This window comes from Streptomyces sp. NPDC042336, from assembly GCF_055581985.1.
The window spans coordinates 1-111,292 of record NZ_JBVJEA010000002.1 but is presented as its reverse complement, the minus strand read 5'-3'; the positions used below and the strand labels follow the sequence as shown (position 1 = coordinate 111,292).

General features: G+C 73.1%; 105 protein-coding genes and 1 pseudogene (1 of these 106 cut by a window edge). 50 read left to right on the top strand and 56 right to left on the bottom strand.

The window, feature by feature from the left end; all coding sequences use genetic code 11:
• From ACZ6IM_RS05355 to ACZ6IM_RS05330, 6 genes are all read left to right on the top strand, one after another.
• A protein-coding gene (locus ACZ6IM_RS05355; RefSeq protein WP_469554351.1) for a siphovirus ReqiPepy6 Gp37-like family protein crosses the window boundary here: on the top strand, positions 1-929 show its 3' portion. The gene continues 256 nt to the left of window position 1, outside the view; the window shows 929 of its 1,185 coding nt (coding positions 257-1,185); its start codon lies off the left edge, out of view; its stop codon occupies positions 927-929.
• A 3-nt stretch (positions 930-932) separates the two neighbouring features.
• On the top strand, positions 933-1,880 hold the full coding sequence (locus tag ACZ6IM_RS05350; protein ID WP_469554350.1) for a hypothetical protein: 948 nt from the start codon (positions 933-935) through the stop codon (positions 1,878-1,880).
• Position 1,881: 1 nt separating this feature from the next.
• Positions 1,882-3,684, top strand: coding sequence for a right-handed parallel beta-helix repeat-containing protein (locus tag ACZ6IM_RS05345; protein ID WP_469554349.1), 1,803 nt, complete (start codon positions 1,882-1,884; stop codon positions 3,682-3,684).
• Positions 3,685-3,751: 67 nt separating this feature from the next.
• Complete coding sequence (locus ACZ6IM_RS05340; protein WP_469554347.1) at positions 3,752-4,849, top strand: peptidoglycan-binding protein; 1,098 nt, start codon at positions 3,752-3,754, stop codon at positions 4,847-4,849.
• 12 nt (positions 4,850-4,861) lie between these two features.
• Positions 4,862-5,089 (top strand): hypothetical protein, encoded by a 228-nt coding sequence (locus tag ACZ6IM_RS05335; RefSeq protein ID WP_469554345.1) that lies wholly within the window; start codon positions 4,862-4,864, stop codon positions 5,087-5,089.
• A complete protein-coding gene (locus ACZ6IM_RS05330) occupies positions 5,086-5,412 on the top strand; it encodes a hypothetical protein (RefSeq protein WP_469554343.1) in 327 nt (108 codons plus the stop codon). The genes ACZ6IM_RS05335 and ACZ6IM_RS05330 overlap by 4 nt, the downstream gene beginning before the upstream one ends.
• Before the next feature lie 58 nt (positions 5,413-5,470).
• Here ACZ6IM_RS05330 and ACZ6IM_RS05325 read toward each other — a convergent pair whose 3' ends face one another.
• Positions 5,471-6,004, bottom strand: a complete 534-nt coding sequence (locus ACZ6IM_RS05325) for an NUDIX domain-containing protein (RefSeq protein ID WP_469554342.1) — start codon at positions 6,002-6,004, stop codon at positions 5,471-5,473.
• A 43-nt stretch (positions 6,005-6,047) separates the two neighbouring features.
• Positions 6,048-7,388, bottom strand: a complete 1,341-nt coding sequence (locus tag ACZ6IM_RS05320) for a transcriptional regulator (protein WP_469554340.1) — start codon at positions 7,386-7,388, stop codon at positions 6,048-6,050.
• Between the two features lie 128 nt (positions 7,389-7,516).
• Between ACZ6IM_RS05320 and ACZ6IM_RS05315 the strand changes: the two genes are divergently transcribed.
• The 6 genes from ACZ6IM_RS05315 to ACZ6IM_RS05290 all read left to right on the top strand — a co-directional run bounded on the left by ACZ6IM_RS05315 (position 7,517) and on the right by ACZ6IM_RS05290 (position 13,583).
• Positions 7,517-8,122: a hypothetical protein gene (locus ACZ6IM_RS05315; protein ID WP_469554338.1), complete on the top strand. Its 606-nt coding sequence runs from the start codon at positions 7,517-7,519 to the stop codon at positions 8,120-8,122.
• A 231-nt stretch (positions 8,123-8,353) separates the two neighbouring features.
• Positions 8,354-8,818, top strand: coding sequence for a glycine-rich domain-containing protein (locus ACZ6IM_RS05310; RefSeq protein WP_469555228.1), 465 nt, complete (start codon positions 8,354-8,356; stop codon positions 8,816-8,818).
• Positions 8,819-9,069: 251 nt separating this feature from the next.
• The gene (locus tag ACZ6IM_RS05305) at positions 9,070-9,894 is read left to right on the top strand and encodes an oxygenase MpaB family protein (RefSeq protein WP_469554336.1); all 825 of its coding nucleotides are present in this window, start codon (positions 9,070-9,072) and stop codon (positions 9,892-9,894) included.
• Positions 9,895-9,916: 22 nt separating this feature from the next.
• Complete coding sequence (locus ACZ6IM_RS05300) at positions 9,917-11,671, top strand: serine/threonine-protein kinase (protein WP_469554334.1); 1,755 nt, start codon at positions 9,917-9,919, stop codon at positions 11,669-11,671.
• Positions 11,672-11,731: 60 nt separating this feature from the next.
• Positions 11,732-13,303, top strand: coding sequence for a phytoene desaturase family protein (locus ACZ6IM_RS05295; protein ID WP_469554333.1), 1,572 nt, complete (start codon positions 11,732-11,734; stop codon positions 13,301-13,303).
• An 88-nt stretch (positions 13,304-13,391) separates the two neighbouring features.
• Positions 13,392-13,583: a DUF2795 domain-containing protein gene (locus ACZ6IM_RS05290; protein WP_052837259.1), complete on the top strand. Its 192-nt coding sequence runs from the start codon at positions 13,392-13,394 to the stop codon at positions 13,581-13,583.
• Positions 13,584-13,613: 30 nt separating this feature from the next.
• Here the strand turns inward: ACZ6IM_RS05290 and ACZ6IM_RS05285 are convergent, their stop codons facing one another.
• Complete coding sequence (locus ACZ6IM_RS05285; RefSeq protein ID WP_469554332.1) at positions 13,614-15,389, bottom strand: serine hydrolase domain-containing protein; 1,776 nt, start codon at positions 15,387-15,389, stop codon at positions 13,614-13,616.
• 172 nt (positions 15,390-15,561) lie between these two features.
• Between ACZ6IM_RS05285 and ACZ6IM_RS05280 the strand changes: the two genes are divergently transcribed.
• From ACZ6IM_RS05280 to ACZ6IM_RS05255, 6 genes are all read left to right on the top strand, one after another.
• The gene (locus tag ACZ6IM_RS05280) at positions 15,562-17,061 is read left to right on the top strand and encodes an acyl-CoA synthetase (RefSeq protein ID WP_469554330.1); all 1,500 of its coding nucleotides are present in this window, start codon (positions 15,562-15,564) and stop codon (positions 17,059-17,061) included.
• Positions 17,062-17,111: 50 nt separating this feature from the next.
• Positions 17,112-17,951, top strand: a complete 840-nt coding sequence (locus ACZ6IM_RS05275) for an alpha/beta fold hydrolase (RefSeq protein ID WP_469554329.1) — start codon at positions 17,112-17,114, stop codon at positions 17,949-17,951.
• Between the two features lie 103 nt (positions 17,952-18,054).
• Positions 18,055-18,297 carry a DUF397 domain-containing protein gene (locus tag ACZ6IM_RS05270; protein WP_030182473.1) on the top strand — a complete coding sequence of 81 codons (243 nt, stop codon included), beginning with the start codon at positions 18,055-18,057 and terminating at the stop codon, positions 18,295-18,297.
• Positions 18,298-18,379: 82 nt separating this feature from the next.
• Complete coding sequence (locus ACZ6IM_RS05265) at positions 18,380-19,282, top strand: universal stress protein (protein ID WP_052837262.1); 903 nt, start codon at positions 18,380-18,382, stop codon at positions 19,280-19,282.
• Positions 19,283-19,318: 36 nt separating this feature from the next.
• On the top strand, positions 19,319-19,921 hold the full coding sequence (locus ACZ6IM_RS05260) for an ABATE domain-containing protein (RefSeq protein ID WP_469554326.1): 603 nt from the start codon (positions 19,319-19,321) through the stop codon (positions 19,919-19,921).
• A 58-nt stretch (positions 19,922-19,979) separates the two neighbouring features.
• Entirely contained in the window at positions 19,980-20,477 is a 498-nt protein-coding gene (locus tag ACZ6IM_RS05255; RefSeq protein ID WP_003971896.1) for a hypothetical protein, read from the top strand.
• Between the two features lie 21 nt (positions 20,478-20,498).
• Here ACZ6IM_RS05255 and ACZ6IM_RS05250 read toward each other — a convergent pair whose 3' ends face one another.
• A complete protein-coding gene (locus ACZ6IM_RS05250; RefSeq protein ID WP_469554324.1) occupies positions 20,499-22,418 on the bottom strand; it encodes an N-acetylmuramoyl-L-alanine amidase in 1,920 nt (639 codons plus the stop codon).
• Positions 22,419-22,761: 343 nt separating this feature from the next.
• Positions 22,762-23,904 (bottom strand): aminoglycoside phosphotransferase family protein, encoded by a 1,143-nt coding sequence (locus ACZ6IM_RS05245; RefSeq protein ID WP_052837265.1) that lies wholly within the window; start codon positions 23,902-23,904, stop codon positions 22,762-22,764.
• A 297-nt stretch (positions 23,905-24,201) separates the two neighbouring features.
• Between ACZ6IM_RS05245 and ACZ6IM_RS05240 the strand changes: the two genes are divergently transcribed.
• Positions 24,202-25,710 carry a DNA-binding protein NsdB gene (locus tag ACZ6IM_RS05240; RefSeq protein WP_052837266.1) on the top strand — a complete coding sequence of 503 codons (1,509 nt, stop codon included), beginning with the start codon at positions 24,202-24,204 and terminating at the stop codon, positions 25,708-25,710.
• Positions 25,711-25,745: 35 nt separating this feature from the next.
• Here ACZ6IM_RS05240 and ACZ6IM_RS05235 read toward each other — a convergent pair whose 3' ends face one another.
• The 4 genes from ACZ6IM_RS05235 to ACZ6IM_RS05220 form a co-directional block, all read right to left on the bottom strand.
• Positions 25,746-27,044, bottom strand: coding sequence for a PAS domain-containing protein (locus tag ACZ6IM_RS05235; protein WP_052837267.1), 1,299 nt, complete (start codon positions 27,042-27,044; stop codon positions 25,746-25,748).
• Positions 27,045-27,316: 272 nt separating this feature from the next.
• Positions 27,317-28,336, bottom strand: coding sequence for a Gfo/Idh/MocA family protein (locus tag ACZ6IM_RS05230; RefSeq protein WP_052837268.1), 1,020 nt, complete (start codon positions 28,334-28,336; stop codon positions 27,317-27,319).
• 121 nt (positions 28,337-28,457) lie between these two features.
• Positions 28,458-29,552, bottom strand: a complete 1,095-nt coding sequence (locus ACZ6IM_RS05225; protein WP_052837269.1) for a baeRF3 domain-containing protein — start codon at positions 29,550-29,552, stop codon at positions 28,458-28,460.
• A gap of 52 nt (positions 29,553-29,604) precedes the next feature.
• Positions 29,605-31,263, bottom strand: coding sequence for an alpha/beta hydrolase (locus tag ACZ6IM_RS05220; RefSeq protein ID WP_052837270.1), 1,659 nt, complete (start codon positions 31,261-31,263; stop codon positions 29,605-29,607).
• Positions 31,264-31,508: 245 nt separating this feature from the next.
• Here ACZ6IM_RS05220 and ACZ6IM_RS05215 point away from each other — a divergent pair, with 245 nt between their 5' ends.
• A complete protein-coding gene (locus tag ACZ6IM_RS05215; RefSeq protein ID WP_469554320.1) occupies positions 31,509-32,243 on the top strand; it encodes a chaplin in 735 nt (244 codons plus the stop codon).
• A 48-nt stretch (positions 32,244-32,291) separates the two neighbouring features.
• Here ACZ6IM_RS05215 and ACZ6IM_RS05210 read toward each other — a convergent pair whose 3' ends face one another.
• A complete protein-coding gene (locus tag ACZ6IM_RS05210; protein WP_052837271.1) occupies positions 32,292-32,777 on the bottom strand; it encodes a nucleoside deaminase in 486 nt (161 codons plus the stop codon).
• Positions 32,778-32,935: 158 nt separating this feature from the next.
• On the opposite strand from ACZ6IM_RS05210, the gene ACZ6IM_RS05205 reads away from it, so the two are divergent.
• Positions 32,936-33,895: an SDR family oxidoreductase gene (locus ACZ6IM_RS05205; protein ID WP_469554319.1), complete on the top strand. Its 960-nt coding sequence runs from the start codon at positions 32,936-32,938 to the stop codon at positions 33,893-33,895.
• 11 nt (positions 33,896-33,906) lie between these two features.
• Here the strand turns inward: ACZ6IM_RS05205 and ACZ6IM_RS05200 are convergent, their stop codons facing one another.
• On the bottom strand, positions 33,907-34,176 hold the full coding sequence (locus ACZ6IM_RS05200) for a GlsB/YeaQ/YmgE family stress response membrane protein (RefSeq protein ID WP_052837377.1): 270 nt from the start codon (positions 34,174-34,176) through the stop codon (positions 33,907-33,909).
• A 142-nt stretch (positions 34,177-34,318) separates the two neighbouring features.
• Positions 34,319-34,762, bottom strand: coding sequence for an SPW repeat protein (locus ACZ6IM_RS05195; RefSeq protein WP_052837273.1), 444 nt, complete (start codon positions 34,760-34,762; stop codon positions 34,319-34,321).
• 223 nt (positions 34,763-34,985) lie between these two features.
• On the opposite strand from ACZ6IM_RS05195, the gene ACZ6IM_RS05190 reads away from it, so the two are divergent.
• The 7 genes from ACZ6IM_RS05190 to ACZ6IM_RS05160 all read left to right on the top strand — a co-directional run bounded on the left by ACZ6IM_RS05190 (position 34,986) and on the right by ACZ6IM_RS05160 (position 40,850).
• The gene (locus tag ACZ6IM_RS05190; RefSeq protein ID WP_350891961.1) at positions 34,986-35,069 is read left to right on the top strand and encodes a putative leader peptide; all 84 of its coding nucleotides are present in this window, start codon (positions 34,986-34,988) and stop codon (positions 35,067-35,069) included.
• Positions 35,070-35,296: 227 nt separating this feature from the next.
• Complete coding sequence (ssuE, locus tag ACZ6IM_RS05185; RefSeq protein WP_052837274.1) at positions 35,297-35,875, top strand: NADPH-dependent FMN reductase; 579 nt, start codon at positions 35,297-35,299, stop codon at positions 35,873-35,875.
• Between the two features lie 117 nt (positions 35,876-35,992).
• Entirely contained in the window at positions 35,993-37,141 is a 1,149-nt protein-coding gene (locus ACZ6IM_RS05180) for an LLM class flavin-dependent oxidoreductase (protein ID WP_052837275.1), read from the top strand.
• Between the two features lie 241 nt (positions 37,142-37,382).
• Positions 37,383-38,273 carry a glycoside hydrolase family 19 protein gene (locus ACZ6IM_RS05175; RefSeq protein WP_052837276.1) on the top strand — a complete coding sequence of 297 codons (891 nt, stop codon included), beginning with the start codon at positions 37,383-37,385 and terminating at the stop codon, positions 38,271-38,273.
• A gap of 28 nt (positions 38,274-38,301) precedes the next feature.
• Positions 38,302-39,201: an aldo/keto reductase gene (locus ACZ6IM_RS05170; RefSeq protein WP_469554318.1), complete on the top strand. Its 900-nt coding sequence runs from the start codon at positions 38,302-38,304 to the stop codon at positions 39,199-39,201.
• Between the two features lie 101 nt (positions 39,202-39,302).
• Positions 39,303-39,701 carry a VOC family protein gene (locus tag ACZ6IM_RS05165; RefSeq protein WP_052837278.1) on the top strand — a complete coding sequence of 133 codons (399 nt, stop codon included), beginning with the start codon at positions 39,303-39,305 and terminating at the stop codon, positions 39,699-39,701.
• A 69-nt stretch (positions 39,702-39,770) separates the two neighbouring features.
• Positions 39,771-40,850, top strand: a complete 1,080-nt coding sequence (locus tag ACZ6IM_RS05160; protein WP_052837279.1) for an adenosine deaminase — start codon at positions 39,771-39,773, stop codon at positions 40,848-40,850.
• Here the strand turns inward: ACZ6IM_RS05160 and ACZ6IM_RS05155 are convergent.
• Both ACZ6IM_RS05155 and ACZ6IM_RS05150 read right to left on the bottom strand, forming a co-directional pair.
• Positions 40,832-41,347: a mycothiol transferase gene (locus tag ACZ6IM_RS05155; RefSeq protein ID WP_052837280.1), complete on the bottom strand. Its 516-nt coding sequence runs from the start codon at positions 41,345-41,347 to the stop codon at positions 40,832-40,834. The genes ACZ6IM_RS05160 and ACZ6IM_RS05155 overlap by 19 nt on opposite strands.
• 40 nt (positions 41,348-41,387) lie before the next feature.
• Positions 41,388-42,272 (bottom strand): LysR family transcriptional regulator, encoded by an 885-nt coding sequence (locus tag ACZ6IM_RS05150; RefSeq protein ID WP_469554315.1) that lies wholly within the window; start codon positions 42,270-42,272, stop codon positions 41,388-41,390.
• 128 nt (positions 42,273-42,400) lie between these two features.
• Here ACZ6IM_RS05150 and mgrA point away from each other — a divergent pair, with 128 nt between their 5' ends.
• Both mgrA and ACZ6IM_RS05140 read left to right on the top strand, forming a co-directional pair.
• Positions 42,401-43,393, top strand: coding sequence for an L-glyceraldehyde 3-phosphate reductase (mgrA, locus tag ACZ6IM_RS05145; RefSeq protein ID WP_052837282.1), 993 nt, complete (start codon positions 42,401-42,403; stop codon positions 43,391-43,393).
• A gap of 318 nt (positions 43,394-43,711) precedes the next feature.
• Positions 43,712-44,122 (top strand): hypothetical protein, encoded by a 411-nt coding sequence (locus ACZ6IM_RS05140; RefSeq protein WP_469554314.1) that lies wholly within the window; start codon positions 43,712-43,714, stop codon positions 44,120-44,122.
• A gap of 27 nt (positions 44,123-44,149) precedes the next feature.
• Here the strand turns inward: ACZ6IM_RS05140 and ACZ6IM_RS05135 are convergent, their stop codons facing one another.
• The 3 genes from ACZ6IM_RS05135 to ACZ6IM_RS05125 all read right to left on the bottom strand — a co-directional run bounded on the left by ACZ6IM_RS05135 (position 44,150) and on the right by ACZ6IM_RS05125 (position 46,625).
• The gene (locus ACZ6IM_RS05135) at positions 44,150-45,442 is read right to left on the bottom strand and encodes a streptophobe family protein (protein WP_469554312.1); all 1,293 of its coding nucleotides are present in this window, start codon (positions 45,440-45,442) and stop codon (positions 44,150-44,152) included.
• A gap of 185 nt (positions 45,443-45,627) precedes the next feature.
• The gene (locus ACZ6IM_RS05130) at positions 45,628-46,044 is read right to left on the bottom strand and encodes a hypothetical protein (protein WP_052837285.1); all 417 of its coding nucleotides are present in this window, start codon (positions 46,042-46,044) and stop codon (positions 45,628-45,630) included.
• Positions 46,041-46,625 carry a PRC-barrel domain-containing protein gene (locus tag ACZ6IM_RS05125; protein WP_052837286.1) on the bottom strand — a complete coding sequence of 195 codons (585 nt, stop codon included), beginning with the start codon at positions 46,623-46,625 and terminating at the stop codon, positions 46,041-46,043. The genes ACZ6IM_RS05130 and ACZ6IM_RS05125 overlap by 4 nt, the downstream gene beginning before the upstream one ends.
• Before the next feature lie 167 nt (positions 46,626-46,792).
• On the opposite strand from ACZ6IM_RS05125, the gene ACZ6IM_RS05120 reads away from it, so the two are divergent.
• Positions 46,793-47,248 (top strand): ATP-binding protein, encoded by a 456-nt coding sequence (locus tag ACZ6IM_RS05120; RefSeq protein WP_052837287.1) that lies wholly within the window; start codon positions 46,793-46,795, stop codon positions 47,246-47,248.
• Between the two features lie 40 nt (positions 47,249-47,288).
• On the opposite strand, the gene ACZ6IM_RS05115 is transcribed toward ACZ6IM_RS05120, so the two are convergent.
• The gene (locus ACZ6IM_RS05115; RefSeq protein ID WP_052837288.1) at positions 47,289-48,176 is read right to left on the bottom strand and encodes an RNA polymerase sigma factor SigF; all 888 of its coding nucleotides are present in this window, start codon (positions 48,174-48,176) and stop codon (positions 47,289-47,291) included.
• Between the two features lie 256 nt (positions 48,177-48,432).
• Here ACZ6IM_RS05115 and ACZ6IM_RS05110 point away from each other — a divergent pair, with 256 nt between their 5' ends.
• Positions 48,433-48,861: a helix-turn-helix domain-containing protein gene (locus ACZ6IM_RS05110; protein ID WP_052837289.1), complete on the top strand. Its 429-nt coding sequence runs from the start codon at positions 48,433-48,435 to the stop codon at positions 48,859-48,861.
• 51 nt (positions 48,862-48,912) lie between these two features.
• Here ACZ6IM_RS05110 and ACZ6IM_RS05105 read toward each other — a convergent pair whose 3' ends face one another.
• Both ACZ6IM_RS05105 and ACZ6IM_RS05100 read right to left on the bottom strand, forming a co-directional pair.
• Positions 48,913-49,515, bottom strand: coding sequence for a ClpP family protease (locus ACZ6IM_RS05105; RefSeq protein WP_052837290.1), 603 nt, complete (start codon positions 49,513-49,515; stop codon positions 48,913-48,915).
• Between the two features lies 1 nt (position 49,516).
• Positions 49,517-50,164, bottom strand: a complete 648-nt coding sequence (locus tag ACZ6IM_RS05100; protein ID WP_052837291.1) for an ATP-dependent Clp protease proteolytic subunit — start codon at positions 50,162-50,164, stop codon at positions 49,517-49,519.
• Positions 50,165-50,366: 202 nt separating this feature from the next.
• On the opposite strand from ACZ6IM_RS05100, the gene ACZ6IM_RS05095 reads away from it, so the two are divergent.
• The 5 genes from ACZ6IM_RS05095 (at position 50,367) to ACZ6IM_RS05075 (ending at position 54,848) form a co-directional block, all read left to right on the top strand.
• Entirely contained in the window at positions 50,367-50,849 is a 483-nt protein-coding gene (locus tag ACZ6IM_RS05095) for a VOC family protein (RefSeq protein WP_052837378.1), read from the top strand.
• A gap of 115 nt (positions 50,850-50,964) precedes the next feature.
• Positions 50,965-51,762: a VOC family protein gene (locus ACZ6IM_RS05090; RefSeq protein WP_052837292.1), complete on the top strand. Its 798-nt coding sequence runs from the start codon at positions 50,965-50,967 to the stop codon at positions 51,760-51,762.
• A gap of 30 nt (positions 51,763-51,792) precedes the next feature.
• The gene (locus tag ACZ6IM_RS05085) at positions 51,793-52,494 is read left to right on the top strand and encodes a ribonuclease H family protein (RefSeq protein WP_469554309.1); all 702 of its coding nucleotides are present in this window, start codon (positions 51,793-51,795) and stop codon (positions 52,492-52,494) included.
• 98 nt (positions 52,495-52,592) lie between these two features.
• Complete coding sequence (locus ACZ6IM_RS05080; RefSeq protein ID WP_469554307.1) at positions 52,593-53,852, top strand: FAD-dependent monooxygenase; 1,260 nt, start codon at positions 52,593-52,595, stop codon at positions 53,850-53,852.
• Positions 53,853-53,864: 12 nt separating this feature from the next.
• Positions 53,865-54,848 carry an aldo/keto reductase gene (locus ACZ6IM_RS05075; RefSeq protein WP_052837295.1) on the top strand — a complete coding sequence of 328 codons (984 nt, stop codon included), beginning with the start codon at positions 53,865-53,867 and terminating at the stop codon, positions 54,846-54,848.
• A 27-nt stretch (positions 54,849-54,875) separates the two neighbouring features.
• Here the strand turns inward: ACZ6IM_RS05075 and ACZ6IM_RS05070 are convergent, their stop codons facing one another.
• Complete coding sequence (locus ACZ6IM_RS05070) at positions 54,876-55,220, bottom strand: hypothetical protein (RefSeq protein WP_052837296.1); 345 nt, start codon at positions 55,218-55,220, stop codon at positions 54,876-54,878.
• A gap of 231 nt (positions 55,221-55,451) precedes the next feature.
• Here ACZ6IM_RS05070 and ACZ6IM_RS05065 point away from each other — a divergent pair, with 231 nt between their 5' ends.
• Complete coding sequence (locus ACZ6IM_RS05065; RefSeq protein WP_469555225.1) at positions 55,452-55,877, top strand: DUF6328 family protein; 426 nt, start codon at positions 55,452-55,454, stop codon at positions 55,875-55,877.
• A gap of 62 nt (positions 55,878-55,939) precedes the next feature.
• Here the strand turns inward: ACZ6IM_RS05065 and ACZ6IM_RS05060 are convergent, their stop codons facing one another.
• The 10 genes from ACZ6IM_RS05060 to ACZ6IM_RS05015 form a co-directional block, all read right to left on the bottom strand.
• Complete coding sequence (locus tag ACZ6IM_RS05060) at positions 55,940-56,368, bottom strand: SsgA family sporulation/cell division regulator (protein ID WP_052837298.1); 429 nt, start codon at positions 56,366-56,368, stop codon at positions 55,940-55,942.
• 94 nt (positions 56,369-56,462) lie between these two features.
• A complete protein-coding gene (locus tag ACZ6IM_RS05055; protein ID WP_052837299.1) occupies positions 56,463-57,440 on the bottom strand; it encodes an LLM class F420-dependent oxidoreductase in 978 nt (325 codons plus the stop codon).
• 57 nt (positions 57,441-57,497) lie between these two features.
• Complete coding sequence (locus tag ACZ6IM_RS05050) at positions 57,498-59,141, bottom strand: serine/threonine protein kinase (protein WP_469554304.1); 1,644 nt, start codon at positions 59,139-59,141, stop codon at positions 57,498-57,500.
• A gap of 140 nt (positions 59,142-59,281) precedes the next feature.
• A complete protein-coding gene (locus tag ACZ6IM_RS05045; RefSeq protein ID WP_052837301.1) occupies positions 59,282-60,241 on the bottom strand; it encodes a threonine/serine dehydratase in 960 nt (319 codons plus the stop codon).
• Between the two features lie 100 nt (positions 60,242-60,341).
• Positions 60,342-61,019 (bottom strand): AIM24 family protein, encoded by a 678-nt coding sequence (locus ACZ6IM_RS05040; protein WP_052837302.1) that lies wholly within the window; start codon positions 61,017-61,019, stop codon positions 60,342-60,344.
• Positions 61,020-61,077: 58 nt separating this feature from the next.
• The gene (locus tag ACZ6IM_RS05035; RefSeq protein WP_052837303.1) at positions 61,078-62,385 is read right to left on the bottom strand and encodes a CAP domain-containing protein; all 1,308 of its coding nucleotides are present in this window, start codon (positions 62,383-62,385) and stop codon (positions 61,078-61,080) included.
• An 85-nt stretch (positions 62,386-62,470) separates the two neighbouring features.
• Positions 62,471-65,437, bottom strand: a complete 2,967-nt coding sequence (locus ACZ6IM_RS05030) for a helix-turn-helix transcriptional regulator (protein ID WP_052837304.1) — start codon at positions 65,435-65,437, stop codon at positions 62,471-62,473.
• Positions 65,438-65,553: 116 nt separating this feature from the next.
• Complete coding sequence (locus tag ACZ6IM_RS05025; RefSeq protein ID WP_052837305.1) at positions 65,554-65,907, bottom strand: UBP-type zinc finger domain-containing protein; 354 nt, start codon at positions 65,905-65,907, stop codon at positions 65,554-65,556.
• Complete coding sequence (locus ACZ6IM_RS05020) at positions 65,904-67,451, bottom strand: ATP-binding protein (RefSeq protein ID WP_469554300.1); 1,548 nt, start codon at positions 67,449-67,451, stop codon at positions 65,904-65,906. The genes ACZ6IM_RS05025 and ACZ6IM_RS05020 overlap by 4 nt, the downstream gene beginning before the upstream one ends.
• Complete coding sequence (locus ACZ6IM_RS05015; protein ID WP_469554298.1) at positions 67,448-69,124, bottom strand: NAD(P)/FAD-dependent oxidoreductase; 1,677 nt, start codon at positions 69,122-69,124, stop codon at positions 67,448-67,450. Before ACZ6IM_RS05015 ends, ACZ6IM_RS05020 begins: the two co-directional genes overlap by 4 nt.
• Positions 69,125-69,335: 211 nt before the next feature.
• Between ACZ6IM_RS05015 and ACZ6IM_RS05010 the strand changes: the two genes are divergently transcribed.
• Positions 69,336-70,208: a universal stress protein gene (locus ACZ6IM_RS05010; protein WP_052837308.1), complete on the top strand. Its 873-nt coding sequence runs from the start codon at positions 69,336-69,338 to the stop codon at positions 70,206-70,208.
• A 16-nt stretch (positions 70,209-70,224) separates the two neighbouring features.
• Here the strand turns inward: ACZ6IM_RS05010 and ACZ6IM_RS05005 are convergent, their stop codons facing one another.
• The 3 genes from ACZ6IM_RS05005 to ACZ6IM_RS04995 form a co-directional block, all read right to left on the bottom strand.
• Positions 70,225-71,457 (bottom strand): DUF4032 domain-containing protein, encoded by a 1,233-nt coding sequence (locus ACZ6IM_RS05005; protein ID WP_052837309.1) that lies wholly within the window; start codon positions 71,455-71,457, stop codon positions 70,225-70,227.
• Between the two features lie 9 nt (positions 71,458-71,466).
• On the bottom strand, positions 71,467-72,213 hold the full coding sequence (locus ACZ6IM_RS05000; RefSeq protein WP_469554296.1) for an MBL fold metallo-hydrolase: 747 nt from the start codon (positions 72,211-72,213) through the stop codon (positions 71,467-71,469).
• 77 nt (positions 72,214-72,290) lie between these two features.
• Positions 72,291-72,920: an alpha-ketoglutarate-dependent dioxygenase AlkB gene (locus ACZ6IM_RS04995; protein WP_469554294.1), complete on the bottom strand. Its 630-nt coding sequence runs from the start codon at positions 72,918-72,920 to the stop codon at positions 72,291-72,293.
• A gap of 173 nt (positions 72,921-73,093) precedes the next feature.
• On the opposite strand from ACZ6IM_RS04995, the gene ACZ6IM_RS04990 reads away from it, so the two are divergent.
• A complete protein-coding gene (locus ACZ6IM_RS04990; protein ID WP_469554293.1) occupies positions 73,094-73,717 on the top strand; it encodes a TetR/AcrR family transcriptional regulator in 624 nt (207 codons plus the stop codon).
• Between the two features lie 22 nt (positions 73,718-73,739).
• Positions 73,740-75,413, top strand: coding sequence for an FAD-binding dehydrogenase (locus ACZ6IM_RS04985; protein WP_052837313.1), 1,674 nt, complete (start codon positions 73,740-73,742; stop codon positions 75,411-75,413).
• Positions 75,414-75,580: 167 nt separating this feature from the next.
• On the opposite strand, the gene ACZ6IM_RS04980 is transcribed toward ACZ6IM_RS04985, so the two are convergent.
• Positions 75,581-75,832: a WhiB family transcriptional regulator gene (locus tag ACZ6IM_RS04980; RefSeq protein ID WP_052837314.1), complete on the bottom strand. Its 252-nt coding sequence runs from the start codon at positions 75,830-75,832 to the stop codon at positions 75,581-75,583.
• A 125-nt stretch (positions 75,833-75,957) separates the two neighbouring features.
• Positions 75,958-76,857, bottom strand: a complete 900-nt coding sequence (locus tag ACZ6IM_RS04975) for a LysR family transcriptional regulator ArgP (protein ID WP_052837315.1) — start codon at positions 76,855-76,857, stop codon at positions 75,958-75,960.
• 80 nt (positions 76,858-76,937) lie between these two features.
• Here ACZ6IM_RS04975 and ACZ6IM_RS04970 point away from each other — a divergent pair, with 80 nt between their 5' ends.
• A complete protein-coding gene (locus tag ACZ6IM_RS04970) occupies positions 76,938-77,552 on the top strand; it encodes a LysE/ArgO family amino acid transporter (protein WP_469554291.1) in 615 nt (204 codons plus the stop codon).
• 74 nt (positions 77,553-77,626) lie between these two features.
• Positions 77,627-78,961, top strand: a complete 1,335-nt coding sequence (locus ACZ6IM_RS04965; RefSeq protein WP_052837317.1) for an MFS transporter — start codon at positions 77,627-77,629, stop codon at positions 78,959-78,961.
• Positions 78,962-78,968: 7 nt separating this feature from the next.
• Here the strand turns inward: ACZ6IM_RS04965 and ACZ6IM_RS04960 are convergent, their stop codons facing one another.
• The 3 genes from ACZ6IM_RS04960 to ACZ6IM_RS04950 form a co-directional block, all read right to left on the bottom strand.
• Positions 78,969-79,424, bottom strand: a complete 456-nt coding sequence (locus ACZ6IM_RS04960) for a cyclic nucleotide-binding domain-containing protein (protein WP_052837318.1) — start codon at positions 79,422-79,424, stop codon at positions 78,969-78,971.
• A 294-nt stretch (positions 79,425-79,718) separates the two neighbouring features.
• The gene (locus ACZ6IM_RS04955) at positions 79,719-81,197 is read right to left on the bottom strand and encodes an aminotransferase class I/II-fold pyridoxal phosphate-dependent enzyme (RefSeq protein WP_469554289.1); all 1,479 of its coding nucleotides are present in this window, start codon (positions 81,195-81,197) and stop codon (positions 79,719-79,721) included.
• Positions 81,198-81,245: 48 nt separating this feature from the next.
• Positions 81,246-81,461, bottom strand: coding sequence for a hypothetical protein (locus tag ACZ6IM_RS04950; RefSeq protein WP_052837320.1), 216 nt, complete (start codon positions 81,459-81,461; stop codon positions 81,246-81,248).
• 164 nt (positions 81,462-81,625) lie between these two features.
• Between ACZ6IM_RS04950 and ACZ6IM_RS04945 the strand changes: the two genes are divergently transcribed.
• The 5 genes from ACZ6IM_RS04945 to ACZ6IM_RS04925 all read left to right on the top strand — a co-directional run bounded on the left by ACZ6IM_RS04945 (position 81,626) and on the right by ACZ6IM_RS04925 (position 84,894).
• On the top strand, positions 81,626-82,084 hold the full coding sequence (locus ACZ6IM_RS04945; RefSeq protein ID WP_052837321.1) for an ATP-binding protein: 459 nt from the start codon (positions 81,626-81,628) through the stop codon (positions 82,082-82,084).
• A gap of 183 nt (positions 82,085-82,267) precedes the next feature.
• Positions 82,268-83,143, top strand: coding sequence for a SigB/SigF/SigG family RNA polymerase sigma factor (locus ACZ6IM_RS04940; RefSeq protein ID WP_052837322.1), 876 nt, complete (start codon positions 82,268-82,270; stop codon positions 83,141-83,143).
• Between the two features lie 72 nt (positions 83,144-83,215).
• A complete protein-coding gene (locus ACZ6IM_RS04935) occupies positions 83,216-83,461 on the top strand; it encodes a DUF5133 domain-containing protein (protein ID WP_052837323.1) in 246 nt (81 codons plus the stop codon).
• Between the two features lie 136 nt (positions 83,462-83,597).
• Positions 83,598-84,431: a DUF1206 domain-containing protein gene (locus ACZ6IM_RS04930; protein ID WP_052837324.1), complete on the top strand. Its 834-nt coding sequence runs from the start codon at positions 83,598-83,600 to the stop codon at positions 84,429-84,431.
• Positions 84,432-84,459: 28 nt separating this feature from the next.
• Positions 84,460-84,894 carry a hypothetical protein gene (locus tag ACZ6IM_RS04925; RefSeq protein ID WP_052837325.1) on the top strand — a complete coding sequence of 145 codons (435 nt, stop codon included), beginning with the start codon at positions 84,460-84,462 and terminating at the stop codon, positions 84,892-84,894.
• Between the two features lie 24 nt (positions 84,895-84,918).
• On the opposite strand, the gene ACZ6IM_RS04920 is transcribed toward ACZ6IM_RS04925, so the two are convergent.
• The 10 genes from ACZ6IM_RS04920 to ACZ6IM_RS04875 all read right to left on the bottom strand — a co-directional run bounded on the left by ACZ6IM_RS04920 (position 84,919) and on the right by ACZ6IM_RS04875 (position 100,568).
• Complete coding sequence (locus ACZ6IM_RS04920) at positions 84,919-87,165, bottom strand: FUSC family protein (RefSeq protein WP_469554285.1); 2,247 nt, start codon at positions 87,163-87,165, stop codon at positions 84,919-84,921.
• A 134-nt stretch (positions 87,166-87,299) separates the two neighbouring features.
• The gene (locus ACZ6IM_RS04915; RefSeq protein WP_052837326.1) at positions 87,300-88,676 is read right to left on the bottom strand and encodes an NAD(P)/FAD-dependent oxidoreductase; all 1,377 of its coding nucleotides are present in this window, start codon (positions 88,674-88,676) and stop codon (positions 87,300-87,302) included.
• Between the two features lie 208 nt (positions 88,677-88,884).
• Entirely contained in the window at positions 88,885-90,624 is a 1,740-nt protein-coding gene (locus tag ACZ6IM_RS04910) for a GAF domain-containing SpoIIE family protein phosphatase (protein ID WP_052837327.1), read from the bottom strand.
• Complete coding sequence (locus ACZ6IM_RS04905) at positions 90,621-91,682, bottom strand: anti-sigma regulatory factor (RefSeq protein WP_052837328.1); 1,062 nt, start codon at positions 91,680-91,682, stop codon at positions 90,621-90,623. Before ACZ6IM_RS04905 ends, ACZ6IM_RS04910 begins: the two co-directional genes overlap by 4 nt.
• Positions 91,682-92,122 carry an anti-sigma regulatory factor gene (locus ACZ6IM_RS04900; RefSeq protein WP_052837329.1) on the bottom strand — a complete coding sequence of 147 codons (441 nt, stop codon included), beginning with the start codon at positions 92,120-92,122 and terminating at the stop codon, positions 91,682-91,684. Before ACZ6IM_RS04900 ends, ACZ6IM_RS04905 begins: the two co-directional genes overlap by 1 nt.
• Complete coding sequence (locus ACZ6IM_RS04895) at positions 92,122-92,553, bottom strand: STAS domain-containing protein (protein ID WP_052837330.1); 432 nt, start codon at positions 92,551-92,553, stop codon at positions 92,122-92,124. Before ACZ6IM_RS04895 ends, ACZ6IM_RS04900 begins: the two co-directional genes overlap by 1 nt.
• A complete protein-coding gene (locus ACZ6IM_RS04890) occupies positions 92,550-93,449 on the bottom strand; it encodes an STAS domain-containing protein (RefSeq protein WP_052837331.1) in 900 nt (299 codons plus the stop codon). The genes ACZ6IM_RS04895 and ACZ6IM_RS04890 overlap by 4 nt, the downstream gene beginning before the upstream one ends.
• 159 nt (positions 93,450-93,608) lie before the next feature.
• Positions 93,609-94,001: an STAS domain-containing protein gene (locus ACZ6IM_RS04885; protein ID WP_052837380.1), complete on the bottom strand. Its 393-nt coding sequence runs from the start codon at positions 93,999-94,001 to the stop codon at positions 93,609-93,611.
• Between the two features lie 118 nt (positions 94,002-94,119).
• The gene (locus ACZ6IM_RS04880) at positions 94,120-96,576 is read right to left on the bottom strand and encodes a SpoIIE family protein phosphatase (RefSeq protein ID WP_052837332.1); all 2,457 of its coding nucleotides are present in this window, start codon (positions 96,574-96,576) and stop codon (positions 94,120-94,122) included.
• Complete coding sequence (locus ACZ6IM_RS04875; RefSeq protein ID WP_469554281.1) at positions 96,573-100,568, bottom strand: HAMP domain-containing protein; 3,996 nt, start codon at positions 100,566-100,568, stop codon at positions 96,573-96,575. Before ACZ6IM_RS04875 ends, ACZ6IM_RS04880 begins: the two co-directional genes overlap by 4 nt.
• Before the next feature lie 438 nt (positions 100,569-101,006).
• On the opposite strand from ACZ6IM_RS04875, the gene ACZ6IM_RS04870 reads away from it, so the two are divergent.
• The gene (locus ACZ6IM_RS04870) at positions 101,007-101,474 is read left to right on the top strand and encodes an ATP-binding protein (protein ID WP_052837333.1); all 468 of its coding nucleotides are present in this window, start codon (positions 101,007-101,009) and stop codon (positions 101,472-101,474) included.
• Between the two features lie 10 nt (positions 101,475-101,484).
• Here ACZ6IM_RS04870 and ACZ6IM_RS04865 read toward each other — a convergent pair whose 3' ends face one another.
• Both ACZ6IM_RS04865 and ACZ6IM_RS04860 read right to left on the bottom strand, forming a co-directional pair.
• Positions 101,485-101,919, bottom strand: coding sequence for an ATP-binding protein (locus ACZ6IM_RS04865; protein WP_052837334.1), 435 nt, complete (start codon positions 101,917-101,919; stop codon positions 101,485-101,487).
• 134 nt (positions 101,920-102,053) lie between these two features.
• Positions 102,054-103,964, bottom strand: coding sequence for an AMP-dependent synthetase/ligase (locus ACZ6IM_RS04860; protein WP_469554279.1), 1,911 nt, complete (start codon positions 103,962-103,964; stop codon positions 102,054-102,056).
• Between the two features lie 153 nt (positions 103,965-104,117).
• Between ACZ6IM_RS04860 and ACZ6IM_RS04855 the strand changes: the two genes are divergently transcribed.
• Positions 104,118-104,354, top strand: coding sequence for a DUF6480 family protein (locus ACZ6IM_RS04855; RefSeq protein ID WP_052837336.1), 237 nt, complete (start codon positions 104,118-104,120; stop codon positions 104,352-104,354).
• A 4-nt stretch (positions 104,355-104,358) separates the two neighbouring features.
• Here the strand turns inward: ACZ6IM_RS04855 and ACZ6IM_RS04850 are convergent, their stop codons facing one another.
• From ACZ6IM_RS04850 to ACZ6IM_RS04830, 5 genes and pseudogenes are all read right to left on the bottom strand, one after another.
• Positions 104,359-105,450: a glutamate--cysteine ligase gene (locus tag ACZ6IM_RS04850; protein ID WP_469554277.1), complete on the bottom strand. Its 1,092-nt coding sequence runs from the start codon at positions 105,448-105,450 to the stop codon at positions 104,359-104,361.
• Between the two features lie 72 nt (positions 105,451-105,522).
• Positions 105,523-107,748, bottom strand: a complete 2,226-nt coding sequence (glgB, locus tag ACZ6IM_RS04845; protein WP_469554275.1) for a 1,4-alpha-glucan branching enzyme — start codon at positions 107,746-107,748, stop codon at positions 105,523-105,525.
• A gap of 3 nt (positions 107,749-107,751) precedes the next feature.
• The gene (locus ACZ6IM_RS04840; protein ID WP_052837338.1) at positions 107,752-109,113 is read right to left on the bottom strand and encodes a maltokinase N-terminal cap-like domain-containing protein; all 1,362 of its coding nucleotides are present in this window, start codon (positions 109,111-109,113) and stop codon (positions 107,752-107,754) included.
• Positions 109,114-109,141: 28 nt separating this feature from the next.
• On the bottom strand, positions 109,142-110,860 hold the full coding sequence (gene treS, locus ACZ6IM_RS04835; protein WP_469554272.1) for a maltose alpha-D-glucosyltransferase: 1,719 nt from the start codon (positions 110,858-110,860) through the stop codon (positions 109,142-109,144).
• Positions 110,857-111,292: pseudogene (locus ACZ6IM_RS04830) on the bottom strand (alpha-1,4-glucan--maltose-1-phosphate maltosyltransferase); the annotation flags it as partial. The gene treS and the pseudogene ACZ6IM_RS04830, both read right to left, overlap by 4 nt.

The following is a 111,292-nucleotide window of genomic DNA, read 5'->3' as shown; positions in this document are numbered from 1 at the left end:
GCGTCGGCATGAACACGGTGCACTTCAGCGACGACCTCGCCCGGGTCGCCGGCTACCTCACGTACCCGGAGCCGGCCAAGGCGTGGGAGTCACAGACCACGACGACCGACATGGTCCGCAAGCTCACCGCGAACGCAGAGGTAATCATCAGGACACTGGTCGGTGAGAACTGCGGGCCGTCCGCCCTCGCCGTACGGCGGATCCCCCAGCTCGTCCTCGACACGATCGCCGGGGTAGGCACCAGCCAAACCCTCAGCACCAGGTTCGAGCCGCTGCTGGACGCATGCCGTACAGCCGCCGTCACCGACGGCCTAGGCTTCCGCACCCGGCAGGTGGGCAGCGAGATCCGCTTCGGGGTGTACGCGCCGCAGGACCTGACCGGGACCGCCCGGTTCTCTCACGGGCTCGGCAACCTGCGCAGCGTCGCCTGCACCCTGGGCGCCCCGCTCGCCACCAGCGAGCTCGTCATGGGCGGGAACGACCCCTCGCAGGATCCGCCGGAGGGTGACCCCGCCTATGAACGGGTCTACGTAGAGGTCACGTCGGGCGCGGCCGCGGACTGGTACCGCGTCGAGAAGCTCGTCGAGAAGACGTCCGTCGACGACGACTCGCAGGGCGAGCTGACCCAGGCCGGGCGCTTGGCCTTCGGCAACGACAATCCGCAAGTCTCCTTGTCGACAGTGACGGTAGACACGGAGGACCTCCGGGCCGGCACGCACTTCGGCCTCGGCGACAAGGTCACCGTCGCCCTGCCGACCGGGCTGGAGATCGCCGACGTGGTGCAGAGCATCGGCCTGGCCGCCGAGCCGGACAGCGGCGAACTGGTCACCTCGGTGATCGGCAGCAACGACAAGACCACAGCGACACGCATGGTGCGGACCGTGCGGGACCTGGCCTACCGGCTGGGACAACTGGAAGCGAGGGGGTGACCGGTGGCTCAGGAATCCTTCCCGCGCCCGGGGCACAACGACAGGGCCGTCACCGACGACGAGCACGAGCTGCTCGCCGCCCGGTTCTCCGACGACGGGATCTACGGGGACCCGACCGACGACCCGGTGGTGAGCGCTGGCACCGGCCTGTCCGTCAACATCCGAGCCGACGTCGCCGGCAGCGTCCGCGGGCACGGCTGGTACTCCGGCAGCACCGTCTTCAGCGTGGCCGTGACCGCGAACGCGACCAGCCAGCCCCGCACTGACTGGGTCGTCCTGCGCCTGGACCGGTCGGACTGGACGGTCACCGCCGCGGTGGTCGCCGGCACCCCCGGCTCCGGAGCTCCGGCACTGACCCAGCAGACCGGTGACACGGGCACCTTCGAGATCCCGCTCGCCCAGGCCCGCATCCTCGGCGGCGCCTCTTCCGTGACCGTCACGCGGGCCGAGCAGTACGTCGGGACCCGCTGTCGGCCGTGCACGTCGACGACTCGCAATCCGGCCCCGAGGCTCGGAGAGCAGTGCTTCGAGACGGACACGAAGCGCCTCATGATGTGGGACGGCAAGGCCTGGCGACTCGTCTACGAGGACAGCGGCGAAGTCGTCCTGCAGAAGGTGCTCAGCATGAGCTGGTCCAACACAGGCGACTCGGTGCTGGAGAAGCGCGGCGGCGCTGTGTGGCTGCGCACGGGTGGGTGGAAGCGGCTACGTACCACGCTCGCCGCGTCGTCAGAGAGCCAGCTGCCGGTCATCATCCCCGACGCCTACGTGCCGCACACCCGCTACCAGTACTGGGACCTGTACGTCACTCACGACACGTTCGCATCCATGGCGCGGGTGACGATCTATCCCCGGGGCAACTTGCGGGCCGGGCAGATCTGGCTCAGCCAGCACGTGGACATCGGCCACAACGACGAGATCAAGGCGACGACGATGACTTGGACGGTGTGACGTGGCGCGCTACCACTTCGGCGCGGGCATCGCCGACTACGTGGTCCAGCCCAGAGACGGACTTTGGGGCGTTGCCCCCGGCGTGACCATCACGTTCTGGTCCGCTCCCGATGGCGGGGTGCAGTACACGGATCTCCTGAACGAGGCCGGCACTCCGATCACGGAGATCACCGCAGACGAGAATGGACTGCTGCCCGATCTTCAGGGGCCGGATGGTGTGAAGGGGATGTGGGGCAGCGCAGGCGGCGCGACTCGCGTGTGGATAAGGGCCCGTGACGCGGACGGCGCGGCAGTCGCACCTGGCTCCGTGCGCGACTGGCTCAACGTGCTGGATTTCGGTGCTCAGGGCGACGACAACACCGACGACACCCTGGCGCTGCAGGCCGCACTCGACGCGTGCCCTTTGGGCGGCACCGTCTACGCTCCCGGGCTCCCGTACCGCACCAGCGCGACGCTGTCCGTCCCGCCTGGCGTCACGTTCACGTCCACGCGCGCGAACCTCATGACCGTGCCCAACCTGTTCGATCCGCCGTGCTACATCAAGCCGCTACCCAACTTCCAGGGCACCGCGGTGATCTCGTTCCTCGACGAGATCGACGGGGGTTACGCGACGATCAGCGCCGAGCACCGCATCGTGAAGGTGATGATCGACGGATCGGACCTGACGGCGCCGGGCGTCGACGGGATTCGAGCCCGAGGAAACATTCAGAACGTGCAGCTGGTCGACGTGACGATTCGCCGGGTGACCGGCGCCGGCGTCCACACCGAGGCCAACGGCGGCCGGTTCCCGTACAGCTGGCGACTCACCAGGGTCATGGTCGACAACGTGGGCTGGCACGGATTCGCGTTCGAGGTAATGACCGACATCAGCCTCATGGACTGCCAGGCCATCGGCTGCGGGGCATCGGGTTTCGAGATCGCCAACTCGGCGAACAGCCACGCGATCGGGTGCCGCTCCGAGTGGAACGTCGGCGACGGGTTCCACCTGACCGGGGACTGGGCGGTCGGCACCGGATCGGGCGGCATGCTCTTCGGCAGCTGCTCGACGGACCGCAACGGGCGCAATGGGTTCCTGGTCGACGCGGTCGGCAACGCCCCCCTGCAGTTCGAGAACATCGAGACCCGGCGGGACGGCCGCAACAACGGGGCCGGCGGCGGTGGCTTCGCTGGCTTCGCCGTCGACGGCGCGACCATGCCCGTCATCATCGGTCTGCTCACCTCGTACGTGGGCGTTGACGACGACGGCAGCCAGGCGAATTCGCCCCAGTACGGGGCGCGTTTCACGGACTGCGCCTACGTCAGCGTCAGCTCCGGATTCCTCCACGGCGACACCGCCGGCTGGTCCGACGGCGGCGGCAACGCCGTCCTCCGCCGCGGCCTCAACATCGGCGAACGCACCGGCCTGAGCAACGCCCCGGTCGACGCCTTCGCCGGTCCCACCGACGTGGCCGGCAACCTCAACGTGGCCGGGTACGCCGCGGTGGCGTCCGGCCAGAGCGGCGGCGTCTGGAACATCTGGGACGCCAGCCCGAAGGCCCTCAACCTGGGTAGCGCGGGCGGTGGCATCGCCATCAAGGAGGGTGCCAACGCCCGCATGGGCATCGCCGTTCTGGCGGGCGGGACGGTGACCGTGGCCAACACTTCGGTGACCGCAGCCACCCGCGTGGCCACCTTCCGCCAGGCGCCGGGCGGTGCGCTCGGTCACCTGTCTGCCGAGGCCGAGGCCGGCGTCGGCTTCACCATCGACTCCAGCAGCGCGACCGAGACGTCGACCGTGGTCTGGGTCCTCTTCGAACCCTCGTAGCCCACCGCTGCAGCCGCCCGCCCCGTGCCGTCCTGGCCGGGGCTTTCGCTTTGCCCAGGAGGGCCATATGAAGCTGATCAGCCGCGCCGCATGGGGCGCGCGTCCGTCCCGCTACGACCTCGCCTACATCGCCTCGACGGGCGGGGTGAAGGTGCACTACGAGGGCACCTACGTGCCCAAGTCCCTCGGCGCGGCCGACGCGCACAGCAGCTGCGCCGGCCGCATGCGGGACCTGCAGGCCAGCCACCTCGCCAACAGGCAGGAGGACTACTCGGACATCGCCTACAACGCGGTCGTCTGCCCGCACGGCTCGGTGTTCGAGGGGCGGGGCCCGCACCGGAAGACCGGAGCCAACGGCAACCAGTCGCTCAACGCCGCGGACTACGCGGTGTGCGCCATGCTCGGCAACTCCGGCCTGGTCGTCCCGCCCGACGCGATGCTCGACGGCCTGGTCGACGCCATCAACTGGCTGCGCAACAGCGGCTCGGCGGGCAAGAGGCTCGGCGGGCACCGGGACGGGTGGGCGACCGCGTGCCCGGGCGACCGGCTGTATGCATGGGTCCACGACGGCGCGCACCGTCCGGACGGCAGCAGCCCGCAGGGCGGCACCGGCAGCGAAGCCTCAGGCATCGCCCGCTACCAGGTCACCATCGGCGGCCTGGCGTACGGGTACGGGGCGAAGGGCGCGCACGTCACCGCGGTGGGCGAGGCCCTCGTCGCGAAGGGCCTCGGCCGGCACTACAAGGTGGGGCCCGGGCCGGAGTGGACCGATGCCGACACCCGCAACTACCAGCTGTTCCAGCTGGCGATGGGGTACAAGGGCACGGCACCGCACCAGGACGCCGACGGCGTGCCCGGAGAGGTCAGCCTGCACCAGCTGCTCGGCTACCTGCCCGGCAAGAAGACGACCACCGCGGTGCCGCCGTTCCCCGGCCGCAGTGCGTTCGTCCTCGGCAAGTCCAACCCCGCCGTCAAGGTCCTCGACGGGGGCCTGATCCGGAAGGGCTACACCCGGCATCACGACGGCAACGGCTACCAGCCGGGGCTGAGGTTCACCGAGTTCACCAGGCAGAACGTGGCCGACTTCCAGCGCGCCACCCCGGCCCTGGCCAGCGACCCCGACGGCTACCCCGGTCCGCAGACCTGGCAGCTCCTGCTCTCATGAAAGGCCCCGCCCATGAAGATCACCCGTTACGCCAAGGCCATCGCCGGCGCCGTGTCAGCCGGTGCCGGATCCCTGGCCGTGGCTCTGACCGACGACCGGCTCACCCTGGGCGAGGGCATCACCGCGGTGCTCGTCACCCTCGGCGCGCTCGGCGTCACCTGGTACGTGCCGAACAAGGAACCCAAGGACGGCGGCCTGGACGACGCGCTGCGCCGGTCCGGTGGTGGGGGCTCGCAGTGACGCCGGCTGAGGGCGTCTACATCAGCCCGGCCCAGACCTATGCGGAGGTGCAGAACCTGGTCAGAGCGGTGGGCAGGCTCGAGGAAAAGTTCGACCGGTTCCTTGACGAGGCGAAGGACATCCGCGCGGACGTCAGTGACCACGAGATACGGCTACGTGCTCTCGAGCACGGGCAGTCCGAGCGGCAGCGCACCGAGACCACGCGCATCGACATGACCGAGACCCGCATCACCACCGTCGAGCGAAAAGTGTGGGCGGCCACCGGTGCCGTCGGCGTCATCTGCATGGGCGCCGGCTACCTCATGCAGTACCTGATCCCGTAGCACCACGGCCCCGGCTCTCCCACGTGGGAGAGCCGGGGCCGCTTCGTTGTGCCTGCGCTCAGCCGAGCCGGAGGCGGTGCAGCATCAGGAGCGCCGCGACGGCGTTGGCGGACCGGACCTCGCCGCGGGCGATCAGGCCGGGGACCGTGGACAGCGGGACCCACTCGCGGCGCGCCGACTCGAAGCCGTCGCGCGGCTCGCCGATGCGCTCGGCCTGGTCCGACCAGTACACCCGGTGATGGCTCGTCGAAATTCCCGGCATCGGGTCCACGGCCAGGAGCAGATGCATCGGGCCCGGGCGCCAGCCCGTCTCCTCCTCGAACTCCCGCGCCGCGGCCGCCGCCGGATCCTCGTCCTGACCGGTGCCGCCGGACGGGAGCTCCCACCCCCAGGCGTCGGTGATGAACCGGTGCCGCCACAGCAGCAGTACCTCGTCGGCGTCGTTCACGACGGCGGCCACGGCGACGGGACGGAGACGGATGACGGTGTGGTCCAGGTGCCGGCCGTCGGGCAGCTCGACGTCCGCCATGTTCACGGTGACCCACCGGTTCTCGTACACGGTGCGCTCACCGAGGTTCTTCCACACAGACACGCGTGCGCCTTTCGTCGGGTACCCACCCAGTCCAACACACCCGTTACAGCGGGATCCGGAGGGTGTCGTCGATCCGCTCGACCACGGCCGAGGTGGCGTAGGCGTCGAGCGTGGTCATGGTCCGGCGCAGGCGTACGAGGCGGTCGCTGAGCCGTCGGGACTCCATGCCCTGCATGGTGTCCAGCATGGTGGTGGCAGTGGCGGCGGCCAGGTCGGCCTCGCCGGCGCGCAGCTGGCAGTCGGCGAGCGTGGCCAGGCGGTGCACGCGGCCGCGCTCGTGGGTCTGCGTGGCGACGGCCTCGGCCGCGTACTGCTGCGCAGGGCTGGTGTCACCGAGCCGCATCAGCGCGTCGGCGAGGTTGGCCTCGAGCAGGCCGGGCTGCACGTAGCCGGTCTCGGCCGGCTCCTCGTCGCGGCGGATCTGCCCGGCCGCGGTCTCGGCGAGCGCCATCACGCGGTGCGCGGACACGTGGTCACCCATCCGAGAGAACGCCTTCGCCTGCATCGCGTACAGGTCGCACGCGAGGGCGTGCGATATGGCGTGCCCGGCCGTCCGCACTCCCGCCTCGGCGAAGGCGACGGCCTGCCGGTACTCGCCCAGGTAGAGCGCCTGGTTGACGAGGAGGGCGAGGACGTAGCCACCGAAGGCGCGGTCGCCGGAGGCCTTCGCCATCCGTAGCGCCTGGTGGAAGTAGCGCTGCGCCAGGCCCTGGGCGTCGGAGTCGTACGAGCAGATACCGGCGATGGCGACCAGGCCGCCGATCGCGCGGTGCAGCTCCCGCCCGGTCGCGTCGTTGTACGCGCCGCGCATGAGCGGCGCCGTCTCCCTGTTGAGGAACAGCAGGACTCGGCCGCGCGTAGCCACACCGCCGGCCTTCCGGTACATCTGCTCGTAATGACCGCGGGCGCCCGCGATGAGCTCGACGTCCGACATGCCGACCTGCGGTGTGCCACCGCGGGATACGTCGCTGTCGTCGGGCGGGTTCTCCCACTCCCAGACCGGGCCCACGGCCGGCAGCCCGGTGATGACCGGTGCCGTCTGGACGTCGGACCGCTGCTGCAGGTCGCCACGCCACAGAGCCGTGGACCGGTCGATGAACCCGGCGAGCGGGGTGGACGGTTGGGGTGCGCTGCTGTGGCCCATGCCGATGTCCTCGGGTGTGAGCGGCCGCGCGAGGCGCGCGCTCAGAATCTCGCAGATGAGGTCCGGGGTGATGCCCCTCGGCCGCTGCCCGCGTAGCCAGCGGATCACTGAACTGTGGTCGTAACTCATCGCCTTGCCGCGTAACTCGCCCGCTCTGTTGACGCGTGCGGCAAGTCCCTTCCGGGACATCCCTGCCTCATCGAGGAGGGAGTCGAGCAGCGTGTTGGGCTCCGGCGCCATGTGTGCCCCCGAATCACTCAGTGTGCGAAGCCTAGCCACACCGCGTTCACACACTGTGTGAAGCGACCAAAGCGACTCACGCCACGTACACACTCCCGCACCATCCGTACAACGGACAGCATCGCGGCATGACGGAGACGCAGAGATCACGGGCACTGAGTCCGGTGGAGACCGACCCCGGTGTCCTCGTACACCCCACAGCCGACCGGCGGCTGGCGACGGAGCACTGGCTGCTGTCGACACTCGACGGCCACAGCCGGGACCGGGCCCGGATGGAGTGGCAGGCAGGTGGCGTCACTCTGCTGCCGCTCGGCACGCTGTTCTCCGCCGTGCGTCTGCCGCTGCGCCTGGTCCTCGCCGTCGCTGGCGAGCGCAGCGCTCCGTCGGCCGACGTCGATGCCTTCCTCAGCGAGGCTCTCGCCGGCGGCCCGGTCATCTGCGACCCGAGCGGCCGCCGCTACTACGCCCTGGTCCCGGCCAGCATGCCCACCACGTGGCACAAGGCCGTTGACGACTGGCGCACGGTGGACGTCGACTGCCTCGGCCGGGACACCTACCTGGGCGTCCCGAGTACCGACCTCGACACGCTCAACGCACGCACCTGGGCTTCCTACTGGGCGGTGCCGATGGCGTCGGCGGCGATGCTCTGCGCACCGCTCGCGGTCGCCCGGCTCATCGCCGCCGGCAAGCACCAGCTGGCGCAGCAAGCGGACGCCGAGGTGGGCCCAGCGTGAAGCGTGACCCGCGGCTCTACACCTACCTCGCCGTCCTGGCGGTCCTCGGCGGACTGCTGATCTGGTCCATCACCACCTGCGGCTGCTGACCGCGCCGCCCACGAGCTCCCGCCCAGGCCGGGCAGCCGGACAGTTGCCCCCGGCCCGGGCGGGCCATCCCCATCCGCAACCAGCGAAGGAGATCCCGTGACGATACCTCCGGGCCCTACCCCGCCGCCCGCCCTCGTCCGCATGCTCATCACCGACGCCCAGTTCGCCAGCGTCCGCGGCACCGTCATGGACGCCAACCCGGACATGTCCGAGGAGATGGCCGGCCGGATCGTCGACGAGGGCCTCAAGTTCGTAGCCGCGTGCGCGACCAACCCGGGTCTCGGCCTGGCGCCGTCGCGGATCGTCGACGAGGGCTGGCACGCCCTGATCCTTCACACCGAGATGTACGCCGAACTGTGCGAGCGGCTCGGCGGCGAGGGCACGTTCGTGCACCACTCCCCGGGCTACGACCCCACGAGCTACGACCCGCCGATCCTGGACCGGACCCGCGAGACGATCGCGGCGCTCGGCTGGGAGGCGGACCCGGAGCTGTGGGGGCCGCCGTCCGACGAGACCCTCGTCTCCGTGGCGGCGAAGTGCCAGCACGCTCCGGAGTGCACCATCGTCGTCACGCCCAAGCCGAAGCCGAAGCCCGGGGCGGCGTAGCCTGCCCGTGAAGGGAGGCACCGTGTCCGAATGGATCGACCCGCGCTATGCGGACCTGGTCGCAGCGTGGAAGCGCGCGCAGCAGCCCGCGTCGCGTAGCCCGCAGGAACCGCGGCCCGTCCGGGGGTTTGTCACTCCGCCCAAGCCGTAGCCAGCAGTACCCGCCCCGGTCGACGCCTCAGCGTCGGCCGGGGCTCTGCTGTATAGGGACCCCTATCGAGTGCATTACCTGGCAGGCGCACGGCGACCCGATGATGTGGGTGGCCGGCATCCGCGCTCTCTACCTCCAGGCCCTGCACCCGCGCGCCGTGCGCGGCGTGATGCAGAACAGCGACTTCCGGCGCGACGCCTGGGGCAGGCTGATGCGCACCGCAGGCTTCGTCGGCACCACGACGTACGGCACCACCGAGGCCGCCGAGCGGGCCGGCGCCCGGGTGCGGAAGATCCACCGCATGCTCGGCGCCACCGACCCGGAGACGGGGGAGCGCTACGGTGTCGACGAGCCCGCGCTGCTGCTGTGGGTGCACTGCGCCGAGATCGGCTCCTACCTGCACGTGCTGCGCCGCTCCGGGTTCCCGCTCACCGACGCGCACGCCGACCGCTACCTCGCCGAACACCGGCACAGCGCCCGTCTCGTCGGCCTCGACCCCGGTTCCGTCCCCGCGGACCGGGCCGAGCTGGCCGCCTATTTCGCGCGGGTGCGGCCCGAACTGGCAGCGGGACCGGAGGCGCACGAGGTGGACGACTTCCTGCTCCGCCCGCCCGTCGACCCCCTCCTGGTCCCGGCCCGCGAGCTGCTGTGGCGGCGGGTCGCACGTCTCGCGTACGACTCACTGCCGCCGTACGCGCACGAGCTCTACGGCAGACCGGCGCCCGAACCCGCCACCGTCACCCGCCGGCTGCGCGCCACGGGCACCCTGCTGCGCCTGGTCCCGTCCCGGGTGCGCTGGCAGCTGCCGCCCCAGCACATCCTGCGCGCCGTGGCGCGACTCGGTCCGGCCGCGCGCCCCGCGCCATACAAAATCGGACGACAAGCGGCCATACTGGACCGGCCAGGGGAGGGCGGGGCGGACTGAACCACGGGGGCGGGGCGAAGTCATGGGGGACGACACGCTGATCCAGGGCCGGTACCGGCTGCTCGAACGGATCGGGCGCGGTGGCATGGGCGAGGTGTGGCGGGCGCGCGACGAGTCACTGGGCCGTCGCATAGCCGTCAAGTGCCTCAAGCCACTGGGCGATCAGCACGACCACTCCTTCACCCGCGTCCTGCGGGAGAGATTCCGGCGCGAGGCCCGGGTGGCCGCCGCTCTCCAGCACCGCGGGGTGACCGTCGTCCACGACTTCGGCGAGTGGGACGGCGTGCTCTTCCTGGTCATGGAGCTGCTGGAGGGACACGACCTGAGCCGGCTCCTGGAGGACAACAAGGGCCACCCGCTGCCCGTCGCCGACGTCGTCGATATCGCCGAGCAGATCGCCTCCGCACTCGCCTACACCCACGATCAGGGCATCGTCCACCGCGACCTCAAGCCGGCGAACATCGTGCGGACCGCCGACGGCACCGTGAAGATCTGCGACTTCGGCATCGCCCGGCTCGGCCACGACGCGGGCTTCACCGCCCGGCTGACCGGCACCGGCATCGCCATGGGCACCCCGCACTACATGTCGCCCGAACAGATCGGCGGCGACGAGGTCGACCGGCGCAGCGACCTGTACTCCCTGGGCTGTGTGCTCTACGAGATCGCCACCGGCGTCCCGCCGTTCGACCTCGACGACGCCTGGGCGATCCTCGTCGGCCACCGCGACACCGAGCCCGCGCCGCCCCGCACCCGCCGCGCCGGACTGCCCGGCTACCTGGACCGGATCATCCTGGACCTGTACGAGGCCGCCTTCGCCCTCGGCCGCACCGGTCACGCCGCCGCGGCGCTGCGCGCGTACAAGGGCGTCGCCGAGGCCAGGATCAGGACGCTGGGAGCCGATCACGCCGACACCCTCGCCGTCCGCCAGGAGATGGCCTACACCCTGGGCCGACTGGGCCGCCACACCGACGCCCACCAGGTGTACACGTCGGTCCTGACCGCCCGTGAGCGCACCATGGGCGCCGACCATCCCGACACCCTGCGCTGCCGGCACAACCTGGCCTCCAACCTCGGTCGGCTCGGCCGTACCGAAGACGCCCACCGGACGGCCCGCGAGGTGGCCGCGGCCCGGGCCCGCGTGCTCGGTGCGGACCACCCCGACACCCTCGTCACGCGCTACGAGGTGGCCTACGAACTCGGGCGGCTGGACCGCTGGCAGGAGGCCCTGGCGATCTACCGCGACGTCGCCGGCGTCCGCGCGCGTGTGCTCGGCCCCGACCACCCCGACACGCTCGCCGCCCGCTACGAGACGGGCGTCGCCCTCGGCCGGCTCGGCCGCTGCGCCGAAGCGCTGACCGTGTACGAGGAGCTGGTCGACGACCGCGCCCGCGCCCAGGGACCCGAGCACCCCGAGACGCTGCGCGCCCGGCACGGCCTCGGCGTCAACCTCGGCAGGCTGGGCCGCTGGGCGGACGCCCTCGCCGAGGCCCGCGGAGTGTGCGCGGTCCGCGAACGCGTGCTGGGCCCGGACCACCAGGACACCCTGGTCAGCCACCGCGAGGTCGCCGTCGCCCTGGGCTGGCTCGGCCGCTGGTCGCCCGCCCTCACCGAGTACCGCCTGGTCACCGCCGCCCGCGAACGGGTTCTGGGCCCCGGCCACCCCGACACCCTCGTCGCCCGCGACGAGGAGGCCCACTGCCTGGAACGGCTCGGCCGCGCCGCCGAGGCCGCGGAGCTGTACCGCGGGGTCGCGGCACTGCGCGGGTCGGCACGCTGAGCGCGGACGGTGCGCGACGGCGGGCTGGCCGCCTGCGATCGGGGCGTGTTACCAAGAGCCATGACGACCCCGCCCCGCACCTCCCGCAGCTTTGACGCCGTCATCGTCGGCGGCGGCCACAACGGTCTGGTCGCGGCCGCCTACCTGGCCCGGGCCGGCCGGTCCGTGCTGGTCCTCGAACGGCTGGACCACACCGGGGGAGCGGCCGTGTCCACGCGGCCGTTCGCCGGGGTCGACGCACGGCTGTCGCGCTACTCGTACCTGGTCAGCCTGCTGCCCAGGAAGATCGTGCGGGATCTCGGCCTGGACTTCCGGGTGCGCGCGCGCACCGTCTCCTCGTACACGCCCGTCGAGCGCGCCGGGCGGCCCACCGGGCTCCTGGTCGGCGGGGGCGAGCGCCGCACCCGCGAGTCCTTCGCCCGGCTCACCGGCTCGGATCGCGAGTACGCCGCCTGGCAGCGCTTCTACGCCATGACCGGCCATGTGGCCCAGCGGGTCTTCCCCACCCTCACCGAACCGCTGCCCACCCGGGACGAACTGCGCCGCCGGGTCGACGACGAGACGGCCTGGCGGGCCCTGTTCGAGGAACCGGTCGGCATCACCATCGAGGAGCACTTCGCCGACGACCTGGTACGGGGCGTGGCTCTCACCGACGCGCTGATCGGCACCTTCGCCGACGCCCACGACCCCTCGCTGGCGCAGAACCGCTGCTTCCTCTACCACGTGATCGGCGGCGGCACCGGCGCCTGGGACGTGCCGGTCGGAGGCATGGGCGCCCTCACCGACGCGCTGGCCGACGCGGCGCGTGCCGCAGGTGCCGTGCTCGCCACCGGTCACGAGGCGGTGCGGATCGACGCGGACGGGCGAACGGCGGAGGTCACCTACCGCTCGGCCGCCGGCGAGGGCGTCGCCGCCGCGCGCCACGTCCTGGTCAACGCCTCACCGCGGGACCTGGCGGCGCTCACGGGCCAGGCGCCGCCGCCGCCCGCCGAGGGTGCCCAGCTCAAGGTGAACATGCTGCTGACCCGGCTCCCGCGGCTGCGCGACCCGGAGGCCGACCCGCGCGAGGCCTTCGCCGGAACCTTCCACATCGCCGAGGGCTACGGCCAACTGGCCGCCGCGCACGCCCGGGCGGCCGCCGGCGACCTGCCCGAGGCGCCGCCGTCCGAGATCTACTGCCACTCGCTGACCGACCCGACCGTCCTCGCCCCCGACCTGGCAGCCAGAGGCATGCACACCCTCACCCTGTTCGGCCTGCACACGCCGGCCCGCCTCTTCGCCCGGGACAACGACGCCGTACGCGAGGAGCTGCTGAAGTCGACCCTCGCCCAGCTCGACGCCCATCTCGCCGAGCCCCTCGCGGACTGCCTGGCGACCGACGCCGAGGGGCGGCCCTGCATCGAGGCCAGGTCGCCGCTCGACCTGGAGCGCGATCTGCGCCTGCCCGGCGGGAACATCTTCCACCGCGAGCTGTCCTGGCCCCACGCCCAGGAGGGCACCGGCCACTGGGGAGTGGAGACCGGGCAGGCCAACGTCCTGCTGTGCGGTGCGGGAGCCGTGCGCGGGGGAGGGGTGAGCGGGGTGCCGGGGCACAACGCGGCGATGGCCGTGCTGGACGGGGCCCGCGGCTGACGGGTGTGTGCGCATGCCCGGGACGGGGCTGGGTACCGCGACATAACGGAAATTCCGTACCCAACACCCGCACGACAAGGAGCCCGTCATGGCGGACCTCAGCCCCATCGACCTGCAGAAGGCCCTCAACGGCATGGACTACCCGGCGGACAAGAAGTCGCTCGTCGACCGCGCCCGCAAGAACAAGGCCGACGACAAGGTCGTGAGCCGTCTCGACGGACTGAAGGAGAACAGCTTCGACGGTCCGAACGAGGTCCAGAAGGCCGTCTTCAACGGCTAGCGCACCCGTGGCCCGGTCGCGCGCCGGTTCCTAGTCGGCCGACGGCGACCATCCCACCGCCTCCACGCGTGCCGCGTCCGCCGGGCGCGCGTCGTGGAACAGGACGTCACCGCCCGCTTCCGCGCGCAGTCCGTCGACGTACGCCCCGCGGCCCACGTACAGCCGGTCGGTGGTGTACCGCCAGCGCAGGGTGAGTCCCCGCGCGGCCGGGAGGCCGGCGCTCAGCGCGTGCCAGACGCGCCCCGACCAGCCGGTGGCCGAGCCCGCCGGATGCTCCTGGGGTGCCGCGCCGCGCCGGGTCGTGGTGAACGGCACGGGCTGCCACGACGTGCCGCCGTCGGTCGTGGACTCCAGCACCAGGGTGTCCGACCCGGGCTCGGTGTCCCACCACAGCGAGCAGCGCAGCCGTGCCCGCCCGGCCGAGGTGTCCAGCGCGGGCAGGGTGAGCGTGGCCGTCGTGGCACTCGCCGTCCCCGAGAACCATGCGGTGCGTCCGTGTGCGGGCCGCACGGGTACCGCTCGCGCCAGATTGGTGGCCGCCGCCACCCGCGGAGCCGACCCGGAACGCCAGCCGCGCACCGGGTGGACGGAGTTGCCGAGGACGACGAGGAACGAGTCGGTCGTCGGGTCCAGCACCAGCGAGGTGCCCGTGAACCCGGTGTGCCCGGCCGTGCGCGGCGTCGCCATCGCCCCCATGTACCAGTGCTGGTACAGCTCGAAGCCGAGCCCGTGCTCGTCGCCCGGGAAGCCGGTGTTGAAGTCGGTGAACATCAGCTCCACCGACTCCGGCCGCAGGATGCGGGCCCGGGCGTAGGAACCGCCGTTGAGCAGCGTACGGCCGAGGACCGCGAGGTCCCACGCCGAGGAGAACACCCCCGCGTGCCCGGCCACTCCGCCCAGACCGAAGGCGTTCTCGTCGTGCACCTCGCCCCACACCAGACCGCGGTCCAGACCGGACCAGGGCTTGCGGGCGTCCTCCGTGGCCGCGATCCGAGGCCGCCAGGAAGCGGGCGGGTTGTAGCGGGTGCGGGTGAGACCGAGCGGCTCCGTGATCTCGTCCCGCAGCAGCGCGTCCAGGGCGCGGCCCGTGATCCGCTCCAGCACCAGCTGGAGCGAGATCATGTTCAGGTCCGAGTACAGGTACGCCGTACCGGGGGCGTTCACCGGAGCCTCGTCGTAGACGAGTTGGATCTTCTCCTCGTACGTGGGTGCGGCGTACAGCGGGATCCAGGCCCGGAAACCCGAGGTGTGCGTGAGCAGGTGACGGACCGTCATGTCCTGCTTGCCCGCGCGCGCGAAGTCCGGCAGGTACGAGGCGACCGCAGCCTCCAGCTCCAGCGCGCCCCGCTCCAGCTGCTGCACGGCGAGGATCGAGGTGAAAAGTTTGGAGATCGACGCGAGGTCGAACACCGTGTCCTTCGCCATCGGAATCTGCTGCCCCGCCGGGAACTCGACACCGGTGTCGGTGACCTCGTCGTAGGCCCGGTAGCGCACCGCCATGCCGATCGGTTCGTGCAGCGCCACCGTGCCGCCCCGGCCGGCCAGCAGCACGGCGCCCGCGTACCACGGGTGCACGGGGGACGGGCCGAGGAACGACTCGGCGTCGGTGACGAGCTGGCGCAGATGGCCCGGGAGCAGGCCGGCCCGTTCGGCGGAGCCGTGCCGCAGGGTGGGGCGGCGGCCCCGGTCGGAGACGGCCGCGGCCGGCCCGGCCGCGAACGGGGCGATGGCCAGCGCACCCCCCAGGGCCAGGGCGCCGGCGCCCAGTTGACGCCGTGTGCATCCGTTGCTCGCCTGACCGGCCATCGAAGAGTCTCCCGCCGTCGAAGCTGAAAGTATCTTTCCCGGATCGCCGTGCGGAGTGAAACTTTCCTGTCAGTGACGGGTCGTGTCAATGGGGCGTACGGAGCGGCTGCGAGGAGCCGGCCGGCCCCGCGCACCGCTTGACCCGTCCCCGCGACCGGCCGAGGATCAGGTCATGACGCCCGGACACGGCAGCACGGTCGACGGGGTGCTGCGGCGCAGCGCCCGACGCACCCCGGCGCGCGTCGCGGTGGAGTACCGCGACCGCTCCTGGACGTACGAGGAGCTGGACACCGCGGTCTCCCGCGCGGCGAGCGTCCTGCTGGGCGAGGGACTGGCCCCCGGCGACCGGGTCGGCGCCTACGGCCACAACTCCGACGCCTACCTGATCGCGTTCCTGGCCTGCGCCCGCGCGGGCCTGGTGCACGTCCCGGTCAACCAGAACCTCACCGGCGACGACCTCGCCTACATCGTCGGCCAGTCCGGCAGCACCCTGGTCCTCGCCGACCCCGGCCTCGCCGCCCGGCTCCCCGGCGGGACCCGCACCCTGCCGCTGCGCGACGCCGACGACTCGCTCCTGGCCCGCCTCGCGTCGGCGCCCGCCTACGACGGCCGCGAACCGGGCGCCGAGGACCTGGTGCAGCTGCTCTACACCTCCGGCACCACCGCGCTGCCCAAGGGCGCGATGATGACCCACCGTGCGCTGGTACACGAGTACCTGAGCGCCATCACCGCCCTGGACCTCGGCGCCGGAGACCGCCCCGTGCACGCACTCCCGCTCTACCACTCGGCGCAGACACACGTCTTCCTGCTGCCCTACCTCGCGGTCGGCGCGACCAGCATCGTCCTGGACGCGCCCGACGGCGACCGGATCTTCGACCTGATCGAAGCGGGCCGCGTGGACAGCCTCTTCGCACCGCCGACCGTGTGGATCGGCCTGGCGAACCGCGCCGACTTCGCCACCCGCGACCTCGACGGCCTGCGCAAGGCCTACTACGGCGCGTCGATCATGCCGGTGCCCGTCCTGGAGCGGCTGCGCGCCCGCCTGCCGCACCTCGCCTTCTACAACTGCTTCGGCCAGAGCGAGATCGGCCCCCTCGCCACCGTCCTCGGCCCGGACGAGCACGAGGGCCGCATGGACTCCTGCGGCCGCCCCGTCCTGTTCGTCGACGCGCGCGTGGTCGACGAGGACGGCAAGGACGTGCCCGACGGCACACCCGGCGAAGTCGTCTACCGCTCTCCGCAGTTGTGCGAGGGCTACTGGGACAGGCCCGAGGAGACCGCGGCCGCCTTCCGCGACGGCTGGTTCCACTCCGGCGACCTCGCCGTACGCGACGCGGACGGCTACTACACGATCGTCGACCGGGTGAAGGACGTCATCAACTCCGGCGGGGTCCTGGTGGCCTCCCGCCAGGTCGAGGACGCCCTCTACACGCACGACGCCGTCGCCGAGGCGGCCGTGATCGGCCTGCCCGACGAGCGGTGGATCGAGGCCGTCACCGCCGTCGTCGTCCCGCGCGGCGAGGTCACCGAGGACGAACTGATCGCGCACGCCCGTCAGAAACTCACCGCCTTCAAGGCACCCAAGCGGGTGCGGTTCGTGGACGCCCTGCCGCGCAACGCCGGCGGGAAGATCCTCAAGAGGGAACTGCGGGACCGCTTCGCCGGTTCCTGACACCGCGACCTGGTTGCGCGACGAAGCGGCCGCCCGTGAGGATCGGCGCCATGAAGACCTTCACCGCCCACGACGGGACCCGCCTCGCCTTCCACGTGCGGGGCGAGGGCGACCCGCTGGTCGTCCTGCCGGGCGGACCCATGCGCGCCTCCGCCTACCTCGGCGACCTCGGCGGCCTCGCCGAACACCGCCGGCTGATCCTCCTCGACCTGCGCGGCACCGGCGACTCCGCCGTTCCGGAAGACCCGTCGACGTACCGCTGCGACCGGCTCGTGGACGACGTGGAGGCACTGCGCGAGCACCTCGGCCTCGAACGCATGGAGCTGCTCGCGCACTCTGCCGGGGGCAGCCTCGCCATGCTGTACGCCGCCCGCCACCCGGCACGGGTGTCCCGCCTCGCCCTGGTCGCCACCAGCCCCCGGGCCCTGGGCATGCCGCCGACGGCCGATGACCGGCTCCGGGCGGCGCTCCTGCGCGCGGACGAGCCCTGGTTCGAGGAGGCCATCGGGCCCTTCCGGGCCTGGCTCGCCGGGACCGGCGACTTCGATCCCGTGTTCGCCCCCTTCTTCTTCGGCCGCTGGGACGACGCGGCTCGCCAACATGACGCGCTCGCCGACGAGGAGAGCAACGACGAGGCGGGAGACGTCTACCTCTCCCCGGACGCCTTCGACCCGCCCGCCACCCGCGCAGCCCTCGCCCGCTGCCCCGCCAGGGTCCTGGTTCTCGCCGGTGAGCGCGACGGCGGCCCCGCCCCGGATCTCGCCCGCCGCCTGGCCGACGTGTTTCCGCACGCCGAGTTCGCCGTCCAGCCCGGCGCCGGGCACTATCCGTGGCTGGACGACCCGCGGTGGTTCGCCCACCGGGTCGCCGACTTCCTCGGACAGGACTGATCTCCTTCGGTTCTCTTCCGAAGGGACCCCTCACACGGCCTGTCGGCGGTACGACGCGATCGCTAGGCTGGCCGCGGACGACGAAACCGGGAGGAGCACGGACGTGGCCGAGAGCACCACCCACCAGCGCCCGCTCATGGGCTGGGACAAGCCCGAGCTGGATCTCAGCAACGCGCAGTGGCAGTCCAGCAGCCGGGGCCTGGGCGATGTCCAGATCGCCTTTGTCGAGGGGTTCATCGCCATGCGGAACAGCGGCAGCCCGCAGAGCCCCTCTCTGATCTTCACCCCGGCGGAATGGGGCGCGTTCGTGTCGGGAGCGCGGGAAGGGGAGTTCGACCTCACGTAGAGCGCGGGGGTGCGCCGACCGGCCGAACCCGGGTGTTCGGTCCGCCGCCGGGGGGAAGTCCGTACTCCGGAGGTGAGGACCCATGAGCACCCTGCCGGTCATCGCGGCGGTCGACGGTTCCGACGACGGCCTGCGCGCTCTGGACTGGGCGCTCGACGCCGCCCACCGGCGCGAGGCACCCCTGCGGGTGGTGCACGTCCGCCAGTACGCCGCCTGGGCCCAGACCGACGTCCTGGTCGCGGGTCCGCCGGACACTGCCGAGGACCCGGCGCTCGACCAGGCACGCGCGCACCTTCAGGGGCGGGCCTTCGCCGTGCCGACGGAGTACGTGGGCATGGAGGGCGTACCGGGCGCCCTGCTGCCGGAACTGGGCGCCGACGCACAGCTGCTGGTCCTCGGCTCCCGCGGCCGGGGCGGCTTCACCGGCCTGCTGCTCGGCTCCAACGGCATGGCCGCCGCCCGCGACGCCGAGTGCCCCGTCGTCGTGGTGCCCCGCCCCGGACGCGAGGTCCACGGCGAGGCGCCCGCCGAACCCGGCCCGCGGGTGGTGGTGGGCCTGCACGTGGACAGTCCCGACGACGCCACCCTGTCCTTCGCCTTCACCGAGGCCGAGCTGCGCGGCGCCCGCCTCCAGGTGGTCGCCGCCTACCCGTGGCCGGTGCAGACCTGGGCCGCCGCGGGGCAGATGATGCCGCTGGTGATCGACGAGGTCTCCGTCGAGAGCGAGACCCGCGTCCTGGCCGACGGCCTGCTCGCCCCCTACCGCGGACGCCACCCCGACGTCCGGGCCGACACCCACGTCGTGCCCGGTGACGCCGCCGGGAACCTGGTCGCTTCCTCCAGGGACGCCGACCTGGTCGTGGTCGGCCGACACCGGCGGCGCCTGCTGGCCCCCGCCCGCATGATGGGCTCGGTCACCCACGCCGTGCTGCTGCACGCGGCGGCCCCGATCGCGGTGGTGCCACCGGCTCCCCCGCAGGAGTGACACCCGCCCCACCCCGGCGTGCCTATCATCGGCCGCATGCAGGACTCGCCCAGCAGGCACACCCGGATCGCGCTCGACCTGGCGCTGACCGTCAGGCACGACGGCCACGGCGGGATCGCCGACGAGCTGGCCGACCCCGCCGGACTCACCGCCTGGGTCGGGGCGCACCCCGGCGTCGTGCCGGGCGCCGGGGCCTTCGCGGCCGACGCGTCCACCCTGGCCGCCGTACGCGAGGTGCGGGCCGCCGCCCGTGCCCTCTTCGCCCGCGCCGTGCGCCCCGGCGAGCCGAGCCCCGCCGACGCCGCCCGGCTGCTGCCCGTGCCCCAGGCACTGCGGCGCCTGAACGAGGCCGCCGCCCGTACCCCCACGGTCCCCGTCCTGGCCTGGGCCGACGACGAGGAGCCCGTCGTGAGCGCCGCGCCCGCGCAGGGCACGCGGGCCGACCTCGCCGCCGCCCTCGCGCAGGCCGTGATCGGCTTCCTCGCCGGGCCCGACCGGCAGCGGCTGCGCGCCTGCCACGCCCCGCGCTGCGTGCGCTACTTCCTCAAGGAGCACCCGCGTCAGGAGTGGTGCAAGCCCTCCTGCGGCAACCGGGCCCGGGTCGCCCGCCACCAGGACCGCCACCGGCGGACCGCGTAGCCCGGCCGGGTGGCCGCCCGCACGCCGCGCGGGGCCCTCGGCCACGTACCATTGCGGCATGTCGTTCCTCCGCCGCCGCAGCGCCACGCCCGCCGGGCCCGACTTCGACGTACTGGCCATGGACCCGGGCGACTGGCCCGGCAACCTCGGCGCCGGTCTGCTGCCCGCGCCCGACGGCAGCTGCCAGGGCGTCTTCCTGCGCTACGACCTGTTCGGCGGCCGCGGCCCCGCGATGATCATCGGCAACCTCCCGGACGGCTCCCCGGCCCGCGAGGTCCCCGAGGGCGAGATCCCCTTCGAGGTGGCCCAGCTGCTGCTCGCACTGGAGAACGACGAGGAGATCACGGTCGTCGGCGCCGAGGACGTCCCCGTGATGCAGGGCGACAACCTGCTCATCGTGCGCCGCCTCAAGCTCTCCGAGAGCCGGATCTCCTGCGTGCAGTTCGACCGCAGCGACGGCGTCCTGGTGACCATCGCCGCCTGGGACCGCCCCATCACCGACGACTTGTACGCCCTGCTGAAGCCTCTCCCGGCGGAGCTTTTCCAGCAGGGCTGAGACCCGCCCCCCGGACCGGTCCTACCGCGCGGCGGAGACCGTCACGTCGGCGGCGCGCACGTACGCGACCCGGTGGCCGTACTGGATCTCGTAGTACTGGTCCTTGCCGGTCACCACCCGGTGGGAGGCCTCGTCGAAGGTGACCGCGTAGTAGTACTCGCCGGGCACCTTCTCACCGACCACGTACTTCTGCCCCGCCGGCAGGGTGTACGGCAGCGGGGACACCGCCTGGGCGGGCACGTCCGCCGGGTAGGCGGCCTTCTCCGGGTAGGCGCGCCCGTACACCGGGATGCTCTCCAGGCCCTTTCTCGCAGTGATCACCCGGCCGGACGCGGGCACCGCCGCCGGGCTTGCGGCCGGGTTGCGGAACCACGCCTTCTGCCCCAGGTACCAGATGGCCGTCCAGTCGCCCCAGCGGTCGGCCACCGCGTACTGCTGGCCCGTGGAGACCCGGGAGGACAGGTCGTTCACCCCGGTCGTGGGGGTGGTGCCGAGGCCGACGTCCTTGATCAGCGGGGCGTTCACGTCGTGGTCGGAGTACAGCCGCACCTCGCTGGAGCCGTGCGCCGCGCAGGGCTCGCCCGCCGTTTCGCAGCCGGTGTACGCGGGACGGTTGGCGTCGTAGTCGGGGCGGATCGTCACCAGCGGGGACTTCTTGCCCGCGGTCGGCTCGAAGGGGCGGCCAAGCAGCTGGAAGTAGTGCCGCCAGTCCCAGTACGGGCCCGGGTCCGTGTGCATGCCCGGGATCGTCGCCGTGGTGGTGCCGGGGACGTTGTCGTGGCCGAGGACGTGCTGCCGGTCCAGCGGGATGTCGTACTTGTTCGCCAGGTACTTCACCAGTCGCGCCGACGACCGGTACATCGCCTCCGTGTACCAGGCGTCCGGCTCGGCCAGGAAGCCCTCGTGCTCCAGGCCGATCGACCCCGCGTTGACGTACCAGTTGCCCGCGTGCCAGGCCACGTCCTTGGCCTTCACATGCTGGGCGATGTGGCCGTCGGTGGAGCGCAACGTGTAGTTCCAGGACACATAGGTGGGGTCCTGGACCATGTTGAGGACCCCGTTCCAGGTGCCCTCCGTGTCGTGCACGACGATGTAGCGGATGCGCTGGGAGGCCGGCCGGCTGCCCAGGTCGTGGTTGCCGTAGTCGCCGTCCCCGAACTCCTCGTACGGCGCGGGGACCCACTCGCAGGACACCGACGCCGGGCACTCCGTACCGGCGGCGGACGCGGCACGCAGACCCGCGTCGTCCAGCTGCGAGACATCCGGTGCCACCTCGGGACGGGCGGCGAGGGAGACCCGCTGACCGGCGTCCGTGGTGCGCCGCTCACCCCTGCGGATGACCTCGTACACGTCGTCCGCGTAGGCCGCCGCCGTCGCGGAGTCCTCCGCTCCCGAGAAACGGGCCACCGCCGCGTACCAGTCCGCCGGGTCGGCGCTGAGCGGCTCACCCAGCTCCCGCTGCGCGGCGGCCAGCAGCGCGGCACCGCCCGCCACGTTCGACGCCGGGTCCGTGCGCAGCGCCTCGGGGCTCAGCCCGGTCAGCTCGGCGGCCCTCGGCAGGGTGGTCAGCCGGGCCGGCAGGTCGGTGGGGTCCGTGGTGGCACCGCCCGTCGGGTGCAGCGCGGCGCGCGCGTCGTCGCCGCGCGGGTCCTCGGCGCCCTCGCCGTGGTGCGGCGCCCCGGCCAGGGCCGCGCGGGCGTCGGTGAGGTGCAGCGGGCCGTAGCCGCCGGTCACGCTCGGCGCGCCGCCGTGCGCGTCCCAGCGGGACTGGAGGTAGGAGACGCCGAGCAGGACGCTGGGCGGCACGTGGTACTCGGCCGCCGCGGTCGCGAACGCCCGCTGGAGGCGGTCCGGGGCGGGCGGCGCGTCCTCGGGCACGGCGGCGGACGGCGCCGCGCCGAGCAGCGGCAGCAGCAGTGCCGCGGTGGCCAGGGCGGGCACGACGGGGGATCCTCGCAAAGCGGCCTCCTGTGACGGTCGGGCGTGAGGGGACGTGACGGGCGTACGGGGCCGGGCTGGGTCAGTCGTACCCGGCGGTCCGACGATCCGTCAATCATGCCGCCGTGGCGGCGATTTCCCACGTCAGCAAGGGGTTCGGCGAGTTTCGTGGCGGCGGCCCACGGGCCTGCGCGGCGTCAGTGGCGTACACCAATGGCCCTGCGCGCACCCGGATGGCGCAGACACGAAAACCGCGGTGCGCCCCACTCGGGGGCGCACCGCGGACTGTCCTCTTCCTCTTGTCTCCCTGCCGTCGGCTTGTCTCCCTGCCGTCGGCCAGTGACCGTCAGCGGGTGCCGACCGCCGCCCGCACGGCCCGCCGGGCCATCTGGCAGTCGTCGTGCAGCCGGCGCAGCAGCAGCCGCTGTTCCTCGCCGGTCGGCGCGGCACCGGGATGGGCCGGCGCCGACGGTCCCGCGACCGTGTCGTGCATCGAACGCTGCACGGCCGTCTCGTAGGTACGGATCTCCCTGGTCAGTACGAGCATCAGGTTCACCAGGAAGGCGTCGCGCGCCGCCGTGCCCGTCGACTGGGCGATCTGGCTGATCTGACGGCGGGCCTCCGGGGCGTCGCCGAGGACCGCCCACAGCGTCGCCAGGTCGTAGCCCGGCAGGTACCAGCCCGCGTGCTCCCAGTCCACCAGCACCGGACCGGCCGGGGACATGAGGACGTTGGACAGCAGCGCGTCACCGTGACAGAACTGGCCCATGCCCTGGCGGCCGCCCGCATGCGCGATGCCGTGCAGCAGCTTCTGCAGGTCACCCAGGTCCCGGTCGGTGAGCAGCCCCAGCTCGTGGTAGCGGGAGATCCGGGCCGCGTAGTCCAGCGGGGCGTCGAACGTGCCGGCCGGCGGCCGCCACGCGTTGAGCCGGCACACCGCCCCGATGGCCGCTCTGATGTCCGCCCGCGGCGGGGCCTCCAGGGGGTGCCGCTGCAACGCCGCCACCCGCCCGGGCATCCGCTCGATGACCAGCGTGCCGTTGTCCGGATCCGCCGCGATCAGTCTCGGCACCCGCACCGGGGGGCGCTGCCGGACGAACGAGCGGTATGCCCCTATCTCGTGGCGGCTGCGTTCCGCCCACGCGGGGGAGTGGTCCACTAAACACTTGGCCACCGCCGTGCTGCGCCCGGTCGTGCCGACCAGGAGCACGGACCGCCCGCTGCGCCGCAGCACCTGCACGGGGGAGAACTCCGGGCAGATCCGGTGCACCGCGGCGATAGCCGTGCGCAGTTGGGCCCCTTGTGGGCCCGACAGGTCGATTCTTCCGCTGAGGGGCTGGGTGCCGGGCCCCGCGCCGAGCCGCGCCCTGCCGGCCCCGAGCACCGGGGCCGCCGGACGCGCGGGGGCGAGATAGGGGCCGCCACCCGCCGTCGGGCGGGGGTGCAGCGAGCGCTGCGGGGCGGACACGGAGGACGATGCTGCGTACATGGGCGAGACAGATCCCTTCGTGTGCCTGCTGTGCCTGCCTGAAGAGGTACCGCCCTGGTCCAGCCCGTTCGCTGCCGGAGGGTACGTCTTCCGAAAGCCGTCGCGCCGCCCGACCGGCCGCCCGGGGCCACCCTGGGGAGTACCCCCACGGCGACCGGGTCGGGGTGGCGCATTCCTACCTGACACCCGGCCGCCCGTGGCACACCATCTGGCGCACCCTGGCGAACGGTGGCGAATAGTCGCCCGGCAACCCGCACGGGGCTACTGTCAACTCAGCCGAGAACCTGGGGGCTTGACGTGAGCGGAGAACCCAACACCCGTCTTTCGGACCTGTTCGGCCTGGCCGGCTGGTCCAAGGGCGAACTCGCGAGGCTGGTCAACCGGCAGGCGGCGGCCATGGGCCACCCCCAGCTGGCGACCGACACCTCGCGGGTGCGGCGGTGGATCGACATGGGAGAGATCCCGCGCGATCCGGTGCCGCGGGTGCTGGCGGCCCTGTTCACCGAGCGTCTCGGCCGTGTCGTGACCATCGAGGACCTCGGTCTGGTCCGGCACGGGCGTGCGGGGAAACGGCCACACGACGGGAGCGAAGAGCATCCCGACGGCGTGCCGTGGGCGCCCGAGCGGACCGCGGCGGTCCTCACCGAATTCACGGGAATGGACCTCATGCTCAACCGACGCGGCTTGGTGGGCGCGGGCGCCGCGCTCGCCGCGGGCTCCGCACTCAGCAGCGCCATGCACGACTGGCTGCACACCGACCCGGCCCTGGCGGCCGACGCCCCCGATCCCCACCAACCCCTGCACGCCGACCCCGCCGGGTTCGACCGTTACGAGGCCGCCCCCATCGGGTCGCAGGAAGTGGAGGAACTGGAGCGCTCGGTCGAGGTGTTCCGCGCCTGGGACGCCGCCCGTGGCGGCGGGCTCCAGCGCAAGGCCGTGGTGGGCCAGCTCAACGAGGTGGGCGGCATGCTCGCCTACCACCACCCACCCCATCTCCAGCGGCGTCTGTGGGGCGTCGCCGCCAACCTCGCGGTCCTCGCGGGCTGGATGTCGCACGACGTCGGCCTGGAACCCACGGCCCAGAAGTACTTCGTCATCGCCGCGCACGCCGCGCGCGAGGGCGGCGACCGGCCCCGGGCGGGCGAGGCGCTCTCCAGGGCAGCCCGCCAGATGGTGCACCTGGGCAAGCCCGACGAGGCCCTGGACCTCATGAAGCTCGCCCAGTCGGGCTCCGGCGAGCGGGTGCTGCCGCGCACCAAGGCCATGCTCTACACCATCGAGGCCTGGGCTCAGGCATCCATGGGCAAGGGCCAGGCGATGCGCCGCACCCTGGGACGGGCCGAGGACCTCTTCGTCTCCGACAAGGCGGACGTGCCGCCCCCGGACTGGATGCAGACGTTCAAGGAGGAGGACCTGTACGGCATGCAGGCCCTGGCCTACCGGACGCTCGCCGAGTTCGAACCGGGAGCCGCCGCGCACGCCCAGCACTACGCGGACAAGGCCCTGGCCCTGAGGATCGACGGCCGGCAGCGGTCGAAGATCTTCGACTACCTGTCGATGGCCTCCGCCTGCTTCATCGCCGACGACCCCGAACAGGCGGACCGGTACGCGCGCCTGGCCCTGGTGTCGATGGGGTCCAACTCCTCCCAGCGGACCTGGGACCGCCTGCGCCAGATGTACCGGCTCACCGCCGAGTACGCCGGTTACCCGAAGATCCAGGAGCTGCGGGAGGAAATCAAGCTGGCCCTGCCCAAGGCCAGGTCACCCAAGGGGAAGGGGTCGGGCGGCAGCGTCGCGCCGGCGTAGGCGGCGACTTGCTCGGTGCGGGATTCCGGCCGATCTCACGACGTCACCCGGGCCATCAGCACACAGGCGTCCTGACGACCCGGAACCTCGACCAGTTCCCGTGCCACGAGCCGTACGGCGTCCTGTGCGGAGTCCGCTCCGGTCAGCCGGGGGGCCAGTGAGAGGAGGTGCTCCACGGCCGCCGGTTCGCGTGCCCCGGTGTGCAGGAGCAGCAGGTCGCCCGCTTCAAGAGTCGCCTCGGCCTGCCCGGACGGTCCGTCCTGTCCGGTCAGCGCGCGCCCCGTTCCGCCGCGGAAGAGCAGCGGGGCGGGGCCTGCGTCGTGGGCCCATGTCAGGGTGCGACGGTCCGGCCGGAAGCCGCAGTACACGGCGCCGTGCACCGGCGGCAGCGCGGTGTCCCGGAGCAGTTGGGCGAGCCGGTCCGGCAGGCTCGTCGGCCGGGTGCCGGCAAGGGCCAGGCCGCGCAGGGCGCCGATGAGCACCGTCGGACCGTGCGCCTCGGTCTCCGGGCGGCCGAAGTCGCCGACGGTGAGCAGGGTTTCGTCGCCGGCGCCGAGCGGACACGCGTCGTACCACGCCTCGCACCGGGACCGTCGGCCCGTCGCGGACGTCGGTGGGAGGTGCACGGCGGCCAGGTCGAGGCCGGGCCGTCCCGCCTCCGGGAACCGCAGCAGTCCGTGCCAGGGCGGCGGCGGAGGGTACCGGAGCCAGTCATGGGTCTCGCTCACCGCCCGCTGACTGCGGCGCAGTTCGCTGACGTCCCGCAGCACCGCCCACATCGAGGCGGTGCTGCCGTCGGCGTCGAGGACGGGTTCGCCCATCATGTGCACGGTGCGCACGGCTCCGTCGGGGCGCACCACGCGGAACTCGCCGTCGATGGGCCGGGCGTCGACGAGGCAGTCCGTGACCATCGCGGTCAGCTTCGGGCGGTCCTCGGTGAGTACCAGGGAGGGGAGTTCGTCGAGACTGAGCGGGACGGAGGCGGGGTCGCGGCCCAGGATGCGGAAGAGTTCCCCGGACCACTCGGCCTCGTCCGTGAGCAGGTTCCACTCCGCGCTGCCGACCCGGCTGAGCAGCGAACCGGCGCGGGGCGCGGGGGCGGGACCGTCCCGTAGTTGCGCCAAGTGGGTGTCGAGGTCGGTGAGTTGGTGCAGCGCCAGGTCGTACAGGGCGCGCTGCCAGCGTCCCCGCGGGTCCGTCGTGTCGTCCTGGCTGTCCCGTCGCACCGCGTCCACGTCGCCCCGCAGCCGCCGGGCCTGCGATATGAGCGCCTCGACCGAGCCGGGTCCCGGTGGCTGGGCGGCCGGGTGGTCCGCGAAGAGATGGGACGACATGACGCACTCCGATGTGCTGACGGTACGACCAAGGCGGAACCGAGGCTGACGGAAGGACCGTTACGACTGTTGCACAGCCCGCCATGCCCCGTAAGGGATTCGGCAACACACGATACGGTGGTGCTTCCGGCATATGCCACAGTCTTCCCGGGGTGACCCGGGTACGTCTTCGGTGTACCCGGGCGTCGAGGCAAGTCGTAGGCCCGCTACGGGACTTGGAGGGGACCGCCCCTCGTGTGCGTCGTCGTCCTGGTGTTCGTCGGACCCTTGTTCTATGCCGGGTCGTGGAGTGCCGGACGGGGCGCCAGTTCGACGGTCGTGCGCGCGCCCGTCTCCAGTGCCCGCACCCCGGCCTCGGCGGCCGCGGCGGCCGCGTACCCGTCCCAGGAGCCCGGCCCGGTGACCCGGCCCCGGCGGGTGGCGTCCACCCAGCTGCGCACCTCGCGGTCGTAGGCGTCGGCGAACCGTACGAGGTAGTCCTGCGGCACCTCCTCCCGCGCGTCGCCCGCGGCCGTCACCACCATGGTGTGCGCCGCGCCGATCCGGGCGCTGCCCTTCTCGCAGACGGCCTCGCAGCGCACCTCGTAACCGAAGCCGCAGTTGACGAAGACCTCCACGTCCACCACGGCGCCGCCCTCGGTCTCGAAGAGCACGAACTGCGGATCGAGCAGCCCCTCGGGCGCACCGGCCGACGGCCGCGGACGCAACACGGTCACCGCGCTCAACTCCTGGCCGAGCAGCCAGCGGGCCGCGTCGATCTCGTGCGAGACGGAGCTGTTGACCAGCATCGCCGAGGTGAAGTGCGGCGGAGAGGAGACGTTGCGGTGCACACAGTGCAGCATCAGGGGCCGGCCCAGCCGCCCGCCGTCCAGCAGGGACTTCAGCCGCTGGTACTCGGCGTCGTACCGCCGCATGAACCCGATCTGCGCCAGCCTCCGGCCGAGCCGCGCCTCCGCCTCCACCACCCGCAGCGCACCCGCGGAGCCCGGCACCATGGGCTTCTCGCACAGCACCGGCAGCCCCCGCGAGAAGGCGGCCAGCAGCGCCTCCTCATGTGCCTCGCCGGGGGAGGCGATCAGCACGGCCTCGACGCCCGGCGCCTCCAGGGCGGCTTCCACCTCCGTGTGCACGGCGACCCCGCCGATGCCGCCCACGGCCTCCTTCGCCCGCTCGGCGTCGGGGTCCGCCACCGCGGCGACCCGGGCGCCGCTCACCACCCGGTCGAGGCGTCGTATGTGGTCGGCGCCCATGTGTCCCGCGCCCAGGACCGCCACACCCAGAAGTTCACTCACGCTGCGTCCGCTCCTTCACCGTCCGCCGCGCACCCGCCAGCCGCGGGTACGTGTACGGCGAACAGGCTTTCACGCGCGTCAAGAGCCCCGGGCGGCGAGCGGTCACCGCCCGGGGGTGGCGTCAGTACCGCAGTACTCCCGCGATGCCGTCCGCGTCCCCGAGCGCCCCGTCCGGCACGAAGCGGACGTCGGCGCCGGTCTCCAGGCACTGCTCGACGATCTCGTCCACGATGTCCTCGCGGGCGTCGAGGTCGCCGTCGTCCGCCGGGAGCAGGTGCTCGCCGTCGTCGCGCATCGTCACCTTGAAGCCCTCCTCGACGGCCAGCAGCCGGACGCGGCCCGTGTGGGCGCTCTCCCACAGCTCGTCCACCCCGGCCGCGAAGTCCTTGCGGCCACGGGCCGCGTCCAGTTCCCTGGCCACCGCCTCGACCTGCCCGCGCGCCTCGTCCTCGAGCACCGGACGCACCGCCTGCCACACCGCCTCGGCGGTGCCGTGCGCGAGCCCGCCGTGCGGGACGAGCACCGCGTCCGCGGCCAGTGCGCCCGCCTCGTCGAAGAGGGACAGCGCCGGCTCGGGGCCGGTGATGTACAGGGGCCGGGGATGCGCGCGCAGCACCCTGCCCATCGCGGTGTCGGCGTCGCGCAGGAACCTGCGGGTGCCCTCGTCCCGGAAGGTGCTCGGCGCGTCACCGATCCGTTCCTGGCGCTCGGGGTCGAAGTCCTCCTCGGGCCGGTCCAGCGGGAAGCCGCCGAGGTGTTCCTCCACGACCCGGCCCGCGCCGCCGCTCCACAGCTTGACGCGGTCGGCGGCGACCGACAGCACCCAGAACGGCCGCTCGGCCACCTGTGCGGCGACGAGGTTGCGGGTCAGGAAGGTGTCCGAGAGGACCACGCGCTCGGGCACGGAACGGCTGAGCGTCCAGACCTGGTGCTCACCGGGGGCGGCGAAGATCGCCAGGCCGTCCTCGGCGTACGTCAGGTCGATCTCGGCCAGCGCCCGGTCGAGCTCGCGGGACACCTCGGCGCGCCGGTCGCGGCTGACCGCCGGATCCTCCTCCAGCTGTTTCTTGGCCGCGGCGACCGCGTTGCGCAGCCGGACCCGGTCCTGGGCGTTGTCCGGCTCGCGGCGGTGCGTCGGCGTCAGGACGGACACGGCCGGATACGGGCGGGGCCGTCGCAGTTCGGCGAGGGTGGCGGGACTCAGATCGTGCTCCATGTCAGCACGATAGGCCCCGCGGGCATATCAGGCATTCGGAGCAGATTGTCGCTCAGTCGGACCCCGCGTCGGCGGTCTCCGGACCGCAGGAGCTGCCGTCGGGCGGCAGGGAGCCGTACAGCAGGAAGTCGTCGACCTTGTGGTGCACGCACTCGGAGGACGCGTAGCCGGTGTGTCCCTCGCCCCGGTTGTCCAGGACCACGGCGGAGGGGCCGAGCCGGTCGGCCGTCTCCACGGTCCAGCGGTACGGGGTGGCCGGGTCGCCGCGGGTGCCGACCAGGAGCATCTTCGCGCTGTCGAGGTTCTTCACGTCGTCCCGGATGTAGTCCGTGCCCTTGGGGCGGCCGTAACACATGAGCACCTGGGTGAGCCGGTACCGGCCGAATACCGGTGAGGCCTCCTCGTAACGTGCGCGCAGCCGGCCCAGGGACGCGGTGACCTGGGCGGCGGTGGGGCGGTCCGGGTCGTCCGCGCAGTTGATCGCTATCAGGGCGGCCGGGAGGTTGTCCATGGGAACGTCCTCCTCGTCGGTGAGGCCGGCGCCCTTGTCCCCGCGCACCGGGGCACGGACCGGCTCACGGACCGGCTCACGAACGGGGAAGGTGACGCCGCCCGACGAGAAGCCCTCCAGGCCGCGCGTGTCGCCGTCCTCCAGCAGCTGCGCGAGTGCGCGCTCCAGTGAAGGCCACAGCTCCCGGCTGTACAGCGCCTGACCGATCGCGCCGACCAGGTCCTGCCCGGTGAAGGGCTCGCCGAAGGCCGACGGCACCGGGTCGGAGTCGAGGGAGGCGACCAGGCGCACGACCTGGTCACGGGCGCTGCGGGCGTCCTGGCCGAACGGGCAGGCGATGTCCTCGACGCACCAGTCGAGGAAGTTCTCCAGCGCGGTCTGCTGCCCCCGGGCCCCGGCCAGCCCCTGTTCGGTCAGCGGTTCCGTCAGCGTGTCCACCCCGTCGAGGGCCATCCGGCCGACCTTGTCCGGGAACCGTGCCGCGTACACCGCCCCGAGCCGGGTCCCGTAGGAGAAGCCCAGGTAGTTGAGCCGGTGGTCGCCGAGCGCCCGGCGCATCACCTCCATGTCGCGGGCGGCGTCGACGGTGCCTATGTGGGGCAGTACGGGGCCGGAGTACTTGGCGCACTCGGCCGCCGCGTCCCGCAGCCGCTTCAGTACGTCCTCGGAGTCGCTCGTCCCCCCGTCCCCGTCCGTCGCCTCCATGATCTTCAGGGTGGCCGGTCCGCAGGACACCGGGGAGGAGCGGCCGACGCCGCGGGGGTCGAAGGTCACCACGTCGTAGCCGTTGGTGAGGTGCATGAACTCCTTGCCGCCCACGGCGAGTTCATTGACGCCGGAGCCGCCGGGCCCGCCGAAGTTCAGCAGGACCGAGCCCCGCGAGTCACCGGTCGCCCGGTACCGGGCCAGGGCCACGTCGAGCGTCCGGCCCTCGGGCCGCGCGTAGTCCAGGGGGACGGTGACCTTGCCGCACTGCAGGTCCTTCGGCATGTCCGTGCCCTCGCACGCCGACCACTTGACCTTCTGGTCGTAGAACCGGGACATGCCGGACCGGGCGTCCCGCCTGGTCGCGGTGGTCGCGGCGTTCACGGCGGTGGCGGCGCTCGCCGCGGGCAGTCCCGCGCCCAGCAGGGCCAGCCCCAGCGCTCCGGTGACCGCACAGCGCCGGACCGAGGGCCGAGTCTCCAGCGTGGCCTGCATCGATGCCTCCCGGGCGCCCCGTCGCGGACCGGTGGTCGGCGCCCTCGCTCACCATAAGGGGGCTGCCCGAACGGCGCCTCCGGGCGGCATCGCACCGCACGGCGCACCGGACGGCGAGCCGCTTGTTCGATGAACCGCCCACTCGATGGGGTGAAAGGCCGATAAGCCATAACTCGGATGGTGCGCCCGCGTTTTAACCGGTGCGGGCGAATGCCCGCGACCATGTCTGGAAGGCAGGGAACCTCATGAGAAGGGTTACCCGAAACGGTCTGCTCGCCGTCGCCGCCTCGGGCGCGCTGGCCGTGACGCTGCCGGCGTGCGCGGCGTTCGCGTCCGACGGTGCCGACGCCGACGGGTCCGCGGCCGGTTCGCCCGGGCTGATCGCCGGCAACACCGTCCAACTCCCGGTGGACGTGCCGGTCAACGTGTGCGGCAACACCGTGAACGTGGCGGGGCTCCTCAACCCGGCCGCGGGCAACAGCTGCGCCAACACCTCAGAGACGGGGGCGTCCCACACAGGGGCGTCCCACATGGGGGCATCCCACACAAGTGCGCCGCACCAGGGGGCGAGCGCCTCGGGTGGTACGTCCGGCGGCGCCGTCGCCGAGGGGAGCGGAAAGGATTCGCCCGGGGTGCTCTCCGGCAACGGGGTGCAGTTGCCGGTGCACCTCCCGGTGAACGTCAGCGGCAACAGCGTCAACGTGGCCGGCGTCGGCAACCCGGCCGTCGGCAACGAGTCGACGAACGACTCCGAAGACCGCCCGGAGCCCGTACGGCCCCCGGCGGAGCCGGAGCCGTCCGCCCCCGAGGAGGAGCGTGCCGGACCCGAACCGTCCCCGCACGCCGCCCCGCCCCGGGAAGAGGTGTCGCTCGCCCACACAGGGGCGGACCACACCGTGCCCGCCCTCGCCGGCGGTGCCGCGCTCGTGCTGGGGGGAGCGGCCCTCTTCCGGCGCTTCCGGCCGGGCTCCGAGAGCTGACCGAGGCCGGGGCACCCGCTCGCCGTCCGGACGGGCGGGTGCCCCGGCTCAGACGCGTCCCGCGTGGAAGCGCCGGTGCAACGCGTGGATCTCCTCCGTCAGTTGCGGCACCGGGCCCTCCACGGTCACGCCGGGCGCCACCTCCCGCACCGGCAGTGTCCGAACCGGCGGTGCCGGGACGCCCCACTCCGCCAGCCAGGCCATCAGCTGCTCCGACGAGGCGACGTACACGATGCGCCCCAGGCCCACCCACGCGTGTGCGGCGGCGCACATGGGGCAGTGCTCGCCCGACGTGTACACCGTGGCCGCGGCCCGTTCCTCGGGCGTCAGCCGGGCGGCGGACCAGCGCGCGAGCTCGAACTCCGGATGACGGGTCCGGTCGCCGGAGGCCACCCGGTTGCGGTCCTCGGCCAGCAGCGTGCCGTCCCCGCCCACCAGCACCGACCCGAACGGCTCGTCGCCGGCCTCCAGTGCCTCGGCCGCCAGTTCCACGCAACGGCGCAGATGCGGCAGTTCGGCGTCCTTCACGGCCATGGCGCACCGCCCTTCTCGTGACGTGATCGTTCCGCCCCAGCCTATGTCTCCGCGCCCCAGTCTTCTTGCTACCAGTAATCACGAACGTTAGAGTCTATAACGAAAGCGAGCAACAATAGCGGCCCGAGATGCAATGGGTCCGAGACAAGAGGAGCGCCATGTCCACCGCCACTCCGCAGCCGCCCGCCCCGCACGTCGTTCTGGGATCCGGTCCCGCCGGCACCGCGCTCGCCCGTGAGCTGGTGCGCCGGGGCCACTCCGTCCGCCTGGTGGACCGTAGGGCCGCAGGTCCCGCGATCGAGGGCGTCGAGCGGTTCGCCGCCGACGTCGGCACGGCCGACGGTGCCTGCGCCGCCATACGGGACGCCGCCGTCGTGTACCACTGCGTCAACGTCGCCTACCACCTTCAGGTCGAGGTGATGCCCCGGGTCCAGGAGGCCGTCCTGGCCGCCGTGGGTGCGAGCGGCGCCCGGCTGGTGGTGCTCGACACGCTCTACCCGTACGGCGAGACCGGGGGAGCGGTGATGACCGAGGACAGCCCCTGGAAGGCGACCAGCCGCAAGGGACGGATGCGCGCAGAACTGGACGAGCGGTACCTCGCCGCCCACCGGTCGGGCCGGGCCCGCGTCGTCCTGGGCCGCAGCGCCGACTTCGTCGGACCCGGCGTCCTCAACTCGTCCCTGGGTGCCGCCGTCTTCCCCGGCGCGCTCACCGGCGGGGACGTCGTGGCCATGGGCGACATCGATCTGCCGCACAGCTACACCGGCATCGAGGACGTGGCGGCCGGTCTCGCGACCCTCGGCGAGCGGCCCGACGGCGACGGCCGCGTCTGGCACCTGCCGACCGCGCCGGCCGTGAGCACACGTGAGATCCACGCGATGATCGAGCGGCGGGTGGGCGGGCCGCTGAACGTCGTCGTGCTGGACCGGCCCCGCCCTTACGGTCCGTTCGACGAGCAGCTGATGGCCGAGTACGAGGAGATGTTCTACCAGCACACGGAGCCGCAGATCATGGACTCGGCTGCCTTCGAGCGGTTCTTCGAGGCGGCTCCGACGCCGCTCGCGGACACCGTGGATGCGACCGTCACCTGGTACGAGGCGTGGCTCCGCAGCCGGTGACGGTCAATCCCTCAACGGCCCGGACGCGACCGGGAGCGGTCCAGCGCGGCCACGCCGACCGCGGCCAGGCCGATCTGGATGAGCCACTCGACCCAGTCGACGCCGTCCGTGTCGGCCACGTCGAACGCCGAGGCGATCCACGAGCCGATGAACGCGGCCACGATGCCGACGAGGATCGTCCACAGGACGCCGATGCGCTGCCGGCCCGGAACGACCAGCCGGCCCAGCACACCGATGACGACACCGATCACGATGGCGCTGATTATGCCGTCGATCTCCATCTCCACCCCTTCTCGTCAGGACCCCCGCTGTAGAGCGTCTGCCCGCTGAGTGCCGGTGCAGTCCGCGGTGTCCGGCCGAGGCAAGGGCGACGGGCCGGCCCGCGCGTGCGGTGCCGGCCCGTGCCGTTTGCCTCCGGGGTGTCTAGGGCCTGCGTGGCGCGCTCCGCGCCGCCGTACCGGCGCAGACCATGCCCAGAACCAGGGCCAGGGCGCCGATGACGATGTTGTTCCAGATGACACCGGCGTCCGGGCTCGTGCCGACGATCCAGGGCGAGATGATCATCCAGACTCCGATCGCGCACATGGCCCAGCTGAGGCCGTACATGCGCTCCGGGGCGCGGGTGAATCCGAGGGCCAGCAGACCGATGGCGATGCCCACGATCAGGTTGTGGGCCACGAGTGAGGGCTGGCTGGTGGTGAAGTGGAGTATCCACGGGGACACGGCACAGTAGAGGCCGAGCAGGAACACCGGCCCGTCCACGAGTGCCACGTCGCGACCACCGAGCACGCGCGCGTAGCGCGCCTGCATTTCCGGGGCGTCCGGGTGGCTGGTGATGTCACCTCGGGAGTGCGAGACGTTGGCCATGAGTCGTCTCCTTCGACTTGCGGGGCCGACCGCTTCTGATGCGGTGTGCGGTAGCGCCGTATAAGTGCATTCTGCTCTTATTTCTCCCTTATGTGTAGGGGTGGCCGGGTCGGGATCCCGACCCGGCCTGCTTTGTCACACCCGTGTGAATTCCGGGGCCGGGACGTGAGACCGATCCGGTTCTCCTTGACCGTCCTCGACCGTGGCTGCCACGATCGTCGGCATGACCACGCGACCGGACCTCACGCGGCGACGCCACGTCGACCTCGCGCGCGTCTCCAGCGCCTCCTGTCGCACCGCGGCCTGATCCCGCCGATCCGCCGCCCCGTCCCGCCCTCGCCGCACCGGCCCGGCGCCGCCGTGCGCGCGACTGCCCGAGTCACCGTCACCATCACCTGAACCCGGCCGCAGCGCGGTCCGGTCGGGCCCGCCGCCCTCCCGTGCCCCGCATGTCCCGGTCGACGTGGTCCCGCAGGGGACGCCGCCGGGCGTGCCGTCGCGCCCGCCTCCGCCGAAAACCCGAAATGAGGACCCATGGCCACCGTCCTGTCCGTCTCCGGCAGTCCCTCCGCCTCCTCCCGCACCAACCGGCTGCTGCGCCACCTCGACGACCGCCTGACCGCCCGGGGGCACGAGGTGATACCGCTCGACGTCCGCACCGTCCCCGCGGAGGCCCTGCTCGGCGCGGACTTCGGGCATCCCGCGATCGCCGAGGCCGCCGGGCTGTTCGCCCGTGCCGACGGTGTCGTCGTCGGCACACCCGTCTACAAGGCGGCGTACTCCGGAGTCCTGAAGGCCCTCCTCGACCTCCTCCCGCAGTACGCACTGACCGGCAAGACGGTGCTGCCGCTCGCCACCGGGGGTTCCACCGCCCATGTCCTGGCGATCGACTACGCGCTGCGCCCGGTGCTCAACTCCATGGGCGCGGCACACATCGTGCAGGGCTGGTTCACCCTGGACCGGGACATCACGGCCCACGACGACGGCACGGTCACCGTCGCCCCGGGTGCCGCGGAGGCCCTCGCCCATGCGGTCGACCAGTTCTCGGCGGCCCTGACCGCCCGTGCGGCCGTCCCCGTGCCGACGGCCCCCGCGCTGGCCGCGGCGAGCTGAGCGACACCCGACGTTCACCGCGGGCAGGGCGTGACGCCCGGGGCCCGCACCCCCCGTAACCCGCCGCGTCCACGGGGCCGTTGCGCCCCGCCGCGGCCACACCCCGAACGGAGACCCGTGTCGAGCCTCACCTTCCACTGGTTCCTGCCCACCAGCGGCGACAGCCGTGATGTCGTCGGGGGCGGCCACGGTGCCCCGGTCACCGACTCCGGGCGCAACCGGCCGCCGACGGTGGCGTATCTGACCCAGATCGCACGCGCAGCCGAGGACCTCGGCTTCGTCGCCGCGCTCACCCCCACCGGTGCCTGGTGCGAGGACGCGTGGCTGACCACCGCGATGGTCTCCCAGTCGACCGAACGCCTGAAGTTCCTGGTGGCGTTCCGCCCCGGCTTCGTCTCGCCCACGCTCGCCGCGCAGATGGCGTCCACCTTCCAGCGGCAGACCGGCGGCCGCCTCCTGCTCAACGTCGTCACGGGCGGCGAGAGCCGTGAGCAGCGGGCCTACGGGGACTTCCTGGACAAGGACGCCCGGTACCGCCGTACCGGTGAGTTCCTGCACGTCGTGCGGGAGTTGTGGGCGGGCCGGACGGTGGACCTGCGCGGCGAGCACCTCCACGTGGAGGACGCGCGGCTCGTACGGGTGCCCGACCCCGTGCCCGAGGTGTACTTCGGCGGTTCCTCCGCCGTCGCCGGGGAGGTCGCCGCGCGGTACGTCGACGTGTACCTCACCTGGGGCGAACCGCCCGAGCAGGTGGCGGCCAAGATCGCCCGGCTGCGGACACTGGCCGCGAAGGAGGGCCGTACCCTGCGCTTCGGCATCCGGCTGCACGTCATCACCCGGGACACCCCGGAGCAGGCCTGGGCCGAGGCGCACCGGCTGCTCGACGGCTTCGACCCGGAGACCGTACGGGCCGTGCAGGCCGGCCTCGCCCGCAGCGAGTCCGAGGGGCAGCGGCGCATGCTCGCCCTGCACGGCGGGTCCCGCGACGCCCTGGAGATCCACCCCAACCTGTGGGCCGGCATCGGCCTGGTGCGCGGCGGCGCGGGCACCGCCCTGGTCGGCAGCCACGACGAGGTCGCGGACCGGATCGCCGAGTACCACGCCCTCGGCATCGACGAGTTCGTCCTCTCCGGCTACCCGCACCTGGAGGAGGCCTACTGGTTCGGTGAGGGCGTCCTGCCGCGCCTCGCCCGCCGGGGACTGTGGCGCCACCCGGCCCGGACACCGGCCGACCGCGACGCTGCGCCGTTGCCGGTCGCCGTCTAGGACGGGGCGCGGGGCCGGCCCGTCGGCCCTCGTGCGCCCGTGGCAACTCCACGGCCGGCCCGCCGGATTGGATTGGTCTAAACCCTTGACTGGTACAGACCAACGCGGTTGAGTGTGCCCCACACCTCCCTCCACGGCCGCCCCCACGCCGTGGCCGGTCCGGCCGGCACGTGCGCCCAAGGTTCCGCTCCACCCTGCCCTTGCCGGGGAGCGGCCGTGCTCCGCAGAAGGAGACAGACCTGTGTCGAGGCGCCGTATGTCCGCCGTGGTGACCGCACTCGCCCTCGCGGGCGCAGTACCGTTGCTCCTCCCCGCCAACGAGGCGTCCGCCGCCTCGTGTTCGAGCTACCCCGCCTGGTCGGCCGGTGCGAACTACAACACCGGCGACATCGTCCGCTACACCGACGGCAAGGCGTACATCGCCGAACACGCCAACCCGGGCTACGACCCCCTCATCAGCACCTGGTACTGGGAGCCGTACGCGTGTGACGGCGGTTCGCAGACGCCGGTCGGCAACTTCGTGGTCAGCGAGGCCCAGTTCAACCAGATGTTCCCGGGCCGGAACTCCTTCTACACCTACAGCGGCCTCACCGCCGCGCTCAGCGCCTACCCCGGCTTCGCCAACACCGGCAGCGACACCACCAAGAAGCAGGAGGCCGCGGCCTTCCTCGCCAACGTCAGCCACGAGACCGGCGGCCTCGTGCACATCGTCGAGCAGAACACCGCCAACTACCCGCACTACTGCGACTGGAACCAGCCCTACGGCTGCCCCGCCGGACAGGCCGCCTACTACGGCCGCGGACCGATCCAGCTCAGCTGGAACTTCAACTACAAGGCCGCGGGCGACGCCCTCGGCATCGACCTGCTCGGCAACCCCTGGCTGGTGCAGAACGACGCGGCCGTGGCCTGGAAGACCGGCCTGTGGTACTGGAACACCCAGTCCGGGCCCGGCACCATGACCCCGCACAACGCGATGGTCAACGGCGCGGGCTTCGGCCAGACCATCCGCTCCATCAACGGCTCCCTGGAGTGCGACGGCCGGAACCCCGCGCAGGTCCAGAGCCGGGTCACCAAGTACCAGCAGTTCAGTCAGATCCTCGGCGTCTCCCCGGGCGGGAACCTGTACTGCTGACCGCTGCCGGGTGTGCCAAACTCCGCCGATGACCTCGGAAACGATCACCGCGGAGTCCGCGGGCACCTGGCACCTCGGCGACCTGCCCGTCCGCCGCGTCGGCTTCGGCGCGATGCGGCTGACGGGCAGCGCCGCCTTCCACCTCGGCACCCCGAGCGACCGCGAGCGCTCCCTCGCCGTGCTGCGCCGGGCCGTCGAACTCGGCGTCAACCACATCGACACCGCCGCCTTCTACTTCTCCTCCCTGCGCTCCGCCAACGAACTGATCAACAGCGCGCTCGCGCCCTACGCCGACGACCTGGTCGTCGCCACCAAGGTCGGCCCGTACCGCGACTGGTCGGGTCAGTGGGGCACCTCCGCCCGCCCCGAGGACCTGCGCTCCCACGTCGAGGAGAACCTGCGCCAGCTCGGACGCGACCACCTCGACGTCGTCTACCTGCGCCGCATGCGCCAGGACTCGGTCGCCGAGCACTTCGGCGCGCTGGCCGAACTGCGCGAGGCGGGGCTGATCCGCCACCTCGCCCTGTCCGACGTGGAACCCCGGCACCTGGCCGAGGCCCAGGCCATCGCGGAGGTGGTGAGCGTCCAGAACCGGTACGGGCTCGGCTTCCACGACCCCGCCACCGACGCGCTCCTGGCCCAGTGCCGCGCCCAGGGCATCGCCTTCGTGCCGTTCTACGCCATCGCGGGCGAGTCCGGACCGCGGGGCGCCGGCACCGCCCACGAGGAGGAGGTGCGCGCGGTGGCCCGGTCGCACGGAGCGAGCCCCGCGCAGGTGCGGATCGCCTGGACCCTGCACCAGGGCCCGAACGTGCTGGCCATCCCCGGCACCGGCAACCCTGAGCACCTCGCCGAGAACGTCGCCGCGGGCGCGCTGCGCCTCACCGACGCGGACCTGGCGCGGCTCGACGGAGCACGCACGGGCTGACCCGCCCCGCACGGCGCCGGTTCCCCCCCGGCGGGGACTTGGCGCCCAGGGCGTTTTACGTATAACCTCTCCCGTCAATCGCCCGTCCCGGAAGGTGTTCGATGACACGCATCGCCCTGGTCGCCCTCGTCGTCGACGACTACGACGAGGCGATCCGCTTCTACACCGAGGCCCTCGGTTTCCGCCTCGCCGAGGACACGCCCCGGCCCGACGGTTCCCGCTGGGTCGTCGTCGAGCCCCCCGGCGAACCGGGCCCGGGCACCGCCCTGCTGCTGGCCCGCGCCAAGGGGGAGGCCCAGCGGGCCCGGATCGGCGACCAGACGGGCGGGCGCGTCGGGTTCTTCCTGCACACCGACGACTTCGCCCGCGACCACGCCCGCATGACCGCGGCGGGCGTGACCTTCCTGGAGGAGCCCCGGCACGAGGCCTACGGCTCGGTCGCAGTCTTCCAGGATTTGTACGGCAACCGCTGGGACCTGCTCCAGCCCGCCGCCCCCTGACCGTTCCCGCTCCGCACGTCACACCCGTCCCCGCAGTCACGCCCCAGAACCGCCGAGGAACCATCGCACATGTCATCTACGCGCATAGACACCGAGACCCTCCGCCGCCTCCCCAAGGCGGTCCTCCACGACCACCTCGACGGCGGTCTGCGACCGGCCACCGTCGTGGAACTGGCGGAGAGCGTCGGCCACACCCTGCCCACCACGGACCCCGACGCGCTGGCCGCCTGGTACTACGAGGCCGCCAACTCCGGTGACCTGGTGCGCTACATCGCCACCTTCGAGCACACCCTCGCCGTGCTGCAGAACCGCGAGGGCCTGCTGCGCACCGCCGAGGAGTACGTCCTCGACCTCGCCGCCGACGGCGTCGTCTACGGCGAGGTCCGCTACGCCCCCGAGCTGAACACCCGGGGCGGGCTGTCGATGCGGGAGGTGGTGGAGACCGTCCAGGAGGGTCTCGCCGCCGGCATGGCCAAGGCGGCCGCCGCCGGGACGCCCGTCCGCGTCGGCACCCTGCTCTGCGGCATGCGGATGTTCGACCGGGTCCGCGAGGCCGCCGACCTCGCGGTCGCCTTCCGGGACGCGGGCGTCGTCGGCTTCGACATCGCCGGAGCGGAGGACGGCTTCCCGCCCGCCGACCACCTCGACGCCTTCGAGTACCTGCGCCGGGAGAACGTGCCCTTCACCATCCACGCCGGCGAGGCGCACGGACTGCCCAGCATCCACCAGGCCCTCCAGGTGTGCGGCGCCCAGCGCATCGGCCACGGGGTCCGCATCACCGAAGACATCCCCGACCTCGCGGCGGGCAAGCTCGGCCGGCTCGCGGCCTGGGTGCGCGACCGCCGCGTCGCCCTGGAAATGTGCCCGACCTCCAACCTCCAGACCGGCGCCGCCGCCTCCATCGCCGAGCACCCGATCACGGCGCTCAAGGACCTCGGCTTCCGCGTCACCCTCAACACCGACAACCGCCTGGTGTCGGGCACGACGATGACGCGCGAGATGTCCCTGCTGGTCGAGCAGGCGGGCTGGAGCGTCGAGGACCTGCGCACGGTCACGGTGAACGCCCTCAAGAGCGCCTTCATCCCCTTCGACGAGCGCGAGGCCCTCATCGAGGACGTGGTCCTGCCGGGCTACGCCTCGGAGCTCTGAACGAGCCCGCGCACATAGGCGGCCTGTCCGACGTGCTGGAGATCGTCGGACAGGACGCTGACCAGCCGCACGGCGAGCGTGACCGGCGGATCCCAGGCGTCGTCGACGACCCGCTCCAGGTCCTTGGCGGTCAGCGAGCGCAGGGCCGTGAGGGTCTGCTCGTGCACGGCGTCGTAGTAGCCGGTCAGCAGGTCGCCCGAGTCGACCCGCACCTTCGCGACCTCGGCGGGGCTGTGGCCGTAGCCGGTGTCGCGGCGGGGCAGCCCCAGGCCGAAACGCTTCTCCCACTCCCCACCGAGCCACACCTGGTCCAGTCCGAAGGCGTCCGCGACGTGGTCGTCCTGGACGCGGGTGAGGTGCCAGACCAGCCAGGCGACGGAGTTGGCGTCGGCGGCGGGGCGGGCGTTCAGGCCGTCGGGGTCCAGGCCCTCGACGGCGGCGTGGACTTCTTCCTGGATACGGCCGTAGCCCTCGATGAGGATGTCCTTCGCATGCATACGTCCACCATCGCGCAGTCCGGCCCCCCGCGCCCCCCGTTCACGCGCTTCCCGTCTCCAGCAGCTCCATCAGCGCCCGCGCCGCCGGACTGGTGGCCTGCGCGGGCGGGAGCAGCGCGATGGTCTCGTACTCCGTCCCGTCCGCGTCCTTGAGCGGCAGCGAGGTGAGGGCGGCCCGCTTGTGCCGGAAGTGCCGCGGCACCACCGCGATGCCGAGGTTCTCGTCGATCAGGTCGAGCAGCCCGTGCACGTCGTTGACCTCCAGCGGCACTGTCCGCCGCACCCCCGCCGCGGCGAAGACGGCGTCGGTCACCCGGCGCGGGCCCCAGTCCGGGTGGAAGTCGACGAAGACCTCGTCGGCGAGGTCGTGCGGGGTGAGCACCGCGCCGTCCGCCGCGAGCCGGTGGCCGGGATGGCACAGCACCGTCATCGGCTCGCCGGCCAGCGCCACCGAGCGCAGCTGGTCCGTGTCCGCCTGGGTGCGGTAGGCGAAGGCCAGGTCGAGCCGCCCCGCCGCGACCTCCTCCGCCAGCTCCCCGGAGCCCGCCTGCCGCAGCCGGATCTCCACGTCCGGGTGGCGCCGCCGGAACGCCGCCAGCAGCCCGGCGACCGGGACCCCGGCGATGCACTGCTCGGCGCCCAGCGACAGCGTCCCGCGCAGCACCCCCTGCACCGCCGCGACCGCCTCGTGCGCCGACCGCACCTGGGCCAGGATGCGCTGAGCCTCGCCCAGCAGGGCCCGCCCCGCCTCCGTCAGCGTCACCCGGCGGGTCGTGCGCACGAACAGCGGCGCCCGCAGCTCCCGCTCCAGCGCCCGGATCGAGGCCGACAGACCGGACTGGGAGACCAGCAGCCGCTCCGCCGCGCGGGTGAAGTGCTGGTCCTCGGCGACCGCCACGAAGTGCTGGAGATGACGCAGTTCCATGATTGAGAAGCGTAACCGCGCAATCCCATCGGATTCTTCTGTTGGACCACTGCCCGCAGGTCACGCCAGAGTGGAGGACGGTTCCACCCAAGCCCCGTACCTCGGGGGCCAACCCCTCTGGAGTCGCGTTGTACACCGCACACCCCGACCGCTACGCGGAGATGCCCTACCGGCGCACCGGACGCAGCGGCCTGAAGCTCCCCGCGCTCTCGCTCGGCCTGTGGCACAACTTCGGCCCGGACCGCCCCGTCGAGACCCAGCGCGCCATCCTGCGCCGCGCCTTCGACCTCGGCGTCACCCACTTCGACCTCGCCAACAACTACGGTCCGCCGCCCGGATCGGCCGAGTCCGCGCTCGGCGAGGCCCTGAAGGCCGACTTCGGGCCGTACCGCGACGAGCTGGTCATCTCCACCAAGGCCGGCTATCTGATGTGGCCGGGACCCTACGGCGAGTGGGGCTCACGCAAGTACCTGCTGTCGTCCCTGGACCAGAGCCTGACCCGGATGGGCCTGGACCACGTCGACATCTTCTACTCGCACCGCCCCGACCCGGAGACTCCCCTGGAGGAGACCATGGGCGCGCTGCACACGGCGGTGCAGCAGGGCAAGGCGCTGTACGTCGGCGTCTCCAACTACTCGCCGGAGCAGACCCGCGAGGCCGCCCGCATCCTCGCCGAGCTGGGCACCCCGCTGCTGATCCACCAGCCGCGCTACTCCATGCTGGACCGCCGCCCCGAGACCAGCGGACTGCTGGACGCCCTGGACGAGCTGGAGGTGGGTTCGATCGCCTACTCCCCGCTGGAGCAGGGCCTGCTGACCGGCCGCTACCTCAACGGCATCCCCGAGGACTCCCGGGCCGCGAGCGACAGCCCCTTCCTGAACTCCGACGCCGTCACCGAGGAGCTGGTCGGCAAGCTGCGCGCCCTGGACGAGATCGCCGGGGCCCGTGGCCAGTCACTGGCCCAGATGGCCCTGGCCTGGGTGCTGCGCCAGGGCAGGGTGACCTCCGCCCTGGTCGGTGCCAGCAGCCCGAGGCAGCTGGAGGACAGCGTCGCGGCCATCGGGAACCTGGACTTCGGCACCGACGAGCTGACCCGCATCGACAAGATCGTCAAGGGCTAGAGAGCCGCCCGAGCGGACACGAGCCGGACCCCGAGGCGCCACCACCGCCCCCGGGGTCCGGCTCACGCGCGTGCCCCGGCCTCCTCGACGGGCCGGTGCGGGCAGGGCACGCGGCGCGGAGGCGGCGCGGCATTTCGGCCAACCGGTGCCGCGAATATGCCAGGAGACTGGCCGGAAATTCATGGTGACAGTGGTTCAGGAGTGAACATACTCACCACTAGGGCGTCTCACACCATGCGACAGCGCCCTCACGCACAGCACACGAGCCGCACGGACGCGCCGCCCGACCGGCAGGCGGGCGTGACGGGGAGGGCAGCAGTGCACGACGAGTTCCTGTGCCATGTCACCGCCTACGGTGTGTGTGACGGCAGGCGCATCGGTGTCCCGCTGGGCACCTACCGGGCTCCCACCCTCGCCCTGGCCCTGTGGTGGCTGCGGGACCGGGCGTCGTGGATCGCCGAGCGGCTGGATCCGCAGCCCGACACCCCTCACTTACCGCGCGGCGCCCTGACTCCCGTCGCCGACGACGCGCCCGACGTGCCGCGCATGCTGCGTGCCTGGTGCGCCGACGACGTACAACAGGGGCTGGTCGCCGACGAGTTGGCCGCGGGACACCTGGTGCGCGTCGCGACCAGCGACGAGACCACCGAGTACGAGCTGATGGCCGAGTCCGTGGACGCGCTGCGGATGCAGCGGGCCGCCCCGGTCCTGGTCGTCCCCGTCGCCTGAACCCCCGGTACGCCGCACCCGCCCGCTTCAGGACCCGGCCCGGCCGGACCGCCCGCCCGCCCACCGCGCGAGCAGCGCGCCCAGGAACCCGGCGACCAGTCCCCACAGCAGCGCGAGACCCACCGCAGGCCACAGGCGCGGCCGCAGGAACACCTGCCCGGACAGCCCGCCGCCCAGGTCGCCGATGCCGAGCACCGACAGCCCGTAGTGGGCGGAGATCCGGCCGACCAGGCCGATCACGAGGACCGTGAGGGCCAGCGCGACGGCCATGCGCACGGCGTGCAGCCAGGCCGGGAGCCGCGCCGGGGAGCGGGACGCCATGAGGAATCCGGCCGCCAGGACCAGGACCGCCGCGGCGACCGGGAGCCACCACATGCGTCCGTCGCGCTCGGCGAGCGTGCCCACGTTCACGGTCGAGACGTCCGGCGTGCGCAGCACCTCGTCGAGCACCCGCGGCATCGGGAGCCCGAACGGCCCCTCCACGCGTCCGTTCCAGGTCGCCCCCAGGCCGATGGTGAGCGCGGGCCATGCCAGGTTCGGCAGCCCGAGCAGCAGCACGGCGAAGGTGTCCGCCGGACGGCCCCGCGTCCCGGCGACGACCAGGGCGACGACGACGCCGACGACCACGTACGCGAGCAGCAGCGCGACCATCGCGTACGCGGCCGGCCGCACCGACGCCCGCAGCCACGCCGGCCGCTCGGGCAGCGGCGCCCGGTGCGAGACCAGCAGGGCGAGGACGAGCACCCCCGCCAGCCACAGCAGTCCGAAGAGGACGGTCAGCGGCACGTCCGTGGTGAAACCGACCGTCGGGCTGACGCCGAACAGGTCGCCGAGGTCGTTCAGCAGGCCCTCGCCGAGCGAGACCTCGAAGGTCTGCCGCGCGGCGAACGCCGTTCCGAGGAGGGCTAGCAGCCACAGGACGGCGATCCGCCCGGCCCAGCCGGCCAGCTCCGCGGCGTCGGCCATGGGCCGGTGGCGCAGCGGCCGCAGGAAGCCCCGGGCGATCACCAGCGCACCGGTCAGGGTGACGGACAGCGGCATCACGGTCAGCCCCGCGTCGGTGGCCGCCAGTTCGCCCGCGTCGCCCGACATCTCCAACGCGCCGCCGACGGCGGTGACGACGGTCGCCACCACGACCCGGGGGAAGGCGTTGTCGGGCAGGTCCGCGGCACCGGCCGCCCACAGCCCGAGCGCGGCCACGGCACCCATGGCGACCAGCCCGGCCAGGACCGTGCCCAGGGCCTGCGCCCAGCCGTGGCGGCCGACCGCCCGGCTGGAGCTTCCGGGAGGCCCGGCCGGTACGGGCGGCTCGGGAGGCACGGGAGGCACGGGAGGTACGGGAGGCACTGCGGGGGGCTGCGGACTCACGGTGTCACGCTAAGCAGCCCCCGCCGGGCACGCCCGCCGACAGGGCCGTCCGCGCCGACGGCGGGTGGCGGCGACCTCCCGTGCTGCTCGTGGTCGACCCGGAGCGGGGTCCGGCTGCGCCCCGTACCGGTCGGCGTTCAGCCCGCCCGCACGACCAGGGCGTAGTCGCCGAGGCCCAGCAGGCGGTCGGCCGGCAGTTCGCCACGGGTGGTGAAGAGCGCGAGGAGACGCGCGGTGCGGGTGTCGAACGCGACGTCCAGCACCGTGCCCTGCCCGGCGCCCGTGTCGGTGAGGATCCGGCGGCCCAGCAGATCGTGGCCGGGCGGCGCCGGCTCGGGGGCGGTCGCGGCGCTCACCCGGAGGGCGCCCGGTCCGACCGTGCCCACCGTGTCCCAGGGCAGCGCCGTCTCGCGGCCGAACCGGCCGCCGCGCCAGCGGACATGGCTGACGGACCCGGTGACGACGTCGACGGTCAGGGACGTCACGGTGCCCAGGGGCCCGGCCCCGTCCGGCGGCAGCACCGGCAGGCCGCGCACCTCGGTGAACAGCATCACGGCAGCGACCCCTTCCACCGGCCGGGCACCCCGCCGACCAGGGCGGTGAAGCCGGGCAGGTCGTCCGCGACGTGCCGGACCGCGTCCTCGGGAAGCACCAGGGCCCGGCCGGTGACCGTGAGCGTCTCGCCGCGCGGCACGTACACCCGGCGCCGGTGGCGCGTGTGACCCGGCACGAACCGGCGGCTCGCCGCCACCCGGAAGCCGACGACCCGCCCACCGGTGCCGCCCTCCACCACGACGTCCAGCACCGTGCCGATCTCCGCTCCCGCCTCGGTCAGCACCCTCGCCCCCAGCAGACGGGCTCGCAGGTTCGTCCGGTCCGCCGTCATCGCCGTCGCGGTCACCAGGCCCCGCCGGTCCCGGATCATCACCGCGTCGTGGCCCAGCGCGTACACGGCCGACCACGGCAGGCCCTCCTTCAACGGGCCGGACAGCAGACCCCGTCCCGTCAGGGTGAAACCGGTGATCCGGGCCGCGGCGGCGTCGCATACGGTGTCCTTGACCTGGGCGACGGCATCGCCGCCGAGCGTGACCACCGGCCGGGTGGTGAGGCTTCGTGCGGCCATCAGTTCGTTCATCGCACACCCTTCCCCACCCGCTCGCACACCCCTGACCCACCCACGGGTTCCCCGCACGACTGTGACGATTCCCGCACCGGGAGGAGAGGGGGACTGCGACGCGCGGCACGGGGTACGAGGACAGACGCAGCAGAGTCCGGCCAGTCCGGCTTCCGAGAGAGATACGTATGACCGAGTACCTGGACGGGGCAGTGATACCGACTGGTTTCGACGTACCCGTCGAACCGCTGAGGCGGGCGGCGCACTACTCCGGTGAGCCGGGATGCATAGCGCAGGCACGTTCCTTCGCCTCGCTCTTCCTCGACCAGCTGAGGACCGAGTGGTGCGCCACGATCGGCCCCCGCGCCGACGGCGCGGTGCTCCTGGTGGTCAGCGAGCTGGTCACCAACGCCGACCGGCACAGCAGGGGGCCGTACATCCTGGAGCTGGAGGGCACCGGCAGCTCGGTGGTGGTGACCGTGTACGACAGCAGCGGCGCCGTGCCCCAGCGCTTCCCCCGGGACCCCGAGCGGGTCGGCCGGCACGGCCTGGAGATCGTGCACGCCCTGGTCGAGACGGTCGTCGTCGAACGCGTCCCGGTCGGCAAGCGCGTGCGCGCCGTGGTGCCCCTCACCGAGGGGTGAAGGGCACCGTCGTCACGGCGTCTTCACAGCGGGCCGGGGCTCAGGCGCACCCGAGTTCACCCAGCATGCCCTCGCGCAGCCGGGTGATGATCCGCTTGATCAGCCGGGAGACGTGCATCTGGGAGCAGCCGAGGCGTTCGCCGATCTCCGCCTGGGTCGCCTCCTCCACGAACCGCAGGTGGATGATCTGGCGGTCCCGCTCGCTCAGCTCGGCCATCAGCGGGGCCAGCGAGTGGAAGTCCTCGATGAGCCGCAGCCCGTCCTCCTCCACTCCGATGAAGTCGGCCAGGACCGACTCGCCGCTCTCGGGTCCGTCACCGGTCAGGGCGGCGTCCAGCGAGGAGGAGTTGTAGCCGTTGGACGCGATCTGCCCCTCGACCACCTCCTTCTCACTGAGGTTCATCAGCGTGGCGAGTTCGGCGACGGTGGGCTCGCGGTCCAGGCGGGAGGAGAGCTCCTCGCGGGCCTTGGCCAGCTCCACGCGCAGCTCCTGGAGCCGCCGCGGCACGTGCACCGCCCAGGTGGTGTCCCGGAAGAAGCGCTTGATCTCCCCGACGATGTAGGGCAGCGCGAACGACGTGAACTCCACCTCGCGCGACAGCTCGAAGCGGTCGATCGCCTTGATCAGGCCGATCATGCCGGTCTGGACGATGTCCTCCATGTCGTCCCCGCGGCCGCGGAAGCGGCCCGCCGCGAACCGCACGAGCGACATGTTCATCTCGATCAGCGTGTTGCGTGCGTACTGGTACTCGTGCGTGCCCTCCTCGAGTTCCGCCAGGCGCCGGAAGAACTGGCGGGACAACTGCCGCGCGTCACGCGGGGCCACGGTGCGCGGGTCCACGGCATCCCGCGGTGATCCCTCACCCGTCCCGCTCCCGGCGGCCTCCTCGACAACCTGCGCTTGCGGCCGGACCACGGCGGTCTCCATTGCCTCTCCCACGAAAGTCACGGTGCGACGTCTCCCTAGGCTTGCCCGCTTGCGGGTACCCGGGCCGCGACGGACCATGCCACCCGTTTCCACGGGTGGCGCAATACTTGTGCCGCGGCGTCTTCGCGGGGTGGTGTCTCCGCCTTCCAGGCTAGTGCGGCGGGCCGTGCCCGGCACCCCCGGAACCCGCCCGGATTTCCCTGAGGGCGGAACGCCGCCCCCTTCCGTGACGCGGCCGGGCCCCTAGGCTGAGGAGGTGACCAGCCACGTGCCGAACGAAGCCCGCGTCATCGCGCTGCGCCCACGGGCCGGGCGCCCCGCAGCGCGCCCCGCCGCCTCGCAGGTTCCCCCGGAGCGAAGGCCGCCCACCGTACGGGAGCCGCTGTGGCGCGACCTGGTCGGCGACGTCCTGCGGCGGGAACGCCTGGAGCAGGAGCGCACGCTGAAGGAGGTCGCGGAGGCCGCCCGGATCTCCATGCCCTACCTGTCGGAGGTGGAGCGCGGCCGCAAGGAGGCGTCCTCGGAAGTGCTGGCCGCCGCCGCGGGCGCCCTGGGACTGGGCCTGGGCGACCTGCTGGCCCGCGCGCAGGGCGAGCTGGTCCGCCTCACCTCCCGGCACACCGGCGCGGGAGCGGGCCGCGGCACGTCCGGCGCGCGGTTCGACGGGATGTGCCTGGCCGCCTGAGGCCGCGCACGGGCCGGCGCCCCGCACGGTGCGGGGCGCCGGCCCGGCCTCTCACACCCGCGCCAGGCGCTGGGCGAGCACCTCGTCGGCCAGCCCGTACGCCACCGCCTCCTGGGCGGTGAACACCTTGTCGCGGTCCATGTCCGCGCGCAGTGTCGCCACGTCGTGGTGGGTGTGGCGGGCCAGCACCTCCTCGACCTGGGAGCGGATCCGCACCATCTCCTTGGCCTGCAGTGCCAGGTCGGAGACCGTCCCCTGCCGGCCGCCGCTGGCGGGCTGCCCCAGCAGGACCCGCGCGTGCTCCAGCACGAACCGCCGCCCGGGGTCGCCGCCCGCCAGCAGCACCGCCGCGGTGGAGGCCGCCTGCCCGACACAGAACGTCGAGATCGGCGCCTGCACGAAGGACATCGTGTCGTAGATCGCCATCAGCGACGTGAACGAGCCGCCGGGGGAGTTGATGTAGACGGCGATCTCGCTCTCCGGGGCCGACGACTCCAGGTGCAGGAGCTGCGCGATCACCACGTTGGCCACACCGTCGTCGATCTCGGTCCCCAGGAAGATGATCCGCTCCGACAGCAGCCGGCTGAACACGTCGTAGGACCGCTCGCCCTGCGGGGTCCGCTCGACGACGTTAGGAATCGTGTAGCTCCCCATGTCACAGCCCCATCCGTCGCTTGGTGGCGGCCGGGCGGACGTCCGCGAGGGACTGCACGACCTGGTCCACCATTCCGTACTCCCTGGCCTCCTCGGCCGTGAACCAGCGGTCGCGGTCGCCGTCCCGGGAGATGGTCTCGACGCTCTGACCGGTGTGCTCGGCGGTGATCCGCTCGATGGCCCGCTTGGTGAACTCCAGGTTGTCCGCCTGGATCTCGATGTCGGCGGTGGTGCCGCCGATGCCCGCCGACGGCTGGTGCATCATGATCCGCGCGTTCGGCAGCGCGTAGCGCTTGCCCGCCGTGCCGACGCTCAGCAGGAACTGCCCCATGCTGGCGGCGAACCCCATGGCGAGCGTCGAGACGTCGTTGGGGATCAGCCGCATGGTGTCGTAGATGGCGAGTCCCGCGTGCACGGAGCCGCCGGGGCTGTTGATGTACAGGCTGATGTCGGTGCGCGGGTCCTGCGCGGACAGGATCAGCAGCTGGGCGCAGACCCGGTTCGCGGAGACCTCGTCGACCTGGGTGCCCAGGAGCACGATCCGCTGGTCGAGCAGCTGCTCGGCGAGCCGGTCGTCGAACCGGGTCGCGGGGGTGTCGCCCTCCTCGGCCCTGGGCGGTCGGGCCGGTGAGGCGATGAGTGGAGACATCGGCGCTCCTTGTCGAGTCGTGGTCAGTGGGGGAGGGGGGTGGGCCGCGGCCGATGGCGCCGCGGTTCCTCCACTCTCGGTCCGCCACGGCCCCTGCCGGTGCTTTCTCTGCCCGCGGCAGATTCGCCACCGGCAGAGCGATGAGTTCCGCGGACCGCGCCGGTCGACAGTGGTGACCGTGTTCCGCTCCCTGGAGGTACTCATGAGCACCGACGGATTCACCACCTGCCTGTGGTTCGACGGCGACGCCGAGGAGGCCGCCCACTTCTATGTCTCCGTGTTCAAGAACTCCGGCATCGACGCCGTCACGCGCTACCCCGAGGGAGCACCCCAGCCCGCCGGCTCCGTGCTCACCGTCGAGTTCACCGCCAACGGCCAGAAGTTCGTGGGCCTCAACGGCGGCCCGCAGTTCACGTTCAACGAGGCGATCTCCTTCCAGATCACCTGCGAGAACCAGGACGAGGTCGACCACTACTGGACCAGGCTCACCGAGGGCGGCGGCGAGGACGGGCCCTGCGGCTGGCTCAAGGACCGGTTCGGCGTCTCGTGGCAGGTCGTCCCGCGCCGGCTCGAGGAGATGTTCCGCGACCCCGACCCCGCCAAGGTGGCGCGCGCCAACAAGGCCATGATGTCGATGCGCAAGCTCGACATCGCCGCACTGGAGCAGGCGTACGCCGGTCAGTGACGCGCCGTCGGCGCGCGGGGCGTGGACGGGATGACTAGCGTGAGGAACCGGACCGTATCCGGTCATCTCGTCCCGCACAGTTCGAAACCATTCGCCCGCACAGGAGGCGGCAGTCATGGCCGTGCAACCCGAAGGGGCCCCTTGCTGGGCCGACGCGATGTTCAGCGATGTCGAGGGAGCCAAGACCTTCTACGGCGACGTCCTCGGCTGGACCTTCGGCGAGTCGTCGTCGGAGTTCGGCAACTACACCCAGTGCTACGCGGACGGCAAGGCCGTGGCCGCCGTGGTCCCGCCCCCGCCCGGTCACGAGGACCAGTCCCAGTGGTGCCTCTACTTCGCCTCCCCGGACGCGGCGGCGACCGCCGGCCGGATCCGCGAGGCCGGCGGGGAACTGCTCCTCGAGCCGATGCGGGTCGGCGACTACGGCACCATGTGCCTGGCCCGGGACCCGAGCGGCGTCGTCTTCGGCGTCTGGCAGGGCGACGCCCACGAGGGCTTCGAGGCGACGGCCGTGCCCGGCGCGTACTGCTGGGCGGAGGTCTTCACCCGCGAGCCCGCGAAGTCGGACGCCTTCTTCCCCGCGGTCTTCTCCTACCGGGCCAAGCAGATGCGGGACGACCAGGTGGACTTCCGCATCTTCGACCTCGGTGACCGCACCGTCCTGGGCCGGATGGCCATGACGGAGGAGTTCCCGCCCGAGGTCCCGCCCTACATCAACGTCTACTTCGCCGTCGCCGACTGCGACGACGCCGTGGCGCGCGCCACGAAGCTCGGCGGCGTCCTGCGGTTCGGTCCGGTCACGACCCCGTTCGGCCGGTTCGCGGCGCTCAGCGACCCGCAGGGCGCGAACTTCTCCGTGATCGACACCACGACCACGGAGGGGGAGATGCCCACGCTCACGGACGTCTCCTGACCCTGTCCGGACACCCCGCCGGGCCATGGCATGATCGGACGCATGCGTGAACGAGCAGTGGCCGCGTGCGACGGGGCTTCGAAGGGAAACCCGGGTCCGGCCGGCTGGGCCTGGGTGCTGGCCGACGCGTCGGAGAATCCGGTCCGCTGGGAGGCCGGCCCGCTCGGCAGGACCACCAACAACGTCGCCGAACTCACGGCTCTGGAGCGCCTGCTGGCGTCGACCGACCCGGGCGTACCGCTCGAGGTCCGCATGGACTCGCAGTACGCCATGAAGGCCGTCACCACCTGGCTGCCCGGCTGGAAGCGCAACGGCTGGAAGACCGCCGCGGGCAAGCCCGTCGCCAACCAGGAGCTGGTCGTGCGCATCGACGAGCTGCTCGACGGCCGCTCGGTCGAGTTCCGCTACGTGCCCGCCCACCAGGTCGACGGCGACCGGCTCAACGACTTCGCCGACCGGGCCGCCAGCCAGGCGGCCGTGGTCCAGGAAGCCGCGGGTACCGCCCTCGGTTCGCCGGAGCCGCCGCCCGCGCCGGACGTGCCGGCGGCCCGCAAGGCGCCGCGCCGGGCGTCGGGCGCGGCCCGCAAGGGCGGCGGTTCCCCGGCGCGCACCATCAAGGCGAAATTCGCCGGGCGCTGCCTGTGCGGCCGCTCCTACGCGGCCGGAGAGTCCATCGCCAAGAACGACCAGGGCTGGGGCCACCCGGAGTGCCGCACGGTGGCCGCCGGATAAACCGCGCCCGCCCCCGGCCGCGCGGCGGCGGACCACGGCCCCTCCCTTGTTACTCTGCGGTCCCGAATGACCGTTATGAGTGCATACCAGGGGTGTGTGTGAAGGTCGCCTGCGTCGGCGGTGGGCCCGCCGGACTGTATCTGTCGATCCTGCTGAAGCGGCGGGACCCGTCCCACGACGTCACCGTCCACGAGCGCGACCCGGAGGGCTCCACCTACGGCTGGGGCGTCACCTACTGGCGCGGACTGCTCGACCGGCTCCAGGAGCACGACCCCGAGTCCGCGCGCGCCGTCGAGGAGCACTCGGTGCGCTGGCGCGACGGCGTCGCCCACGTGGGCGACCTGGCCACCCGGCACCAAGGCGACGAGGGCTTCGGCATCGGCCGCCACCGGCTCCTCGCGATCCTCGCCGCCCGCGCCCGCGAGCTGGGCGTACGCCTGGAGCACGAGCACCCGGTCGACGGCGCGAACCCGCCCGCCGCCGACCTGGTGGTGGCGGCCGACGGGGCGGGCAGCGCCCTGCGCACCCGGCACGCCGACCACTTCGGCACCGAGATCACCGGCGGCCGCAACCCCTACGTGTGGCTCGGCACCACCAAGGTCTTCGACGCCTTCACCTTCGCCTTCGTGGAGACCGGCCACGGCTGGATCTGGGCGTACGGCTACGGCTTCGGCCCCGAGGGCAGCACCTGCGTCGTCGAGTGCGCGCCCGCGACCTGGACCGGCCTGGGCCTGGACCGGGCGGACGAGGGCGAGGGACTGGTCCTGCTGGAAAAGCTCTTCGCGGACGTACTGGACGGACACCCGCTCACCGCGCGGTCGAACGGCCGGGCCGGCACCCCCTGGCGCACCTTCCGCACCCTCGCCAACCGCACCTGGTCCCGGGGCAACCTCGTCCTGCTCGGCGACGCCGCCCACACCACGCACTACTCCATCGGCGCGGGCACCACGCTCGCCCTGGAGGACGCCATGACGCTGTCGGCGGCGCTGCACGAGCGGGAGACCCTCCCGGAGGCCCTCGCCCACTACGAACGCGAACGCCGGGCGGCCCTGCTGCCGGTGCAGAGCGCGGCCCGGCTCAGCGCCCAGTGGTACGAGAACCTGCCCCGCTACATCCACCTGCCGCCCCAGGAGATGTTCGCCCTGCTCGGCCAGCGCCACTCGCCGCTGCTGCCGTACCTCCCGCCCCGCCTGTACTACCGGATCGACCGGGCGGCCGGCCGGCTGGAGACACTGCGGCGGCTCAAGCGCCGGCTGGGGCCCGTGCTCGCACGCACGGGCCAGGCACGCAGGCTCCCCACCGGCGGTGGGCCGGGCCGCTCCGGGCGTCCCGACGCGGTGCCCGCGGACCGCGGATGACAGACTGACGCCATGGACGAGCGCACTTTCGGCAGGTCGGATCAGCACGCGTCGGTGGTCGGCCTCGGCACCTGGCAACTGGGCGCCGACTGGGGAGACGTCGACGACAAGGAAGCCCTCGCGGTACTGGAGGCGGCGGCCGAGTCGGGGGTGACCTTCTTCGACACGGCCGACGTCTACGGCGACGGCCGCAGCGAGCAGACCATCGCGACCTTCCTCGCCAGCAGGCCCGACCTGCACGTGCTGGTCGCCACCAAGATGGGCCGCCGGGTCGACCAGATCCCGCAGAACTACGTCCTGGACAACTTCCGGGAGTGGAACGACCGCTCCCGCCGCAACCTCGGCGTCGACCGCGTCGACCTGGTGCAGCTGCACTGCCCCCCGACGGCCGTCTACTCCAGCGACGAGGTGTTCGACGCCCTGGACACCCTGGTCGAGGAGGAGCGCGTCGCCGCGTACGGCGTCAGCGTCGAGACCTGCGAGGAGGCGCTCACCGCGATCGCCCGGCCGAACGTGGCGAGCGTCCAGATCATCCTCAACCCGTTCCGTATGAAGCCCCTGCGCGAGGTCCTGCCCGCGGCCCGCGAGGCGGGCGTCGGCATCATCGCCCGGGTGCCGCTGGCGTCCGGTCTGCTGACCGGCAAGTACACCGAGGACACCGTCTTCGCCGCGAACGACCACCGGAACTTCAACCGGCACGGCGAGGCCTTCGACCAGGGCGAGACCTTCTCCGGCGTCGACTTCGCCACCGGAGTGCAGGCCGCCGCCGAGTTCGCCGCGCTCGCCCCCGAGGGGTACACCCCGGCCCAGCTGGCGCTGCGCTGGATCGTCCAGCAGCCCGGCGTGACGACCGTGATCCCGGGTGCCCGTTCACCCGAGCAGGCGCGCGCCAACACGGACGCCGCCCGGCTGCCGGAGCTGTCCGACGCCACCCTCGCCGCGATCCGCGACCTCTACGACCGCCGTATCAAGGACCAGGTCGAGGGCCGCTGGTAGGCGGCCGGCGGACGGTGCCGAGCGGCCTCACGGCACCAGGAGCAGCTGCCGTTCCCGCTCCTGGTCGCCCGAGGCCGCTCCGTCGTCCTGCGCGGTGAAGGCGCGGGACAGCGTCTCGCTCGCCGCCTCCACGGCCTGCGGAGTGCCCTGGACGGTGACCGTCACCGGCGCGGACAGTGTCCCGCCCGCTGCCGGGGCGGAGTCCGACCGCGGGGCGCCCGGGGAGTCGAAGGTCGCGGTACGCACCGTCGCCCCCTCGTCGGCGGGCGGGGCGTCGGGAGTCCCGAAGACGCCCTCCAGGGCGCGGACGATCGCCCGCGCGTCGTCGATGCCGCCGCCGTCGAGCGTCACGGTGAGCTGAGTGTCGGACATCCTTCGCCTTCCTTGCCGCGCGTCGGTCGGTCCCGGCCCGTGTAACCGCCTCCCGGTCACCCAAACCGGCGGCCGCCGCCCCGGCCCGGCGCCTGAGTACGGGGATCCCGGGAACAGGGAAGAGGACGCAGCGACGGCCATCGGGAGGACGATGTGAGGGACTCGGAAGCCGCTGAGGGCTCGGGCCGGCGCAGGGGCCGCAACGAGACCGAGGAGGAGCGGGCGGACCGGATGTGGACGGAGCTGATCCAGGAGGTCCGCGTCGCGCAGATGGGCGTGCAGATCCTGTTCGGCTTCCTGCTCACGGTCGTGTTCCAGCCGAAGTACGAGAACCTCTCGGACACCGACCAGACGATCTACCTGATCACGGTGGTTCTCGGCGCCGTGACGACCGGCGCCCTGATCGGCCCGGTGTCCCTGCACCGCCTCGTCTCCGGACGGCGGGTGAAGCCCCAGGCGGTGCGGTGGGCGTCCCGGCTGACCGTGCTCGGGCTGGTGCTGCTGCTCGCCACGACGGCCTGCTCACTGCTGCTGATCCTGCGCGTCGCGACCCACGACGGCTTCGTGCCCTACCTCGTCACCGGCGTGGTGCTCTGGTACCTGCTGTGCTGGTTCGGGATCCCGCTGTGGACCCGGCACCGCCACACGGCCCGCTGAGGTCCCGCGGCCCGCGGTCCCCCGGCCCTCGGCGGTGAGCCCTCGCCGTCACCCCTCCGCCGTCACCCCTCCGCCGTCAGCTCGGCGAGGAAGTCGTCGACGCTTACCCGTTCCCGCCCCGGCCGGACCACCGCGTACGTCTCGCGCAGGAACGCCTCGACGGCCGTGGCCCACACGAACACCACGGCACGGTGGCGGCCCCCGTCGCCCCGGTCGTCGCCCAGCAGCTCGATGCGCAGCTCGTCCCACATGCCCCGGGACTCCGGCCGCAGCCGCACGTCGCCCACGCCCACCGCCCGGGTGAGCCCCTCGGCGACCATCTCTCGGTCCAGCGCCCAGCGGGCGAGCACCCGGCCGTCGTGGCTGAAGACCATAGTGAGGGCGAACGGGTCCGCCGCCTCGTACCCGAGGTGGGCGAGCACGGGGAACCGTTCGGCGGTGTCGCCCGCCTGGAGCTGCACGACCACGGTCTTGTGCACGGCGGTGTTCACGGGGACCTCCAGGAGGACGGACGTAGAGCCCCTTAGTACCCCGAACACCGGCGAGATGCTCAGCCGTCCGGGTGATTCGCCGGCCCCGGGGGTTTCAGTCGCGGCCGAACTCCTCACGCAGCGCGGGCAGCAGGGTCTTCTCCGACCAGTCCAGGAAGGCCGGCTGCGACTCCCCGCCGATCTGCACCAGGGCGATCTCGGTGAACCCGGCCTCCACGTACGGGCGCACGGCCGCCACGAAGGCGTCCGGGTCGTCACCGCAGGGAATGGACTCGGCGACGTCGTCGGGCGTCACGAACTGGGTGGCCGCGTCGAAGGAGTCCGGGTGCGGCAGTTCGGAGTTGACCTTCCAGCCGCTGCCGAACCAGCGGAACTGCGCGTGGGCCCGCTTGATCGCCGTGTCGCGGTCGGGGTCGTAGGAAACGGGCAGTTGGCCCACGCGCGGCTTGCCCGTTCCGCCGTGCCGGTCGAAGGACTCCAGCAGCCCCGCCTTCGGCTCGGTGGCGATCACCAGGTCGGCGAACTCGCCCGCCAGCTTGCAGGAACGCTCGCCGGAGACGGCGATGCCGATGAGGGGAGCGCTCTGCGGCAGGTCCCACAGCTTGGCCGACTCCACGTCGAAGTGCGTGCCGCGGTGGTTGACGTGGCCGCCCGCGAAGAGCCCCCGGATGATCTCCACGGCCTCCTGGAGCATCTCGTGCCGTACGTCGACGGACGGCCAGCCGCCGCCGACCACGTGCTCGTTGAGGTTCTCGCCCGAGCCGAGACCCAGCCGGAACCGCCCCTCGGACAGCAGCTGCAGCGTCGCCGCCTTCTGCGCCACCACCGCCGGGTGGTACCGGAACGTCGGACACGTCACGTACGTCATCAGCGGGATGCGGGAGGTTGCCTGCGCCGCGGCCCCCAGCACGCTCCAGGCGTAGGGCGAGTGGCCCTGCGTGCGCAGCCAGGGGAAGTAGTGGTCCGAGGTCACCGAGAAGTCGAACCCCACCTCCTCGGCCCGCACCAGATGGCCGACGAGTTCACGCGGGCCTGCCTGCTCCGTCATCATCGTGTATCCGATGTGTGCCATGGCGGCCGAGTCCCCGCTCGGCCGGAGGGAAAACAGGTGGAAACGGGGCGGAAGGGGTCAGGGCCCGTCCTCTTGGAAGGTTCCGAGGAAGGCGGCGAGCGCCCGCTCGTTCGCGGTGTCGTCCCAGTCGCCGGCCGGAGTCGTCCAGCGCAGCGAGAAGCTGCGTCCGCCGCCGAGCAGGAAGCCGCGGCCGAAGGTGCGGACCCGGGTGCCGCCGTCCCCGGCCAGCCACTCCATGTCGGCCGCCGCACGCCCCCGGTAGGTGGTGGCGCGGATCTCGCCGATCCGGCGGTAGCCGTCCGAGCGGGCGAGGCCCGGCTCGACGTCGTCGCGCCAGACGGCCACCGGGTCCGGGCCCGCGCTCCTGCTGTAGGTGATGGCGAGGGTGCGCGGGTCGCCGGACGCGCCGAAGACCACCCGGTACGCGCCACCCGCCACCCGCGCGGTGTCCAGTCGCCGCCAGTTGCCGGGAAGGACGACGGAGAAGCCTTCCGGCGCGTCGTAGCGGCGGAACCCGGCCGGGGTGGGGGCACCCGGCTGCGACGGGGTGGCACTCGGGCCCGGCCCGCCTGCTGGGGAGGAGGGCGAGGCGGAGGAGGAGGGCGACCGCCCCGGGGCGGAGGAGGCGGGGCCGGGGCCGGTGGGAGGGTCGGCGGGCGCCGAGGGGCGCGGCCGGGCGCCCGTGGCGGCCCCCTCGCCCGTGCCGGGGAGTCCGTCGGTGACCGCGAGGACCGAGAGGACGGCGGCCGTGACCGTCACGAGCGCCAGGGCCGTCCCGGCGGCCACGGTCCGCCGCGACCGGCCGCGGCCCGCCTGCCGTGCGGCGGCACAGACGCCGCGCAGCCCCGGCCGCGTGGTCACCTCGGCCATGGCGGTGCCGGGTTCCTCCGTCAGCGCCCGGACGAGGGCCGCGCGCACCACCGGGCGGGTCAGCCGCTCCCGGGAGTTCTTGCGCATCAGCCCCTGCACGGCCCGGGCGAGCGGACCGGCGCGCACCGGCGTGCGCAGCGGCAGCCGGTCCACCCCCTTCAGCGTGGCCTCGGGCCGGCCCCGGTCACGGAACGGCGGCCGGCCCTCGACCATCGTGTAGAGGATCGCGCCCAGCGTCCACAGGTCGGCCGCGGGCCCGATCCGCTCGTCGCGGGCCTGTTCGGGAGAGGCGTACGCGGGCGCGGTCAGCCGTGGGGCGAGGGTGGCGCCGGCCAGCCCGAAGCCGGTGACGACGACGGAGCCCTCCTCGCGCACGAACACCTGTCCCGGGCTCAGCTCGCCGTGCGTCACGCCGTGGGTGTGGGCCGCCTCCAGCACCGCCAGCAGCTCCAGGCCGACGCGGGCCGTCCGGGCGTAGCTGAACGCGCCCCGGCGGTCGAGGAGGTCACCGAGCGGGACACCGGCGACCCATTCGGTCACCGTCCACAGCACGCCGTCCGCGACCACCGCGTCCAGCACCACGGCGACCCGCCCGGGGCACAGCGACGCCATGGTCTCGCCGGTGCGGATCACCCGGCCCGGGGCCCGGCGGGCGGCCTCACCGGCCCGGTCCTGCGGCAGCGCGATCCGCGTGACCAGGCACGGCCGGCCCGTCGTGGCGTCCTCCCCGGACCAGCAGACCCGGTTCGTCTCGCGCTGGACGACCTCGAACAGGCGGTAGCGTCCGGCGACCAGCTCGTGTGTGGAGACGTGCGCCCTGCCCATGGCCATCCCTCGCTCGCACCGTCGGCTCTCTGCTCGACCAGAGGTACGTCGAGGGGGCGGGGGAGCGTTCAGCGAACGCGCCCGGCCGCCCCGTTTCTGACCCTTCTTCAAAAGAGCGGCGCGCCGGGTCCGCGCCCCGTTTGGCCTCAGCGCAGTCCGAAGCGGTCCGCCCACACCGCCATGTCGGCCACCGTGGCATTGCCCCCGCACACCACGAGCCCGATCCGGGCGTCGTCGCCCACCCGCTCCACCACCCGCCGGGCCGCCGGAAGCAGACAGCCGGCGGCGGGCTCGGTCCATACCTTGGCGTGCTCGGCGAGCGCCAGCGAACCCCGCACCGCCTCCCGGTCCGGCACCACGAGCACCTCGGTGACCAGCTCCGACACATGGTCGTAGGTCACCTGGGAGACGGCCGGCGCACTGAGCGTGGTGACGACCGAGGACAGGGGCACCGCGAGCGGCCCGCCCGCCGCGAGCGCCCGGGACATGGCCTCGGCCCCCTCGGTCTCCACGCCCCAGATCCGCACCCCGGGCCGCAGCGCCCGCAGCGCCGCCGCCACGCCCGCGATCAGCCCGCCGCCCCCGATGCTCACCAGCACGTCGGTGAGGTCGGCACAGTCCTCTGCGAACTCCAGCCCCACGGTGCCCTGGCCCGCGATCACCACCGGGTCGTCGAAGGGGTGGACCAGGGTCAGCCCCTCCTCACGGAGCCGGCCGACGAGGGCGAAGGCGCTGTCCATCCCGTCGGTGAGCCGCACCACCGCGCCCGCCTCCTCCGCGATCTCCACGGAACGGGCCGGTGCCGTGCGCGGCATGACCACCGTGGCCTTCACGTCGAGGGCGGCGGCCATCACCGCCACCGCGATGCCGTGGTTGCCGCCGCTGACCGCGACGACACCGGCGGCCCGCTCGGCCTCGGTCAGCGACAGCAGTTTCGCCGTGGCGCCGCGCGCCTTGAACGATCCGGTGCGCTGGAGCAGTTCCAGCTTCGCGGTGACCGGGACGCCGAGCAGCGCGGACAGCCCCGGGCTGGGCACGGTCGGGGTGCGTACGACATGTCCGGCGATCCGCTCGGCCGCGGCTTCGATCTCCGTGATCCCGATCAAGGCAGTCTTCCTTCCGGCGCGGGCGGTGATCCGCGCCCCTTCGCACCCTTTCGCGCGACGCCCCCAAGGTCAACACGGATCCCGGGGGAGGAAGGCGGGCTCAGTGCTGCTGCGTCTTCTGCGGCGTCGCCTCACTCGGCCGTACGACGACGAAGCCCTCGCCCTGGAGCACCAGTTGGACGGCCTCGCCCGAACCGCCGCGCAGCATCGAGCCGATCGACTGCGAACGGTGCAGGGAGGTCGAGAGCCCCGCGGACCAGCCGACGACCGCGTCCGTGTCGACGTAGACCGGGTACTGGTGCGAGACCGGGATGACCAGCGGATTGCCCTCGCACACCAGGCCCAGCCTGCCGTGCCCGGTGAAGACACTGTTGAACAGTCCGCCCCCGGCGATGCCCGAGCCCTTGACGGTGGCGATGCGGTAGGACAACGACGCGTCGAAGCACAGGACGTTGCGGCCGTTGACGGTGAACTCGTCACCCGGCTCCACCTCGACGACGAAGCAGTTCTGGGCCTCGTGCGCGAACCAGGCCTCGCCCTGTCCGCGCACCGCCATCAGCGGCAGTCCCTCCCCGGTGACCGCCCGCTTGAGCATGCCGCCCACGCCCTGGCCCTTGCGCTCGAACTGGAGACTGCCCCGGTAGGCGATCATCGCGCCCTGCCGGGCGAGCATCTCGCCGTTCACCGCGTAACGGATGCACTTGGAGTTCTCGACGGTCATGCCCGGCGCGGTGGCGGGCTGCACCATGTGCTCGCTGGAAAAGAGGTCACCCTTCATGACGGCATCCTGTCCCGGAGCGTCCCGTTCCGCCAAGATCGGGTGCCGGTGGACGGGTTCAGCCGCCGAAGAGCTGGGTCCAGTACGTGCCCGCCCGGCCGCCGGCGGCCAGGCCGACACCGATGTGGGTGAAGTCGGCCTTGAGGATGTTGGCCCGGTGCCCCGGGCTGTTCATCCAGCCCTCGACCACGTCGGCGGGGGAGCGCTGGCCGCAGGCGATGTTCTCGCCGACCGTGCGCCGGGCGGCGCCCGCGGCGGCGGCCCGGTCCCACGGCTTGCCGCCGTCCGGATCGGTGTGGGAGTAGAAGTCGCGGGCCGCCATGTCCGCGCTGTGCGCCTGCGCCGCGGCGGTCAGCCGGGCGTCGACGGCCAGGGCGGGCAGCCCCGCCGCGGCCCGCTCCCGGTTGGTGAGACCGACGACCTCCGCCGTCGTGCGGGCCAGGCCCTCCGGAGTGAGCGGCAGGGCCCACAGCGCCGTCCAGTACGTGTCGCCCGACGGCCCGCCGGTGACGTGCGCCCATCCGGCGTGTGTGAAGCGGGCGTCGTGCAGCGTGCGCCGGGTGCGCTCGGTGCGCAGACAGTACGCGACGAACTCGGCGGGCGTGCGGGGGCCCGAGACCAGGTGCTCGCCGACGGTGAGACAGGCGAATCCGGCCGCGACGACGCGCTGGTGGACCGAGACGCCGTCCCGCGTCTCGACGCTCAGGGTGCCCGCGGCGGCCATGGCGGCGGCGTGCGCCCGGGCCGCGTCGAGCAGGCGGGAGTCGGCCCGCACGGCGGGTGAACCGGCCGCGGCACGGGCGGAGTTGACCAGGTGCAGGAAGTCGTCGGACGCGGCCCCGGGTGGGGAAGGCTCCGGTGCGGCGGCGGCGGCCGGCGGCGACGCCTCGTCGGTCACCTCCACGCCGAAGTCCCGGGCGAGTCCGGCGAGTCCGTCCGCGTAGCCCTGCCCCAGGGCGCGTATCTTCCAGGCCCCGCCGCGCCGGTAGAACTCCACGAGCAGCAGCACGCTCTCCGGTCCGGCGGGCGCGGGGGTGAACCGGGTGACGGCCCCGCCGCGGGCGTCGGTGACCCGGACGGTGGGGGAGGGGAGCGCGCTCAGGGCGGTGCCGGGGTCCGACGGGCTGACCGCCACCGTCACCCGGGTGGCACCCGGCCGCAGCCGCGCCGGATCGACGGTGAGCGTGTCGTCCCGCAGCCGCGCGCCGGGTGCCTCGGGCTGGTTGTAGAAGACGAAGTCCTCGTCGCCGCCGACCTTGCCGCCGTCGTCCGTGACGAGCGCCGACACGTCGAAGCCGCCGGGCACCCGTACGCTCACGGGGCCGCCCGGCAGAGGGACGTTGCCCCCGGGGACCAAGTCGCTCATCGTGCCGTCCTGTGTCGTGGTGCGCGCTCCGGGTACCGGTGCCGGGTCAACGTCCGCCCGGGGGCGTGGGTTCCCGGGGCCCGGCTCAGTGCGACGACGTCGGCTCCGGGGCGACCAGGCCCTGCCGGTGGGCGACCGCGACCGCCTCCGTGCGGCTCGCCGCGTTCAGCTTGGCGAGGATGTTGGACACGTGGACGCTGGCCGTCTTGGCGCTGATGAACAGCTCCTCCCCGATCCGGCGGTTGCTGTGCCCCAGCGCGAGCAGCCGCAGCACGTCCTGCTCGCGGGCGGTCAGCGCCGCGGCGCCCGCCCCGGCCGGTGCCGTGCCCGTGAGCCGGCCGCGGCGGGCCAGGTCGTCGACCCGCTCGCGCAGCACCGTCGCGCCGAGCCGGTCGGCCTCCCGGCGCACGGCGCCGGCCTCGGCGGCCGCCTCCTCGCGGCGGTCGGCGGCCAGCAGCGCCTGGGCCAGCCGCAGTCTGCACCGCGCGCGTTCGTAGGCGTCGCCGTACGTGAAGGCGGCCACCGCCCGCTCCCAGGCCGCCGGGTCCGGCGCGGCGTCGGCGACCCGGGACCACTCGGCCTCCGCGCGCGCCAGCCAGGCCTGGCCCTCCGGCCCCTGCGGGAGGTCGTCGTAACCGTGCCCGGCGGACCAGCGGGCGTCGGCCAGCAGCTCGGCCGCCGTGTCCGACCAGCGGGCCACCCCGGCGTCGTCCCCGGCCCGGCGCGACTCGGTCACGGTGTCGGCGACGGCGGACAGCGCGAGGGTGGCCAGGCGGAGCGTCACGGTGGGCCGCGTGCCGGCCTCGGTGAGCGTCTCGACGCTGGACCGCATCCACCGCACGGCGTCCTCCGCGTCCCCGCGCAGCGCCGCCGCGTCGGTCAGCACCACCGCCGCCACCATCCGCGCCATCCAGTCGAACGGCCCGTTCAGCAGGGCGCGGGCCCGGTCGGCCACCCCCGAGTCGCCGCGCGCCAGCGCCACGTACAGCCCGGGCCCGAGGGCGTGACCGTCCAGGGCCGGCCGCTCCCCGGCGTCCTCGGCGGACTCGCGCAGCACCTCGTCCCAGTGGCCCAGCGTGTACTGCACCAGCAGCCGCAGATACCGCATCTCCCGCGGGTACGGCGAGGACAGCAGCCCGGAGCGGCGGGCCCGGTCCAGCCCCTCCGACGCCCAGGGCAGGCACTCCTCCAGGTCACCGGACTCGAAGCAGCCGATGGCGAGGTTGAACAGCGCGCGCAGCTCCACGGGCGCGTTGCCCGCCCGCCGCGCCAGCTCGCGTGCCTCGAGGAGCCGCTCCCGGCCCTCGGGGGTGGCGCGGCTGCCGCCCTCCAGGCTCGTCAGGGAGATCAGCAGATCGGCGCGGGCGTCGGTCACCTCCAGCTGCTCGGCGGCCCGCAGCGCCCGGCGGGCCACCCGCAGCGCCGTCTCGTTCTCACCGACCTGGCGGGCCGCCGTCACATGCGTGGCCGCCGCCCACACCCACGTCGACGAGGGCGGATCGGCGGGGATCAGGCCCAGCGCCTCGCTGCTGTAGGCGTACGCGGACTCCAGGTTGTCGACGCTCAGCAGATTGCCGGCCAGGGTGTAGCGGACGCGGGCGGCCAGCTCCAGGTCCGCGTCCTGGCCGAGGCCGGCCAGCGCGGAGCGGGTGAGGGAGACCGCGCGGTGCAGTTCACCGGCGTGCACGGCGGCCGCCGAGGCGCGCAGCGTGAGCGTCACCGCGTCGGGTCCGGTGGGACGCGCGGCGGCGTCGACCGCCGTCCACAGGTCGAGGGCGGCCTCGACGTGCCGCAGCTCCTCGGCGGGCGCGCCGACCCGCTGGGCGTGGTCGGCGGCCTCCAGGGACGCGGCGAGCGCCTCGGGCAGGTCGTGGCTCTCGCGGTAGTGGTGCGCGCGCTCGGCGGCGTGGTCCGAGCGGCGGTCCGGACCGGCGAGCAGCCGGGCGAAGGCGCCGTGCAGCCGGGCCCGTTCACCGGGCAGCAGGTCGGCGTAGACCGCCTCCCGGGCGAGGGCGTGCCGGAAGGAGTAGGTGTCCCCGTCGCCGGCGACCAGCAACTGCCGCTCCACCGCCTCGCGCAGCGCCGACTCCAGCTCCTCCTCGGGCAGCCCGACGGCGTCCCGCAGCAGCTCGTGCCCCACCCGGCGGCCCGCCACGGCGGCGGTGCGCAGCACCTGCTGAGCGGTCTCGGACAGCTGCTCGAACCGGATGAGCAGGACGTCGGCCAGCCCGCTGGGGACGCCCCCGGCCGGCGTGTCCGTGGCGGCGACCAGCTCCTCGGCGTAGAAGGCGTTGCCCTCGGCCCGTTCGACGATCCGGCGCACGGTGGTGTCCGGCAGCCGTCGCCGGCGCAGCGAGCGCACCAGCCGGGCCACGTCGGCGTCCGGCAGCGGACGCAGTTCCAGCCGCTCCACGCCGGGCAGGCGGACCAGCTCGGCCAGCAGCGGGCGCAGCGGATGGCGTCGGTGCAGGTCGTCGGCCCGGTACGAGGCGAACAGCGCGAGCCGGTGGCCGGGCGCGCCGCCCGCAGGGCGCTGCAGGACGCCCCGGCTGAGCAGGAACCTCAGCAGGTCGCGGGAGGACTGGTCGGCCCAGTGCAGGTCCTCCAGGACCAGCAGCAGCGGGGCGACGTCCGCCAGGTCGGTCAGCAGGGCGGCCACGCCCTCGAAGAGCCGCAGCCGTGAGGGAGCCGCGTCGCTCCCGTCGTCCGGACCGCCGCCGAGCAGCCGGTCGGCCACCGGATGCCGGGCCAGCACGGCGGTGAACCGCTCGTCGGCGGCGAGCACGCCCAGGATCTCGGTGAACGGCAGGTACGGCAGACCCACGTCGCCCAGGTCCACGCAGTGACCGGTGACCACGGTCGTCCCGGCCGCGGCGGCCCGCCCGGCGACCTCGTCCAGGGTCCGGGTCTTGCCGACCCCGGCGTCCCCGGCGACGAGGACCGCGCGGGCCTCACCGGTGCGGGCGCGTTCCAGCACGCCGGTGAGACGCGCGAGTTCGTCCTCGCGGCCGACGAGCGGGCTGGTGAGAGAGGTCAGCGACACGCCGCCCATCCTGACACGCGGGTCGGACAGCGGTCCTGCCGGTTTCGCGGCCCGTCCGCGCCCCGGCCCGGGGGCCGTACGACAACGACCCCGGCACGGGCGGCGCCGGCGGTCCCGCGGCCGGGTCAGCGGTGGAGGGAGGCCGCCCAGTCGGCCGGGACCCGGTCCGCCGGGCCGGGCGACGGCTGGTCGTCCGGGTGGCTGGCGGGCGGGGCGAGGGCGGGGCCCGACTCGCGCACCTCGTTGGTCGCGTAGTCCCAGTACCAGTCCTCGCCCGGCTCGAAGCTCTGCACCACGGGATGCCCGGTGGACCGGTAGTGGGCGGTCGCGTGCTGTCCCGGTGAGCTGTCGCAGCAGCCGACGTGGCCGCAGCTCGCGCAGCGCCGCAGGTGGAACCACCAGCCGCCGGCCGCGTCGCACTCGGCGCAGCCGGTGCCGCTCGGCGGGACGGTGGGGTCGATTCCGGTGTCGCTGGTCATACCGGCTCCTCGGTCGGATCGGTCCGATCGGCTGGATCGGCTGTATCGCTCGGATCGGCTGTATCGGCTGTATCGGCTGAATCGGCTGAATCGGCTGAATCGGATTGATCGGGTTCCGCGGCGGTGAGCGGCAGGAGCACCTGGAAGCGGGTGTCGCCCGGCACGGACTCGACCTGGAGGCTGCCGTGGTGCTTGTCGACCACGATCCGCCAGGAGATGTCGAGACCGAGCCCGGTGCCCTCGCCCACCGGCTTGGTGGTGAAGAACGGGTCGAAGACGCGCTCCCGGATCTCCGGGGCGATCCCGGTGCCGGTGTCCCGGAACTCCACCAGCAGCCGGTCGTGGTGGAGCGCCGTCCGCACGGTCAGCGTCCCCTCGCCGCCCGCGTCCCTCACCGCGGCGACGGCGTTGTCGATCAGGTTGGTCCACACCTGGTTCAGCTCCGCCGGATACGCCGGGACCCGGGGCACCGTACGGTCGTACTCCTTGACGACCTCGATCCGCGGGCCGATCTTCCCGGAGAGCATCAGCAGGGTGCTGTCGAGGAGTTCGTGGACGTCGACCGTGCGGTGCGGCGCCCGGTCGAGCTGCGCGTACTGCTTGGCCGCGTCCACCAGGTGCGAGATCCGGGCGGTGGAGTCCGCGATCTCGTTCATCAGCAGCTCGGTCTCGACCGTGTAGTTGAGCCAGCCGACCGCTCCCGGCAGGATCTCCGCGTCCACGGCCGCCGCGACCTGCTCCAGCCAGTCGGTGTCCAGACCGGCCTGCACGAAGGTCGGCGCCAGCTGCCAGCCCTGCTCGATCCCGTGGTCCGCCAGCCAGTCGCCGAGGGCGTCCTCCCGGTCGGCGGCCTCCAGCGGGCTGAGCGAGGGCGCCTTGGCCACCCGCTCCGCCGTGCGCTCCTGGATCTCGATGAGCCCCGCCAGCGCGTCGCGGGAGAACGGGCCCTCCGCGATCACGGCGAGCTTGTGCCGCATCTTCGCCACCCGCTCCCGCAGCGTCGAGGTGGCCCGCACCGCGGCCGCCGCCGGGTTGTTCAGCTCGTGGGTGAGACCCGCGGACAGCGAGCCCAGTGCCAGCAGCCGCTCGCGCTGGCCGATGGCGCGCTGGGTGTTCTTGGACCCGAAGAACAGCCCCTCCAGCAGATGCACGGCCATGGGGAACCACTCCCGCATGACGGCCGCGAACGTGTCCGCCGGGAGCACGAAGAACCGCGTCGGCTCGGTGACCCGCATCGAGTTGTTGTAGACCTGCGGTACCCGGTCGCCGACGTACGCCTGCATCGCGCCCGCGTACACCCCGCGCTGCGAGGTGCGGTTGGTCTCCACCTCGTCCCCGCCCACCCGGCGGGTCAGCACGACCGTCCCCTCCAGCAGCACGTAGAAGCAGGTGGCGTCCTCGCCCTCCGCGTACACGGGGCCGGGGTCGAACAGCTCCACCCGGCCCTCGGCGCACAGCCGGCCCAGCTGCTCGGGCGTCAGCTTCTCGAACAGGAACAGCTTCCCGATCTCCCCGGGGCTGCACGGCATCGGCCGCCCGCTCACGACTGCTCCAGGTACCGGTGGACGAGCATCACGGCCATGGCTCCCTCTCCGACGGCGGACGCGACCCGCTTGGCGGACTCCGCGCGGGCGTCGCCCGCCACGAACACGCCGGGGACGCTGGTCTCCAGGTGGTACGGCGGCCGGTCCAGCTCCCAGTCGGCCGGTGGCCGCCCGTCGGGCGTGAGGTCGGGCCCGGCCAGGATGAACCCGCGCTCGTCCCGCAGCACCGTGCCGTCCAGCCAGTCGGTCAGCGGGGCCGCGCCGATGAACACGAACAGCCACTGCGCGTCGACGAGTTCGGTGGCGCCGCTGACCGCGTCGCGCAGCGTCAGGTGCTCCAGGTGGCCGTCGCCGTGCGCACTCTCCACGACGGTGCCGCAGCGCACCCGGATGTTGGGCATCTCCTCGATCTGCTGGATCAGGTAGTACGACATCGACGCCGCCAGGGAGTCGCCGCGCACCAGCAGCGTCACGGACTTGGCACCCCGGGCCAGGTACATCGCCGCCTGCCCGGCCGAGTTGGCACCGCCGACGATGTACACGTCGTGGCCCTGGCAGGAGGCCGCCTCGGTCAGCGCCGAGCCGTAGAACACCCCGCAGCCGGCCAGGTCCTCGGTGCCCGGCGCGGTCAGCTGCCGGTAGGACACGCCGGTCGCCAGGATGACGCTGTGCGCGGCGATCGCCGAGCCGTCCGAGAACCGGACGACGCGCGCCGCGCCGTTCGCCTCCAGGCCGGTCACCTCGCGCGCGGTGAGGATCTCGGCGCCGAACTTCGCCGCCTGCCGCCGGGCCCGGTCGGTGAGCTGGCCGCCGGAGACGCCGTCGGGGAAGCCCAGGTAGTTCTCGATGCGCGAGCTCTGCCCCGCCTGCCCGCCCGTTGCCGACCGCTCCACCAGCACCGTCCGCAGCCCCTCCGAGGCCCCGTACACGGCCGCGCCGAGCCCGGCCGGGCCGCCGCCGATCACCACCAGGTCGTAGAAGTCGGCGGTCGGCGTGGTCGCCAGGCCCACGCGCGCGGCCAGGTCGGGGGCCTCCGGCTCCACCAGCGGGGTCCCGTCCGGCGTGATCACCACCGGCAGCCGCTGTCCGTCCTGCCCGGCCGCCGACAGCAGCCGCCGCCCCTCCGCCTCGTCCGAGGAGTACCAGCGGTAGGGCACCTGGTTGCGGGCCAGGAACTCCCGGACCTCCGAGGACCGCGCCGACCAGCGGTGCCCGACGACCTTGGTGCTGGGCACCGGACGGTGGTCGCCGGTGCGCCAGGCCCGGAGCAGGTCGTCCAGGACCGGATACAGCTTCTCCTCGGGCGGGTCCCAGGGCTTGAGCAGGTAGTGGTCCAGGTCGACGACGTTGATCGCGTCGATCGCCGCGTTGGTGTCCGCGTACGCCGTCAGCAGCACCCGCCGGGCGCCCGGATACACGTCCAGGGCCTGTTCGAGGAACTCGATGCCGTTCATCTGCGGCATCCGGTAGTCGGCGAGGATCACGGCCACCAGGTCGCCGCGCAGCTTCAGTTCCCGCAGTGCGTCGAGCGCCGACTCGCCGGACTCCGCGCGCACGATCCGGTACGTGGCGCCGTAGCGCCGCCGCAGGTCGCGGGCGACGGCGCGGGAGACCCCCGGATCGTCGTCCACGGTCATGATGACGGTCCGTGTCTCCCCGTCGGCCTGTGCCATACGTCCCCCACGTCGAGCGGCCGGATTCACGGCACGGCGTCCCCGTCACCGCACCGGCCTGCGGCCATCGTATGTTCGATCGCGGGTCCTCGCTCGGGCGGCGGGGGCGGGGCGCCGGCGTCGGACCGCTCCCCCCCGCGCGGCCGTGCGGGCGGCCTGGGGAAGACTGGGCTCCGAGAACGACGTTCCCGCGACCCAGGGAGGGACCCGCATGACGCGCCCGATCACGGCAGGCTCGGACGGTTCGGAGGAGAGCCTGGCCGCACTGGCCTGGGCGGCGAGGGAGGCGGTCCGCCGCCGGGCCCCGCTGCACGTTGTGCACGCCTGGCGGTTCCAGGGCCAGGGCACGACAGACGCGGTGGACCGCGAGACCCAGGAGGGGTGGGCGCGGGACGCCCTCGCCCAGGCGGTCGCGACGGCCACCGAACGGCATCCCGGTCTCACGGTGACCACCGACGTCCGCGAGGGCGACGCCGTCGCGGCCCTGCTCGCCGCCGCGGCCGACGCCGAGACGCTGGTCCTCGGCTCGCGCGGCCACGGGGCCGTCGTCGGCTTCCTGCTCGGCTCGGTCGGGCAGCAGGTGATCGCCGAGGCGCCCCGGCCGGTCGTCCTCGTCCGGGCCGGCGACGAGGCCGCCGCCGAGGCCGCGGGCCGCGAGGTCGTCGTGGGCCAGCAGGGCGAGCCGGAGGACAGCGCCGACGTCATCGGGTTCGCCTTCGAGGCGGCCGCCGCCCGGGGCGCCACCGTGCGCGCCGTGCGGGCCTGGACCCTGCCGACCGTCTTCACCTACAGCCCGGGCTCGATGGCGCTCGCCGACGAGGCCGGGGGCCTGGAGCAGTACGAGCGCAAGGCACTCGCCGAGGCCCTCGCACCGTGGCGCGAGCGCTTCCCCGACGTCCCGGTGGTCGAACACGTGGAGATGGGCAGCGCGGGCCAGGTGCTGCTGTCGGTGTCCGCGAACGCCCAGCTGATGGTAGTGGGCCGCCGCGCCCGCCGTACCGCCGTCGGCGCCCGGATCGGCTCGGTGGCGCACGGCGTGCTGCACCACGCGGGGTGCCCGGTGGCGGTGGTCCCGCACACCTGAGCCTCGGCCGCGCGGCTCAGTCCGCCGTGGGCTGCAGGGTCTCCCGGGCCTTGGGCAGGATGTTGACGAGGTAGTCCTCGACGGCCGTGTCCAGCCCGATGTCGTGCTGGGCCCGCTCGGAGAGGTACCACCGGTGCTCCAGCAGCTCGTGGTAGATCTCCGCCGGGTCCATCGCGCCGCGCAGCTCCACCGGCACCGCGCGCACGGTGGGACGGAAGACCTCGCGCACCCAGCGGTGGGCGAGGACCTCCGGGCGGGCGCCGAGGGGGTCGCCCGGGGCGTAGTCGTCCTGGGTGGCCATCCAGCTCTCCAGGTCGTTCAGCAGCCGCCTGGCCTGGTTCTCCTCGGCGTCCAGTCCGGTCAGGCGCAGCAGCTGGCGCTGGTGGTGACCGGCGTCGACGACCTTGGGCACGAAGGTGACGGTGTCGCCGTTGGAGGCGTGCTCGATCTGCATCTCGGCCACGTCGAACCCGAGGTCGTTGAGCCGCCGGATCCGGCGCTCGATGTAGTGGTACTTGCCCGCCGGGTAGACGGAGGTGCGGGTCAGCTCCTGCCACAGGGACCGGTAGCGGGCGCAGATCTCGGTGCCGAACTCGACCGGGTCGACGGAGGGGTGGAGCGCCCCGGAGGCCTCCAGGTCGAGCAGTTCCCCGCTGATGTTCACCCGGGCCAGGTCGAGGTCGTAGTCGCGCTGGCCGTCGCTGAGCCGCGGGTGCAGGTCGCCGGTCTCGGCGTCGACCAGATAGGCGGCGTAGGCGCCCGCGTCGCGCCGGAAGAGCGTGTTGGACAGCGAGCAGTCCCCCCAGGCGAACCCGGCCAGGTGCAGCCGGACCAGCAGCACCGCGAGGGCGTCCATCAGCCGGTGCATGGTCGCCGGGCGCAGCGTCGTCTCGAACATCGACCGGTACGGCAGCGAGCCGCCCAGGTGCCGGGTGACCAGCACCGGTTCCAGCGCCTCACCGGCGGCGTCGGAGCGGCCGGTGACCACGGCCAGCGCGTCCACCGCCGGGATGGCGAGCCGGTCCAGGTCGCGCAGCAGCTGGTACTCGCGCAGCGCGGGCCGTTCGGCCAGCTCCTTGACGGCGATCACCTCGTCCCCGGCGCGCGCGTAGCGGACCACGTGCCGGGAGATGCCGCGCGGCAGCGGCACGAGGTACTCCTCGGGCCACTGCTCCAGCGGCAGCTGCCAGGGCAGTTCGAGCAGGAGCGCGGGGTGCTCCGGATTGGTGGCGCTGATCTGCAAGGCCATGCCCCGACTCTAGAGCGCCCGTTCCCCGGCCTGTGCCGCGGCGTCCTTCACCGGCCCGCGGTGGACGGGACCGTGCCCCGGGAGCAGCAGGTCGCCCTCCAGCCCGGCGATCACGTCGAGCGAGGCGATCGCGCGCGTCCGGTCGTGGTGAAACAGGTCGGGCAGCAGCTGCGGTCCGTCGATCCGGGAGATGGCGTGCCCGCTCACCAGCGCGTCGCCGGAGATCACCACCCCGGCGTCGGGGAGGTGGTAGACGCAGTGGCCGTCGGTGTGCCCGGGGGTGTGCACCGGCACCGGCCGGCCCGGCAGGTCGAGGGCGCCCTGCGCCGGGAAGGGCGCGGGCGCGGTCACCGGGTGCTGCTCGGTGCCGCCGGTGCGCAGCACGTGCACCATCCACGGCAGCACGCCGGGGCGCCAGGCGTTGCGCAGCACCGTGCCGACCGACACCTGCTGGAGGAAGTCACGCCGGGCGTGCGGCACCTCGGCCTCGTGCAGCAGGACCGGGGTGCCGTGGGTGGCGCGCAGGTACTCGGCCGAACCCAGGTGGTCGTTGTGGGCGTGGGTGATCAGCACGGCCGCCACCGCCTCGGGTGAACTCCCGACGGCGGCCAGGGAGTCGAGCAGTGCCCGGCGGTCGCCCGGGTAGCCGGTGTCGACGAGGGTCACCGCGTCGCCGTCGGTGAGGATGACCCAGTTGGTGTTGCCACCGTGCACCAGGTAGGTGCCGTCGGCCACTTGCCGTACGTCCGCGCTCATGGTCTCCCGCGTTCCAGGTCGGTTGTCCCCGCGCGGGACAGCCAACCAGAAACGGGGAGCGGGTGGTCGCCCGGCCCTCAGCGCACGCCGTGCGGGCGGAACTGGACGCTGATGCGGGGCCCGGCGGCGCGGGTGCTCTTGGGGACGCAGTGCTCCCAGGTGCGCTGGCAGGAGCCGCCCATCACGATCAGGTCGCCGTGGCCCAGAGGGCGGCGCACGGTCTCCCCGCCGCCGCCCGCCGGGCGCAGCAGCAGGTCCCGGGGTGCGCCCACCGAGAGGATGGCGACCATCGTGTCCTGGCGCGCGCCACGTCCGATCCGGTCGCCGTGCCAGGCGACGCTGTCCCGGCCGTCGCGGTAGTGGCACAGGCCCGCGGTGGTGAAGGGTTCGCCCAGCTCCCTGGCGTAGTGGGCCGACAGCGCGTCGCGCGCCTCGGTCAGCAGGGGGTGCGGGAGCGGGTCGGCCGCGCCGTAGAAGGCGAGCAGCCGGGGTACGTCGACGACGCGTTCGTACATGGCGCGCCGCTCCGCCCGCCAGGGGACCTCGGCGGCCAGCCGCTCGAACAGGGCGTCGGCGCCGCTCAGCCACCCGGGGAGCAGGTCGATCCAGGCCCCGGAGCCGAGGCGGGTGCGGCGCAGTCCGTCGAGCGGGCCCAGCCGGACCTCGTCGGTCTGGTCGAAGAGCGAGCCCTGGAGGTGCGTGGTCATGGGACCAGCGTACTCCTTGTTCGAATATGTGTTCTATCGGTCCGCGGCCACCCTTTCCTGGCCGCTCTGCCCATGGCCGCCCTTCCGTGGCGGCCTTTCCGTGACCGTCCCTCCCTTTCGATACGCCGGTGTATCCGATACATTCACGCATCGAACCGAGCGAAGGGCCGGGCATGACGGGGAAGGCGACCAGCGGGCGGGTGACCAGGCGGCGCGTGCGCACCCGCGCGAACCTCCTGGACGCCGCGTTCACGGTGTTCGCCGCCAAGGGCTTCGGACGGGTGTCGATCGAGGAGGTGTGCGAGGCCGCCGGGTACAGCCGGGGCGCCTTCTACTCCAACTTCGACAGCCTCGACGAACTGTTCTTCGCCCTCTACCGGCAGCGGGCCGACCTGATCGCCGAGCAGGTGTCCGCCGCCCTCGCCGCCGACGGCCCCGACCTGGACGTGCCCGCGGCCGTGGAGCGCGTCACCGAGGTGCTGCTCCTCGACCGGGACTGGCTCCTGGTGAAGACGGACTTCCTGGTGCACGCCGCCCGCGACCCGGAGGTCGCCCGGACCCTGCTGGAGCACCGGGCCCGCCTCAGGCGGGCGATCGCCGACCGGCTCGCCCGGGCCCGCGGACACACCGCCCTGCCCGCCGCGCTCGGCGACGCCGAGGAAGCCGCGCACGCCGTGGTCGCCGCCTACGACGGGGTCACCACCCGACTGCTCCTGGACCGGGACGTCGCGGGCGCCCGGGGCTGGCTGGGACAGCTGCTCACCGCGCTGCTCACCGACGGCAGCACGCGTCACTGACAAACAGGAAGGGACGGTCGCCATGGATGCCGACGTCATCGTGGTCGGAGCGGGTCTGGCGGGGCTGGTCGCGGCCCACGAGCTGACCAGCCGGGGCAGGAGGGTCGCCCTGGTCGACCAGGAGAACGCGGCCAACCTCGGCGGGCAGGCCTTCTGGTCCTTCGGAGGACTCTTCCTCGTCGACTCCCCGGAGCAGCGGCGGCTCGGCGTCAAGGACTCCCTCGAACTGGCCTGGAGCGACTGGCAGGGCAGCGCCGGCTTCGACCGGACCGAGGACGAGGACTCCTGGGCCGTGCGCTGGGCCCGGGCGTACGTCGAGTGGGCGGCGGGGGAGAAGCGGTCCTGGCTGGCGGGGCACGGCATCACCTTCCTGCCCACCGTCGGCTGGGCCGAGCGCGGCGACCTGAGGGCGGGCGGGCACGGCAACTCCGTGCCCCGCTTCCACATCGCCTGGGGCACCGGCACGGGGGTCGTGGAGCCCTTCGTGCGGTACGCGAAGCAGGCCGTGCGCGACGGGCTGCTCACCTTCCACCACCGCCACCGCGTCGACCACCTCGTCGTCGAGGGCGGCACCGTCCGCGGGGTGCGCGGCACGGTCCTCGCCCCGGACGACTCACCGCGCGGCGTCGCCTCCAGCCGCGCGGCGGCCGGTGAGTTCGAACTCACCGCCCGGGCCGTCGTCGTCACCTCCGGCGGCATCGGCGCCGACCACGACGTCGTCCGCCGCCACTGGCCCGAGCGCCTGGGCACCCCGCCCGCCGAGATGGTCACCGGCGTCCCCGCCTACGTCGACGGCCGGATGCTCGGCATCAGCGCCGAGGCGGGCGCCCGTCTGGTCAACCGGGACCGGATGTGGCACTACACCGAGGGCGTGCGCAACTGGGACCCGATCTGGCCCGGCCACGGCATCCGCATCCTGCCCGGACCGTCGTCCATGTGGTTCGACGCGCTCGGCCGCCGGCTGCCCGAGCCGTACCTGCCCGGCTACGACACCCTGGGCACCCTGCGCCACCTGCGCACGGCCGAGGGCCTCGCGGAGCACGACCACTCCTGGTTCGTCCTCACCCAGAAGATCGTCGAGAAGGAGTTCGCGCTCTCCGGCTCCGAGCAGAACCCCGACATCACCGCCAAGGACCGCGCCGGTTTCCTGCGAGAACGCGTGCTCGGCAAGGGAGCACCGGGTCCGGTGGACGCGTTCCTGCGGTCCGGGGCGGACTTCGTGACCGCGCCGGACCTGGAGCAACTGGTGGAGAAGATGAACCGGTTGACCGACAAGCCGCTCCTGGACGCCGCCGCGCTCCGGCGCCAGATCGAGGCCCGCGACCTCCAGATGGCCAACCCGTACGCCAAGGACGCCCAGGTGCAGGGCATCCGCAACGCCCGCCGCTACATCGGCGACCGCCTCGGCCGGGTCGCCACCCCGCACCGCCTCCTCGATCCGGCGGCCGGGCCGCTGATCGGCGTCAAACTGCACATCCTCACCCGCAAGACCCTCGGCGGCATCCAGACCGACCTCGACTCCCGCGCCCTGAACGCCGACGGCGTCCCGGTCGAGGGCCTGTACGCGGCAGGCGAGGTGGCCGGCTTCGGCGGGGGAGGGGTGCACGGGTACAACGCGCTGGAGGGCACCTTCCTGGGCGGCTGCCTGTTCTCCGGCCGGGCGGCGGGCCGGGCGGCGGCACGGCAGACCGCCTGAACGACGGACGCGCCCGCCGACTGCTCCGCCCCTCACACGGCGTCGAGGAGGCGGAGCAGCACGGCGGCGTGGCTCTCCCCGGGGGCCCGGCCGCGGTGAGCGGTGTTACGTCGCCCCGCGCCGGCCGGTTCCCGTACGCGGCCGAGGAGTTCGCCCGCCTCCGGGGATCAGCCGGACCTCCGGCGCACGGCCTCGCGCCGCTTGAGCGCCCGGCGTTCCAGCTCGCTGGTGCCGCCCCAGACGCCGATGGTCTGTCCGGTGTCGAGCGCCCAGCGCAGACACTGCTCCTGGACCGGACAGGTCCGGCAGACCGCCTTCGCCTGCTCGGTCTGCAATGCGGCCGGGCCGGTGGTGCCGATCGGGAAGAAGAGGTCGGGGTCCTCCGTCCGGCATGCGGCGTGCTCTCGCCAGTTGTCCATCAAAGTCACCTGCGATCGGTAGCGTTCGCGCCTTCGGGCATGGCTTGCTCCCTTGCGGGTGACCTGTCGGCAGCGGTGCGAAACCGGCTCGGCCGCCCCCCGGGCGTCGCGTCGGTGCCGGGTGCCTACCGGCGCAGTGCCCGCGCGGCCGCCGTCACCACGGCGTCCGCCACCGCGGCCAGTGCCGGGGAGTCGAGCTTCCACTGCTGCCAGTACAGCGTGACGTCCACCGCCAGGTCCGGGGCGAAGCACACCAGCCGGCCGGTGCGCAGCAGGGGGTCCGCCTGCGGCTGCGGCACCATGCCCCAGCCCAGCCCGGCGGCGACGGTCTCCACGAAGCCCTCCGAGGTCGGCACGTGGTGCCGCGCGGCACTCGCGCCGTCGTGACCGAGCCGCCGCGCGAAGGCGTCCTGGAAGTCGTCCCGCCGGTCGAAGACCACCACGGGAGCCGCGGCGACGACCTCCCGCGGCGGCCCCGCCAGATGACGGGCGGCGAAGTCCGCGGTGGCGCAGGGGAGATAGCGCATCCGGCCCAGCGCCCGGACGGTGCACCCCGGCACCGGTTCGGGTGACGACGTCACCGCCGCCATCACCGCGCCCTCCCGCAGCAGTGTCGCCGTGTGCCCCTCGTCCTCGCGGCGCAGTTCGAAGCAGAGGGCGGGCTCCTCGGGGAGGCGGGTGAGGGCGGGCAGGAACCAGGTCGCAAGCGAGTCCGCGTTCACCGCCACCGACACCCGGGTCGGCTCGCCCTCCCCCCTCAGGCCCAGCTCGGCCGAGGCGTCCCGCTCCAGCCGCGCCACCTGGCGGGCCAGCCGCACCAGCACGGCACCGGAGTCGGTCGCCCGCACCGGCTTGGTGCGCAGCAGCAGCACCCGGCCGGTGCGCTGCTCCAGCGCCTTCACCCGCTGGCTGACCGCGGACGGTGTCACGTGCAGGGCTGCGGCGGCCGCGTCGAACGTGCCCTCGTCCACCACGGCCAGCAGGGTGCGCACGTGGTCCAGCGGCAGATCCGCGAGAGGCGTCATCATGTCGTCATCACGCCGGCTGATGTTACGTAAGAATCTTTAGCTGTACGCCCGGTGATCGTCCGCTTAGCGTCGAGGGTGTGAACAACGCCCTCACGGCTGCCGCCGCCGGTTTCGGCACCGGCCTCTCGCTCATCGTCGCCATCGGCGCCCAGAACGCCTTCGTCCTGCGTCAGGGGGTCCGTCGCGACGCGGTCCTCGCCGTGGTCGGGATCTGTGCGCTGTCCGACGCGGTGCTCATCGCCCTGGGCGTCGGCGGGGTCGGTGCCGTGGTGGTGGCCTGGCCGGGCGCGCTGACCGCCGTCGGCTGGGTCGGCGGTGCCTTCCTGCTCTGCTACGGCGCCCTGGCCGCCCGGCGGGTGTTCCGTCCGGCCGGCGCGCTGCGGGCGGACGGCGACGCCGCCGGCTCGCGCCGCCGGGCCGTGCTCACCTGCCTGGCGCTGACCTGGCTCAACCCGCACGTCTACCTCGACACCGTCTTCCTGCTGGGCTCCGTCGCCGCCGACCGGGGTCCGCTGCGCTGGACCTTCGGCCTCGGGGCGGCGGTCGCCAGCCTGGTCTGGTTCGCCGCGCTCGGCTTCGGCGCCCGCTACCTCGGCCGCTTCCTGGTCCGGCCCGCGGCCTGGCGGGTCCTGGACGGACTGGTGGCCGCCACCATGATCGTCCTCGGTGTCTCCCTCGTCGCCGGGGCCTGAGCCGGGCCGGAACCGGCCAGGCGCGGTCGGGCGGGTTCGAACGGAGCTGCGATAGTGATCCCCGCAGTCGAAAGATGTACCGAGCATGTAGGAAGCGCGTGGACACCGGCGAGAGCAGTGGCGAGAGCGGCACCGAGACCGGGGCCAAGGCCCCGGCACCAAAGGAAGAGCGGCGGCGGGGGTGGCGCCGCTGGGCCATGGACACCCGCCCCCTGCGCCGCCCGGCCTACCGCCGGCTGTGGTCCTCGACCATCGTCACGGCCGTCGGCAGCCAGCTCACCGCGGTCGCCGTGCCCAAGCAGATCTACGACATCACCGGCTCCTCGGCCTGGGTGGGCGCCGCGAGCCTCGCCGGTCTGCTGCCGCTCATCGTGTTCGCGCTGTGGGGCGGCGCGGTGGCCGACACCGTGGACCGCCGCAAGCTGCTGCTGATCACCAACACCGGCATCGCGGTGACCTCGCTGCTGTTCTGGATTCAGGCGGTCACCGGCATGGAGTCGGTGGCCGCGCTGATGCTGCTGCTCGCGCTGCAACAGGCCTTCTGGGGACTCAACGCCCCGGCCCGCAACGCCTCAATCGCCCGCCTGGTGCCCGAGGACGAGCTGCCCGCCGCCAACGCCCTCGGCTCGACCGTCATGCAGACCGGGCAGGTGGTGGGCCCGCTGCTCGCCGGTGCGCTGATCCCGCTGATCGGCCTGCCGGAGCTGTATCTGATCGACGCCCTGGCCCTGTGCGTCACCGTGTGGGCGGTCTACCAGTTGCCCGCCCTGCCGCCGCTGGCCGGCACGGCCGTCCGGCGCGCGGGCGTGCGTGAGGTCGTGGCCGGCTTCCGCTACATCGCCGGGCACAAGGTGCTGCTGCTGTCCTTCCTGGCCGACATCGTCGCCATGGTCCTCGGCATGCCCCGCGCCCTGTTCCCGCAGCTCGCCGCGGAGACGTACGCGCCGTACGGCGAGGGGCTCGCGCTCGGCCTGCTGTTCGCGGCGATCCCCGTCGGCGCGGTGGCCGGCGGACTGTTCTCCGGCACCTTCTCGCGGGCCCGCCGGCACGGCTGGATGGTGATCGGCGCGGTCGTCGTCTGGGGGGCCGCCATCACCGGTTTCGGGCTGAGCGGCAGCCTGTGGCTCGCGGTGGCGTTCCTGGCCCTGGCCGGTGTCGCCGACATGGTCTCCATGGTGTTCCGCGGGGCGATCCTGCTGTCCGCCGCCACCGACGAGATGCGCGGGCGCATGCAGGGCGTGTTCACCGTCGTCGTGGCGGGCGGCCCGCGACTGGCCGACGCCCTGCACGGAAGCGCGGGCTCCGTCTTCGGCGCGCGGGAGGCCGTGGCGGGCGGCGGGCTGCTCGTCGTGGCGGTGATGCTGGGCCTGGCCGTCGCGATGCCGGCGCTGCGCCGCTACCGCGTCTGACCGTGCCTCACAGGGAGCCGCGTCCGTGCAGCGCGTAGTGCTCCATGAGCCGGCCCCGGGTGGACTCCAGCCGGTGCGCGAGGATCTCCGCGACCGAGCGCACCAGCACGATGCCCAGCTGCGGGTCCTTCTCGCACAGGTCGAGCACCGCGGCGGAGTGGAACTCGTAGGCGCGCACCGGACTGAACGCCTCGGCGCCGAAGTCCCACTCGTAGGGCGGGAACAGCCAGGACCAGCCGAGGAGGTCGCCCACGCCGAGGCTGGCGACCGTGACCCGCTGCAGGGACGTCACCTGCTGGGTCAGGGAGACCGCGCCGGAGCGGATGACCCAGAAGCGGTCCGCCCTGCCCCCCGCCTCGAAGATCCGCTCGTCCTCGGGGAAGGAGACCTCCCGGGCGAGTCCCATCAGCCGCTCGCGCTGGGGGAGGGGCAGGGCGGTCAGGAGTTTGATCGCTTTGGTCATGGCACGGGACTCCTCGCCGGCGATTCGGTTCCGGGGCTTTCCCTATGCCCATTTCAGTCGCTGTCGCCCGACTGAGCACCTCGGCGGACGGTGGGATCCCGTACGGATTCGGTGCCTGAACCGGGGACGGGAGCGCGGGGGCATGAAAAAGCCCTGGCCGGACGGGGGAGGCCGGCCAGGGCCGTGAGCGGTGACCGCGGAGGACGTTTCGGTCGACTCCGTCGCCACGTATGGATGAACGCTAAACCATCTCCGGGCGTTCCGCGAATCCGGCCCCCGGGCACGTGACCCGTCTCACGCGCCGTGCTCCGCGACGGCCCTGATCGTCCCCAGTGCCGGATCGGTGGGATCGGGGAGGTACATGCCGGCCTCCAGGCCGCTGCGCAGATACCGCAGGACCGGCTCGGCCAGCCGCTCACCCGGCAGCACGGCCGGGATACCGGGCGGATACGGGGTGATCATCTCCGCCGCGACCCGGCCGGCGGCCCGGTCCAGGGGTACGTCCTCGGTGGCGCCGAAGAACGCGTCCCGGGGCAGGGACACCTGCGGCATGCGCAGCTCGGCCGGCGACGGGACCTCGACCCGCGGGGCGGGGCGCAGGCCCGGGGCGGCGCGGGCGAGGTCCTTGAGCGCGGTGAGCAGCTCGTCGGCGGTCTCCCGGTCGTCGCCGTGGGTGATCTGCGCGCCGATGCGGCGGTGGTCGGTGATGTGGGCGATCACGCCGCGGTTCTCCCGCAGCCAGTCCGCCGCCTGGAAGCCCGAGATGCCGAGCCCGTCGAGGTCGACGACGACCGGCAGCGGATCGAAGCCGTGAGCCGCCCCGGGGCCGCAGAAGTCGTCCCGGTCGTTGACGTGCATGCCGTCGATCTCCTCGACGGCCGCCCGGACACCGGCCACCAGTTCCAGGGCGCCGCCCATCAGCTCGTGCCCGCGCAGCGCCATCTGCCGGCGCCAGCCGTCCAGACCCGCGAAGATCAGCACCGACGGGCTGGTGCTGCCCAGCAGGTCGGCGCGCATGCCGAGGAGCTTGGGCGGCACCAGGTCGCCGCGCAGATGGAAGACCGAGCCCTGTTCGAGACCGCTGCCCATCTTGTGGATGCTGGTCACGCAGATGTCGGCGCCCGCGTCCATCGCCCAGGACGGCAGATCGGGGTGGAAAGGCAGGTGAGCCCCCCACGCCTCGTCGACGATCAGCGGCACCGAACGCCGGTGGCAGACCTCGGCGACGGCCCGCAGGTCGGCGCTCGCGCCGTACGGCGTCGGGCTGGTCACCAGGGCGCCCTTGGCGTCGGGGTGGGCGGCGAAGGCCTCCTCGAACGCCTCGGCGGACGGCGGATGGGCCAGATGCCGCTCCGCGTCCCAGCGCGGTTCCACCCAGACCGGCTCGATGCCGGACAGGATCAGCCCCGAGACCACGGACTTGTGGGCGTCCCGGCCGATCAGCAGCTTCTCGTGCGGGCCCGCGACCGCCAGCATCGCCGCCTTCACCGAGAGGGAACTCCCGCACGTCGAGAAGAAGGTGTGGTCCGCGTGGACGGCGTCCGCCATCAGCTCCTGGGCACGCTGGAGCACCCGCCCCCGGGTGAGCCGGTCGTCGAGTCCGGCCGTCGCCAGCACGTCACCGTAGAACACCGCGTCACCCAGCACCTCGCGCACCGCGGGGTCCGCCCCGCGCGCCTGCTTGTGACCCGGCGGCGTGAACGACAGCCGCCCCTCGCGGCGGTACTCGACGAGGGCTTCCAGGACCGGTGCTCGGCTGTGATCCGCTGTCATGCCGACCGGTTTCCCGTCCGGCGCCGCGTCAATCCGTCCCGCGGCCGCTCACCGCGTGGTCCGGCCCGGGGTCAGCACCTCGTCCAGCACCCGCAGGACGGCCTCGTAGGCCACCGTCCGCACGGCGGCCTCCCGCGAGCCCTCCGGGTCGGTCGACCGCAGCTCCTCGCTGCGCGCCCGCCAGTGCCTCCCCTCCTCCAGCGCGCAGGCCCTCGCCCGGTGCATCCGGCGCAGCAGTTCGTCCGAGTCCACAACATCCGTCATGCACTCCGCGTACCCCCGCTGGGCCCCTGGATGGCCCCCGGACGGCCCCTGGACCGCACGGACCGGAGGTTTGCCCGCACTCGCAGAGGTGAGCCGACAGTGACGAGGCCGTACGGCGCGCGCACGGCCGGACCGGCCCGGCCCACCGACCAGGGAGCTGACGGATGCGTGACAGGGACACGACTCAACACAGGGTCGAGCAGCGCGGCAAGGACACCCGCCGCCGGTACCGGCCGTGCAGGCCCGCCGACGCCCGCAGGGCGGTCGAACGGGCCGTCACCGAGTGTCCCGGCGCCCACGGCGGCGCGTCCTGCGACGCGGGCGCCCTGTCGGACGCCGTGCTCGTCGCCTCGGAACTGACCACCAACGCCATCCTGCACGGCGGGGGCGTCACCGACTTCCGGGTCGACGTCGTGGGACCCGGCGTGCAACCGGGAGTGCGCCTGTCGGTGTGCGACCGCAGCCACGACCTGCCGGTGGCCGTGCCGTCCACGGACGACCGGGGCCGCCGGCGCCTCGGCGGCCGGGGCTGGCCGATCGTCTGCCGGCTGGCCCGCGAGGTGTGCGTGGCAGACCTTCCCTCCGGAGGCAAGTGCATCACGGTGGTCGTTCCGCTGTCCTGATGACTTTTCGAAAAGCGGAGTTTGTTCCACCGGGGCAGGGGCAGTCGCAGATTCGTGCTTCGGACCGGAGGCGCAGCAGCGGGAGCGGTACGGCTGCTTCGGTGCCCCGGGTGTGCCCGGGCGTCCGGACAGCACCGTTCCCGCGGAAAGTCCCCTGAGACCACCGTTCAGGAGCGGATCCGCATGCTCATAGAAACGCCCACCATCCGTCCCGGTACCCCCCAGTCCGCCCAGCCCGCCGACCCCTCGAACGCTTCCGCCCGCCGTCGGCACGACGACGCTCCCGACACCATGGCCCTCTTCGGCCGCCTGGCGGGGCTGCCGGACGGACCCGAGCGCGACGCCGTCCGCGACGAGCTCGTCACGGCCTGGCTGCCCATGGCCCACCGGATCGCCGGGCGGTTCCGGGACCGCGGGGAATCCATCGAGGACCTGCGCCAGGTCGCGGCGCTCGGCCTGGTCAAGGCCATCGACCGCTTCGACCCGGAGCGCGGGGCCTTCGAGAGCTACGCGGTGCCCACCATCACCGGCGAGGTCAAGCGCCACTTCCGCGACCGGATGTGGGCCCTGAGGGTGCCCCGCCGGGTCCAGGAACTGCGCAACAAGGTGCGCGTCGCCCGCAGGGAACTCGCCCAGAGTCCGGGCAGCCCGGAACCCTCCGTGGCCGCCCTCGCCGCCCACACCGGGCTGACCGAGGACGAGGTCGGCGCCGGGATGGAGGCGCTGGAGAGCTTCAGCACCCTGTCACTGGACGCCGAGCTGTCGGCCGGCGACGACGGCTACAGCCTCGCGGACACCCTCGGCGCGGCCGACGCCTCCTACGACACCGTGATCGACCGCGAGTCCGCCAAGGAGGGCCTGCGCAGGCTGCCCGAACGGGAGCGCGCCATCCTCTACATGCGCTTCTTCGAGGACATGACGCAGAGCCGGATCGCCGACTGCCTGGGCATCTCGCAGATGCACGTCTCGCGGCTCATCAGCCGCAGCTGCGCCCGCGTCCGCGACGAGGCGCTGGGACAACAGCACACGGCCCGCCCCGGGCACCCGGCGCGGCCCTGAGGGGCCGAGGGACGACGACCGGACGGACCGGGAACACCGGGACCACCGAAAGCACAGGGAGGGACAGGACGGATGCTGATGCCACACCCCGCGGTGCTGCGCGGACTCCTGGCGGAGTACGAGGCCGCCGCGGCGAGCGAACCCGTCGACGTGACGGGCCGGCCGGGCCCGCGGATCCGGGACCTGGAGTACACGCTGTGCGTGTCCACCGGTACCCGTGACGTGCGCCGGGCCCTGGAGACCGCCCGGCGCCACCTCGCGGCCGCGCCGGCGCCGGAGCCCGTACCCGGCGCGGCGCACGCGGGAGTGGCCGACTGACGCCAGGAACGGCCAGGGGCACGACGGACGGCCGCCCGTACACCACCAGTCGGTGTACGGGCGGCCGTCCGTCCACGACCACCCCGGTGTGCGCGGACGATGCCGGGGCATGCGGAGTCCGGGAGGGGAGGTCCACATGAACGCACGTGTCCTGGCACGTACCGGCCGGGGTCACGCCCGGCGGGCCGCGAACGGATCGGCGGCCGAGGGGGCCGCCCGGGCGGGACTCACCGCTCGCGGCGTCATCTACCTGCTGGTCGGCATCCTGGCCCTGCGGATCGCCTTCGGCAGCTCGCAGAGGCAGGCCGACCGGGGCGGCGCCCTGGCCGAGCTGTCGGACCGGCCCTTCGGCGCGGTGATGTTGTGGGCGCTGGGCGCCGGACTCGTCGGCATGGCCCTGTGGAGGCTGTCCGAGGCGGTCTTCGGAGTCACCGGAAAGGACGGGCATACGGCGAAGAAGCGACTGCCCGCCGCCGCCCGCTGCGTCTTCTACGCGTTCGTCGCCTACTCCGTACTGGCCTTCGCGGCCGGAGCGGGCGGCAGCGGCTCCAGCGACCGGCAGTCCCGGGACGTCACGGCCAGGGTGATGGAGATGCCCGCCGGCCGGTGGCTCGTGGGCGCCGCCGGCACCGCGATCGTCGTCGCCGGGGCGGTGATCGGCGTACAGGCACTGCGCCGCACCTACCGCAAGAAGATGAAGCTCGGCGGGCTCAGCGCCCGGGCCCGGCTGCTGGTCGACGTCACCGGCGTCGGCGGCGGGACGGCCCGCGGCATCGTGTTCGCCGTGGCCGGGGCCTTCGCCGTACGAGCCGCCGTCGACTACGCGCCCGACCGGGCGAAGGGACTGGACGACACCCTCCGCTCCTTCGCCGACACCTCCCTCGGTCCCTGGCTGCTGGCCCTCGTCGCCGCGGGCCTGGTGCTCTTCGGCGTCTTCTCCTTCGCCCTCGCCCGCTGGCGCAGGGTCTGAGAGTCCCGGGACGGGGAACACGGGGCGAATGAACGAACACGAGATTCCTCCGCCGGACGGACGTCCCGTGGACGTCTACCTCGACCTCCTGCGCGTGCGCATGGCCAACGACGACTACCAGCTGCTGCTCAGCGTGGTGGAACCGGTCCTCCAGGCGATCGACGAGCAGCAGATGCCGACCATCGACTTCTCGCTGGACGGGGACAACGCCGAGGCGCTGCCCCAGGAGATCAGGGACGAGGCCGCACTCGTCATCGCCACCGCCGTCACCGGACGCCTCGACAACGAGGTCGTCGAGATCAGCACCGACGAGACCGGCCCGGTCCGGGTCGTCACCGACGCGGTCACCGCCTCCGACCCGGAGCGCCTCGGCGAGATAGCCGACTATCTCAAGGAACGCCACCAGCAGAACGAGGAACTGCGCGGCATCGCCGAGGCGAGCGGTCTGCCCAGCGACTTCTGACCCTCACCACCCCGGTGACCCCCGTCAGCGCTGCGGCGTCCTGACGGACACACCCAGCGGCCGGGCGAGGCCGACCACCGCCTCGTCCAGCCGCTCCAGGTGCCGCAGCACCCGGCCCGTGATGCGGCCGTAGCGCGGCACTCCGGCGGCGTCCGGCTCCAGCAGCGAGGCGATGCTCGGCCCGGTCTCCACCTGCGCCCCGGCGTCCTCGTCGGCGACGTGGGCGGCGATCGCCTCGATGTTGCGCACCGTGCGCCGCACCGCGCCGCGCAGCCGGGGGTCGGCCGCGATCGACGGATGGGTGGGCAGCAGCTCGGCCGTCGCCGCCAGCGACCGCGCGTGATAGGCGCAGGTCTCCAGCAGCGCCACCACGTACTGGGCCGTGTCCCGCCGCGCCCGCAGCGGCGTGATCGGATGGGTCAGCGGCTGGGTGGCGGCCCGCAGGTCGCCCAGCGCCTGGTCCAGCTCCCGCGCGGTGTCCAGCAGGTCGGCCTCCGGCCCGCCGCTGAGCTGGTCGACGGCGCCCTCCGTCACATCGGTGAGCCGTTCCAGCACCGTGCCGAGCAGTTCGTTCGTCCGCCGGTCCGTACGGATCGGCAGCACCAGTGCCGCCGCCACGATCCCGCAGGCCGCGCCGAGCGCCGTCTCCTCCACCCGCAGCACCAGCACCGACATGCTGTAGGTGTGCAGCAGCGTGTAGAGCAGTCCGAGCATCGCGGTGACGAAGAACGACATCAGCGTGTACGACAGCGGCGCGGTGTAGAACATCGCGAAGATCAGCACCAGCACCAGCCCGAACGCCGTCCAGGTGTGATTTCCCACCAGGCCGGCCAGCACGATGCCCGCCACCACGCCCAGCACCGTGCCGAGCAGCCGGCGGTAGCCCTTGACCAGGATCTCGCCGGTCGACGCCGTGTTGATGAAGACGATCCAGCAGGTGAGCACCGCCCAGTACCAGCGCTGCGAGGACAGGAACTCCCCGCCGACGATCGCCAGCGAGGACCCCACGGCCACCTGCACCGCGGCGCGCGTGGTGGGCCGTCGCAGCCCGGTCTGCTCCTCCTCCTCGGCCGCCTCCTCACCGGCGTCGATGGCCGCGTCCTCGGCGTCCAGCTCCTCCCGGGAGCGGGCGGTGGCCGGTGAGTCGTCGGACTCGTCCTGGGGCCCGTCCAGCGCGATCCTGAGGCCCATGACCGCGCGCGCCGTCTCCCCGATGCCGCGGAACACGTCCTGGACGGCCGCGGTTGCCTCGGGCAGGTTCTCCTCGTCGCGGTAGCCGAGCAGCCGGTTGCGCAGGTGGGCCAGGGCCGTCCCGCGTGCCTCCGCGGGCGGCCGCAGCACCAGGGTGCGCAGCGCCGTGAGATCGCGGCGCAGGGTCTCCGTGGCCTCGCCGGGCGCGGGCGAGCGGCCCACCGCGGGGGCCGGCGCCCCCGGCAGGTGCAGCGTGAGGGTGTCCGCCCGTTCGGCGCTGCGCGCGGTCAGCAGCAGCAGACCGAGGCGCTCGGCGGCGATCTCGGCGTCCGCGATGCGCCGCTGCACCAGGCGTGCCGTGGACGGGTCGGGCGTGCCCTCCTCCAGCCGGGACTGGATCATCAGGGCGGTCTCGTGCAGGCGCGCGGTGCCGTCCCGCAGGCGCTCCAGCGTCCTGTCGATGTCGTCGGGCCCGGCGTCCAGCAGGTCGAGCTGCGTGGCGATCAGCTGGGCCAGCCGGGCGCGGAAGGCCTGCCGCAGCAGACCCAGGATGCGCGCCGGCGTCGCCGGGACCACCCCGAAGCGCACCACCGCGCTGGACGCGAACGCCACGCCGATGGCGGCCCACAGCCCCGGCAGCCCGGAGACCTTCGCGCCGACGAACAGCGACACGAAGTAGACCTGGAAGCCGATCAGCCCGAGCGCCGTTCCCCGGTCGCCGAACCGGCGGACGAAGACCGCGCAGAAGATCAGGACGACGAAGAAGGCGTCACCGAGGACGACCCGCGAGGTGAGCAGTGGGCTCAGCGAGACCGACGCCAGGGCGACGGGCAGGCCCAGCGCCAGAGTGACGGCCTGCGGGACCGGTTCCTTCTCCCGGATCGCGAAGGTCGCGACCATCGCCGCCATGGCGCCCGCCACCAGATGCTTGACGTCCACGCCGAACACGGCGAGCACGCCCAGCGTCAGCGCGATGGCGCCCACCGTCCGCAAGCCCGCCGTCAGCCGCAACAGCCCCGGATCGGACGCGGCGACGCGGTCCCGCAGCCGTGTCCGCGCCGAGCGTCCCGCTGCCTTCACGCCGCCGTACACTCTCCCGATTCACAGCCGGCCCTCACAGCCGGTTCCCGCCACGTCCCGGCCGGTTCACGCCGAGATCCACTTCTCAGCATGTCATGCCCCGGTCCGTCAGCGGACGTGGGGGCGGCCGGGGGTCACCGCTCGGCGCGGTCCGCCTCCGCGACCCGCTCCCGCACCTGTTCCGGGGTCAGGTAGGCGTCGGTGTACTCGAAGTCCTTCAGCTTGGCGGGCTTGCGGGCCTGGAAGCCGGTGCGGACGAAATCGTCGCCCGCGACCGCGTTGAGCGCCCAGTTGGCCGCCACCCGGGCCTTGGCCACGCCCGTGCGCAGCGCCGACCAGTGGTAGCCGCGCGCCACCGCCTGCGCGGGCAGGCCCTTCAGCTCGATGCCCAGCGGCTTGGAGACCGCGTCGGAGCCGCCCAGGTCGACCACCAGGCCGAGGTCCTTGTGCACGTACGGCCGCATCGGCTGGTTGCGCAGGGTCGCGATGAGGTTCTCGGCGACGTGCCGGCCCTGCCGCATGGCGTGCTGGGCGGTGGGCGGGCAGACGGCGCCCTCCTGCCCCTTGGCCAGGTCGGGCACGGCCGCGGAGTCGCCGAGCGCGAACACCCCGTCGTGGTCCGGCAGGCACATCTCCGCGGTGACCGCGAGCCGGCCCTTGACCGTCTCGGCGCCGAGCGTGGCGATCAGCGGGCTCGCCACCACGCCCGCCGTCCAGATCAGCGTGCGGGTGGGCACCACCCGGCCGTCCGTGAAGGTGACCTCCTCGGGCGCGGCCTTGGCGATGGAGACACCCAGCGAGATGTCGATGCCGCGCCGCGTCAGGATCTCCTGCGCGTCACGGCCGAGCTTCTCGCCCAGCTCCGGCATCAGCTTCGGCGCGATGTCGATCAGATGCCACTTGATCAGGGCCGGGTCCAGCCGGGTGTAGCGCTTGACGGCCGCGTGCGTCAGCCGTTGCAGACAGGCCGCGGTCTCGGTGCCCGCGTAGCCGCCGCCCACCACCACGAACTGCAGCCGGGATGCGCGCTCCACCGGGTCCTGGCTGGCGTCGGCGAGATCCAGCTGGGAGATGACGTGGTCGCGGATGTAGGCGGCCTCCGCCAGCGTCTTCATGCCGAACGCGTTGTCGGTGAGCCCGGGGATGTCGAAGGTGCGGGTGATGCTGCCCGGCGCCAGCACGATGTAGTCGTAGGGCTCGTTGACGATGCGGTCGGTGATGGTGCGCACCACGCAGACCTTCGCCTTGAGGTCCACCCCGATGGCGCCGCCCGGGATGATCCGGGTCCGGTACTTGCTGCTGCGGCGCAGGGAGAGCGCGATCGACTGGGGGGTGAGCACCCCGGCGGCGACGTGCGGCAGCAAGGGCAGGTAGAGCTGGTAGGAGAACGGTGTCACCAGGGTGATCTCGGCCTCGTTCGGCGAGAGCCTGCGTTCCAGACGACGGACGCACTCCACGCCGGCGAAACCTGCGCCGACCACCAGGATCCTGGGTCGTGTCACGGTGTTCATCCCTTTCTGCGGCTCCGGGGCGGTCTGCCGCGGACGCCATTCGCCTGCCCGAGGATCGCCGCTTCGCACCTCGTCCATGCGACCGCGCCCGGACCGCTTCGGCCAGCCGGGTGCGGCAGGCAGGCGACACGCCCTGATCACCACCATGCCCCGCCCGGACCCGGAACGCACCGGGCGGGAGCGATCCGCCGGAACTTTTCCCGCGGGATCAGGCCGCGGCGCGCAGGTGACACAGCAGCAGGCACACGTCGTCGTCCCGTTCGGAGTCGCTGAGCATCGGACGCAGGATCCCGTCCGCCGAGCCCTCCAGGTCCGTGTCCAGCTCCGCCGGGCCGAACGACCCGAGCGCGTCCGCCAGCCGCGCGATGCCCGGGTCTATGCCCAGGGCCCGGCGCTCCACCAGACCGTCCGTGTACAGCGCCAGCGTCGAACCGGGCGCCATGGGCACCGTGTGGTCCGCGATCTCCTGCCGCAGCGGGATGCCGAGCATCGCACCGGGTTTGTCGTCCAGGGTGCGCACCCGCCCGTCCGGGGTACGCAGCACCGGCGGCGGATGACCGGCGGCCGCCCACGTCACCGTCGGGTCGTCGGGGTGGAAGCGCGCGATGACCGCGGTGGCGAACAGGTCGGGCTGGAGGTGGTGCAGGAAGGTGTGCAGCCGGGTCAGCAGCTGCCCGGGACTGCCGCCGTCCACCGCGTACGCGCGCAGGGCGGTGCGCAGCTGACTCATCATCACCGCCGCGCGCAGCCCGTGCCCGGTGACGTCCCCGACCACGGTGATGACACCGCCGTCGGGCTGGCGGAACGCGTCGTACCAGTCACCGCCGATGTTCAGCCCGTGGGTGGCCGGCAGATAGCGCGCGGCAAGCGCGAGCCCGGGCGGGGCCGGCAGCTCCGTCAGCAGGGCCCGCTGGAGCGTCTCGGCGATGTCGCGGTTGTGCTGGTAGCGCTGGGCATGGTCGATCGCGATGCTGGCCCGCCGGGTCAGCTCGACCAGCATCACGGCGTCGTCCGCGTCCCAGCGCTCCCCGGGCGGGGACAGGGTCACCACCCCCAGGGGCGCCTGCCGCGTCGGCAGCGGGATGCACAGCAGGGGCCGCTCCGGGGCCAGCGCCGAGGGCGGCTGGTCGTCGACGCCGGGCAGTCCGCCCGGGTGCGTGGCGGCGTACTGCGGGCGCCCGGTGCGGGCGGCGACCACGGCGGCGGCCGCGTGGGCGGGACCGGACCGGTCGCCGTCCTGGTCGAAGAGCCAGATGTCGACACTCGACGCGTACTCGGGCACCAGCAGCTCCGGCAGCCGGCGCACGATCTCGTGATGGTCCAGGGATGCCGTGAGCACGGCGCTCGCGTCCGCCAGGAAAGTCAGCCTGCGCCGGGCGTTCTCCGCCTCCGTACGCGCCTTGCGCTCGGCGGCGAACGCCTCGCGCTGGGCCCGTCCGGCGGCGTCCAGTTCGGCGTGCAGCGCCACCACGCCCTGGTTCGTCTGCTGGAGCTCCTCCCGGTGGAACTCGACCAGGCCCTCCTGCTCGGTGAGGCGTTCCAGCACCAGCGCCGTGTCCTCGTCGGCGCCCAGCAGGACCTCCGCCAGCAGCACCGGGTCGTCCGCCGCCGCGTCGGCGCCGGCGTCCACGTCCGCCGCGGGCTCGGGGCACGGCACCGTGATCCGCCACGGCGGCTGCCCGGCGGCGGCGGCCCCGGGCGACGGCGTCACCACGGCGTGCAGCACGCTCTCCCCGGCCCCCGCCGGGGCGCGGGAGACCGTGCCCGTCTCCAGGGTGAGCCGCCAGATGCCGCCCTTGGTCAGGCACAGCCGCAGCTGTGCGCCGAGCGAGGCGGTCAGCCGCGCCCGCTCCACGGGCGGCACACCGAAGGCGGCGGCCAGCCGCGCCGTGGCGATGCGCGCCCGCGCCGCGTCGGTGACGTCGGTGATCTGCCAGGTTCGGGTCATGGGCCGTCCGGCGGGGTCGGGGCCAGCACGGCGACGGCGGTGTCGTCCCGTACGGGCCGGGCCGGGCTGCTGGCGTCACGGATCGTGACGGCGGCGGTCACCGCCGGGTCGGTTGTCGTGCGGCACGTTTCGGACGTCGGCGACCACCGGCTCGGCAGACCGTCGCTGTGCAGGACCAGCACCCGGTCGTCCGCCCAGGGCGCCACCTCCTCGCGCAGCGTGGTGGGCCGGTGGGTGCCGACGATGCCGGGCCGCGACACCAGGTGCCGCCAGGTGCCGCCCTCGCACAGCCGCGCCCCGATGTTGCCGACGCCGGTGAAGCGGAGCACCGAGGCCCGCGTGTCCACCTGGGCCACCGCGACGGCCGCGCCGCGGGTGCCGGCCAGCGCCCGGTCGAGCCGCCGCACCGCCTCGGCCGGCGGCAGGTGGGCGGCGGCGCGCAGCGCCTCCACGGCGGCGTCGGAGGCACGGGCGGCCTCGGGACCGTGGCCGAGACCGTCGGCCAGCATCAGCGTGACGAGATCGCCGTCCCGGACCCAGGCCCAGGCGTCACCCGAGTACTCCGCACCGCCGAACGGGACGTTCACCGCACCGGCCCGCAGCCGGCCCGCCGGACCGGTGTCGGTGACGCGGGCCCCGGGCATACCGACCCGGGCGACCACCACCGTGCCCCGGCCGGGGACGCTGTGCAGGTCGAAGTCGTCGGCGAGGCGCGCACAGGTGCCCAGACCCGCGCCGAGGGAGCCCGTGGTGGTGAAACCGTCGCGCAGCGCGGCGGACACGTCGGCGATGCCGGGCCCGTGGTCGATCGTGGCGACCTGCACCCGCGGCGTCGCCCGCGAACCGGCCGGGAGGAAGGGCGGGGCGACCACGTCGACGACGACCCGCCCGCCCCCGGCGTGCTTGAGCAGGTTCGTGGCCAGTTCGGTCGCCACCAGCGCCACCGTCGAGGTCCGCTGCTCGTCGAGACCGGCCAGGGCCGCCGCGTGCTCCGCGGCCACCCGGGCGTCGCGCACCCGGGTCGAGTCGTGCACCGGGACGTCCCACACGCGCGGCATCAGGACTCCCCACGCGGGCGTGGCGGCCTGCCCACCCAGGACGTCACCCGTACGGTCGTCCCGGAGCCCGGGGCGCTCTCGATCGCGAACTCGTGCACCAGGCGCCGCGCGCCGCCCAGCCCCATGCCCAGCCCTTCGCCGGAAGTGAAGCCGTCGCTGAGGGCCTGTTCCAGGTCCGGGATGCCGGGCCCCTCGTCGCTGAAGGTCAGCCGCAGCCCGTGCGTGGTCCCCTCGACGAGCGACTCCGTCTCCATGGTGCCGCCACCGCCGTACACGAGCGTGTTGCGGGCCAGCTCACTGGCCGCCGTGACCAGCTTCGTCTGGTCCACCAGACCGAAGCCGAGCTGGGCGGCCGCCTGCCGCACATGCTGTCGCACCCACACCAGATCCATGTCCGAACGGATCGGCAGGCGGGCCTGGGAGCCCGCGGCAGTGTGCATCACAAACGCTCCTGGCCGATGCCGCCGAAGCGGGCCGAAGGGGCCTGCTGCCCGAGGACCTCCATGGCCACCTCGGTACTGAGCGCGGTGTGCACGCCCGGCAGCGTCAGGCCCAGCTCGACCAGGGTGATGGCGACCGCCGGGCGCATGCCGACCAGCACGGTCCGCGCGGCCAGCAGACCGGTCTGCCCGGCGATCTCGGCCAGGATCCGGCCCAGGAAGGAGTCGACGATCTCCACCCCGGAGACGTCGATGATCACGCCGGTGGCGCCGCTGCGCACGATGGTCTCGGCAAGGTCCTCCTGGAGCTGCTGGGCCGTGCTGTCGTGCAGGTCGCCCTGGAGGGTGACCAGCAGGACCTCACCGAGCCGCAGCACCGGGACATGCCCCGTCACCGGACCCCCGTGGGGTCCGGGCAATACCTGGCTCACCGCGCGACCGCTCCGTTCGTGCCGGGCGTCACGATGCCCACCCCGAGCTGGTGCAGCACGTACCCCAGCGCGTCGGCGAGACTCGCCCGGGTGACCACCGTGCCCAGGTCCAGACCCAGGTGGACCATGGTCTGCGCGATCGCGGGACGGATGCCGGAGACTATGCACTCGGCGCCCATGAGCCGGGCCGCCGCGACCGTCTTCATCAGGTGCTGGGCCACCAGCGAGTCGACCGTCGGCACACCGGTGATGTCCAGGATCGCGTAGCGCGCCTGCTGCTCCACGATGGACTCCAGCAGGGTCTCCATCACCACCTGGCTGCGCGCGCTGTCCAGCGTGCCGATCAGCGGCACCGCCACGATCCCGTCCCACAGCCTGATGACCGGGGTGGCCACCTCGAGCAGCTGCAACCGCTGGCGGTCGATGAGCGCCTGTCCCTCGCTGAGCGCGGTCTGCATCACCACGACCCGCAGGGTGCCCATCAGCACGCTCAGCGTGGTGACACAGTCCCGGACGTGATCGGCCGGGGCGTCCTCGGGCAGGTCGGACACCAGCAGGTTCTCGACGGGCGGGCGCAGCGCGGCCAGTTCGCTCGACACCTGCGCGGTGCTCAGCCCGGAGCGCGAGCGGGCCGCGCCCATCCGCGCCAACTGCTCGCGCACCGCCGTGAAGCCGGCCGCGTCCGGGTCCTCGACCCGCTCCGCGTCCGCGACCTGGGCCAGCGCGTCCACGACGGCCTTGCCCGCCTCCACCGCCTCGTCGCGCGAGACGGTGAACACGGCGCGGAACAGGGGCTCGTCGGCCCACCGCTGGGCGATCTGCTCACGGCGGCGCCGCAGCAAGTCCCTGACCTCGTGCGTCGGCACTCCCGCCGTTCCCTCCGCCTGATCCGGCACCTGTCCCACTCCTCATCCGCGTAGCGCCGCACGTCACCCCGCACGGGGCGACATGCCGGCGACGTGACCCAGCCGGTCGACAACTCTAACCACCCGCCGACCTGGCGCGTCACCCGCTTCCGCACGACCGGTCCGGACGAGATGCGGGGCGCGCGGCGGTCAGGCGTCGGGCAGCCGCGGACCCTCCGGCTCGGCGTCGACGCGGGAGAGGGCCTCGTCGACGCTCTCCGAGACCGGCACCGTGATGCTCACCCCGGTCAGGTCCAGGACGCGCCGCACCGCCGGTGTCGGCGAGATGATGTGCACGCTGCCCGGCAGCTCGCGCGCCTCCTGGTAGACCCGCAGGATGATGTTCATGCCGGACGAGTCCATGAACGGGACCGCCGACAGGTCCAGCAGGAAGTGCCGGCGGCCGTGATGGAGCTGATTGGCCAGATGGTGCTGGAACTCGGTCGCGGTGTCGACGTCCAGGTACCCCTCCACCTTGAGCAGCGCGACCTCCTCCCGCTCCAGCGTCACCTCGACGGACAGCGGGTTGTGGGCTATGGGCACGTATACCTCCAACAACGCGGCGGCGCGGCGGACCGTCGTGTGGTCCACCGCGCCGGGCGGATACCCCCGAAACCAGGCTCCACACCTGCCGTCCGGGTCCGGACGCGGCCGCCGTGCGTCACCCCACCCGGATGCCCACCAGACACGTGTCGTCGTCCGTGTCCGACCTGCTGTAGGTGAGCAGCCGGTCCAGGTGCTGGTCCAGCGTGCTCGGCGTCGGCCGCACGGTGCTCAGCAGCTGGGCCAGCGCCTCCTCCACCGGGCGGTCACGGCGTTCGATCAGACCGTCGGTGTACATCAGCAGGGTGTCCCCGGCGGCCAGCTGGGCCTCGGACTCCTCGTACGCGGCCTCCGCCGCCGCCCCCAGCAGCATGCCCCGCACCAGCGGCAGCGGCTCCGCCCCCGGGCCCCGCACCAGCACCGGCGGCAGATGGCCCGCCCTGGCCCAGCGCAGCGTGCGCCGGGCCGGGTCGTACAGGCCGCAGACCGCCGTGGCGGTGACCCCGCCCGTCAGATGGTGCGCCACGATGTTGAGCCAGGACAGCAGCTGTCCCGGACCGGCCCCGGTCACCGCGAGACCGCGCAGCGCGTTGCGCAGCACCACCATGCTGGTGGCCGCCTCTATCCCGTGCCCGGCGACGTCCCCCACGCACAGCAGCACCAGCCCGCTGGGCAGCATCACGGCGTCGTACCAGTCGCCGCCCACCAGCTGCTCCGTCTCCGCGGGCCGGTAGCGGACGGCCACCTGGAGGGCCGGCACCCGCAGCGGGGTCTGGGCGGGCGGCATGATGGCGTGCTGCAACTGCAGGGTCAGCCGGGCGCGCTCGACGGCCTGCTGCTCGGTGTGCGCCAGCTGGTCGCGGGTCGCGGCGAGCGCCACCTCCGTCCAGTGCTGGGCCGAGATGTCCTGGCAGGCGCCCCGCACCAGGAGCAGCCGGTCGTCGGTGTCCAGCACCGGCTCGGCCACCACCCGCACGTGCCGGGTCACCCCGTCGGGCCGCCGCAGCCGGAACGCCGCCGACGCCGGCCGCCGGTGGTGCAGCAGCGTGCGCAGGAACCGCCCGATGGCGACGGCGTCGTCCGGGTGGGCGTGGGCGGCCAGCTCCTCCAGCGGCACCGGGGTGCTGGTCTGCGGGCGCCCGTACAGGTCGAACAGCTGCCCGTTCCAGGTGATCTCGCCGGTCAGCAGGTTCTCCTCGAAGCCGCCGATGCGGCCGAGCCGCTGGGCGTGCTGGAGGAGGCTGGCCAGCCGGGCCGTCTCGTCCTCGATGCGCCAGATGAGCAGCACCGCGTTGCCGTGCCTGCTCACGCTGATGTCCGCCACAGCCGACAGCGGCACCTGGTCCACCAGGGCGGTCAGGTTCATGTGCCGGGCCCGGAACGGCTCGCCCGTGGCGTACACGCGCTCCACGTTCCGGAACAGTTCGCTGTCCCCGGCGGCCATCGGGTAGGCCTCCAGCAGCAGCGCACCGCCCACGACGGCGCGCGGCCGTCCGGCCGGATCCATGAAGCGCTTGTTGACGTGCTGGATGCGGAAGTCCGCCAGCTGCCCCGCCGCGTCCAGGTGCGGCACCAGCACCAGGGCGGGGTCGTGCAGCCCGTCGGCCAGGTCCATCAGCTCCACCGCGTCCGGCATGACCCGCGGCTCCTGCCCGGGGCCGTGCGGCGGCGCGTACGACTCCAGGGTGTGCGCGCACAGCTCCGCCAGGGCCTCCACCTGACGGACCACCTGGGGCGGCTGCGGGGCCAGCGGCGCCGGCCAGGCGATCTCCAGCACACCGTGGACGCGCCCCCCGGTGCCGGCGGGCACCGCGACCCTGCCGCCGTCCGGGTACTGGTGCCGGCCCACGCTGGGCAGCCCCGTACCGGCCAGGGACGTGATCCACTGCCCGGCCCGCTCGGTCAGCCCCCGCCGCGCCACCGTCGCCACGTCCGGCGGTACGTACCGCCAGCGGGCCGCCTCCGCCGGGGGGAACCCGGCGCTGCCCACCAGGGTGAGCGACCCGTCGTACCCGGCCGCCCAGATGGCCACCGCCACCGCGCCGAGCGGGCGCAGCGCCTGCTCCAGCAGCGCGTCGGCGACCGCCTGGGTGTCGTCCGCGGCCAGTGCGCCGCTCTCGGCCGCCCGCAGGCGTACGGCGGCGGAGTCGGCCACCGCCTCCCCGGCTGCCACCGCGTCCCCGTCGTACGTGTCGTCCTCGGGGGCCGCGGTGCGCACGGCGGCGGTGGCCGCGAGGAACGCGTCCGTCACCTCCGACATGCGGTCCCGCGCGGCCTGGTTGATGACGTCGACCGCGAACTCCAGCTGCGTCACCTGGGACTGCTCGGCCAGTTCGGCGAGCTGACGGGCGGCCTCGGCGGGACCGCAGCCCAGCCGCGCGACCAGGATGCCCTTGGCCAGCTCGATCAGCGCCCGCCCCTCGGCCTCCGCCTGGGCGGCCCGCACCTCGCGGCTGAGCCGGTCCACCGTGGCCGCCAGCCTGCCCACGGGCGACAGCGGCGTCATGCCGACCGGCTCGGACTCCTCCCGCCGGGCGACGCCGCCCGGCTCGCCGGACTGCTCGGACCCGCTCATACGGGCAGCCACCGGCGGACGCAGGCGATCAGGTCCTGGGTGTCGACGGGTTTGGTGACGTAGTCGCTGGCACCCGAGGCGAGGCTCTTCTCCCGGTCGCCGGGCATCGCCTTCGCCGTGACCGCGATGATCGGCAGTTCGGCGTACCGCGGCATCCGGCGGATCTCGGCCGTCGCCGTGTAGCCGTCCATCTCCGGCATCATCACGTCCATCAGGACCAGCGCCACCTCCGGGTGGTCCACGAGGGTCTCGATGCCCCGGCGGCCGTTCTCCGCGTGCAGCACCCGGAACCCGTGCAGTTCCAGGATCCCGCTGAGCGCGAACAGGTTGCGCGCGTCGTCGTCGACCACGAGGACGGTGCGCCCGGCGGGCGGGTCCTGACCGGCCCGCGGGTCCGGACGCGGTGGCTCCTCCGGCCGCACCAGGGACAGCACGTCCCCGGGTTCCTCGGCGGCCAGGTGCAGGGCGATGCGCTCGCGCAGCTCGTCGAGGCCGGCCAGGAACTCCAGGGTCCCGCCGGCCGAGCGCGAGCGCAGCTCCTCCTCCACGGCGGCGTCCGCGCGGTGACCGCTGTGCACGAGCACCGGCACGCTCGCCAGCGCCGAGTCGCCGCGCAGGGCGTGCAGGAAGCGGGACGCCTCGTCGTCGGGCATGCCCAGCTCCAGCACGACGCAGTGGCACGGCTCGGCCGCCAGCGCGCCGGCGGCCTCCTCGGCCCCCACGGCCGTGATGACGTCGAGCGGGGGCCGGTCTCCCGCGTCGTCGCGGCCGTGCGTCAGATCGGCGACCACGCTCTCCGCCACGAGGGTCAGCAGACCGCGCGGACGCTCCTCCACCACCAGCAGGCGCCGCGGCCGCTGCCGGTGGCCGCCGGTCAGCTCGGCCACCGGCGCCGGACGGTCGAGGACGTCTGCGGACAGGTCGGCCGGGATGTACTCGGGGCCCCGGCCCAGCAGGTCCTCGAAGTCGGGCCGGGCCACCGGCAGGTACAGCGTGAAGGTGCTGCCCCGGTCGGGCGTGCTGTCCACCGTGACGGCGCCGCCGAGGAGCTGCGCGATCTCCCGCGTGATGGACAGGCCGAGCCCGGTGCCGCCGTACTTGCGGCTCGTCGTGCCGTCCGCCTGCTGGAAGGCGCCGAAGATCGACTCCAGGTTCTGCTCGGGGATGCCGATGCCCGTGTCCTTCACCCGGAAGGCCACCACCGCCCCGCCCCGGATCACTCCCCTGGGCACCTCGTCGTCCGGTGCCGGTTCGACGGCCAGCTCGACGCTGCCCCGCTCGGTGAACTTCACCGCGTTGGACAGCAGGTTGCGCAGCACCTGCCGCAGCCTGGAGTCGTCGGTCAGCAGGTCCGCCGGCGCCCCGGCGGCCGTCGCGACCCTGAACTCCAGGCCCTTCTGGCTCGTCATGGGCCGGAAGGTGGCCTCGACGTACTCGATGAGCTGGCGCAGCGTCACCCGCTCGGGGGACACGTCCATCTTCCCCGCCTCGACCTTCGACAGGTCCAGGATGTCGTTGATCAGCTGGAGCAGGTCCGAGCCGGCCGAGTGGATGATGCCCGCGTACTCGACCTGCTTGGGGGTGAGGTTGCGCGAGGGGTTCTGCGCCAGCAACTGGGCCAGGATGAGCAGGCTGTTGAGCGGGGTGCGCAGCTCGTGGCTCATGTTGGCCAGGAACTCCGACTTGTACTTCGAGGCCAGCGACAGCTGCTGAGCGCGTGCCTCCAGCTCCTGCCGGGCCTGCTCGATCTGCAGGTTCTTCGCCTCGATGTCCCGGTTCTGCGCCGCGAGCAGGGATGCCTTGTCCTCCAGCTCGGCGTTGGAGTGCTGCAGCTCCTCCTGCTGCGACTGCAGCTCCGCGGAGCGGGCCTGGAGCTCGGCGGTCAGCCGCTGCGACTCGGCGAGCAGTTCGTCGGTACGGGCGTTGGCCACGATCGTGTTGACGTTCACGCCGATGGTCTCCATCAGCAGTTCCAGGAAGTCCTGGTGGATCTGGGTGAACGGAGCGACCGAGGCGAGCTCGATGACGCCGAGGACCTGCCCCTCCACCACGATGGGCAGCAGCACCAGCGCGGCCGGCACCACCTCGCCGAGCCCGGAGGAGATGGTCAGGTAGCCCGGCGGCAGTTCGTTCACCATGATGGTGCGCCGGCTGCGCGCGGCCTGGCCGACCAGGGTGCGGCCGAAGGCGATGCGGGTGGGTCTGCCGGTGTCCTCCGGGTAGCCGTAGGAGCCGACGAGCCGCAGCTCGGGACCGCTGTCGCCGTCCTCGGCCAGGTAGAAGGCGCCGTACTGGGCCGACACCAGCGGCACCAGCTCGTCCATGATCAGCTCGGCGACGACCGGCAGGTCCCGGTGTCCCTGCATCAGACCGGAGATGCGGGCGAGGTTGGTCTTGAGCCAGTCCTGCTCCTGGTTGGCCCGCGTGGTCTCGCGCAGGGACTCCACCATGGCGTTGATGTTGTCCTTGAGCTCGGCGACCTCTCCGGACGCCTCCACGTTGACCGAGCGGGTCAGGTCGCCCTCGGCGACGGCGGAGGTGACCTCGGCGATCGCGCGGACCTGGCGGGTGAGGTTGCCCGCCAGCTCGTTGACGTTCTCCGTGAGGCGCTTCCAGGTGCCGGAGACGCCCTCCACCTCGGCCTGGCCGCCGAGCCGGCCCTCGGTGCCGACCTCGCGGGCCACCCGGGTGACCTCGTCGGCGAAGGCGGAGAGCTGGTCGACCATCGTGTTGATCGTCGTCTTGAGTTCGAGGATCTCGCCGCGGGCGTCGACGTCGATCTTCTTCGACAGGTCGCCCCGGGCCACTGCGGTCGTCACCAGGGCGATGTTGCGCACCTGGTTGGTGAGGTTGTTGGCCATCGAGTTGACGTTGTCGGTGAGGTCTTTCCAGGTGCCGGCGACGTTCGGCACGTGCGCCTGGCCGCCCAGGCGCCCGTCGGTGCCGACCTCGCGGGCGACGCGGGTGACCTCGTCGGCGAACGCCGACAGCGTGTCGACCATGGTGTTGATCACGTCGGCCAGCGCCGCGACCTCGCCCTCGGCGTCGACGGTGATCCGCTGCGACAGGTCGCCGCGGGCCACCGCGGTGGCCACCTGGGCGATGGAGCGCACCTGACCGGTCAGGTTCGACGCCATCACGTTGACGTTGTCGGTCAGGTCCTTCCAGGTGCCCGACACCCCGCGCACCCGGGCCTGCCCGCCCAGGTTCCCGGCCGTGCCGACCTCGCGGGCCACCCGGGTGACCTCGTCGGCGAAGGCGGAGAGCTGGTCGACCATCGTGTTGATGGTGTTCTTCAGCTCCAGGATCTCGCCGCGGGCGTCCACGGTGATCTTCTGGGACAGGTCGCCCTTGGCCACGGCGGTGGCCACCTGGGCGACATTGCGGACCTGGTTGGTCAGGTTGCCCGCCATGAAGTTCACCGAGTCGGTGAGGTCGCGCCAGGTGCCCTTGACGCCCTGGACGTCGGCCTGGCCGCCGAGCCGGCCGTCGGTGCCGACCTCGCGGGCCACCCGGGTGACCTCGTCGGCGAAGGCGGAGAGCTGGTCGACCATCGTGTTGATGGTGTTCTTCAGCTCCAGGATCTCGCCGCGGGCGTCCACGTCGATCTTCTGGGAGAGGTCCCCCCTGGCGACCGCCGTCGCCACCTGGGCGATGTCCCGGACCTGGGTGGTGAGGTTGCCCGCCATGGCGTTCACCGAGTCCGTCAGGTCGGCCCAGGTGCCCGAGACCCCCGGCACCCGCGCCTGCCCGCCGAGGGCGCCCTCCGTGCCGACCTCGCGGGAGACCCGCGTCACCTCGGAGGTGAACACGGACAACTGGTCCACCATGCCGTTGAAGACCTTGGCGATGTCGCCCATCAGCCCGTCCGCGTCGTCCGGCAGGCGGGTCCCGAAGTCGCCGTCCCGCACGGCCGTCAGGCCCGCCAGGAGACGGCGCAACTCCTGATCGCCCGGAGCCGTGTCCACGGATCCCGTGCTGTCGCTGGTCATGCGCACCCTCGTTCCGCTCCCCGGGGGTCCTCGGCGAGGACCCACCACCCCCTGCCCGGACCGTTCGTGCGGCCCGGCCTCCCGTGCCCGCGTTCGCGCAGTTCACGGACTCGGCCCCCGGGAGAAAAATACGCCAGAGGCTAACCCAGGTCCCCGGCACCGACAAAGCGATGTGTCACCCGGCCGAACGCGTACCCACGGACGGGTCGAGCCGGACGGAACGGCACCGGCGGCGCGCCCTGCCGGCGGCGCGCCCTGCCGGCGTCCCGCTGCCGCCGGAGGACCCGCCGGGCCGAATGCGGCGGCAAGGGGCGGGTAAGCGGTGCGGTGGAGCCGGTCCGGCCCGTCGCGTCCGCCCGGCCCGGTGGTCGCCGCGGGGGAGCCCCGCGGCCCGACCGGACCGGACGACGAATCGCGCAGGACGGGGACAGTACTGACATGGAACGAGCCGACCGGACCAGCACGCCCGCCGTCACCACGGCACCGGCCCCGCTCGCGCCGGCCGCCGGACCCGCGCCGGGCGCCCGGGGCGGCGCGGCGGCCGCACGGGCGTACGCCGAGTCGGTGGCGCGGACGGTCTGGGGCGGCCCCGGGCGGGAGGTGCGCGAGGAGGACGTCGTCGACCTGCTGCTCGTGGTCTCGGAGCTGGTGACCAACGCGATCCGGCACGGCGAGGGACTGGCCGGCTTCGAGGTCCGGCCCACCGCACAGGGGCTGTGGATCGCCGTCCACGACAACAGCGCGGCGGTGCCCCGGGCCGCGTACGCGTTTCCCATCACCCACCCCGGCGGCGGTTACGGCTGGCCGCTCGTCGCCCGCCTCGCCCGGGACATCGCCGTCGAGCCGCGCCCGGGGGGCGGCAAGACGATCAGCGCCCTGGTGCCCCTGCGCGTCGCGCGCCCCTGATCCGCGCCGGTCACCAGGGCAGGAACACGTGGATGTCCTTGCCCTGCTCCCCGGTGACGACGCTCACCTGGTCGGACAGGGTGTGGATCAGATGCCAGCCGATGCCGCCGCCGCCCTTGCTCGGATGGAAGGGGCGCGGTGCGGGCTCCGTCGTGCTGGTGTCGTGCATCACCACGTGCACACCGTCGAACGTACGGCGCAGCCGCAACTGGAACGGCCCCGGGGCGTACTGCACGGCGTTGGCCGCCAGCTCCGTGACGACGAGGAGGATGTCGTCCCAGTGCTCGGGTGCCGCGGGCGGCGCCGCCCGGGCGACGTCGTAGAGGAATTCCTCCGCGACCAGCCGCGCACCGGTCACGTTGTGCAGCTCCCCGGTGAAGCTGGCGGTGCGATTCGTGATCTCCTCGGAAGCCAGTGTCCTGTCCCAACGCGACTCGGCTGCCATTGCGCCTTCCCGGCCCGGCACCGGCCGGGCATCGTCCCTTCTCCTGCGGATCCCTTCCGTTGGTAAGTTCCCGTGCCGGCTCAACCTAGTCGCGCCGGTGTGCCGGTCCGGCGCCGGGACGCGGACCCCGGCTGTCAGCGCAGGAACACGTTGTCCGCGTCCTCCCAGCCGGTCGGCTCCTCCAGCGGGGGCTGCGCGGTTTGGCGGTGCGAGCGCGCCGCGTACATCGCGTCGATCTCCAGCGCGTAGGTCCGTACGATCTCGTCGCGGCGGAGCTTCATCGACGGGGTGAGCAGTCCGCCCGCCACGTCGAAGGGGGCGGGCAGGACCCGGAAGACCCTGATGGACTCCGAGCGCGACACCGCGCTGTTGGCCGCCGCCACGGCCCGCGCGATCTCCTCCCGCAGCGCGTTCTCCTCCCGTGCCTCCCGGGCCGGGGCGTCGCCCGGCAGGGCCAGGGATGCCCGCCAGTGCGTCAGGAACTCCGGATCGAGCGTGATCAGCGCCCCGACGCAGGGCCGGTTGTCGCCGACCAGCACCGCCTGGTGGACCAGCGGGTGCATCCGCAGCCGCTGCTCCAGAGCCGCCGGGGCCACGCTCTTGCCGCCGCTGGTGATGATGACGTCCTTCTTGCGGCCGGTGATCGCCAGGTAGTTCTCGTCGTCCAGGTGCCCGAGGTCGCCGGTGGCCAGCCAGCCGCCGCGCAGCACCTCGCGGGTGGCGGCCTCGTCGCCGACGTACCCCTGGAACAGCGACGGCCCGCGCACCAGGATCTCCCCGTCGTCGGCCACCCGGATCTCCATGCCGGGCAGCGGCTGCCCGACGGTGCCCGACTTCTCCCGGCCCAAAGGCTGCATCGTCAGTCCGCCGCTGGTCTCCGTCAGACCGTAGCCGTCGTGCACGTAGACGCCGATGCCCTCGTAGAAGAGGGCAAGTTCGCGGCTGAGCGGCGAACCGCCGGACGTCGCCCGGTTCACCCGGCCGCCCAGCGCCGTGCGCAGCCGCCGGTACACCGTCCGCTCGTACAGGGCGTGCTGGAGGCGCAGGTCGAAGCCGGGCCCGGCGCCCCGGCCGAGGCGCCGGCGCTCCAGCGCCGCGGCGAAGTCGCGCGCCGTGTCCGCGGCCCGCTCGAACAGGGCACCGCGCCCCGCCTGCTGGGCCGTGCGCAGGAAGTTCTTGTAGATCTTCTCCAGGACCGACGGGACGGCGTACAGATACGTCGGCCGGAAGGAACGCAGGGCGTTGGAGAGCGCCTCCGCGGTCATCACGGGCTCGTGCGCCATCAGCAGCCCGCCCCGGACGCACAGGGTCTGGATCATCAGCCCGTACACGTGCGAGAAGGGGAGGTAGGCGAGGACCGCGCCCTGTTCTCCCGGCGGCGCCACCGTGTGGCCCCAGCCCGCGAGCAGCGTGTCGCACGGGGCGGCCAGACCGCGGTGGCTCAGCGCGCAGCCCAGGGCACGGCCGGAGGTGCCGGAGGTGTAGGCCACCACCGCGGTGGAGTCCGGCAGCACGATGCGGCGCATGGAGTCGACCGTGGCGAACGGGAGGAACGCGCCGCGCGCCACCAGTGCGTCCAGCGCGCCCGCGTCCACCTGCCAGACGTGCCGCAGCGCCGGCAGCGACGCGCACACCGAACCGACGGTCATCACGCTCTGCTCGTCCTCGACCAGCACACCCACGCAGCCGGCGTCCCGCAGGATCCACTCGACCTGGTCGCGCGAGGAGGTCGGATAGATCGGCACGACCTCGGCGCCCACCGTCCACAGGGCGTAGCTGAAGACCGTCCACTCGTACCGGGTGCGGGCCAGGACCGCCACCCGGTCGCCCGGCGAGATCCCGCTCGCGATCAGGCCCTTCGCCAGGTCGACCACCTCGTCGCGGAACTCCACGGCCGTCACCTCGTCCCAGACCGCCGAGCCGGGGCCGCGGCGCCTGGCGAGCATCGGCAGGGTCGGTGTGCGGGCGGCCGTCTCGAAGAGGCTGTCGGCCAGACCGCCGGTCAGCGGCGGGACGGTCCGGGGAGCGAGTGCGGTCTCGCGCATGCGCCGGCTCCTGACGTGTACGGACGGTGACGCCGCCGACGAACACCGTGGTCGACGGTGCTCGGAGGCTAGCTCAGCCGCAGGCGGCGGGGGCCGGGAACGCAGAAGTGTTCCCACCCGGTGATCCGGCCGGATCGGGGGACCCGGGAGGACATGACGTACGTGAATCCCGACCCCGAACCCCGAATCAGCACCGGACTGGAGCCGGGCGGCGGCGTGCCGCCCGGGGAGACCCCGCCGGCGGAGAGCAGCATGCCCGAGGCAGGCCCCCAGGACCTGCTCAGCAATCCGGCCAAGGGCTGGAGCAAGGGGCCGATGGCCCTGATCCTCGCGGTCGTGCTGATCTTCGCGGTGGGCCTGCTGGGCTACGCCCTGGCCCTCATCTACTGATGCCTCACGCCGCCTGGGTGCGGCGCACGCACGCGGCGACGACCTGCCGCAGGCTGCCCGTGCGCTCCAGCAGCTCGCGCTGCACGCGGGCGCCGTTGCCGTGCCGCAGCAGCGCGTCCACACCCTCGCGCACCCGCTCCAGGTCGCCCGCAGCGGCGAGGGCCTCCTCGGCATGCTCCAGCAGGGCCCGCACGACCGTCTCGGCCGGCATCCGCCGCATCGTCGCCGGGTGCAGCAGCTCCTCCGTCAGCCCGGACCGGGCGGCCCGCCAGGCCGCGAGGCGGAGCAGGCTCACACTGTCCTCGGCCGGCTCCGCGCCCCGGCGCCACTCCTGGGCGGCCGTGTCGACCAGCGCGCGGGCGAGCGCGGCCAGGACCACGGCCGTCGAGGCGTCCAGACAGACGTCCGCGACCCGGAACTCGACCGTCGGGTACCTGGGGGAGAGCCGTACGTCGAAGTAGACCATGCCGTCGTCGAGGATCGTCCCGGTGGCGAGCATGTCCGAGACCCGGCGGTGGTAGCCCTCCGCCGAGCCGAACAGCTCCGTGGGGCCGGCCGACGGCCAGCGCTGCCAGACCCGGCTGCGGTAGCTGCTGTAACAGGAGTCCCGGCCCTGCCAGAACGGGGAGTTCGCGCTCAGCGCCGCCAGCACCGGCAGCCAGGGCCGCACCCGGTCGATCACCGCGACGCCCTCCTCGTCGGAGTCGACCGAGACGTGCACGTGGCAGCCGAGGACCAGCTGCTCCTGGACCACGACGCCGTACTGCTCGGCCATCCACTCGTAGCGGCGGTTCACGCCGACGGAGGGTGCCACCGGCAGCGGTGAGGTGGCGAGCGCGGCCACGGCGCAGCCGATCCCACCGGCGTGCCGGCCGGCCTGCGCACGGCAGCGGACGATCTCCGCGTGCAGCCGCTCCATGTCCGCCTGCGGATGCGTGGCGAACTCGAGCATCTGCTCGTGCAACTCCTTCTCGAAGACCTCCTGCCCCACGTCGTGCTGCGAGGCCCGGGCGAGCACGGCGGCGGACAGCGCCCGCGGCTCACCGGTCGCGGGATCGACCAGGAGGAGCTCCTCCTCCACTCCGACGGTGCGCACGTGGTGCCGCCTTTCTGTGGGCCGCTGCCACCGAACGACTGCCCCGGACAGCCGGTCGGACACCTGGCCGGCTCACAGGGCGTACGGCACCAGCCACACCGTCGCCAGCGGAGGCAGCGTGATCCGGATGCTCCCGTCCTCCGGCTTCACCGGGTCCGGGTTGGCCACGCCGCTGCCGCCGTAGGCCTCGGCGTCGGTGTTGAGCACCTCCTGCCAGGCGACGGCCTCGTCGCCGACGGCGAGCCCGTAGGCGTGCCGCACGACCGGCGAGAAGTTCGACACCGCCAGCAGCGGAGTGCCGTCCGCGCCGTACCGCAGGAACGCGAAGACGTTGTCCTCGGCCGCGTCCACCGACACCCAGCGGAAGCCGGCCGGGTCGGTGTCGCGCTGCCACAGGGCGGGCGTGCGCGCGTAGCGGGTGTTGAGCTCGCGGACCAGGTCCTGGACACCGCGGTGGTCGGCCGCCGAGTGGTACCCCTCGTCGAGGAGCCACCACTCCGGCCCCTGCTTCTCCGACCACTCGGCGCCCTGCGCGAACTCCTGGCCCATGAACAGCAGCTGCTTGCCGGGGTGGGCCCACATGAAGCCCAGGTAGGCACGCACGTTCGCGCGTCGCTGCCACCAGTCGCCGGGCATCTTCGACACCAGCGCCTGCTTGCCGTGCACCACCTCGTCGTGGGAGATCGGCAGCACGTAGTTCTCGCTGTACGCGTACACCATCGAGAACGTCATCTCGTGGTGGTGGTACTTGCGGTGCACCGGCTCGTGGGCGACGTACTCCAGAGAGTCGTGCATCCAGCCCATGTTCCACTTCAGGCCGAAGCCGAGCCCGCCGGTGTCGGTCGGCCGGGTCACCCCGCCCCACGCGGTCGACTCCTCGGCGATGGTGACCACGCCGGGGCAGCGCCGGTAGACGGTCGCGTTCATCTCCTGGAGGAAGGCCATGGCCGCCAGGTCCTCCCGGCCGCCGTACTGGTTGGGCTCCCACTGGCCGGAGTCGCGCGAGTAGTCCAGGTACAGCATCGAGGCCACCGCGTCCACGCGCAGCCCGTCGATGTGGAACTCCTCGCACCAGTACACGGCGTTGGCCACCAGGAAGTTGCGCACCTCGGTCCGCGCGAAGTCGAAGGTGTACGTGCCCCAGTCCGGGTGCTCCGCGCGCCGGGAGTCCCCGGGCTCGTACAGCGGGTCGCCGTCGAAGCGGCCGAGCGCCCAGTCGTCCTTCGGGAAGTGCGCCGGCACCCAGTCCATGATCACGCCGATCCCGGCCCGGTGCAGCGCGTCGACCAGGTACCGGAAGTCGTCGGGGGAGCCCAGGCGCGCGGTCGGCGCGTAGAACCCGGTGACCTGGTAGCCCCAGGACGGCCCGTAGGGGTGTTCGGCGACCGGCATCAGCTCGACGTGGGTGAAGCCCAGGTCCTTCACGTACGCGGGCAGCTCCTCGGCCAGCTCGCGGTAGGTCAGACCGGGCCGCCAGGACGCCAGGTGCACCTCGTACACCGAGAACGGCGCCTCGTGCACGGGCCGGTCGGCACGGGTCCGCATCCACTGGGCGTCGCCCCACTGGTAGTGCGAGGCGGTCACCACGGACGCGGTGTTCGGCGGCTCCTCGGCCGCGCGAGCCATCGGGTCGGCCTTGAGGAACCGGTGCCCGTAGCGGGAGTGGATCTCGAACTTGTACCGGGTGCCCTCCCCGACGCCCGGCAGGAACAGCTCCCACACCCCGGACGAGCCCAGCGAACGCATGGGGAAGGCCGTGCCGTCCCAGTGGGTGAAGTCGGTGGCGACCCGCACGCCCTGGGCGTTCGGCGCCCACACGGTGAACCGGGTGCCGGCGACCCCCTCGTGCGTCATCGGCTCCGCGCCGAGGGCCTGCCACAGCTGCTCGTGCCGTCCCTCGCCGATCAGGTGCAGGTCCAGCTCGCCGAGCGCGGGCAGGAAGCGGTACGGATCGTGCGTCTCCCGCGCTTCGCCGTCCTCGTACACCACCACAAGGGTGTACGCCGGGATCTCGGCCAGCGGCAGCACGCCGGAGAACAGGCCGTCCTCCTCCGAGACGAGCGCGTGGCGCTCGCCGTCCACGACCACGCTCACCTCGCGGGCGAAGGGGCGCAGTGCCCGGAAGGCGACGCCGCCGGGCACCGGGTGGGCGCCCAGCAGGGCGTGCGGGTCGTGGTGGGCGCCCGCCAGCAGGCGCCCCCGGTCGTGGGGGTCCAGGGGCGGCGCGGTCGCGCACGCACCGGGTGCGTGCGCGGTGGGACCGGAGGGCTCGGGGATCGAGGTGTCGCGGAGGGCCACGGGTCAGTCTCCTCTCACGGCGAGTCGTTCGATCGCCGCCATGGGTACGGGAAGCCAGTCGGGGCGGTGCCGGGCCTCGTACAGCACCTCATACACGGCGCGGTCCGTCTCGTAGGCGCGCAGCAGGCCGTGCTTCTTGCGGGGGTCCCATCCGGCGCGAGCGGCGTAGCCCGCGCAGAACGCCTCACGGCAGCGGCGCGCCCACTCCGGGCGCCACGGGCGGCGCTGCCGGGCGGCGTAGTCGAAGGAACGCAGCATGCCCGCGATGTCCCGCACGGGGGAGTGGGCGCTGCGCCGCTCGGCCAGCGGGCGGGAGGGTTCGCCCTCGAAGTCGATGACGAACCAGTCCCGGCCGGCCCGCAGCACCTGACCCAGGTGGAGGTCGCCGTGGATGCGCTGGGCGGGCGGCCCCGAGTCGCAGGTCGACAGGGCCGCGAACGCCGTCCGCAGGCCCGGGACGAACGGCTGCAGCGCCGGTACGCAGTGTGCCGCCGCGGTCAGCCGCTCGGTCATCGCCGCCGCCGTACGGCCGTTCTCGCCGGGTGCGCCGACCGGGAAGGCGGAGGCCAGGGCGAGGTGCACGTCGCCCATCGCCTGCCCCAGCTCGTGGGCCTGCACGGTGAACTCGTCCCCGCCGGCGAGCGCGTTCAAGGAGAGGGTCCAGCCGTCGGAGGCGCCGTGCAGGAAGGGCTGGAGCACGCCCAGCGTCGCCTGGTACGGATAGGTCGTGCGCATCCACGCCACCGGCGCGGGCACCCGTCCGCAGCCCTGGCGGGCGAGCGCGTCGGGCACCTCCAGGTCCGGGTTGACGCCGGGCTGGACGCGCCGGAAGAGCTTCAGGATGAACTCGTCGCCGTAGACCAGCGAGGAGTTGGACTGCTCGGCGTCCAGCAGCCGCGGCGCGAGACCGCCGGGCACCGGCCGCGCGGGGTCGGCCTCGAAACGCAGGGGGCCGGCCTTGCCCGGGTGCCGGAGCCGTTCGAGGAGCAGCTGGGCGGTCCGGGGGTCGTGCAGCGCGTCGTAGACCGTCCGTCCCGCCAGCGGCCCGTCCTGCACCTGCCCGATGATGGCCCGGCCCAGCCGCGGGGACGGCTGCTCGCGCACGCCGAGCAGCAGCTGGTAGCAGTCCCCGGCCGGGGGAGTGCCGCCCGGGAAGGGCACGGAGCCCTGCCCGGTGTGCACCAGGAGGTGCAGACAGCCCGGGAACAGCTCGGTCATCGACAGCAGACCCAGCTCGGCCACGGGCCGGTCCTTGCCCGCGAACCAGCGCTGGCGCGGCAGCCACTGGCGCAGCAACTCGCCGAGCGACGCCATCGGCTCGGCGAGCTGCCCGCGTCTCGTGCGCAGGGGTGCGGTCTTCGGCATGGTGACGCGTCCTTTCCTCGGCCCACGCTCAAGCGCGGCGGCCGATGCGGGATGCGACTCGGGTGAGCCGGAACCAGTAGAAGCCGTGGCCCCCGAGGGTCAGCAGGTACGGCAGGTCGCCGATGGCGGGGAAGCGGACCCCGCCGAACAGTTCGACCGGATGCCGTCCGGCGAACTCGCGCAGGTCCAGCTCGGTGGGCTGGGCGAACCGCGCGAAGTTGTTCACGCACAGCACCAGGTCGTCCTCGTACTCGCGCAGGAAGGCCAGCACCGCGGGGTTGGAGGAGGGCAGCTCGGTGTAGGTGCCCAGGCCGAAGGCCGGGTTCTGCTTGCGGATCTCGATCATGCGGCGGGTCCAGTGCAGCAGGGACGACGGCGAGGCCATGGACGCCTCGACGTTGGTCACCTGGTAGCCGTAGACCGGGTCCATGATCGTGGGCAGGTAGAGACGGCCCGGGTCGCAGGTCGAGAAGCCGGCGTTGCGGTCGGGCGTCCACTGCATGGGGGTGCGCACCGCGTCGCGGTCGCCGAGCCAGATGTTGTCGCCCATGCCGATCTCGTCGCCGTAGTAGAGGATCGGCGAGCCCGGGAGGGCGAGCAGCAGGGCGGTGAACAGCTCGATCTGGTCGCGGTCGTTGTCCAGCAGGGTGGCGAGCCGGCGGCGGATGCCGATGTTGGCGCGCATGCGCGGGTCCTTGGCGTACTCCGCGTACATGTAGTCGCGTTCCTCGTCGGTGACCATCTCCAGGGTCAGCTCGTCGTGGTTGCGCAGGAAGATGCCCCACTGGCAGCCGGACGGGATCGCCGGGGTCTTGGCGAGGATTTCCGAGACCGGATAGCGGGACTCGCGGCGCACGGCCATGAAGATGCGGGGCATGACCGGGAAGTGGAAGGCCATGTGGCACTCGTCGCCGCCGGTGGCGTAGTCGCCGAAGTAGTCGACGACGTCCTCCGGCCACTGGTTGGCCTCGGCCAGCAGCACGGTGTCCGGGTAGTGCGCGTCGATCTCGCGGCGCACCCGCTTGAGGAACGCGTGGCTGGCGGGCAGGTTCTCGCAGTTGGTGCCCTCCTCGGCGTACAGGTAGGGCACGGCGTCGAGACGGTAGCCGTCGACCCCGAGGTCCAGCCAGAACTTGAGGGCGGCCAGCATCTCCTCCTGCACGGCCGGGTTCTCGTAGTTGAGGTCCGGCTGGTGGGAGAAGAAGCGGTGCCAGTAGTACTGGCCGCGGACCGGGTCGTAGGTCCAGTTGGACGCCTCGGTGTCGACGAAGATGATGCGGGCGTCGGCGTACCGGGTGTCGTCGTCGGCCCAGACGTAGTAGTCGCCGTAGGGGCCGTCGGGGTTCTTGCGGGACTCCTGGAACCACGGGTGCTGGTCGCTGGTGTGGTTCATGACGAAGTCGATGATCACGCGCATGCCGCGCTGGTGGGCGGCGTCGATGAACTCGACGAAGTCGGCGAGGTCGCCGAACTCGGGCAGGACGGCGGTGTAGTCGGAGACGTCGTAGCCGCCGTCGCGCAGCGGTGACTTGAAGAAGGGCGGGAGCCACAGGCAGTCCACGCCCAGCCATTGCAGGTAGTCCAGCTTGGCGGTGAGGCCCTTGAGATCGCCGACGCCGTCGCCGTTGCTGTCCTGGAAGGAGCGGACCAGGACCTCGTAGAAGACGGCACGCTTGAACCAGTCGGGATCGCGGTCCTTGGCGGGGGTGTCCTCGAACTTGTCCGGCACGGGCTCGTTCACGGTCATGAGGCTGCGGACCCTTCGTTCCGGGGCACGGCGGCGGAGGGCCGGCGGAGGTGGAAGACGTGAGCGGGGGCCCGGCCGGGCTCCAGCCGCACGTAGTTCGTGCGGCCCCAGTGGTAGGTCTCGTCCGTGAGTTCGTCGTGGACCGGCACGCACTCGTGCCAGTCCAGGCCGAGCTGCGGCATGTCGAGCGAGATCGTGGCCTCCTGGGTGCGGTGCGGATCGAGGTTGGCGACCACCAGGACGACGTCCGGCCCTTCGCGCTTGCTGTACGCGATGAGCGCGTCGTTGTCGGCGTGGTGGAAGTGGAGGTTCCGCAGCCGGTGCAGTGCGGGGTGGGCGCGCCGGATGGTGTTGAGGCGGGTGATGAGGGGGGCGATGGTGGTGCCCTCGCGTTCGGCGCGGGCCCAGTCGCGGGGTTTGAGCTGGTATTTC

Bases quoted from the DNA above. Each gene is read 5' to 3' on its own strand.
- ACZ6IM_RS05340 (WP_469554347.1), top strand. From the start codon at position 3,752: ATGAAGCTGATCAGCCGCGCCGCATGGGGCGCGCGTCCGTCCCGCTAC.
- ACZ6IM_RS05335 (WP_469554345.1), top strand. From the start codon at position 4,862: ATGAAGATCACCCGTTACGCCAAGGCCATCGCCGGCGCCGTGTCAGCC.
- ACZ6IM_RS05320 (WP_469554340.1), bottom strand. From the start codon at position 7,388: ATGGCGCCGGAGCCCAACACGCTGCTCGACTCCCTCCTCGATGAGGCA.
- ACZ6IM_RS05315 (WP_469554338.1), top strand. From the start codon at position 7,517: ATGACGGAGACGCAGAGATCACGGGCACTGAGTCCGGTGGAGACCGAC.
- ACZ6IM_RS05310 (WP_469555228.1), top strand. From the start codon at position 8,354: ATGCTCATCACCGACGCCCAGTTCGCCAGCGTCCGCGGCACCGTCATG.
- ACZ6IM_RS05305 (WP_469554336.1), top strand. From the start codon at position 9,070: ATGATGTGGGTGGCCGGCATCCGCGCTCTCTACCTCCAGGCCCTGCAC.
- ACZ6IM_RS05300 (WP_469554334.1), top strand. From the start codon at position 9,917: ATGGGGGACGACACGCTGATCCAGGGCCGGTACCGGCTGCTCGAACGG.
- ACZ6IM_RS05295 (WP_469554333.1), top strand. From the start codon at position 11,732: ATGACGACCCCGCCCCGCACCTCCCGCAGCTTTGACGCCGTCATCGTC.
- ACZ6IM_RS05290 (WP_052837259.1), top strand. From the start codon at position 13,392: ATGGCGGACCTCAGCCCCATCGACCTGCAGAAGGCCCTCAACGGCATG.
- ACZ6IM_RS05285 (WP_469554332.1), bottom strand. From the start codon at position 15,389: ATGGCCGGTCAGGCGAGCAACGGATGCACACGGCGTCAACTGGGCGCC.
- ACZ6IM_RS05280 (WP_469554330.1), top strand. From the start codon at position 15,562: ATGACGCCCGGACACGGCAGCACGGTCGACGGGGTGCTGCGGCGCAGC.
- ACZ6IM_RS05275 (WP_469554329.1), top strand. From the start codon at position 17,112: ATGAAGACCTTCACCGCCCACGACGGGACCCGCCTCGCCTTCCACGTG.
- ACZ6IM_RS05265 (WP_052837262.1), top strand. From the start codon at position 18,380: ATGAGCACCCTGCCGGTCATCGCGGCGGTCGACGGTTCCGACGACGGC.
- ACZ6IM_RS05260 (WP_469554326.1), top strand. From the start codon at position 19,319: ATGCAGGACTCGCCCAGCAGGCACACCCGGATCGCGCTCGACCTGGCG.
- ACZ6IM_RS05255 (WP_003971896.1), top strand. From the start codon at position 19,980: ATGTCGTTCCTCCGCCGCCGCAGCGCCACGCCCGCCGGGCCCGACTTC.
- ACZ6IM_RS05245 (WP_052837265.1), bottom strand. From the start codon at position 23,904: ATGTACGCAGCATCGTCCTCCGTGTCCGCCCCGCAGCGCTCGCTGCAC.
- ACZ6IM_RS05235 (WP_052837267.1), bottom strand. From the start codon at position 27,044: ATGTCGTCCCATCTCTTCGCGGACCACCCGGCCGCCCAGCCACCGGGA.
- ACZ6IM_RS05225 (WP_052837269.1), bottom strand. From the start codon at position 29,552: ATGGAGCACGATCTGAGTCCCGCCACCCTCGCCGAACTGCGACGGCCC.
- ACZ6IM_RS05220 (WP_052837270.1), bottom strand. From the start codon at position 31,263: ATGCAGGCCACGCTGGAGACTCGGCCCTCGGTCCGGCGCTGTGCGGTC.
- ACZ6IM_RS05215 (WP_469554320.1), top strand. From the start codon at position 31,509: ATGAGAAGGGTTACCCGAAACGGTCTGCTCGCCGTCGCCGCCTCGGGC.
- ACZ6IM_RS05210 (WP_052837271.1), bottom strand. From the start codon at position 32,777: ATGGCCGTGAAGGACGCCGAACTGCCGCATCTGCGCCGTTGCGTGGAA.
- ACZ6IM_RS05205 (WP_469554319.1), top strand. From the start codon at position 32,936: ATGTCCACCGCCACTCCGCAGCCGCCCGCCCCGCACGTCGTTCTGGGA.
- ACZ6IM_RS05200 (WP_052837377.1), bottom strand. From the start codon at position 34,176: ATGGAGATCGACGGCATAATCAGCGCCATCGTGATCGGTGTCGTCATC.
- ACZ6IM_RS05195 (WP_052837273.1), bottom strand. From the start codon at position 34,762: ATGGCCAACGTCTCGCACTCCCGAGGTGACATCACCAGCCACCCGGAC.
- ACZ6IM_RS05190 (WP_350891961.1), top strand. From the start codon at position 34,986: ATGACCACGCGACCGGACCTCACGCGGCGACGCCACGTCGACCTCGCG.
- ssuE (WP_052837274.1), top strand. From the start codon at position 35,297: ATGGCCACCGTCCTGTCCGTCTCCGGCAGTCCCTCCGCCTCCTCCCGC.
- ACZ6IM_RS05170 (WP_469554318.1), top strand. From the start codon at position 38,302: ATGACCTCGGAAACGATCACCGCGGAGTCCGCGGGCACCTGGCACCTC.
- ACZ6IM_RS05165 (WP_052837278.1), top strand. From the start codon at position 39,303: ATGACACGCATCGCCCTGGTCGCCCTCGTCGTCGACGACTACGACGAG.
- ACZ6IM_RS05160 (WP_052837279.1), top strand. From the start codon at position 39,771: ATGTCATCTACGCGCATAGACACCGAGACCCTCCGCCGCCTCCCCAAG.
- ACZ6IM_RS05155 (WP_052837280.1), bottom strand. From the start codon at position 41,347: ATGCATGCGAAGGACATCCTCATCGAGGGCTACGGCCGTATCCAGGAA.
- ACZ6IM_RS05150 (WP_469554315.1), bottom strand. From the start codon at position 42,272: ATGGAACTGCGTCATCTCCAGCACTTCGTGGCGGTCGCCGAGGACCAG.
- ACZ6IM_RS05125 (WP_052837286.1), bottom strand. From the start codon at position 46,625: ATGAACGAACTGATGGCCGCACGAAGCCTCACCACCCGGCCGGTGGTC.
- ACZ6IM_RS05120 (WP_052837287.1), top strand. From the start codon at position 46,793: ATGACCGAGTACCTGGACGGGGCAGTGATACCGACTGGTTTCGACGTA.
- ACZ6IM_RS05115 (WP_052837288.1), bottom strand. From the start codon at position 48,176: ATGGAGACCGCCGTGGTCCGGCCGCAAGCGCAGGTTGTCGAGGAGGCC.
- ACZ6IM_RS05105 (WP_052837290.1), bottom strand. From the start codon at position 49,515: ATGGGGAGCTACACGATTCCTAACGTCGTCGAGCGGACCCCGCAGGGC.
- ACZ6IM_RS05100 (WP_052837291.1), bottom strand. From the start codon at position 50,164: ATGTCTCCACTCATCGCCTCACCGGCCCGACCGCCCAGGGCCGAGGAG.
- ACZ6IM_RS05095 (WP_052837378.1), top strand. From the start codon at position 50,367: ATGAGCACCGACGGATTCACCACCTGCCTGTGGTTCGACGGCGACGCC.
- ACZ6IM_RS05090 (WP_052837292.1), top strand. From the start codon at position 50,965: ATGGCCGTGCAACCCGAAGGGGCCCCTTGCTGGGCCGACGCGATGTTC.
- ACZ6IM_RS05085 (WP_469554309.1), top strand. From the start codon at position 51,793: ATGATCGGACGCATGCGTGAACGAGCAGTGGCCGCGTGCGACGGGGCT.
- ACZ6IM_RS05075 (WP_052837295.1), top strand. From the start codon at position 53,865: ATGGACGAGCGCACTTTCGGCAGGTCGGATCAGCACGCGTCGGTGGTC.
- ACZ6IM_RS05070 (WP_052837296.1), bottom strand. From the start codon at position 55,220: ATGTCCGACACTCAGCTCACCGTGACGCTCGACGGCGGCGGCATCGAC.
- ACZ6IM_RS05065 (WP_469555225.1), top strand. From the start codon at position 55,452: ATGTGGACGGAGCTGATCCAGGAGGTCCGCGTCGCGCAGATGGGCGTG.
- ACZ6IM_RS05055 (WP_052837299.1), bottom strand. From the start codon at position 57,440: ATGGCACACATCGGATACACGATGATGACGGAGCAGGCAGGCCCGCGT.
- ACZ6IM_RS05050 (WP_469554304.1), bottom strand. From the start codon at position 59,141: ATGGCCATGGGCAGGGCGCACGTCTCCACACACGAGCTGGTCGCCGGA.
- ACZ6IM_RS05040 (WP_052837302.1), bottom strand. From the start codon at position 61,019: ATGAAGGGTGACCTCTTTTCCAGCGAGCACATGGTGCAGCCCGCCACC.
- ACZ6IM_RS05035 (WP_052837303.1), bottom strand. From the start codon at position 62,385: ATGAGCGACTTGGTCCCCGGGGGCAACGTCCCTCTGCCGGGCGGCCCC.
- ACZ6IM_RS05030 (WP_052837304.1), bottom strand. From the start codon at position 65,437: ATGGGCGGCGTGTCGCTGACCTCTCTCACCAGCCCGCTCGTCGGCCGC.
- ACZ6IM_RS05025 (WP_052837305.1), bottom strand. From the start codon at position 65,907: ATGACCAGCGACACCGGAATCGACCCCACCGTCCCGCCGAGCGGCACC.
- ACZ6IM_RS05015 (WP_469554298.1), bottom strand. From the start codon at position 69,124: ATGGCACAGGCCGACGGGGAGACACGGACCGTCATCATGACCGTGGAC.
- ACZ6IM_RS05010 (WP_052837308.1), top strand. From the start codon at position 69,336: ATGACGCGCCCGATCACGGCAGGCTCGGACGGTTCGGAGGAGAGCCTG.
- ACZ6IM_RS05005 (WP_052837309.1), bottom strand. From the start codon at position 71,457: ATGGCCTTGCAGATCAGCGCCACCAATCCGGAGCACCCCGCGCTCCTG.
- ACZ6IM_RS05000 (WP_469554296.1), bottom strand. From the start codon at position 72,213: ATGAGCGCGGACGTACGGCAAGTGGCCGACGGCACCTACCTGGTGCAC.
- ACZ6IM_RS04995 (WP_469554294.1), bottom strand. From the start codon at position 72,920: ATGACCACGCACCTCCAGGGCTCGCTCTTCGACCAGACCGACGAGGTC.
- ACZ6IM_RS04990 (WP_469554293.1), top strand. From the start codon at position 73,094: ATGACGGGGAAGGCGACCAGCGGGCGGGTGACCAGGCGGCGCGTGCGC.
- ACZ6IM_RS04985 (WP_052837313.1), top strand. From the start codon at position 73,740: ATGGATGCCGACGTCATCGTGGTCGGAGCGGGTCTGGCGGGGCTGGTC.
- ACZ6IM_RS04980 (WP_052837314.1), bottom strand. From the start codon at position 75,832: ATGGACAACTGGCGAGAGCACGCCGCATGCCGGACGGAGGACCCCGAC.
- ACZ6IM_RS04975 (WP_052837315.1), bottom strand. From the start codon at position 76,857: ATGACGCCTCTCGCGGATCTGCCGCTGGACCACGTGCGCACCCTGCTG.
- ACZ6IM_RS04965 (WP_052837317.1), top strand. From the start codon at position 77,627: ATGTACCGAGCATGTAGGAAGCGCGTGGACACCGGCGAGAGCAGTGGC.
- ACZ6IM_RS04960 (WP_052837318.1), bottom strand. From the start codon at position 79,424: ATGACCAAAGCGATCAAACTCCTGACCGCCCTGCCCCTCCCCCAGCGC.
- ACZ6IM_RS04955 (WP_469554289.1), bottom strand. From the start codon at position 81,197: ATGACAGCGGATCACAGCCGAGCACCGGTCCTGGAAGCCCTCGTCGAG.
- ACZ6IM_RS04950 (WP_052837320.1), bottom strand. From the start codon at position 81,461: ATGACGGATGTTGTGGACTCGGACGAACTGCTGCGCCGGATGCACCGG.
- ACZ6IM_RS04945 (WP_052837321.1), top strand. From the start codon at position 81,626: ATGCGTGACAGGGACACGACTCAACACAGGGTCGAGCAGCGCGGCAAG.
- ACZ6IM_RS04940 (WP_052837322.1), top strand. From the start codon at position 82,268: ATGCTCATAGAAACGCCCACCATCCGTCCCGGTACCCCCCAGTCCGCC.
- ACZ6IM_RS04935 (WP_052837323.1), top strand. From the start codon at position 83,216: ATGCTGATGCCACACCCCGCGGTGCTGCGCGGACTCCTGGCGGAGTAC.
- ACZ6IM_RS04930 (WP_052837324.1), top strand. From the start codon at position 83,598: ATGAACGCACGTGTCCTGGCACGTACCGGCCGGGGTCACGCCCGGCGG.
- ACZ6IM_RS04925 (WP_052837325.1), top strand. From the start codon at position 84,460: ATGAACGAACACGAGATTCCTCCGCCGGACGGACGTCCCGTGGACGTC.
- ACZ6IM_RS04915 (WP_052837326.1), bottom strand. From the start codon at position 88,676: ATGAACACCGTGACACGACCCAGGATCCTGGTGGTCGGCGCAGGTTTC.
- ACZ6IM_RS04910 (WP_052837327.1), bottom strand. From the start codon at position 90,624: ATGACCCGAACCTGGCAGATCACCGACGTCACCGACGCGGCGCGGGCG.
- ACZ6IM_RS04905 (WP_052837328.1), bottom strand. From the start codon at position 91,682: ATGCCGCGCGTGTGGGACGTCCCGGTGCACGACTCGACCCGGGTGCGC.
- ACZ6IM_RS04900 (WP_052837329.1), bottom strand. From the start codon at position 92,122: ATGCACACTGCCGCGGGCTCCCAGGCCCGCCTGCCGATCCGTTCGGAC.
- ACZ6IM_RS04880 (WP_052837332.1), bottom strand. From the start codon at position 96,576: ATGAGCGGGTCCGAGCAGTCCGGCGAGCCGGGCGGCGTCGCCCGGCGG.
- ACZ6IM_RS04875 (WP_469554281.1), bottom strand. From the start codon at position 100,568: ATGACCAGCGACAGCACGGGATCCGTGGACACGGCTCCGGGCGATCAG.
- ACZ6IM_RS04870 (WP_052837333.1), top strand. From the start codon at position 101,007: ATGGAACGAGCCGACCGGACCAGCACGCCCGCCGTCACCACGGCACCG.
- ACZ6IM_RS04865 (WP_052837334.1), bottom strand. From the start codon at position 101,919: ATGGCAGCCGAGTCGCGTTGGGACAGGACACTGGCTTCCGAGGAGATC.
- ACZ6IM_RS04860 (WP_469554279.1), bottom strand. From the start codon at position 103,964: ATGCGCGAGACCGCACTCGCTCCCCGGACCGTCCCGCCGCTGACCGGC.
- ACZ6IM_RS04855 (WP_052837336.1), top strand. From the start codon at position 104,118: ATGACGTACGTGAATCCCGACCCCGAACCCCGAATCAGCACCGGACTG.
- ACZ6IM_RS04840 (WP_052837338.1), bottom strand. From the start codon at position 109,113: ATGCCGAAGACCGCACCCCTGCGCACGAGACGCGGGCAGCTCGCCGAG.
- treS (WP_469554272.1), bottom strand. From the start codon at position 110,860: ATGACCGTGAACGAGCCCGTGCCGGACAAGTTCGAGGACACCCCCGCC.